We start from the raw sequence: 115,343 nt of genomic DNA on the forward strand, positions 1-115,343 counted from the left end.
AGACTAGTAATTGCGAATATAACAGGTGCATAAACGGATAATCAGAAAAATAATAATGCCATGAAAAGAACACTGTTACTCATCAATCTTCTTCTACTCTCTGTATGTGTATTCCCGCAAGAGAATATCGAAGTAAACTATGCTACTATTAAAAAGTATGTGGAAAACCAGTCGGATGATTACCAACAGCTGATTGAACGCTTTGAAGCTAATGATAGCTTATTATCCTTAAACGATTACGCGCTAATCTACTACGGTCATTCTTTCACCCCAAAATACAAAGGGAGTATGGAACTTTGGAAAGAGCTTGAGACGCTAATGGAAGAAAAGAAATGGGAAGAAGCCTATACCCTATTAAAAGAATGCCGGAAAAAGAATCCTGTATCTCTTAAATTACTCATTTATGCCGTGAATCTGGCGAGTGAGCTGCAAAGAGAAGAAGAAGTTCAGGCTTATATAGATAAATACATAAAACTGTCCTCTGCCATCATCTCCAGTTGAGATGGCACAAGCGAAGATACAGCATTTAAAGTCATCAGCGTCAATGATGAATATCAGATATTAAACAATGTCTTCAAAGTAGAAGGCCTGAAGCAACAATCATTGGTGAACAAGTGCGACCTGATGGAATTTGAAAGTAGTCCATACTATGAGGGCACTCAAATCTACTTCGATATCAGCCGCTCACTGGACTATATGAAAGATTTATTCAAATAAAAATATAGATTCACATGCATTTGTCCTCTCTGTGAAGGAACAATGCAAATATATCTGATAAGAGGAAGCAATAAGGGGGAAAAGAGTGAAAAAGTAGCATCTTTAGGCGTTTTATAAGAGATAAAACACTAATAATCAACATCATTAAAAAGATGCATTGTTCCCAAAAAGTAGTGAAAATATAAGCGTGAAAAAGACACTTATATGCCTTAAAAGTGTGGTTTTAGTCTCTCGACTTACCTATTTTCATTACTTCCTGTTCCAGTTGATCACGGTCACCCGCAACTTTATTACGAACTTTGGCACGGTAATTATAAATGATAGTCACAGAATAGCGCAGGAATTGGGCAACCTTCACACTGTAACGGATAAAGGCGAAGATACACAGTTCAATAGATATAAGGATGTGACTATTTTCTTCATCTGAGTTTCGATTGGTTAAAGGTTACTTCTACAAGAAGTTCTATGAAAAAATAAGTAAAATTTGATAGAATCCCATGCGGATAGCACTTAAATCACAATATCTTTAAAGTAAAGGCGATACTTCTTTAAAGAATGGAGATACTTACATGTGCATGTTAGTAATATCAACATGTGCATCTAAATAAGGATAACATATACATGTAGACAGTGCTGACATGTACATGTAAGTAAGTATATTCTTTAAAAACGGAGAGATAAGATACATATCATTTTAGGAAGAAAAGTACTACAAACCAGTTTTCCCATAGCTACTTTTCTGCTATGAAAATCCCCACAAGGCAAACATTCATTTAATTAATCTAAAAAATAATCGTATTTATTTTGTCGTTTCAAATATTGTTCGTTGTTTTGCGAACAACAAACAAAAAAAGGAGATATAAAGTGAAAAACAAACAGTACACCACAGAGCAGGAACAAATAGCTCGCTTTGCAAAAGCACTGGGACACCCTGCAAGAATGGCTATCCTCAATTTTTTAGCCAGACAGGAAAGTTGCTACTTCGGAGACATTCACGAAGAACTGCCAATAGCCAAGGCGACAGTTTCTCAACACCTGAAAGAACTAAAAGATGCCGGACTGATTCAAGGTGAAATAGAAACGCCGAAAGTCAAGTATTGCATTAACCGTGAAAACTGGGAACTTGCCCGTAAGTTGTTTACCGGATTCTTCGGTGAATGTAAATGTACTTCGTGCTGTGAATAAACAGCACCTTTTTTTATAAATAATGTTCGTTGTTCTACGAACCACGATTGTACATATTATTCATTTAAAAGCTATCTGATAATGGAAATTAAAGTATTAGGTACAGGTTGCCCCAGTTGCAAAACTTTGTACGAAACCACCCAACAAGCTATTGCAGAATTAGGAAGTGATGCCACTTTGGTAAAAGAGGAAGATTTATTGAAAATCATCGAGTATAATATATTAAGTCTTCCGGCTTTGGTTATAGACGGGAAAGTCGTTTCGGCAGGTAAACGGTTGTCATTGAAAGAAGTAAAAGAATTACTAACCCAATAATTACATGCCATGAAAAAGTTATTCCATGTATTTATTGCAGGTGTTATTTTAGTTTCCTGCGGAAACGGAGGCAAAGAGAAAACAGAAACAGCAAATAGCGAAGCTATGCAGAATGACCGTGTGGAAGTGCTTTATTTTCATGGAGCACAACGATGCATAACCTGCCGGGCTATTGAAACTAACACAAAAGCACTTTTAGACAATCTTTATTCAAAGGAAATAGCATCGGGAAGAATCGTCTATAGGATAATTGATATTTCTCAAAAGAAGAATGGGCCGATTGCAGATAAGTACGAAGTGACATGGTCATCCTTGTTTGTAAATAGATGGAAGAGCGGTCAGGAGAAGGTCAATAATATGACAGAGTTTAGTTTTGCCAATGCAAAAAGTCATCCCGACAAATTTAAGAACGGCATAAAAGATAAAATTGATGAATTGCTAAAATAAGATATCAATGGACTTTCTTCAATCAATATTAGACAATACTTCCATTCCTGCCATAACAGCTTTTATACTTGGAATATTAACAGCTATAAGCCCATGCCCGTTAGCTACCAATATAACGGCGATAGGATTTATCGGCAAGGATATTGAAAACCATCACCGGATATTTATTAATGGTTTGCTTTATACTTTAGGCCGAATAATTACTTATACGATTCTTGGGTTTATCCTTATTCCCATTCTCCGCGAAGGTGCAAGTATGTTTTCCGTACAAAAGGCTGTAAGCAAGTATGGAGAAATGCTAACTGCCCCGCTATTAATAGTGATTGGTGTTTATATGCTCGACATCATCAAGCTCAATTTACCTAAAATTAACTTTAGCGGGAATAATCTGAAGAGAAAAACAAAAGGAAGCTGGGGTGCACTATTCTTAGGAATCTTATTTTCCCTTGCTTTCTGCCCTACAAGTGGAATATTCTATTTCGGTATGCTTATGCCAATGTCGGCAGCAGAAACAGGCGGCTATCTTTTGCCAGTGGTTTATGCGATTGCAACCGGATTACCTGTTATCCTCGTAGCTTGGGTATTGGCATATAGTGTTGCCGGATTAGGCAAGCTTTATAACAGAATACAAGTATTCGAAAAATGGTTTCGTAAAGTGGTCGCCATCCTCTTTATTGCGGTGGGGATTTATTATGCAGTCATGTATTATCTATAAAGTAAGTTTTAACAATCAAAATCAACAGTAAAGATGAAAAAGATAGAAATTTTCGACCCGGCAATGTGTTGTCCTACGGGTTTGTGCGGAACAAACATCAATCCTGAATTAATGCGGATTGCTGTCGCTATAGAAACATTAAAAAGACAAGGGGTAACAGTTATCCGTCATAATCTGAGGGACGAGCCCCAGATATATGTTAGCAATCAGACCGTAAACAATTATCTTCAGAAACACGGTGCGGAAGCATTACCCATCACCCTGGTGGATGGTGAAGTGGCGGTATCTAAAACCTACCCCACCACCCGGCAGATGAGTGAATGGACCGGCATAAATTTAGACTTCATGCCCACAAAATGATATTTGAAACAAAAAAGCATTACAGCACAATGAAAGCATTTAATTTATCAGACATTGACCTTACAAAATATCTCTTTTTCACAGGAAAAGGAGGGGTTGGAAAAACATCTATCGCTTGCGCTACGGCTGTGGGATTAGCAGACAAGGGCAAGAAAATACTTCTTATCAGTACCGACCCTGCTTCCAACTTGCAGGACGTCTTCAACCAATCGCTTAACGGACACGGTTCAGAGATTGCAGAAATTCCGGGGCTGACGGTTGTCAATCTTGATCCTGAACAAGCAGCGGCAGAATATCGGGAAAGGGTGATCGCACCTTTCAGAGGAAAGTTGCCTGAAAGCGTGATCCAAAACATGGAAGAACAACTGTCAGGATCATGTACGGTTGAGATTGCCGCTTTCAATGAGTTCTCGGACTTCATTACCGATGTTCAAAAGCAATCAGAGTTCGACCATATAATCTTTGATACTGCCCCCACAGGGCATACTTTACGGATGTTGCAACTACCATCAGCGTGGAGCACATTCATCAGTGAAAGTACCCATGGCGCATCTTGTTTAGGTCAGCTGTCAGGATTGGAAGAACGAAAAGAAATATACAAAAAGGCTGTTGAAACACTTTCCGATACGGGCGCAACCCGGCTAATGCTGGTGAGCCGTCCTGAAACCGCGCCATTGAAAGAAGCTGCCCGTTCTTCTCATGAACTGCAATTATTAGGAATTAAAAATCAGATACTAATAATAAACGGTGTCTTGCAACAGTTGGATAAAAACGACAGCGTTTCCAGTCAGCTGCATGAGAGGCAACAGAAAGCCCTGCAAAGTATGCCTGCGGAACTATCCGGTTATCCGTTGTATCATGTTCCCTTACGGTCATACAATTTATCCAGTATAGCGAATATCCGGCGGATGCTGTATAGCGACAGCCTTTCCAGTGAAGTAAATTATAAACCTGTGGCATCCCCCAAAGGTGTGGACGAGATGGTGGACGATCTTTATACATCTGGCAAAAGGGTTATTTTCACAATGGGGAAAGGTGGTGTAGGCAAAACTACATTAGCTACTGAGATTGCTTTAAAATTAACCAAGCTCGGCGCCAAAGTGCATTTGACAACTACCGATCCGGCAAACCATCTGAATTATGAACTTGCCATAAAAGCCGGTATCACGGTAAGCCGGATTGATGAAGCGGAGGTTTTAGAGAAGTACAAAAACGAAGTCCGCAACAAAGCAGCCGAAGCAGTCACTGCTGAAGACATGGAGTACATAGAGGAAGATTTACGTTCTCCCTGCACACAAGAGATTGCAGTATTCAAAGCTTTTGCCGAGATTGTGGATAAGGCTGAAACCGAGATTGTTGTGATTGATACCGCACCAACAGGGCATACTTTATTGCTTTTGGACGCCACTCAAAGTTATCATAAAGAGGTTGAGCGTACCCAAGGAGAAGTCACGGGAGCAGTAGCCAACCTGTTACCTCGCCTGCGTAATTCAAAGGAGACGGAAGTAGTGATTGTTACTTTACCCGAAGCAACCCCTGTCTTTGAAGCGGAACGCCTTCAAATGGATTTACAACGTGCCGGGATAAACAATAAATGGTGGGTGGTAAATGCTTGCCTCTCATTGACAGATACTCAAAATTCGTTCCTAAAAGCGAAAGCGCAAAACGAATTAGTTTGGATCAAGAAAGTAGAACAATTATCACAGGGAAATACAGCCCTGATAGAATGGAGAAACATATAATGGAAAAGAAGCAAGGAATTGGATTTTTTGAACGATATCTTACCCTATGGGTTGCCTTGTGTATTATTGCCGGAATTGCCGCGGGACAATGGCTTCCGGCAATACCGCAAACCTTGAGCCAATTTGAATACGCCAATGTTTCTATACCCGTGGCAATTCTAATATGGTTGATGATCTATCCTATGATGCTGAAAGTAGATTTTCAAAGCGTTAAGAATGTGGGTAAACGCCCTAAAGGAATAATCGTTACTTGCGTTACGAACTGGCTTATAAAGCCTTTTACGATGTTTGGAATAGCCTATCTATTCTTTTATGTCATCTTCAAGGTATTTATACCCGAAGATTTGGCTAAGGAATATCTGGCAGGTGCGGTCTTGCTTGGTGCAGCTCCTTGTACGGCGATGGTCTTTGTATGGAGTCACTTAACGAAAGGTGACGCCGCCTACACGCTGGTTCAGGTAGCTGTAAACGACTTGATAATATTAGTTGCTTTTGCTCCTATTGTTGCCTTATTATTAGGTGTCGGCGGTGTCACAATTCCGTGGGATACACTGTTTCTGTCAGTATTGTTGTTCGTTGTCATTCCGCTTTCTGCGGGAGTGATAACACGGACATGGGTTATCAGGCAAAAAGGGATAGAATACTTCAACCATGTATTTATCCGTAAATTTGATAACTATACGGTCGGAGGATTACTTTTGACACTTATTATCCTGTTCTCTTTTCAAGGAGAAACAATATTGAATAACCCCTTACATATTCTTTTGATAGCCGTCCCGCTTGTCCTGCAAACAGTCCTGATTTTCTTTGTAGCTTACGGATGGGCAAAATGGTGGAAATTACCTCACAATGTTGCTGCTCCGGCCGGAATGATCGGCGCAAGTAATTTCTTTGAACTGGCTGTGGCTGTGGCTATCTCTCTTTTTGGCTTACAATCTGGTGCTGCATTGGCCACTGTTGTGGGTGTACTTGTGGAGGTTCCGGTAATGCTTATGCTGGTACGGATAGCAAATAATACCCAAAAGTGGTTTCCTGAATGATGAGTGAGCTCAGGGAGACTTATATATCATCTGTATCTATTCGATAGTTCTTATCTATTAAAATGTAATTATACCTTCTTGATATACATTGTTCCAAATTATACCTATTGGTTTTACTTACATCCTCAAAGGTTACATCTGTTGACAGCCTTTTTTCTATAACATTTTCATATTCCAGAATATTTTGGAAACTATGCCTTATATACTCTTGACTGAATATAAGGCATACGTATTTTATTTGTCCTACATATTCATCCGTAAAATCCTTTTCCCAGCCAAAAGGAATATAACATCCTTCAATAATCATATTCTGGGAATTTTCAATACAGGTTTTTATCATCTCCCTGACGATTGGCCACAGATAGTTTGTTAGTTCTGCATCATTACTATCAGCAGGCAATTTACATTGTCCACTTCTAATGACTCCCATCTTCAAGTGATCTATTGACAAGTAGGGATATTTATATTTCTCCAATAGCTTTTGTGCTAACAAGGTCTTTCCCGTATGCGTATCTCCTGCAATAAGAATAATCATAAGTTTAAGGTATTTCTTCTATAAAATGAGTAGAATATTTATTCCAATATCTTCTGTAACACTTTTTCGCCTCTTCTATATCCTTTAACAGAAACCATAGGCAGAAATGTATTAACCTCTTTATCATTTTTATCATTCAGGATCGTAAATAAAGCATTTACATCTTTTCTGGATGTTTTTTTATTCACACACTTATAATGATTCGCAAATATAAAGAAAGTGTAATTCACTACAATCATGAACTGCACTTTTCTGCACATCATCGAGTTTACTGTTTACAGCTTAAAGCCTTTACTTTTCTTCGGATTACTAACAGCTTACTTTACATGGTAGTGGCAAATGGTGTCAATGATTCAGTGATTTGCACCATTATGAATAATATTTCATTCTTTATAATGTTTGCCATGCTTCCGTCTGAATATTTTTTGTACCTTAGTAGCATAAAGAAATACCACTTCTTCAAGTGGACTATATCTAATTGAAAATACGACAAGCAATATGAAAAATACTGTCATTATTATATTATTCGCTATGTCTTTGCTATCGTCTTGTACCATTCGGCAGGACTACAACCAGCAATTACTTAAGGCAGACTCACTTATGCAGCTGCGTCCGGATAGTGCCTTGAATATTCTTAAAAGCATTTCACCTAAAAAACTTTCTACACGAGCTGATAATGCATACTATGCATTGCTGCTGACGCAAGCGCAAGATAAAAACTTCGTTGTACAGAAGGATGATTCATTGATACAGATAGCAGTTCACTATTATGATTCTATTGGAGATACAAAGATGCAAGCAAAGGCACATTATTATTGGGGATGTGTATATAGGGATATGAATCAGCAGGCAGAAGCTATCAGAGAATTTTTTATTGCTGCGCCTTTGACGGAAAAATCTAAAGAAAAGAGACAACTAGGGTTGATATATAATAATATAGGATATATATATAATATACAGGACTTCAATCAAAAGGCAGACTCTATCTATCAATTGGTGGAGATTATTGCCATAGAATTAAAAGATACTACTCTTTGTGCTGAAGCTTTGTCCAAGCAAGGTTCTATTGCTTTATCGAAGGGAGACGATTATTTTCCAATTGCTGAACAGAAGCTATCGAATGCTTTTATGGCAGCAGATAAAATGGGATATAATGGATTAAAGGCCGATATATCGGCATCACTAAGCCGTTTGTATACTCGAATGAAACAAAAAGAAAAGGCTTTGCATTATGCTAAACTAAATCTTTCCTTGCGAAGAGACACTGCACGAGCTTATAGGGCTTTTTTTATTTTAGGAGATGCCTATTATAAATCTGAGCAATATGACTCCGCTACATTCTATTTAAATAAAAGTTTAGTGAGCAAAGACTACGGAAAAAAGGCCGATGCTTATATGCGTTTAGCAGATATAGCAATGATTCAGGGAAATGCAACTTTATCTATGGAATTGGAAAGAAATAGTTCTGCATACAAAGACAGTTTATATAAATTTCGTCGAAATATAGTTACCAATAAAATAATCAAAGCAGAAACTGATGCGCAAACCATGCTCCAAAAGCTATATTATAAATGGCGTTTAAATACATACCTATGTGTTTTCATACTGATAATAGTAATAATTATCATAATTACGATTTTCCTATACAAACGATACCGAAGAAAAAACTATTTATTGCAAAAGGATAAGCAACAAATAGAAAAGGCACATCAAGATTTAAGTCAACATTATGCCAAGCTACAGATTGATATAGTACAAAAAGATTTGGAAATTGAAAGTCTGAGAAAAGAATTAGCTTCGCATCAAGTCTATGAAGAACAAAGAAAAAAGCTACAGGATGAACTGGACGAAATGGTCTTGAAGCGCAAAGCTCTGGCAAAAGAGGCTTTTCTACACTCGCCACTTTATGAAAAAATGCAGGCTATCATTAAAGATTATCAGGATAAAGATACATCTGATAAAGAATTAAGCGATCAGGAATGGCAGGAGTTTGTAGCCGAGATGGATATGGAATGGAATAATGCCATAACAGAGCTTTGTGCAAAGTATCAATTATCTAAAGAAGAACTTCATCTGATATGTTTAAGTTTGATAGGATTTCCATTCTCCCATTTAGAATACTTGTTGCATCTCTCCAGAGCAACACTCTATCGAAAGAAAAATGCCCTACTTAAGCGAATTGATACTAAGCAAGATTGTGATTTTGAAGAAATTTTGCAAAAAATTAGGTCGTGAGACACTTTTGAGACACTTTGTTCGTCTAGACTTTTGTAATTTGGCTGCACAAAACAAAAGTCTGATATATATGAAAAAGGTATTATTTATTTTATTTTCGTTTTTAGCTTTCGGCATTTCTGTTAATGCACAGTCTATTTTTGGAAAATCTGTGATCGTTCTCACACAAAAGAATGGTGACAGGGAACCAAGTGAGCAAGTTGGTGATACAAGTCCGGAAGACGCCCCTAAAGTTCGTAGTACTATTTCCCAACCTGTATGTGCTTCCTTATATAATAAGGTAGTAACAATTGATTTTCAAACAGTATTCTCTACTGTTACAATCAATATTGCTAATAAAACTACCGGAGAGATAGTTTCTTCAGAATTGTTCATCAATCCAACAAGCTTTTCTATTGACTTAAACGGAAAAGATACCGGAGATTATATGATAGAAATTATTTCTAATGAAATATCATTGGAAGGACATTTCTCTTTATAACATTCTGATAAATAGACGAAAGTAATCATGACTGAAGTTGATAATATCGACATTGTACTTTATCATTATTTACAGGCACTATCTGTAAAAGTGAGTAGAGGCACTGTGCATCGTTTGCTCAACACTCCGTTGGGAGATAGCATACGAAGTATCAGTGATGCATTAGATGTGCTTCATGTAAAGAATGAAGTATATCAGCTTCCGTCACACGATTATTTTCCACAATTGGAAGCTCCTTTCATTACAATACTTAAGGTGGACAGAAATCAATTTTGTGTAGTGACAAAAAAGGATGATTTCATCATAGAATTCCTTAATGGAGACGGAAAAAAACATCATACATCGGTAGACAAGTTCTTGCAGCATTGGGCAGGTACTGTCTTGTTCGGAGAAGCTACTGAAAAGACATCAAACGAACATTTTTGCGTAATAAAAAATATCCTTTTCAATTTGCTACGTTATAAATTTATCATTGCTATACTTTTTATCTTAATATTGGGAATCCAGACTGCTTTTTTTCAAAATCAAGTACCTGTATTTATTATCTATTTATGTACATTGAGTTTTGGAATTCTTGTGTCTATCGCTATCCTTTACAAAGAACAGATAAATGGGCAATTCATGGAGCAGTTTTGCCATATAGGGAAAGTAGTGAACTGCAATGAAGTACTTCATTCCAAAGGGTCAAGTATAGCAGATGTAGGATTAGGAGAATTATCTCTGCTCTACTTTGCCGTTCTTTTTTGGTTTTCCTTGACCCGATGGAATGATTTTTATGGAATTTCTATCATTTTCTGTGTGATTGCGGTGGTATTTACTTTATATTCTATTATTTATCAGATCTTCATCCTCCAAAAAGGTTGCATGCTTTGCATGTTAGTAAATTTAGCAGTATGGGGCAATGCGATTACTCTTTATGTGTTAAGAAACTACTTTGATATAGTTTTTTCATTCTACTCATTCTTTGCGTTTGCTACTATAGGATGCATCTGTCTGATTCTTGGAATACAACTAAGGACTATTCAGAATAAGGAGAAGGAGAGAATTTCTATAAAGAAGCATTTTAGTGGCTTATTTAATCCGGAAATATTCCAAAAACTACTGACACTCAATCCTCAAATAAAGGAGATGGCAGGCCTGGACATCACACTACATAGTCAAAATACAGGTGATAGCGGAGTGATGATAGTAACAAATCCCAATTGTAAGAACTGTGCAAGAATTCACCGTCATGTAAAAGAAATAGCTTCAAAAATCCCGGTATCATTAGTATTACTGACATTTCCAAATGATAAACAGGGTGAGGAAGTTGCGCAAATTATCATTACAGCTTATTACACTGATGGCTGGAATAAGGCAATGCAACTTTTGGGAGAGTGGTATGAAACAAAACATATTAAAGAGGCAGACAATTACAGTATAACAACTAAAGTACAAGATTTGTGGATGAAGCAACAGGTATATTGTCGGGAACAGAAAATAAATCAAACTCCATCTGTTATAGTGAATAAACACTATATACCAGAAATATATCCGCTATCAGATTTAAGATATGCATTGACATAAAGATATTATTCTCGAGAAGTAATAGCTGTTTTGGAGCCAGCTTAAAAAAATCCGAGCTAACTTTTTTATTTACTTTTAATTTTTTATTACCATGAAAAATTTAAGTAGTTTTGAAGCATTCAAACTGAACAAGGTTCAAATGGGTGCAGTTAAAGGTGGTAGTCGTAAGTGTCATGTTACATATAATGACGCTTTAGGTGGAACTTTTGATGTAACCATCGAACAAAATGTTTCAATTGCCGACGCTGAAAAAACATTAAGGGCCCAACACCCGGATGCAAATGGCATTGTGTGTAAGTAGATTCTAAAAAGAAGCCTGTTTTTAAGGTTTCTTTCTGCTTATGAAATTTAATCTCTAATAAGAAAAGCCAAAAGTATGCTAATATATAAGGATATTAAGGAGTTTTGTATGTCTAAATATTTGCATAAATTGCTACTTTGGGCTTTTCTTCTCATTAAAAATATATCATTATGAAATCTATTATTTGCATATCCTTAGCCGCTCTATTGACAATAATGTTAGGCTTTTCTTCTCAAAATATAAACTCTGGCCCTAGTGAAAAAAGAGCTAAGATTGTCTTGCTTTTAGACAATTATGTTTGTAGCGAGGACCAATGGATTTATCTATATGGTTTCAAGGAGTGGCTCTCTGGTAATGAAAGAGTTATATTTGACTCTGTATTTATTGAAAAAGGCCAATGTAAAGCAGAATTGCAGGCAAATATACCTATTGAATGTGAAGCAGCAATACTATTTTCAAAAAATGGTCCTAACTTTTCGCTTCCAATAGAACCGGATTCATGTGTTATAATGAATGTGGAAGAATCTGACGGAGAGTCTTTTTCCTATAAAAAAGCCGTTAAAGGGGAGTTTAACAATAGCATGTACGTCTTTTGGCAAGAGAGAATGGCATATCGTTCGAAATTGCAAGATTTAATTTCAGAAGATAAAAAAGATAGTATTGAGCATCTTAAATCCGAGTGGTTTATTAAATCAATGAACAGGCTTAAAACAGCTAAATTGGGGTATATAGTCCATGATGCTTATATTATATTATCAGTAGATTTTCCAGAAAGAAAACCTGAAATAAAAGCATTATCAAAATTAGTAGCTAAAAAATTTCCTAATCATCTCATGTTACAGGAGTCTGTGGGGAATAGAAAACTTGCTCCTATATCCGAAGAATCAAAGAATGCAGGAGAAAGACTTTTTGAATTGAGAAAGAATAGACTTCAAATTGAATTACTGGATCTATCTTTAGGAAGCAAGTTAGCACTTACTTTTTTTGATATAGAAGGAAATAAAATATCAACAAGTAATTTAGATATAGATTATACATTAGTCGATTTCTGGGCAAGTTGGTGCAAACCATGTCGTCAAGAAATGCCAACAATCAAACATGCTTTACAGAAATACCCTAATAATTTTGCCGTGTATGCTGTTTCTCTTGATGATAAACGAGAAGCTTGGCAGAAAGCTATAAATGAAGATTCTACACAAATATTTAAGCATCTAATAGGGACATATCCTAATGGCCAACGCTCCAGATTATTGCGGCAGTTGAACATTAAAGTAATCCCTACAAACTTTTTGATAGATAAAGAACAACGTATCATTGCAAAAGATTTGCATGGAGAAAGACTTATACAAGTTTTAGACAGTCTTATTCAAAAATGAGATTCTAAGAGCATTTGCGTTCTAAATGTTTTAGGATTATGTAGCTATGAAAAGTTTCCCTTTTTACATCCAGCATAATGTCATGGACTGTGGCCCCACCTGTCTCCGCATGGTGTCTGCTTACTATGGTAAGCACTATTCACTGGGTGGGTTAAGGGAAAAATCATTCATCACCCGTGAAGGTGTATCTATACTGGGTATCAGTGAGGCTGCTGAGAAGTTAGGCTTTCGGAGTATATGCGTGCAAGTAGATTATAACAAACTCCTGGAAGCTCCCCTGCCTTGCATCGTACATTGGAATCAACAGCACTTTGTTACAGTCTACAAAATAAACAATCAGCAAGTATGGGTTGCCGATCCCGGAGCGGGAAAACTGAAATATACCAAAGAAGAATTTAGCCGTTGCTGGATAAGTTCGCGAAAGAATGAAGAAGATACAGGGATTGCACTGTTGCTGGAACCTACTCCCGAATTCTATGCGATGAAAGACGAAGATGAAACCATTGACCGTAAAGGTTTTAGATTTCTATATTCATATCTTCTCCCCTATCAAAATTTGATTGGACAACTGTTGTTAGGTTTGCTCTTAGGCAGCATGATACAACTAATGCTCCCATTTCTTACACAATCCATCGTAGACTTTGGAATTAATAATCAAAACCTTAGCTTTATATACCTAATACTGATAGCTCAACTCATGTTGAGTTTCAGTAGCAGTGCTGTGGAATTTATTCGTGGCTGGATATTGTTACATCTGGGAACACGTATCAATATTGCCCTCATTTCAGATTTCCTTATTAAGCTAATGAAGCTCCCTATGGGATACTTCGACACTAAAATGACAGGAGATATCCTGCAACGCATCAACGACCATACACGTATTCAGAATTTCCTGACGGGAAGTAGTTTGAGTGTAGTGTTTTCTACATTCAACATCGTGGTTTTCGGTATTGTACTGTTACTCTATAATTGGATGATTTTCCTTATCTTCATGGGAGGCAGTGTGCTCTATGTGGCTTATGTTTGGCTTTTCATGAAGAAGCGGGCGGAACTGGATCACAAGCGTTTTGCACAGCAGAGTGCCAATCAGAGTACAGTGGTACAACTGGTAAATGGTATGCAGGAAATCAAGCTGAGTGCCTGTGAACAACAAAAACGGTGGGAATGGGAACGCATACAGGCACAATTGTTCAAAGTGAATATTCGTAGCCTTGCCCTGCGACAATATCAGGATTCGGGAGCGGTATTGATAAACCAAACCAAGAACATTATAATAACGGGATTGGTAGCAAGCCTTGTGGTACGGGGAGAAATGACACTGGGTATGATGCTGTCCGTACAGTATATCATTGGGCAACTGAACAGTCCTGTGAATGATTTGATAACTTTCGCACGCGACATGCAGGATGCACGCCTCAGTATGAATCGTCTGGGTGAAGTGCGGGACAAGCCGGATGAAGAAGAACCTACAAAACAATTGATACGGGAAATCCCTGTGGGAAAAGATTTGAGAATAGAGAATCTAAGTTTTAAATACGACCCGTTGAGCGAATTTCCGACACTGGATAATATCAATCTGGAGATAAAAGCAGGAAAACAAACAGCCGTGGTTGGTATGAGCGGAAGTGGAAAAACAACACTCGTAAAGTTGTTATTGGGGTTCTATCCGCCTGCAAGCGGACAAATACTGTTGGGAGATACACCGTTGGAAAATTATAGTATCCGGGAGTGGAGGAAACAGTGTGGCGTCGTAATGCAGGATGGGTTTATCTTCTCTGATAACATTGCGGGAAACATTGCGCCGGGAGTGGAACACATAGATAAAGAACGCTTGCGCCACGCCGCAGAAGTAGCAAACATACATGGATTTATAGCAGAATTACCGCTGGGATATAACACAAAAATAGGACAAGAAGGGCATGGACTGAGCCAGGGACAAAAACAACGTATTCTCATTGCCCGCGCCGTATATAAGAATCCGGAATTCATCTTCTTCGATGAAGCTACCAATGCACTGGATGCTAACAATGAGCGCATCATCATGGAGAATTTGCAGAAATTTTTCGAAGGAAGGACATCAGTAGTGGTAGCTCACAGGCTGAGTACCGTCAGGAATGCAGACAGGATAGTAGTAATAGAACAGGGACATATAGCAGAGATGGGAACACATGAGGAACTTACTGTAAAGAAAGGTATCTATTACAGGTTAGTGAAAAACCAGTTGGAACTCTGATAAACAGGAAGTCTGAGAGGCATGGAAAAAGAAGAAAAAGATATTGAACTGAGATGTGAGGAGGTGCAGGAGATACTGACACGTCCGCCACATGCGCTGGTAAGGTGGGGAATCACAGTATTCTTCACTGTGTTGGCCCTGTTCTTTATCGGAGGATGTTTCTTTAAGTATCCGGATGTAGTGAGTGCGGAAATTACGGTCACTACGGAGCATCCACCCTTGTGGATAGTGGCACGGGGAAATGGGAAAATAAAGGAAGTATATGGCAAAGACCGGGAACGGGTGAAAGTCGGTAAGATCATTGCCGTACTGGAAAATCCGGCAGAGACAAAGGATGTTTTACTACTGGAAAAAATCTTGCAGGATTTCTGCCTGACAGATAGTTGCATACACAGCACTGTATTTCCCGAGCAATTAGCTTTGGGCAGTGTACAGGCGGCCTATGCCACATTTATCAAGAGCCTGACAGATTATCGTAATTTCCTGTCTTTAGATCTTTACGAACAGAAAATAGAGGCAACTCGCAAGGAATTGCAGGAATATCGCAACTATATAAAACATCTGAATCGTCAGGCAGAACTGGATAAGGAACAGGTACGTATAGCTGAGACTGTACACAGCCGGGAAAAGAAACTTTTTGGTGAAGGACTAACAGCACAATCGGACTATGAAGAGGCTAAACAGGCATTTCTGAACAAGCAGCAGGGACAAGAGCAAATGATGACTTCGCTCTCATCCGCCAAAATACAGGAAGCACAGTTGCAACAAAATATTCTGGAAACTCAAATGGAACGAAGCCGGGAGGCTAACAACTTAGTAGCAACATTAAAAGCTGCTTACAATGAGCTACAAGTAGGTATTGAGGACTGGAAAATGACATATCTCTTCATTAGTCCGGCAAATGGCATACTATCTTACAACGATGTATGGCAAAAGAATCAGAATGTGAACAGCAGCGATAAAGTTTTCTCCATCGTGGCCTCGCAGACTGGGGATATTATCGGCAAGATAAAGCTACCCGTTAACGGTTCGGGCAAAGTGAAACCCGGACAACGGGTAAATATCAGTGTGACAGGATATCCTTATATGGAATTCGGATTTCTGACGGGAAGAGTGGTATCCGTCTCTCTACTGACAGATGATAAAAGCATGTATACCGTAACCGTAAGCTTACCACAAGATTTACGGACGTCTTATGGGAAAGTATTGGAGTTTAAAGGTGAACTAACCGGAATTGCGGAAGTTATGACGGATGAACGGAGTGTGACCAGGAGGTTGTTCGGACCGTTGCGTTACTTGTGGGAGAAGTATTTATCTTAATTATGTATGTGTTGCGCTGTATAAAAGTACTTGTAAGACTCACAAGCGCTTTTGCAAGAGGATTTTGTTTAAAGAAAAAAGAAAGAAGTTAGTAAAATTCATTGGTTATAGCTACTTTTGTAGGTATCGACCTAAATAGATGGTGAGAATAATTATGAGACAAAGCAGAAAACAAACAGCCTGGAAAAAGAGTCGTACCTTTGGAGACGTCAAAGGCGGAAGAAGATGGCCCAAATTGAAAGATAATATTGTAAAAAGAAAACACTCATTATTAAAACCATCAGAGTTCGACGAGTTACCAATCTATATGGTAGAGAATCCGTCCAAAGACTTCTATTTCCCTATAACAATAGATGATATAAAAAATGTATTAGCACAACTTCCTCCTGAACATGTAGAAGGTCTGACACATATTTGGTTACGAAAAACAAATAAGAAAAATATCAAGGAGTTTATACGGTCGGTAGTGATGTTCGCCTCATTACCCTATATCCTTTCCCAAAAAGCAATCAACTTATTCTTGGGCAAGAAAGACCTACCCATAAATTACTGACATGGTATAAGGTACATCAATGAGACATATTATCTTTTTATTAAGACAAAAGAACATAAGAACAAAAATATTTGAGAAATGGAAATAGAGAGCTTAATAAAAACGATTATTCAGTGTGCATATAATGTAAGAATGCACCTTGCCGCTGGTTTTCTTGAAGCTGTTTACCAAAAAGCATTGGTAATTGAGTTAAAAGAGAAAGGAATTGATGCAGAAACAGAAGCCCCTATAAATGTATATTATAAGAATATAGTTGTAGGAGAATTCAGAGCAGATATAATTGTAGAAAAAAAATCATCATTGAACTTAAAGCTGTTCAAAATCTTATTCCAATACATGAAACCCAACTAGTAAATTACTTAACTGCCACTAATACAGATCATGGCTTATTAATAAACTTTGGAGGTGAACGTATCGAAATAAAAAGAAAATTCAGAGAATATAAACATAAAGAATAACTCATAAAAAAAAATTTGTACTTTTGTTCTTATGTCTAAAAAATAAGAATGTCTATTATGGAACAACAAATTCAACTCAACGACCACAACAAACAGGAATACCCACCCATGCACACCTGCGAGCATATAGTCAACCGTACCATGATGAATCTTTTCGGTTGTGGGCGGTCAGTATCCGCACATATAGAGAGAAAGAAAAGTAAGCTGGACTATGCTTTGGAAACTGCTCCTACCGAAAAAGATGTAAAACGACTGGAAGAAGATGTAAATGCAGTGATTGCGCAAGGATTGGATGTTACCACAGAATTCATCACGCAGGAAGAAGCACAAGGACGCTTTGACTTGAAACGACTGCCTGAAGATGCTTCGGAAACCGTACGCATAGTGAAAGTAGGCAATTATGATGAATGTCTTTGTTTGGGAACGCACGTAAAAAACACCTCTGAAGTAGGAACCTTCAAAGTCATCAGCCACGACTGGAATGAAGAAGCCAAACGATGGAGAATGCGTTTCAAACTGCAATAATATCATTTTAAAAGGCACATATATGAAGAAAATCATCTTATCCATCTTTATTATGATGGGACTGGCAAATCTCTCACATGCCCAACAAGGATATCAAAATCCAATCATTCCGGGCTTCCATCCGGACCCGAGTGTTTGCCGCGTTGGCGAAGACTATTATCTGGTCAACAGTAGTTTCTGTTATTTCCCCGGAGTACCCCTGTTTCATAGTAAGGATTTGGTCAACTGGGAACAGATAGGGAATTGCCTGACACGGGAATCACAGGTAAAGTTAACCAATGCCGGCACATGGGGCGGAATCTATGCCCCTACCATCCGATACAATGAGGGAGTGTTTTACATGATTACCACCAATGTTTCGGACAAGGGGAATTTCCTGGTTCACACCACTGACCCATGTGGTGAATGGTCAGAACCTGTTTGGATAAAGCAAGGAGGTATTGATCCATCCCTTTATTTTGAAGATGGAAAGTGCTATTTGGTCAGCAATCCAGATGTAGGCATCTACCTGTGCGAAATAAATCCGATGACCGGAGAACAGTTAAGCGAATCCAAACGTATCTGGAACGGTACGGGCGGACGCCATCCGGAAGGGCCACATATTTATAAGAAAGATGGTTGGTATTATCTGCTGATTTCGGAAGGAGGTACTGAATATGGGCATAAGGTAACTATTGCCCGTAGCCGGGATATTGACGGCCCGTATGAAGGTAATCCCGCCAACCCCATCCTGACGCATATAAACAAAAACGCACAGAACAGTCCGATACAGGGAACCGGTCATGCCGATCTGATAGAAGCCCACGATGGTTCGTGGTGGATGGTATGTCTCGCATTCCGCCCGCAAACCGGCTCACATCATCTGCTGGGGCGCGAAACGTTTATCGCACCTGTACGATGGGATAAGAATGCCTGGCCTGTGGTAAATGGAGATGGAACCATAGCCTTACAGATGGATGTCCCCACCCTTCCACAGCAACCTTTTGACTCGAAAGCTCCCCGCACTACCTTCAACACCGAGAAACTGGGACCGGAATGGATCTATCTGCGCAATCCCAAACAGGAGAACTACATCCTGAACGGTAAGACACTCCGATTGAAAGCAACTCCCGTCAATCTGAACAGTATGGACTCTCCCACTTTCATCGGCCGCAGACAGCAACATATCGACTTCACAGCCGCAACATCCGTTGAACTACAGAAAGGGCAACCACAGGACGAAGCCGGAATAACGGTATTCATGGAGAATCATTCGCACTATGACCTTTTTATAAGGCAGGATGCTAAGGGACAGCAGTCTATCGTCTTGAGATATCAGTTGGGAGAACTGAAACATATAGAAAAGGAAATCAATATCCCCCAAAGAAAAGTGCAGCTTCAGGTCAAAGGGAATAATGAGTTCTATTTATTCGGCTATTCCACCGCCGGAAACAAGTTCCAGGAAATAGCCAAGATGAATACGCGCTATCTCAGTACCGAAACTGCCGGCGGATTTACCGGTATCATATTGGGCTTGTATGCCGTATCCGCTTCTTCAAAGACACAGGCTGACTTTGATTATTTCGACTATCAAGGAAACGAATAAGCCGGAGGCGAAACATTTCACATTCATAGTATTCGAAAGCAATTTTATATAATAAATGTACAAAACGGCATAAAACAAGTAATTTTGTCAGAACTTTAGTGACATTTTGTTAATCAGCGAAACTAAAATCAATTGGCATACGTTTTGCGATTATGTTTGTGAACAACGGTTCAGAAACTGCATGGGAGTGATTAAGAAACGGCTCCCGAAAGCAGTCCAAGACCGGAAGTTCAGAACTAACCGAATGTTTAACTTAAAGGATAGGAGACTAAAATTATGATGCCTGTTAGAAGAACTCAAAATTGGTTACCAAGTATCTTCAATGATTTCTTTGATAACGAATGGATGGAAAAAGCCAATGCAACCGCTCCGGCTATCAACGTGCTGGAAACGGAAAAGGAGTACAAAGTAGAATTGGCTGCTCCGGGAATGACCAAAGATGACTTCAACGTTCATATCGACGAAGACAACAATTTGGTTATCAGCATGGAAAAGAAGACTGAAAACAAGGAGGAAAAGAAAGACGGTCGCTATCTGCGTCGCGAATTCTCATACTCTAAGTTCCAACAGACCATGATATTGCCGGACAATGTGGACAAGGAAAAGATTGCAGCACAAGTAGAAAATGGCGTGCTGAACATCAATCTACCGAAGTTCTCAGCCGAAGAAAAACAGAAGAACAAGAAATCCATTGAAGTGAAATAAGGTTTCCGGTGAACCCAACAGATGTATTAACCAGAACGGGCAACCTCTCTTACGAGAAGCTGCCCGTTTCTTTTTATATCTCCGGATGTATTTATTTTGCCTTACGCGTTCCTTTCAGAAAGCGATTGGTCAGCCATTTGCGTACCGGTTCGTCATAGAGCTTCAGACAGGCATAAGCAAGAACAAAAGCTCCGACAAAGGTCAGTATCATATAAGGAAGACCTTCGGTGATGGTCGCATTATTATTGCATGCCCAGGCTGTATATGTGTATATCAGCGGATAATGAGTGATATAAACGGGATATGAGATATCGCCCAGGAACTTACAGATACCTACAGAGCGTTTTCCCGTTACTTTGCCACCGGCTCCCATCGAAACAATGACCGGGAAGATAAAGATAATGCAAAGTGCCTCGTAGAGTCCGTTCATCCAGAAGCCATCTTCACCGCCAATACGGGGAACGGAAAGAACTATCACAATCATCAGGCTACACCACCAGAATGCACGTTTCTTTACCCGTATGAGCCAGCCCAGACGTGAAAGCAGCAAGCCTGCAAAGAACGGATAGAGCAAACGGACGAAGCCCACATACTGCTGTTCCCAATTCAATGCCCATCCGCCCACGATATCACCATTGGGTGCCGTAAGACAGAGATGCAAGGTGGCACAGGCTGCCAGAAAAACAAGGATGGACAAAGCAACCTTGTTGAACTTACGAACAAACAATGCGTACAGGATATTGCCGATATATTCATAATAGAGTGACCATGCCGGCCCATTCAACGGGTGCATTTCCGTCCACCCGCGAATGTCCCACTTCAAAGGAAGGGGAAGCAGCGTACAGCCATAAAGCATGATTATCAGAACTGTTCCTACCGATACATTATCCATATTCGGAAAGCAGGGGGATTTCTGTAGGAAAAAGAAAAGGGCACCGATAATGCTACCCATAATTACCATAGGATGCAGGCGGATGACACGACGTTTGAAGAAAGTGCCGATACTCATCCGGTTCCAACGGTCATCATAGGCATAACCGATTACAAAGCCCGAAAGCATAAAGAAGAAGTCGACGGCAAGATAGCCGTGATTAATGATTTGTGCGAGATGGTTGCCACCCGAATGTGCTTCAAGAAGATGGAAAGCTACGACCATAACAGCTGCCACTCCACGTAATCCATCCAGGATTTCATAATGCGGCTTAGAGGCGAGATAAGTTGTCTGCGTGTTCATTAGGATATCAGATATAATTAATTTGGATGCAAAAGTAGGATAAAATGTGGAATAAACCACGCAATTGTACATTGAATTGTACAGTCCTGATTTGGCTTCTCTAATAGTGGAATCGTTAGTTTTGCTATCAAAATACAAGATGACTATCAACTTTAAAAAAGGAAATATGAAAGAAGAGAGAAAAGCAAAGTATGTGACTCCGCAAATAGAGATCATAGAAATGGAAAGTGAGGGTGTAATGGCATTGAGCAATATGCCCGGTGGTAACCCTGGTATGCCTGGTCGAAGCAGTTCCCGAAGATCTACCCAACGCTACAGTTCAAGTAGCATAAGCGAATTGGAAGACTTGATAAACGATATACTAACCTTTGAAAAATAAAACTATGAAAATAAATAATGCGATACCTTTCTTTGCAGTATTCCTATTGGTATTAATGGGATGTACCCAGGATGAAGTTATAAAAGAGGATACTTCTGTCAGGGGAAAAGAAAAAATATCCGTTACCGTCACACAAGGCGGAGCTATCACCCGTATAAGCCATGAAGAGGATGGTGCTAACGGCCTGATACTAAGGTGGACGGCAAATGATGCCTTTAAACTTTATGGTACTACGACTGAGGTCTTTACTACGACAGGACCTACTGATGGTGATGGCAAGATTGCTACTTTCACAGGAAATGCGGTTGAGGATGCCCAGCATGCTTTCTTTCCTGCATCAAAAGCCGAGAAAAGATGGGAGGATTGCTACTTTAATGTTATAGGGCAAGTTATCGATGCAAACGCTCCTTTTGCCCATCTGTCCGGTTACAACTTTATGACTGCACAGACTACTGCTTCCGGTACGGAGATTTCGGAAATAGGCTTTAAGCATAAAATAGCTGTTCTGAAGTTTGAGGTAACTCTTCCTGATGGCATTGTTCCTAAATACATCACTCTAAGCACACAGGATGATGCCGGTATAGCCATCTCCCAGAAAGCAAGCGATGAAAGCAATGTCACTACTGCCAAACAGCTTACTGCGGCTATATCCGGTGCCAGTAGCAAAAAATTCACTGCTTACATGGCCATTCTTCCTTCCACATTGAAAGAGAAACTGGCTCTTGCCGTGACAGGCGACGACGGGATGGTTTATAGTTATACGGTTTCTTTTAATGGAGATTTTCCTTATGAGGCAGGCAAGGTTTATAATTCGGAGCTTACTTTTATAAATGGAGCAGCAGATGGCTATGGAACTGCTGATATATTCGATAATGATGTAATGAGCGAAGCTTGGGATCAGAGTGATAATAAAGGTAGTACGAAAGATACCCCTTACCTGATAGAGAGTGCCGGACACTTGAAATATTTGATTGAACAAGTAGAAGCGGGAGAAGCCTACTTGGATAAGTTCTTTAAACTGACTACTGATATAAAAGTCACGGCTGATACATGGACGCCAATAGGGATTTCATCTGCCAAGCCTTTTAGTGGAAACTTTGATGGTGGCGGACATACCATAAGCGGCGAATTAAAAGGAAGTTTTTCTGATGATTTAAAGAACTTCGGCTTCTTTGGTTACCTGACAACTACAAGTAGTATGTTGATAGAAAATATCCATATAGCGGCTAATGTTACATGGTCCTTTGCATCACCAGAAGGAACAAGCTATGCAAATTTTGGTGTAGGTGGTGTCATTGGAAATGGATATGCGCAAACAATGACAGTTCATAATTGTACCATGTCGGGAGAAATGCAAATATCAGATGGAAGCCTTGATTATGGTCACTTACACATAGGTAGTATCGTTGGACATACAACAGCTAACATCAAAAATTGTTCTTCAATAGGAAAAACCAATATAGGTTGTAAAGGTGGAATAGTTTATATTGGGGGCATAGTGGGAGGAAACAGGTCTACCGCAAATGAAACTGAACATTGTATAAATACTTCTTCCATTACACTCTCTAATACAGAACGTTCAAATACGAATTATGCCGTATCGGTAGGTGGAATTGGCGGATATCTTATTGGAAAGGTTTTGGGATGCTGCAATCAAGGTTCCATTACCGGACACAGCCTCTCATCTGTTGATATTGGAGGAATTGGCGGACTTACTGAATTAGTAAAATGCCATCTAAGCCGGAATCTAACGACAGATTTTAATGTTACTTCTGAAGAAACTGTGAGACTTGGATATTTGATAGGACATCTTAAAAACAGTACTGCTTATTCCTGCAACGAAAGTGTTGGTGAACAATCCCAATGGATTGGAAGCGATCCCGCCTGGACACCCACTATCGATGATGAAAACGAACATTAACTCCAAACCCTCCTGTCCCAAATAACAGGAAATTCATCAAATTACCGGGAGTTAGAAAAGAATACGATAACTCCCGGTAATAAACTCCCTTATTATCAGTTTCCTAACATTTTCAATTTATCTTTTTATTAACCCACCCATTTTACTTATATTTGAGACCTATACAAGTACCCCAAACAAAATGAACAAGTATTTTATATTCCCGCTAATCATTCTCGTATCCGGCATAGTAAGCTGCAACAAGCCGCCAGGCAGCGCCCATCCTCCTGCGCAATTTCATGCAGACAGTATAGCCATACTGGCAAAAGCCAATCAGTTCCGGCTGGACAAAGAATATGACAGCGCTATTTCCCTACTCGACTCCGCCTTCCTGCTACCCGTCAAAAGCGACCAACACCCCAACGGATTACCACCTGACGACGCCCGCCGTCTGATGTCCTACGCAATCAGGCACTTAATGTTCGCATACAATCATTCCCGAAGAATAGCCGAAGGACACGAGCACTTCCTCCGGCTCAGGAAAATGAACCACCCAATACTATCCAATCATTGCCAACGCGAGATTTTGGTATGCGACGCACAAATGTTGCAAACCCTCGGCCGCCGTACCGAAGCCTGCCAACTCCTCGATCAAGCCATGAGTATAAACGAGAATGATGATCCTTCCAGTGAACTCTTCTGCACCATAGCCGCCGGAATCACCTATATGGCCGTCGACTCCACCGAAACACGGGCAGAACCCACCCTGCTGCGAGCCGCCGAAGCTATGAGAAACGGAGCATACGATGACACCGGACTCTATCCGCAGGCCATGGCTAACCTGGCAAACATCTACATCCGGAAGAATGAGTTCCAGAAAGGCATCAGCCTCTGTCAAGAAGTCATGGAACAAAGCAATAAATCGCAGAATCCGCGTGGGGCAATGCTCGCCGCAATCAACCTGTGCGGCAATTACACCGAACTAAACTTCTTCGACAGAGCCTTGCATTACAACAATGAAGGACTCCGCCTGTTCCGTGAAGATAACGAGACCTGGGGTATGGCGGCAAGCCTGTACGAAAGGAGAGCCCTGATTTATAAAAGAATGGGCCTCATCGACTCAGCCTTCCTCGCGCTCAACCTTGCCGACAGCTTCTACATCAGAGCCACCAATCCGCGCGGACAAATACGTGTAAAGATGGAAAAGCTGGATGCCAAAGCCCAGTTCCCGGACTCCCTGCCGAAAGTCCTGACGCACTATGAAGAAATAAAAGATAAAGTGCCCGGCTATATGCTGCTGGATTATTACATGGGCTACGGAAATGCCATGTACAGAGCCGAAAAATACCAAGAAGCCATCCCGTTGCTTGAAAAAGCCGTCAGCTTATCCAAAGCCCGCGGAGATATGGAAACAGAGAATCACAACAACCGGTTACTGCTCGACAGCTACCACCGTACCGGCAGGATGAAAGCTGCAAAAGAACTGCTCCCCCGCTATAATATGATTATCGACTCTGTAATTCATGGGAAATCCATTCGTGAATCCATAGCCTCGCATATACGCTACGAGACGGAGAAGGTGGAACAGGAAAATAGTCTGCTCACAGCAGGCATAGCCTTGCGCAACAGTGTTATCCGCACATATACCATCGGCACAATTGCATCCATCCTCTTTATCCTGCTCCTGGCCACCTGGTTCTGGAACAGACACCGATCTCTGAAATTACATCATCAACTGGACGAAAAGGAACTCGAAATCACCTCCATCCGCCTGGATAAAAAGGAAAAGGAATTGAAAAGAATTCTTGAATCGCGCCATGAACTTCATGAACACAACCAGGAACTGCTTAGGCAACTGGCCGAAATACAAACCTCAAACCAATCAGGAAGCGAACTCAACAAGCTTATGGAAACTCTGTCTCCCACTATGCTGACACCCAAAGAAGAAGCTGAATTCCGTGTCGCCTTTTCCGGCATTTATCCTACGGCACTTATCCGCCTGCGCGATGTGTGTCCCAATATTACCAAGAATGAAGAGTTGCTGTGTATGCTCATTCTGCTCAACCAAAGCACCGAAGAAATAGCCCGGATATTAGGTATAGCCTCCGCCAGCGTCACCAGGATACGTTATCGGTTAAGGCCGAAACTCAATATCCCGGAGAAAGCTTCGCTGGATGCGGAAATCAAAAGGATTATGAAAGAGTAATTTCAACTACTCTTTCTATAACTCCTCACCGCCCACAGATTAAAGAACACCGCAAAGGCCATCAATGCTCCCAACTGTGGAAGTAACTCCACAATACCACCACCCCGAAGGTAAATGGTACGCATCACCTCTACAAAGTATTTCAGCGGATTGAGTGCGGCAATTAGTTGTGCCCACTCCGGCATACTGTGTACGGGAGTGAACAAGCCACTCATCAGCATCAGTATCAGCATAAAGAACCACATGACGAACATGGCCTGCTGCAACGTAGCGGAATGATTGGAAATCACCAGACCGAATCCGGAGACTACAAACAGGAAGACCACTGCAAAAAGATATATCGTCACAAAATGCCCCACAGGAAGAATGCCATAGAGCAGCCATGCCAGAAAGAAACATATCGTAAGCACAATGAAACCTATCAGCCAATACGGTATCAGTTTGGCAAGAATAAACGTCAGTTTGGAGACAGGCGTTACATTGATCTGCTCGATAGTGCCCACCTCTTTCTCACCTACTACATTGAGCGCCGGAAGAAAACCGCAAATCATTGTCAGCAACATCACCATCAATGCCGGAATCATAAAGAGCTTGTAATTCAGGTTCGGGTTATACAGATTCTGCGTTGAAATACCGATCCGGGGCAATCCCATCCCGGCAGACATTGCCTTTGTCGGTGATTCCGATTGCAACTCACGGGTATAGTCATTAATGATGGAAGACAGGTACGAGCCGCCCAATCCTCCCTTTGTACCGTTCACCGCATTAACGGCAACCAGCAGGCGGGGGCTGTTGCCCGTCACCCAGCTCTTCTCAAAATCGCGGGGAATCTCCAGGATAATATCTGCCGAACCGATTTCGATGGAGCGCAATCCTTCATTGTAAGTATCAGGAAGGGCCGTTGTACGGAAATAGGTGGATGCACCGATCTTATCCACAAGGCGGCGCGAAAGGACGCTGTGGTCATTATCCACAATGTTCAGGTTAATGTTCTTTATCTCCAGATTTGCCGCCCAGGGCATCAGTATCATAATCATGCAAGGGAAGATAAGAATCATCTTCGGCAGGAACGAGTTACGGAGCAACTGCTTGAATTCTTTTTCTATCAGAAACTTTATCATACCACCACTCTCCTATTCTAATCGGTTCTTAAACTTCTTGAAACTAACCGTAATCAACGCAACCGCCATTACAGCAAGAATACTGACTTCCGTCAATACCAGTGAAATGTCCACTCCTTCGATCATCAGCTTCCGCACAGCCTGAATGTACCAGCGGGCAGGAAGTACGGCCGAAATGCCTTGGAGCAGCAAGGGCATGCTCTCTATGGGGAATATCATACCGGAGAGCAGCATGGTAGGCATCATCAGTATCAATCCCGATGCAAGCATGGCAGCAACCTGCGTCCGCGTCACCGAGGATATCAGCAAACCCAGAGCCAGGGAAACGAAAATAAAGAGCAGCGATACCACAATCAGCCAGAACAAGCTACCCGCCACGGGAACATCGAGCACATGGACCGAGAGCAGCAAAATCGTTGTCAAGTTGACAAACGAAAGCACAAAGTAAGGAACTGCCTTGGCAAGAATAATGAATAGCGGCTTCACCGGAGAAACCAACAGTATCTCCATCGTTCCCGTCTCCTTCTCCCGAACAATGGATATGGAAGTCATCATGGCACAAATCAACATTAGGATCAGTCCCATCACACCCGGCACAAAGTTGTAGGCACTCTTCATCTGCGGATTATAAAGCAGCTTCACTTCGGGAACAATAGTGGAAACCTGCATTCCCGCCGGAAGCATTTCGCGTCCGGCAGAGGATATGATATTGGCGGCATAACCGGTCTGTGTGGTTGCCGTATTGGGGTCGGTAGCGTCGGCCACCAACTGTACACAAGCATCTCCGGTATAAACGTGATTCGCAAATTGCTCGCTGAAGATGACTGCCAGATCAATATCTCCCCGTCTGAAAGACTTCTCAACCTCGTCCGGAGTATTCAGATTCGTGGTGACGGAGAAATATTCACTCGCATCCAAGCGGTCGATAATGCGTCGGGTGACAACATCGTTCGACGGGTCGAGAATGGCGACACGGACATTCTTCACTTCCGTGGTTATGGCAAAGCCGAAAAGGATAATCTGCACCACAGGCATACCCAGCAATATCAGCATGGTTCGCCTGTCGCGGAAGATATGGAAGAATTCCTTTCGGACAAAAGCTATAAATTGTTTCATTGTTCTTACTAATTATATTATGAATCGGCTAATCCGCCGTACGCACCGCCTCCCGTGCCAACTGCTGGAAAACATCATCCATCGTAGCAACCTTAAATTGCCGTTTCAGTTCATCGGGCGTATCGAGAGCACGGATCACGCCATCCACCATGATAGAGATACGGTCGCAATACTCGGCCTCATCCATGAAGTGGGTGGTGACAAAGACAGTGATTCCCCGGTCGGCAGCCTGATAAATAAGCTCCCAGAACTGGCGACGGGTAGCAGGATCTACCCCACCCGTCGGCTCATCCAGAAAGACGATCTTCGGTTCGTGAAAGATGGAAACGGAGAAAGCAAGTTTCTGTTTCCAGCCCAGCGGCAGACTTTTTACCAGCGTATCACGTTCGGCACTCAGCCCGATGCGTTCCAAAAGTTCATCGGTCTTGCGGGCTATTTCATCTTCTGCCATGCCGTAAATCCCAGCAAACAGCCGGATATTCTCCCACACTTTCAGGTCTTCGTAAAGAGAAAACTTCTGGCTCATATAGCCGATATTCTTTTTCACATCCTCCGTCCGTGTGGCAACATCGAAACCGGCTACGCGGGCCGTGCCTCCTGTGGGATGGCTCAACCCGGTAAGCATGCGCATTGCCGTAGTCTTTCCGGCACCGTTGGCACCCAGGAAGCCGAATATCTCGCCACGATGGACTTTGAAAGAGATATGATCCACTGCCGTGAAATTGCCGAAACGTTTGGTGAGCTTATCCACTTCGATGACATACTCATCTTTCTGTTCCACCTTGCCATGTTCCAGTCCCGGCGGACAAAGAATGCTTGCAAACTGGTTCAGAATACGTTCCGGAGTATCTATCCCATGTATCTGCCCCTCATTGATAAAGGCAATGCGGTCACATTGGCGTGCCTCATCAATAATAGGCGTAGAGGCTATGATGGTGATGCCCTGTTCCTTCAACCGGCGAAGCATCCCCCAAAACTCCTTGCGGGAAACAGGATCTACCCCTGTTGTCGGCTCATCGAGGAAAAGCACATCCGGTTTATGGATAAGCGCACAACTCAACGCCAGTTTCTGCTTCATACCTCCGGACAAAGCTCCGGCACGGCGTTTGCGAAAAGGCTCTATCTGCTGGTAGATATCCTTCACCAATTCATAATTCTCCTCAATGGTGGTATGGAAAACAGTAGCAAAGAAGTTCAGGTTTTCTTCTACCGTCAAGTCCTGATAGAGGGAGAAGCGTCCCGGCATATAGCCTACGCGACGACGAATTTCTTTATAATCCTTCGCTATATCCAGACCGCACACCGAAGCATTTCCACTATCGGGAAGCAGCAAGGTGGTGAGGATACGGAAAAGAGAAGTCTTCCCCGCCCCGTCAGGCCCGATAATGCCGAACAACTCTCCGGAAGGAACCGTCAAGGAAACACCCTTCAACGCCTCCACCGCCCCATATTTCTTGGTAACGTTATCTACAACAACCGCATGTTCCATAAATTAATCACTAATCACTAACCGTTAATCACTAAACTCCACTCCCCCGTACATGCCTATCTTCAACAGCCCGTCATTGTGCACGGCAATCTTCACGGCATACACCAGGTTGGCACGTTCATTCTTAGTCAGGATAGTCTTCGGGGTAAATTCCGAGGTATCCGAAATCCAGGTTACTACGCCCGGATACTGCTTGTGCTCATCGGTGCCGTAATCGGAGAAGACGGTTACTTTCTGTCCCAGCTTTACCTGCGAAAGTTGTTCGGAGGTGATGTAAGCACGAAGGTACATCTGTTCCGTATCGGCCACTTTGAAAAGCGGAGTGCCCATAGCTGTGAGTTCTCCCGCTTCGGCGTACTTTGCCAGTACAGTGCCGGTTATCGGAGAGGCGATGTGACACTTCTTCAATTGGTCTTCCACCTGTGCCACCTGAATACCGACGGATGAACTTTGCCACGTCAGGCTCTGGTGACTGTTGGACAAGGTAGAGTTCTGCGCAACAAGTTGCTTGCGGAGCACTTCAAGCTGGTCTTCCGCATCATCCAGTTGTTTCTGGTTTGCCGCACCTACCTTTAGTAAGTTTGCCACACGGTTCCGTTCGCGTTGGGCGGCAGATATTTGTTCTTTGGTGGCGGCTACCTGTTTCAGGATATCAGGACGCTGTTCTTCGACGGATTTAATGCTTGCCTCCAGTTGCAGCTTCTTCAGGTAGAGCTGTACGGTATCTACTACGCCGACTTCTTCACCGGCCTTCAACAACATTCCTTCTTCGATATCGAAATAAAGCAGGCGGCCCGACGCTTCGGCAGATACAAGCACTTCCGTAGTCTCAAACGTTCCTGTTGCATCATATTTCGGGGCACCGTTTCCACAAGCGGAAAAGAGGGCCAATAGGGAACAAAGTCCCAGTAAATTCCTTGATTTCATAATGATCTATATTTTTATGCCTTTAATTATTCAATGTATATTTCAGATTCCAGATGTTCATCAGTAACTGCACCTCGTGCAAAGCCTTGGTTTGACGTGCCAGGTTCTCGGCTGTGATTTCACGAAGCATATCGGTCACGGTCAGCGTACCGTTCTCCACTTTAGCCTCGGCGGCCTTACGGATGTTAACACGTAAACGGATAATCTCATCATCATCTACCATCTGTCGGCGCATGGACTGGATGGCCGAGCTTTGTTGGGTAGATTGCAGGTTGGTATTGAACAGGAACACATCGCGGCTGGTCTCCAATTTACGGCGGTTGTTATCTATCAGCCTGCGATCATTGCGCAACGTGTAGAGGCTACCGAAGTTCCACGACATACGGACTCCCGCTACATAGTATGCGGAGAAATCGTCTTTCAGCATATTCAATCCCGGATTTCCGTAAGCTCCCTGCACGAACAGCCCGAAGCGGGGACGGAAGCGCGTCTTCAATGAAGATTCCTGTACGTTCAATTGCCCGCCTTGGGCATCGAACCAGCGAAGTTCCGGACGGTTGTTCACCAATGAAGTAGATTCAAAAGTATCGGCGGGCTTCTCCAATGTAGTTCCGGAAGCGATTTCCTTTCCTATAAAGATAGAGAGCATACTCAGATAGGCCTGTCGCGAAGATTCCAGTTCAATGCGTTTCTGCTTCGTGTTCAATATCTCCACGCTTACGGCATCCAAATCACTCTGATTGGCAATGCCGTTTGCCATATAGTTGGACACCTGCTGATGAGTGCGTCCCAAGTCTTCCTGCAAAAGCTGATTCTGCCTTAACTGTTCGTCCAGCAACAGGATGCCGAAGTATAGCTGATTCACACGGTCATTCAGTGCATACATATCCACTTCCTGTTTCCCGCGGTCTATCTCCGAGGTAGCCCGGGTCAGTTGCTTTTTGGAACGGATATCTCCACCGTCCCAGATGTTCTGCGACACTTCCAACATCACCTGATACTGATCTTTGGGCATACTCTTCATATCGATTCCCGGAATGTCCACCGGCAGTTTTGTAACATCACTTTGATAGGTTGCCTTTCCTGAAAGGGTGAACTGCGGCAGATAACCTTTTCCGGCATTTTCAAGATTATATTCCCGGGCTTTCTCTATCAGACCGTATTGCCGCACCAGCGGATAATTGGTCTGTGCCGAGTGTTGGCATCCCTCCAGCGTGAGTTGCGCATGTGCCAGCATTGCCGCAAGAACAAAGGAAAAAGAGAGAATAGTTCGTTTCATTTCCATATACATTTCTTGTTTATTTCTTTATAGGACGCAAAGATAGAGCTTAAAAGTATATGTATACATTCTATTTGTGTGTAATGATGTTCCATTTGTTCGATCACCAGTATTAAAAGACAGGAAAACCCGCTATTTTCTTATCTTTGCCACAGATATAGATAAGTTAAAGGAGGAAAAGGATATGGAAAAGAGCAAACCTATGGAGCTTGGACTTGGCGAGCTGCTGAGTAATGAGAACATCGTAAACAATAACAGTTTCCGCTTTATCAACCGCGATATCGGAATTGTCGTCAGCTTTGCCCAGATGGATAGCATCCTCTTTAGCACAGGGAAGCCCTACCGTACCAGAGAAAGCCGGATCATCCGGATACTGAAAGGAGAAGCACGGATTTCCATCAATCTGATAGAATATAAGGTAAAGGAACCAATGATTATTATCAGTCCTTTCAACTCACTGATAGAAATTGTGGAAATCAGTGAGGATTATGACTTTCAGGTCATTGTTCCCGATAATAACTTTTTGCCCATCGCACAGGGAAGCGCACTGACGGATTCGTACACAAAGCATGGCATTTTTATTTCGCCCACAGAGGAAGAATTGCAGCAAATCGATGCTTTCTTTTCAATGTTATGGGATACCGTACACAAAGTTCCATTCCGCCGAGAAGTGGTACAACACTTGATTATAGCATTACTCTATAATATAAGGTATATACATGCAAAAAATGAAGAGTCCGCCCCATTGCAGCTCTCACGCCAAGAAGAAGTATTCCGCCGCTTCATCGGGTTGGTTAATGAACACAGTAAACGTGAACGTAACATCAGTTTCTATGCAGACAAACTGTGCCTGACTCCTCATTATCTGAGCACTGTTATTCGTGAAGTAAGCGGGCAGACGGTAATGCAGTGGATTAACCAAGCCATTATTCTTGAAGCAAAAGTGCTGCTGAAACACAGTGACTTGTTGGTATTCCAAATCTCGGATGAACTGGGATTTCCCAATCCGTCATTCTTCAGCAAATTCTTTAAACGGATGACGGGGATGACACCGGCAGAATATCAAAAGAAACGCCACACCTGAGCGGGGCAAATGCCACAGCTAAACAGGGCAAACTCCACACTTCACGTTCGTCCAAGTGTGGCATCAGCACCCACGAAGTGTGGCATCGCAAGGGCTGAAACACAGCATTGGAAAACATTCAACTGAAAATGAGAAACTTTCATCTTATAACAAGATGATCCGCTTCTGCATGATATCCATCAGTTGCGCTTTCAACAACTTGGCATTGATAGGCTTGGGCATATATCCATCGAATCCGCTTTCCATCACCTTCTGTTCATCCGAAGCATAGGCAAAGGCCGTAACGGCAATGATAGGAATCTTTGCGGAGAACTTGCGGATTTCCCGGGTAGCCTCGTATCCGTCCATTACAGGCATATTGATATCCATCAATACAATCTGAGGATTATGTTCTCGGAACATCTCTACGGCCTCCATACCGTCCCAGGCATGAATCAAATGATAGTCGTACTTCAGGATGGATTCAAAAAGCTTATAATTGCTTGCATTATCTTCTGCAACCAGTATGGTCAGTTTATTCCTCTCTACCGAAACAGGTTGAATGTTCTTGGGCGTCTGTTTTTTATCCTCCTTCACTGCCGGTTTGTAAGGAAGCGTAAACCAGAAAGTCGAACCTTTCCCCTCTTCCGACTCTACACCGATTCTGCCACCCATACGCTCCATCAGCGTTTGGCAGATAGAAAGTCCCAGTCCGGTTCCCTGTGCAAAAGAGTTCAGTTTGACGAAACGCCCGAAAATGTTTTGCTGCTTATCTTTGGGGATTCCACATCCGGTATCGGTTACATAGAAATATAATTCATTCTCCCGCATCTCATAGCTAAAACGGATGCTTCCTTTTTCGGTAAACTTAATGGCGTTCGTCACAAGGTTTATCATCAACTGCGACAAACGGTTCTTTTCCGTATGAACCATACATGGCTCGGCAGGCTCCACAAATTCCAGTTTCACTGCGTCCGTCTTCACTCTCAACAAGAAACCGCGCTCCAGTTCCCTCATCAGTTCATTCAGTTCTATATTAGAGTAATTCAACTCCAACGTTCCCGCCTCAATCTTCGACAAATCAAGGATATCACTGATGAGTTGCAGCAACAAAGTATTATTGTTCTCGATGATGCTGACATATTCCTGCTTTTCCTGTTCTTCTTCGGTAGATGCCAATATCCCCGAGAAACCGACAATAGCATTCAATGGAGTACGGATTTCATGGCTCATATTGGCCAGGAAGGCCGACTTCAAGCGATTGGATTCTTCGGCAAGGTCTTTGGCTGTAGTAAGTTCCTGCTCCATCTTCTTCCGGTTGGTGATGACAAGAGACGAACCCACCAAAGTCAAGGGATTTCCACCTTCATCGCGGGAATCTACAGCTGCCTGCGCCTCTACCCATTCCACCTTGCGCAGATTGTTTTTCTGTACGTCAATGATGCGGTATTCTTCTTTCACTTTTTCCACCCGTCCTTCTATCAAGTCCCGGTAAGCCTGTTTCACCCGTTCACGGTCTTCCTTGAAGATTTTAGAGAAATACTGGGAATCGGGCACAGATAGTTGTGAATCTTCCACTTCCTGTTCGTCAGTGCTCAGTTCAATCGGTCTGTTGATATCACATAGAATCGTTTTACTCTTCAGGTCCCACTTCCAGGGCACAATGTTGGCAATATCAAGAGCCATCGCCAGCTTACTGTTGGTAGCACTCAGCTTTTGCTGTGCTTTGTGCAGTTCCGTACTGTCCAGACAGAAGACATCAATCATATTTCCCTGGCGGGTTCCTTTCAATACCACATCGTAGAAAGTATCGATGGCTTTAAAATAGTAAGGGAATGTAATGGCTCTTTTCTCGGTCAGCGCCATCTTAGTGAAGTGCAGGAATTCGGGCATGGATTCAGGAAATATTTCACTCCCTTTTCTGCCTATGACCTCTTCTTTGCGATAAAACTGTTTCTCAAATTCAGAATTTACATTCCGGTAAATCAGTTCGATGGGATTGCCATTCTTATCAGTCACCAGTTCTTCCTGCATATAGAGCAAAGGCATGTTGTTCACCAGCATCTTATAGGTAGCCATTGCATCTATCTCATTCTGCTGTGCTTTCTTTAATTCATTCAGACTGCGAATACGATAGAGGAAAAGCAGGGTAAGAAACAGAATAGAAAAGAGAGTTCCCAAAATGAAGTACCGATAATGTTCCCAAAATGTAGGTGGTTTATTCAGAAAGCGGGTATTGGCAGGACATGCGGCAGGAAAAAGGCCATCGCGTGTCAGTATCTCATAATTAATGACAGGTGCTCCATCTGTGGGTATATAGCACGGAATATGGCGCGCCTGCTTGCCTTCCAATACCTCCGAGATGGTTTGAATCAATCTCTCGTCATAATTCGCCTGGTTGTAGGTATATCCACCTAACATACCCTCTTTTCCACTGGTTATATTTACCATGCTAAGAGAAAAGATAGGAACGGAAGTAGCAGCTATAAGCTTATGGGAATTAGTAGCTAACATGCTATTACCACCGAATGTGTACTTGTAGAACCATGAAGCGAACAGAACTCCCGTCGTTTTAGAGTCTACGAAATACAGGGAATCCAACAACTGGTTGGTTGTTATATCTTCAGCAGACCAAAATTGATACTTGATATCCGGATAGTTCTTTTTCAGCTCTTTCTGGATAAGTATGGAATTATCCTGATTAACTTTACGTCCATCGCCTATATATATAAACTTTTCCATACCGGGTATCATCTGCTTCATCAGACGAATGTTTTCCGTAATAAACAAATCGGCATACAGATATACCAAATTATAGGGATCAGCCAAATAAGAAAGTGGAGTTCGCTCTTCCGGCGTAGAAAGTTGCCTGTGAATATAAGCTTCATAAGAATCCAAATAATCTTCCTGTGCACAAAGCACAATAGGAATGTCTCCCCAAACTTTTCTATATTCATCCCGCAACAACAATGCCGAATTTCCCAATAATAGCAACATGCGCGGAGAACGGCCTTTGTATTTATCGAATATATTGCGTTTGGATTCTTCCAGAATGGAATCATTTTCAACCAGCAGCATATTCAGATGCTCCACGTAGAGAGTAATCTCAGGGTCTTTTTGAACAAATTCCGTAACGTTGGAAATGAGCCGGCTACTCCAGGGAGACGCTTCCGTATATGAGTTTATACAAAGGATATAACTTTTACCATCTATCGCATCTTTTTGTGCAAAAGCCGAATTTACAGACAAGAGGTAGAAAAACAGAAGTAGAAGATATTTTTTCATCTGTACCAGAAGAATTTTATGTTATGCGAAATATTTTGCTTGTTTTATTTTGCAATACAAAAGTAGCAAAAAAAGAAGAACTACAACTATATAAATAGAAAAGAGAACCTTTTTTTTCTATAAAAGGTTCTCTACTATTAAATTCAGAAGTATCTATAATTACTTTCGCATTTTCTCCCTGCAATAGGAGCGGTGTCCATAAATCACAATCACCACAAAACAGATGAACGGAAGGAGGAATGACAGGTTCACAGCAGGCATGCCCATCAATGTACCGCAGTCTATAATGCTTGCCTGAACCGGCGGTAATATCGAACCTCCGAGGATTGCCATAATCAATCCGGCAGCACCGAACTTGGCATCATCACCCAATCCTTGTAAAGCTATACCGTAAATCGTGGGGAACATCAGAGACATACAGGCTGATACCCCTACGAGACAATACATTCCCCAGATATTTTGAAAACCAATCACCCCGGCCGTAAACACGCAAGCCACGATAGCCAGTACTTTCAGCAACAGTCCCGGACTGAGATACCGCAGGATAAACGTACAGATGAAACGGCTGGCACAGAAAATAATCATAGCCACAATGTTATACTGTTGTGAGAGCACTTCCGCAGCTTTCTCTTCCATCCCTTCCGACATGAAATAGCGCGTACCATATTGAATGATAAATGTCCAGCACATAATCTGCGCACCTACATAGAAGAACTGTGCGATCACTCCTTCGCGGTAATGGTGTATACCGAATATACGTTTCAATGTAGGCAGGAAGTTGATGTTGTGAGACTGATCTCCATTCTTCGGCATCTTCACCATACGGATCACAATCAGCATAGCCAGAATGACAAGCCCGATAATCAGATAAGGCGCAATCAGTACCATCAGGTCCGAATCACGTACCGCAGCAAATTCTGTATCCGAAAGCTGGCTGCGTTCCACCGTATCCATCGGGTTCAGGCGATTCTGGATAAAGTTCATCGCCACGTACATACCTAATAACGAGCCCATCGGATTGAAAGACTGTGCAAGGTTCAGGCGGCGGGTGGATGTAGCTTCATCACCCATAGAAAGAATATAGGGATTACAACTGGTTTCCAAGAACGAGAGTCCGCATGTCAGTATAAAGTAGGCTATAAGGAAGGGATAGTAATTGCCCGTCAGCATGGCGGGATAGAACAGGAATGCACCGATAGCATACAATCCCAGTCCCAGCAGTACCCCAGCTTTATATGAAAAGCGACGGATAAAAATAGCTGCGGGGAATGCCATGGCAAAATATCCGCCATAGAAAGCCACCTGCACCAGTGCCCCGTCGGTAACACTCATACGGAAAATCTTGGAAAAGGCTTTCACCATCGGATTCGTGATATCATTGGCAAAGCCCCACAAGGCAAAGCAACTGGTGATAAGAATGAACGGAATGAGGTAGCTTACTCCGTCTTTACTGATAATGCTGTTTTTCTTAGTGTTGTTCTTCATGGTAGTTATTTCTTTGGCTGGAATTAGTCATAAAGGTGGAAAATACGCTCCATCGGTTGCCATTTCTCGGCGGCTGTGGAACCGGGTTTCACAAGCTGGAAGATGGCCATATAGTCTTCCCATTCCTGTTGTCGGGGCAAGGAAGCGAGGCGCTCCATAGCTGCATCCCAGTCAAGCCCTACAGGCACTTCAACTATCATAAACAGACGGGTGTCCAAAAGATATATTTCCATTTCCAGAATACCGGCTTCACGGATACCGGCAGGTATTTCGGGCCAGATAGCCCCTTGGCTGTGCCGGCGACGATATTCGGCTATCAACTGCGGATCATCACGGAGTTCCAGTGTCCGGCAGATACGCTCCACCGGCTGATGATGCTCTTTGGCGGGATAACGTTTGATTAATGTGTCCATAGTAAATCAATATTGAAACGCAAATAAACACAGATTTTAGCAGATTAAAAAGTGATACGATAATTATCTACGCAAAGCAGTATTTATCTGCGTTCCGGCTAAGTTATTAAATAAATTCTTTGATTTCTTCACGGCTGCCGATCTCTCCTTTGGCAATGGCTTGCACCAGGATATTACCGATAGCGGTTGCCTCTACAGGTCCGGCATAGACGGGAATACCCAAAGCTTCAGCTGTCAGGCGGTTCAACAGTGAATTACGGCATCCGCCACCGATGATATTAAGCTGTTCTATCGAAGCGGGAAGCAGACGGTTCAGTTGGTCTATTCCTTGCTTATAGCGCAGGGCGAGTGATTGGAGTACACAACGCACTACCTCACCATAAGTTTCCGGTATAGGATGCCCGTGCGCTTCGCAATACTCCGCAATGGCATCTTCCATATCCACAGGGTTCTGGAATATCTTATCATCTACGTCAATGACGGATGGAATATCCGCAGATTCGGCGGCAGAAAGCAAGAAATCGTATTCACATCGCTCTCCTCTTTCTTTCCATTGTGCCATAAGACGTTGCAAGATCCAAAGCCCGGTGATATTCTGAAGAAAACGAATCTTACCGCCTACCCCGCCCTCATTGGTAAAACCAGCGCGGCAAGCTTCTTCCGTGAGGATAGGTTCATCCAGTTCAACACCCAGCAGAGACCACGTACCGGAACTGAGGAAAGCGCAACGGGATTTATCCACCTGTGTCGAAGGAATCGCATAAACAGCGCTTGCCGTATCGTGCGAACCGACAGCTATGACATCCACTTCATCCGTCAGACCAATTTCTTCGGCAATCTCCCGTTTCAGTTTGCCACGTACCGTACCGGGCATCACAATGTCTCCGAAGAGATGTGCAGGTACTCCCAAGCGATGGATGAGTGGCTGATTCCAAGTCCGGCTACGTGCATCAAGCAGTTCGGAGGTGGATGCAATGCAGTATTCATTATTTGCCACCCCTGTGAGGAAGTAACTGAAAAGATCGGGCATAAACAGAAGACGGTCTGCAACTTCCAATTGTGTATCACCGCTTTTCTTCATGCTGTAAAGCTGGAAAAGTGTATTGATGGACATCACTTGTATGCCGGCTTCGGAATAATGCTGAACAAGGTTGCCACCGAAAAACTCTTCCGGCAAACCATCCGTTCGGGGATCACGATAACACACTGGGTTTCCCAGCAAATTACCGTTACGGTCTATCAATCCAAAGTCCACACCCCAGGTATCAATGCCAATGCTCCTGATATGATATCCCTTGCGCACCGCTTGCCGGAGTCCGTTCTTCATCTCATCAAACAGAGCCAGAAAATCCCAGTACACATGGTTTCCCATCCGCACCTGACGGTTTGGAAAGCGGTACACCTCTTCCAATTTCAGCGTACCCTGGCAGATGGAACCGGCCATAATGCGACCGCTTCCACCTCCAAAATCTACTGCCAGATAGGTATTCATCATTTAGTCTTCTTTCCTAAAATGTATGTTTCAAGATCATCGATCTCTTCAGGAGTAAGTACTGTGTAGTCTCCTCCGGACTGGATCATGATGCGGCATGCCATTTCAAAGAACATAGCGCGTTCAAAAGCCTGATCGAAGTCCTTGCCACACACCACCTGCCCATGTTTCAGCAAGAGGACGGAATTATGGTCTTTCAAAGCATCAATCACTCCCTGGGCCAATTCTTTCGATCCCGGACGATAATAAGGAACTACCGGAATCTCACTTCCCACATGGCAGGGAATCTCTGCTGTTACGTTGAAGTTCGTAGGACGATTCTTCATACATGCCACAGCCGTGGCATAGTGTGACTGGAAATGCAGAACTACATTCACATCAGGACGCTCACGAAGCACTCCCAGATGGAAACCGCTTTCCATAGAGGGTTTCACTCCATTCAATACTTCTCCTGTAGAAAGGCGGCAGACAGCTACTTTTTCTTTAGGTAGAGAAGGTACCCATGAGCCTGTTCCGGAAAGCAGGACTTCGTCACCAATGCGCCAGGAGATATTGCCGCTACTGCATATTGTCAATCCGGCATCTCCTACCCGATGCGCCTGGGCAATGAATTGTTCTATGTGTTCGTTTGTTATCATGTCTATTTCTTATTTGTTATTTATAGATAGGTCCGTACGTTGTGCAAGCTCTGTAATCAGCTCCTTCTTTATCCATACCGAATGCATTCCAGGCAGCAGGGCGGAATATCTTCTTCTCATCCACATTGTGCATGCAAACAGGAATACGAAGCATGGAAGCCAGCGTAATCAAATCCTGACCGATATGTCCGTAACTGATAGCACCATGATTGGCTCCCCAGTTATTCATTACCGAGTACACATCTTCAAATGCCGGTTTATCGCAAAGACGGGGCACAAACCAAGTAGTAGGCCAAGTACGGTCCGTACGTTCATCCAGCAGCTTGTGAACTTCCGGATCAATCTCTACCGTCCATCCCTCAGCAATCTGAAGCACAGGGCCAAGGCCTTTTACCAGATTCAAACGGGTCATAGTTACAGGCATTCCACCCTTTGACAGGAAGTTGGAAGAGAAACCACCTCCACGGAAATAATCACGGTTAGCGGGATACCAGGTAGTAGCTTCAAGACATTTCTCCATTTCAGCCTCGGAGATTTCCCAATGAGGTTTCATGACAGGTTCACCCTGTGCATTTGTTTGCTGGCCTGTACCGTCCAGAGTGGTAGCACCGGAGTTAATCAGATGGATAATACCATTAGCTGCCAAACCGGTCAATTCTTTACCCGTAACACGTTTCACAGCTTCAGGACTCCAATATGTACGCACGTCAGAGAATATCTGTGCACGGTTTGTCAGCAAATGGCCGAAGAGCATGGCTACACCGTTGCAAGCATCATTTTCAGTAGCTACTACGTATGCTTCACGGATGCCGTTCCAGTCAAAAGAAGTATTCAGCAGAGCTTCGGAGTAGTCACCATTCGGATAAAAATCCGTCCACTGGCGTTGTCCCTGGAAACCGGCGGCAATGGCATTGTGTCCAAGTGCTTCTTCCTTGAATCCCATTTCGCGAAGTTTCGGATTACCCTGTATAAGGTCGCGCATGATAAGGGTCATCTTCACAATAAACTCCCAATCTTCGTCTTTTTGCTCACGGGTCTTGGTCTTTGCGGGGATATTGAAATCCTTGCCCTCATTTTTCTTGCAATATTTCTCTGTCCATGCCATGGCCTTGGCAAACTCTTCCTTATCATAGATACCTTCAGTCATGCGACGGATAATTTCGGTCAGGTCTACAGATTCGCAACGGATGCCCAGATATTCCTGGAAGAAATCCGGGTTCACAATAGAACCGGCAATACCCATGGATACGCTACCCATCGACAAGTAAGATTTTCCGCGCATGGTTGCTACTGCCTGTGCGGCACGTGCAAAACGAAGCAGTTTTTCTGCAACGTCGGCAGGGATGGAATTGTCATCCAGATCCTGCACATCACGTCCGTAAATGCCAAAAGCAGGTAATCCTTTTTGTGCATGTCCTGCCAGTACAGCTGCCAGATATACAGCTCCCGGACGTTCCGTACCGTTAAATCCCCAAACAGCTTTCGGATAATACGGATTCATGTCCATAGTCTCAGCACCGTAGCACCAGCAAGAGGTCACTGTGATAGTAGAACCCACGCCTTCGCGTTCAAACTTCTCGGCACAAGCCGCGCTTTCGGCTACGCGACCGATGGTACTGTCTGAAATCACACACTCCACCGGACTTCCGTCACCATTCTTCAAGTTACTGGTGATCAATTCGGCTACTGCTTTAGCCAGGTTCATTGTCTTTTCTTCAAGGCTTTCACGTACGCCACCCTGGCGACCGTCGATAGTGGGACGAATCCCGATTTTCGGATACTTTTTCATGCTATCATTTATTTGGTTAATAAAACATTATCTATGCTGAACTGTGCTGAAATCAGTTTGTAAAAAAAGGCTATAAAGAGCCTCTTAAATTTACTTCCGTCGGCAGACAAACCTGTATGGGTTTGCCACTCAAGATGAAATCTGCCGTCAGGATTCCCATCTTTTGCCAATCAACACTCATCACTGTTATTCCCTTATCAATCACTTCATAAGCCGGCGTATCATTATAGGCTATCAAGCCGAAATCAATACCACACGTCAAACCTGCCGCACGACTCTTCTTCACAATCTCCACCACATCCACCTGACGGATGGCAATATAGGCTTCACCGGAATGCACTTCCCTGTCGTCCAAAGTCTCTATTATCTCACATTCCAATTGATGATCTGCACAAAACTTCCTGAAATAATCGCACGTCTCCTTGGGATGCTTACTTTCCCGTGCCAGAAACAGGATAAGCTTGCGATAGTTCTGCAACCTCTCTGACAATTGAGCCATAGCTGCGTAAAAGGCTTCACCGAAGTCCTGACAGATGTATGAATATTCCCGCTTATCAAACTGCCCGAAATCAAGCAGCAACAGGCGGGAAGAGTCTATCTTATAGAGATAAGGAGAAATCTTTTCATTATCGAAGTTCATTACTACGTATTTATTATAGCGGCCAATGGAATCGCGAAGAATAGCATTGAACAATGCTTCGTTATACTGATGAAACCACAGGTCTACCTTATAACGCGTAGAAAGGCGGCGGATGATGCTGTTATACAATGTATCTTTAAAGGGTGAGTATTCATCGAGCAGCAGCAGGATATTTTTCTGGCGGTTCACCACATAGTAACCTTTACCAGGGGTAGAGTCGATAATCCCCCGCTCCTTCAGATCAATAAAAGCTTTAAAAACCGTGTCGCGGGAAACTTTATAATCGTGGCTCAGCTGATTGATGGAAGGCAGGGCGGTATCCGTCTTGTAACGTCCCATGGAAATGTCCTGGCTGATCAAATCGGCCAGTTGTTTTACCTTCGTCGTTTGTTGCCCGAAAATTGTTTTCATATTGCGTATACAGGTTTAATCAAAGTAAGGATGACACAGGTAACTGTGCTGAACTGTGCTGGTGCAAAGAAAGATTATTTATTCTGAATCAGCAAGAAATAGGGATATGTTTTGCAGCATATAAAAAGTAAAAGCCCCGTTACATCTTTGTAACGGGGCTCTCTATTTCCAAAATTTATTAACGCTTCATCCAGTTTTCTATTACAATACCAGGTAACCTACTTAAATGCTTCACATTATCCGTAACCATTATTAAATGATTGAGGATAGCGGCACATCCTATTAAAATATCAAAATCATCAATTAAGTTCCCTTCTCTTCTCAAATCAGCCTTTATATCTCCAAATAAAGGTAAAGTTCCGGAAACAGATATTACTTTAAAATGATTTATTATAAAAGCAACATCCTTCAATCTTTCCTCTTTATTGTTACTGAATGATGCTCCGAAATATAATTCTCCAAGAGTAATCTCAGACACATAACAGTTCTCAGGCTTTACTTTCAATATTGTTTCACGGACACCATATTTATTCTTAAGCATAGAAATACAAATATTAGTATCCAGCAAATACTTTTTAGTTTTCATTAAAATTTCTCCATTTTTCTAGTCCTATTGCTTGTCCGGCTATCTCTAATAATTTTCATTTCTTCTTCTACAGAAGTATCATCCTCCCATGCCCCTGACAATGCACTAAAGAAATCTTCTGATTTTAATATTGTTTTCTCTGAATGAGAAACTTTCTCCTTCAATGATTCCGACAATTTACTGATTAAATCTAATTTTATATCAGGACTTAACGGAGCCAATAACTTCATATACCATTCTGTGGGATTCAGCGACAATTCCATAATCTACCCTCCTATACTTTTATAGTTATAGATGCAAAGTTAAACCATTCTCTTTGACTAACAAATGTTTTTCTCACTTTGTTATACAGAGATTATTTATACTCCGCCCACGATTTAATTGCCAGATCATCCAGCGTCATCGTACAGAAAGCATTGATGAAAGCACTTGCCAGGCGGGCATTCGTAATCAGCGGAACATTCAGGTCGATAGCGGCACGACGAATCTTATATCCGTTGCTCAACTCACCCGCAGTGAGGTTCTTCGGAATATTCACCACCATGTCGATCTCCTTTTTGTGCAGCATATCCAACGCTTGCGGCTGTTGGTTAGTCTCACTGGGCCAATACACCTGCGTATTCTCCACCCCATTCTCCGTAAGGAACTTACTGGTACCTCCCGTTGCAAAGAGCTTATACCCTTTTTGCTGAAGCAGACGGGCAGCGGAAAGCATTTCCACCTTCTGTTTCGGTGTACCGGTAGAAAGCAGGATATTTTTCTTCGGTATACGGTAGCCTACAGAAAGCATAGCCTTCAGCACGGCACAGGAGGTATCACTTCCGATACAACCTACCTCACCTGTAGATGCCATATCCACCCCCAACACCGGGTCGGCCTTTTGCAAACGATTGAAAGAGAACTGGCTGGCCTTGATGCCTACATAGTCCAGTTCAAAGAGATTCTTATTCGGCTTCTCTACCGGAAGCCCTAACATCACCTTCGTAGCCAGTTCGATAAGATTAATCTTCAGCACCTTGCTGACGAACGGGAAACTACGGGATGCACGCAGGTTACATTCAATCACCTTGATGTCATTCTCACGGGCCAGATACTGGATATTGAACGGACCGGAGATATTCAGTTCGCGTGCAATCTCACGACTGATACGCTTAATGCGGCGTACCGTCTCCACATAAAGCTTCTGCGGCGGAAATTGAATCGTAGCATCGCCCGAATGTACCCCGGCAAACTCAATATGTTCAGAGATAGCGTATGCCACAATTTCTCCGTTCTGTGCCACCGCATCCATCTCCACCTCCTTGGCATGTTCGATGAATTGGCTGACAACCACCGGATGTTTCTTCGATACATTGGCCGCAAGTTGCAGGAAGCGTTCCAATTCTTCCTGATTGGAACAAACGTTCATTGCAGCACCTGAAAGCACGTATGACGGACGCACAAGTACCGGGAAACCTACTTCTTCCACAAACTCGTTGATGTCGTCCATGCTCGTAAGCTCGCGCCAGCGAGGCTGGTCTACGCCGATACGGTCCAGCATGGCAGAGAACTTCTCACGGTCTTCGGCATTGTCAATGCTTTTGGCGGAAGTACCGAGTATAGGCACCTTCTGCGCATCCAGACGCAGGGCAAGGTTATTCGGTATCTGACCACCGGTAGAAACAATCACCCCGTGCGGATTTTCCAGTTCAAGGATATCCATTACCCGTTCAAAAGTAAGTTCGTCGAAGTAGAGGCGGTCGCACATATCATAGTCCGTAGATACGGTTTCGGGATTATAGTTGATCATAACGCTGCGATACCCCTCTTTACGGATGGTATTCAGTGCCTGTACACCGCACCAGTCAAACTCTACGGAAGACCCGATACGGTACGCACCGGAACCGAGTACAACGATGGATTTACGGTCACCGAGGTAATGAACATCATTAGCGATGCCACTATACGTCAGATACAGGTAATTAGTCTGTGCAGGATATTCGGCAGCAAGAGTGTCTATTTGCTTCACTACAGGGACAATGCCGACGCTCTTACGATGATTGCGCACATAGAGGATACCGTCTTCCATGTCTCCTTCATAACCGATGGCACGGGCTATCTGGAAATCGGAGAAACCTTGTACCTTGGCTTTTTTCAGCAATTCCAAAGGCAGATCGGCTATCTGTTTGTGGTTCTTACTCCACTGTTCCAACTCTTTGCTGGTGTTCATTATGTTCATCAGCTTCTCCAGGAACCACTTATCGATCTTCGTCAGTTCGTGCACCTGATCAACGGTATATCCGGCACGGAAAGCTTTGGATATGACGAAGATACGCTTGTCCGTCGGTTCACGGAGTGCCTTGTCTATATCAGAGATAACAAGTTCCTTATTTTCCACGAAACCATGCATCCCCTGTCCTATCATACGCAGACCTTTCTGAATGGCTTCTTCAAAAGTACGGCCGATAGCCATCACTTCGCCTACTGACTTCATGCTGGAACCCAGTTCCTTGTCTACGCCATGGAACTTACCCAAGTCCCAACGGGGTATTTTGCAGACCACATAATCCAATGCAGGTTCAAAGAAAGCACTTGTGGTTTTCGTTACAGAATTCTTCAGGTCGAACAATCCGTAGCCAAGACCGAGTTTTGCAGCAACGAAAGCAAGCGGATACCCCGTAGCTTTAGAAGCCAGAGCAGAAGAACGGCTCAAGCGGGCATTTACTTCAATCACTCTATAATCTTCACTTTCAGGATCATAAGCATACTGCACATTACATTCTCCTACAATACCGATATGACGAATGATACGGATAGCAAGTTCGCGCAACTTATGATAATCGGAGTTACTGAGCGTCTGTGACGGAGCGATAACAATGGACTCTCCCGTATGGATGCCCAGCGGGTCGAAGTTCTCCATGTTACAAACGGTAATACAGTTGTCAAAGCGGTCGCGCACCACCTCATACTCCACTTCTTTCCATCCACGCAAGGATTTTTCCACAAGCACCTGCGGGGAAAAGGAGAAAGCTTTCTCAACCAGCACATCCAGTTCTTCTTCATTGTCACAGAAACCGGAACCCAGTCCGCCAAGAGCGTATGCAGCGCGGACAATCACCGGATAACCCAATTCGGCAGCAGCACGACGGGCATCAATGGCATTTTCTACGGCTTCGCTTTTAATAGTCTTTACATTGATTTCATTCAGCTTATGCACGAAAATCTCACGGTCTTCCGTATCGATAATGGCTTGTACGGGAGTACCGAGAACTTTTACACCATATTTCTCAAAAACTCCGTCTTTGTAGAGGGCAACACCGCAGTTCAGTGCCGTTTGCCCACCAAAGGCGAGCATAACGCCGTCCGGACGTTCTTTTTCGATGACTTTCTCTACAAAATAAGGAGTGACAGGCAGGAAATAAATCTGGTCGGCAACGCCTTCCGAAGTCTGCACAGTAGCGATATTCGGGTTGATAAGAACGGTGTAGATACCTTCTTCTTTCAAGGCTTTGAGTGCCTGGCTGCCGGAGTAGTCGAACTCACCTGCCTCGCCGATTTTCAGTGCACCGGAACCGAGTAGCAGGACTTTCTTTATATTGTTTTCTTTCATTTGTTGTACGTTTATAGGTGATTACAGCAGTTTCACGAACTCATCAAACAAAAACTCCGTATCCGTCGGTCCGCTGGCAGCTTCCGGATGGAATTGTGCAGAGAACCAGGGATTCCGTTTATGTTTAATGCCCTCATTAGACCCGTCATTCATATTGATGAACAGCGGTTCCCAATCTTCCGTCAGCGTAGTGTTGTCCACTGCATAACCATGATTCTGCGAAGTGATGAAGCAACGCTCCGTGCCCACCATACGCACCGGCTGGTTGTGACTGCGATGACCATATTTCAGCTTGTATATCTTTGCTCCTCCTGCCTTACTCAGCAACTGATTTCCCATGCAGATACCGAAGATAGGTAGTTTTTCATTCTTCATTGCCCGGCGGATATTCTGCACCGCAGCATCACAAGTATCCGGATCACCCGGGCCGTTACTAATGAAAAGTCCGTCAAACTCCAGTTCATTATAATCATAGTTCCAAGGCACACGGATGACTTCCACATCACGCTTCAGCAGACAGCGAAGAATATTGCCCTTCACCCCACAATCCACCAGGACTACTTTCTTCTTACCCGCACCTTCGTTGTACCGGATTATCTCCTTGCAACTCACCTTATCCACATAGTTCACTCCCGCATACACGGCATCGGGCACATTCTCCGGTTCATCGTCAAAGACGATCTTACCCATCATCACGCCATGTTCACGGAGCACCTTTGTCAGCTCACGTGTATCGATACCTGTGATGCCCGGCACCTGTTCGCGCTTCAGCCAATCAGCAAGGCTTTCCACAGCGTTCCAATGGCTAAAGTCCTCACTATAATCACTTACAATGATGGCTTCCGCATGGATACGTTCGCTTTCCATAAAAGTAGCCAGTCCATTCGGTTCGATAGTGAAAGGCGGCACACCATAATTGCCCACCAACGGATAAGTGAGCGTCATCAACTGTCCGGCATACGAGGGGTCAGTCAAGCTCTCGGGATACCCCGTCATAGCTGTGTTGAAAACCACCTCTCCCGCTACCGGCTTTTCGTAGCCAAACGACTTGCCGTGGAAGCGGCTCCCGTCGTCGAGGATAAGAGTTACATTTCTCATGTTAGTTAGTGATTAGTGTTTAGTGATAAGTGATTAGTTAATCACTTATCACTAAACACTATTTCGTTAAAATTGATATACTTGTTCTATATAGTCAATAAAGGCATTATTCAGCATCTTCACCCCGCCCGGCGTAGGATAATCACCGCTGAAATACCAGTCTCCCCGATGATTGGGACAAGCCTCATGCAGCCCCTCCAACGGTTGGTATACAATTTCCACCTTCGCCTTTGTTCCGGCAGGTGTCAGCAGTTCCACCATTTTGGCGGAAATTTCCTCGTCAGTGAAGGGTGCATAGATATCCTTCACATAGTTCACCATTTGCTCCTTCGGCAGTCCTACCTGGTCTTTCGATTTGCGGTAGGCAGCGGCAATCACATCTTTCATATCCCGGTCTTTCAGTAACTCGATGGCCGCTTTGAAAGCAATGAATTCACTCATCTTTGCCATGTCGATGCCGTAATAATCGGGATAACGTACCTGCGGGGAAGAAGAAACAATCACAATCTTCTTGGGGCTCAGACGGTCGAGAATACCGATGATACTCTGTTTCAGAGTGGTTCCGCGCACAATGGAGTCGTCGATAATGACAAGATTGTCCACACCCGGCACCAGACTGCCATAGGTGATATCATACACGTGCGCAGCCAAGTCATTGCGGCTGTTTCCTTCTGCAATAAACGTGCGCAGTTTGATATCCTTGATGGCCACCTTTTCGCTACGGATACGGCGGGAAAGTATCTGTTCCAGCTCCTCCAGACTGGGGCTATGGCCCAGGGAAGCGATCTGTTGCACTTTCTCTTCATTCAGATAATCATCCAGTCCCTGCAACATGCCGTAGAAAGCAACTTCTGCTGTATTCGGGATGAAGGAAAACACGGTATGGTCAAGGTCTTTATTGATGGCTTTCAATATATTAGGTATCAGTTTCTCACCCAATAGTTTACGTTCCCTGTAAATATCCACATCACTGCCTCGTGAGAAATAAATACGTTCGAAAGAACAGGGTTTCACCTCGCGCACTTTATTGATTTGGGTGGTGCGCAGCTTGCCTGTCTTGTTAATCAGCAAGGCTTGTCCGGGCATCAATTCCTTAATGCTGGCTGCCGGCACATTGAAAGCGGTTTGTATCACAGGGCGTTCGCTGGCAAGCACTGCCACTTCATCATCCTGATACCAGAATGCGGGGCGGATTCCCCACGGGTCGCGCACGGCAAACGATTCACCGCTTCCCGTCAGTCCGCATATCACATAGCCTCCGTCCCACTCCTTGCTTGAAGTACGCAGCACGTTTGCCAGGTCCATATGATCTTCTATATAGTGAGTCACACCCATGCCTGTCAATCCTTCCGCTTCGGCAAGATTGAAGAGGCGCTCCACTTCACGGTCGAGACGGTGTCCCACTTGTTCCAGCATGATGTACGTATCGGCATACTTCCGTGGATGCTGGCCGATAGCAGTGATACGTGCAAAGATCTCATCCACGTTCGTCATGTTGAAATTGCCGCAAAGAGCGAGATTCTTAGCCCGCCAGTTATTACGCCTCAGGAAAGGGTGCACATAGGAAATGCCGCTCTTTCCGGTAGTGGAATAACGCAAGTGCCCCATGTAAGCCTCGCCCGCAAAAGGGAGGTATTTCTTAGCGTAATCCGCATCATGAAGCTGTTCTTTTGTCAAATCCTTAAAGTTACTCTGCACCGTACCGAATATCTCGGTAATGGCACCCGAACCGAGTGCACGCTCACGGAACATATACTCTTCACCGGGATTTGCTTCCAGCTTTACACAAGCCATACCGGCGCCCTCTTGTCCGCGGTTGTGCTGTTTCTCCATCAGAAGATAGAGTTTGTTCAAACCGTACATCCATGTGCCGTACTTCTGTTCATAGTATTCCAGAGGTTTCAGCAGGCGTATCATGGCAACGCCACATTCATGCTTCAGTTCTTCCATCAGTTCATTTACAATTTACAATGTACAAAGTACAATTTATCGTTTACTATTTATTTCATATTACCCTCTTTATTCTACCGTCACCGATTTCGCCAGATTCCTCGGCTGATCCACATCCATCCCCTTGCATACTGCGATATGATACGCCAGTAACTGCAACGGTACCGTAGTAATCAACGGGTCAAGGCACTCAATTGTTTCCGGCAACTCGATACAAGTATCGGCAATCTTGCTGATAACCGTATCCCCTTTTGTCACCAGGGCAATCACTTTGCCCTTACGCGCCTTGATTTCCTGTATATTGCTCAATACTTTCTCATAAAGCCCGTTCTGTGTAGCAATCACTACCACCGGCATTTCAGCATCTACCAGTGCGATAGGCCCGTGCTTCATTTCAGCAGCCGGATAACCCTCGGCATGGATATAAGAGATTTCTTTCAGCTTCAATGCACCTTCCAAGGCTACGGGATACGAGTATCCACGTCCTAGATAGATAAAGTTATGCGCATACGTAAAGATCTTGGAAAGCTCTGCAATGCTGCCGTTCAGCTTCAGCACTTCTTTCATCTTATCAGGAATGCGGTTCAGCTCTTGCACAATGGCAAGGAATTGCCCCTCATCTATCGTATTCTTCTCCTTGGCAAGCGTCAGCGCCAGCATGGTGAGCACTGTCACCTGTCCCGTAAACGCTTTGGTGGAAGCCACTCCGATTTCAGGGCCTACGTGGATATAAGAACCCGTATGCGTAGCCCTCGGAATAGACGAACCAATCGCATTACAGATGCCATAGATAAATGCCCCATGGCTCCGCGCCAGTTCCACAGCTGCCAGTGTATCCGCCGTCTCGCCACTTTGCGAAATCGCAATCACCACATCCTTACTGTCTATCACCGGATCACGGTAACGGAACTCCGAAGCATACTCCACTTCCACCGGAATGCGGCAAAGACTTTCTATCAAATGCTTTCCGATAAGAGCCGCATGCCAGGAAGTACCGCACGCCACGATGATGAAACGTTTGGCTGCCAGCAGGCGGTCTTTGTTATCAATCACTGCGGAAAGCACCACATTTGTACTTTCTACATTGATACGTCCGCGCATACAGTCGTGAATGCAATCGGGCTGTTCAAAAATTTCTTTCAGCATGAAGTGCGGATAACCACCCTTTTCCAACTGTCCCAGATTCAGCGCCACCGTCTTCACTTCGTGCGGACATTCCACATTTTTCAGGTTCACCACCTTCAGTTTCTCTCCGCGGCGGATGACGGCGATCTCTTCATCTTCCAAATATACGACTTTATCTGTATATTCCACAATCGGCGTAGCATCCGAAGCCAGGAAAAACTCATCTTCACCGATACCTACCACCAACGGACTACTCTTGCGGGCTGCTATAATCTCATCCGGATTGTCCTTATCCAGCACGGCAATGGCATAAGCGCCGATTACTTCACGCAACGCTAATTGCACAGCAGTCAGCAAATCTGTATTTTTAGATTTCTGAATGAATTCTATCAGTTGCACCAGTACTTCAGTATCCGTACTGCTTTTGAATGAATAGCCTTTGGCCTGAAGTTTTTCTTTAAGGACGGCGTAGTTTTCGATGATGCCGTTGTGGATGAGAGCGAGATGTTCGGAAGAGGAATAATGAGGATGGGCGTTAGCGGAGCAAGGTTCCCCGTGCGTAGCCCAACGGGTATGGGCAATTCCGATGTTACCGGAAATATCTTTTTGAGTAACGAAAGTTTCCAGTTCCGAAACCTTACCTTTCGTTTTGTAAACGTTCAACTGTCGGTTATCACTGATTAATGCTACCCCTGCACTATCATATCCGCGATACTCTAATCGCTTCAATCCTTTGATAAGAATGGGGTAGGCTTTCTTTTGACCAATATAGCCTACTATTCCACACATACTAATTAATATTTGATTTTGCGCTGCAAAGATATAAAATCTCACGAACATAAAGTTAATGTTTTGCCTATTTATTTATCAAAAGAATAGAAAAAAGATATTTTCTTGTCAAAAAGTTAAAGAAAACAAACTTATTAAAGCAAAAGGAATAACTTTATAAATTCAAAGCAAGCAATGGAATTTTAGTTTTATATTGAAAGGAGATAGTGGAAAAATCTTCCAATCCGACAAAGAGTGTCGTTTTTCAAGGTTGCCAAATTGCCAAAAAGCCAAAATGCCAAGGCCAAAGGAAACGGCCAATAAGATAAAGAGAACCTGTTGGCGGAATTAATTCATAATGGAAAAGTAATGAATAAAAGTGATTAAACAGTACTATCTCAATTCTCCTCCTCCGTCGGAATTGCTCTCCCCCGATAACGGGGGAGCCGGAGGGGGAGGAGTACCCGAAGGGGGAGGTGGTAGGTGAGAAAAGAATTCCTTATTGATATGATTCATCGGTATTTCTTGCTTTACCTACCACCCTGCCCTCTGGGCACCCCTCCTCCGACGGAGGAGGGGAATTGAGATACTCTATTTACTCAAGATACTCTATTTACACAATATTGAGATATTCTATTTACTTTATGTAGAAATACTCATTTTATTCATACCCGAAAGAAAGAAATCAATTCTGCCAACGGGTACAGAGACTAAATCCATGTCAATCCCATATCAACACTGTATCAAGTCCGTACCATCTCCGTGTCTATAGGTATGGACTTGGTACGGAGTTGGTATGGACTTGACACGGAGTTGGTACGGACTTGGTTATATCCGGATAAGGATGAAACAAAAAAAATGTCATGCACTTCCCTTTTGGCTATTTGGCATTATGGCAATATGGCAATTTCTCGAACGAGGGAAAGGTGTACTTACAATACAGAATATAAATCACGCATTTTACTTCAATTCAAAACACAAAAGCATATATTTTATTTCAATTTAAAACACAGATCCAATAAACAGACATTTTGCAAGTCACAAAAACCCGCATTATTATACCAATTTGAAATTAAATTAATACTTTTGCCAAACATTTTGATAGCAATAATAGGTATTACCGCAGAATAAAGTAAACTTAAAAAGATGAAAGAAGAACTTTTTAACAACGAAACAAAGAGAAAAGCCGAACAACAGAGAAGGAAAGAAAGCCAACATCCTGTATATCAACGACAGCCCAAGCAGTTGGGCTTGTATGATGCAGAGAACGAGCATGACGCTTGTGGTGTCGGTATGTTAGTGAACATCCACGGAGGCAAGTCACACGAACTGGTGGAGTCTGCATTGAAGGTGTTGGAGAACATGCGTCACCGGGGCGCCGAAGGTGCGGATAACAAAACCGGAGACGGTGCCGGCATCCTGCTGCAAATCCCGCATGAGTTTATTCTTTTGCAGGGTATTCCTGTTCCCGAGAAAGGGAAATACGGTACAGGTCTTCTCTTTCTGCCGAAAGATGAGAAAGACCAGGGTGCTATCTTAAGCATTATCATCGAAGAGATTGAAAAAGAAGGATTGACATTGATGCACCTGCGCAATGTGCCCACTTGTCCCGAAATTCTGGGAGAATCGGCACTTGCCAACGAACCGGATATCAAACAAATTTTCATCACCGGATTTACGGAAAGCGAGACAGCCGACCGTAAACTCTATCTCATAAGAAAAAGAATAGAAAACAAAGTACGCAAATCGGATATTGCCACGCACGAAGATTTCTACGTTGTCTCCCTATCCACGAAGAACATCATCTATAAAGGTATGCTCTCTTCACTGCAACTGCGAGGCTACTTCCCCGATCTGACAAACCCCTACTTCACCAGCGGCATAGCACTGGTGCACTCCCGCTTCAGCACCAACACCTTCCCTACCTGGGGACTGGCACAGCCGTTCCGCATCCTGGCCCACAACGGCGAAATCAATACCATCCGCGGCAACCGGGGTTGGATGGAAGCCCGTGAAAGTGTGCTCTCCTCTCCCGTCCTGGGCGACATCAGGGAGATACGCCCCATCATTCAGCCGGGGATGAGCGACAGTGCCTCACTGGACAATGTTTTGGAATTCCTCGTTATGTCAGGCCTCAGTCTGCCGCATGCCATGGCCATGCTGGTGCCGGAATCTTTCAATGAAAAGAATCCCATCAGTGAAGATCTGAAAGCATTCTATGAATACCACTCCATCCTGATGGAACCCTGGGATGGCCCCGCCGCCTTGCTGTTCAGCGACGGACGTTTTGCAGGCGGTATGCTCGACCGTAACGGATTGCGTCCTGCACGCTATCTGATTACGCACAACGACATGATGGTAGTGGCCAGCGAAGTGGGCGTGATGGATTTCGAACCGGGAGACATCAAAGAAAAGGGACGCCTGCAACCGGGTAAGATACTACTGGTAGATACCGAAAAAGGCGAGATCTACTACGATGGAGAATTGAAAAAACAGTTGGCCGAAGCCAAGCCTTACCGCAGTTGGCTGGCAACGAACCGCATCGAACTGGATGAGCTGAAAAGCGGCCGTAAGGTAGCGCACACTGTGCCCGATTACGAGAGGATGCTGCGCACCTTCGGCTATTCCAAGGAAGATGTGGAGCGGCTCATCGTCCCGATGTGTACCACGGGTGCCGAGCCTATCAACTCAATGGGGAATGATACACCGCTTGCCGTGCTTTCGGATAAGCCGCAACTACTGTACAATTACTTCCGCCAACAGTTTGCACAAGTCACCAATCCGCCTATCGACCCGATACGCGAGGAACTGGTAATGTCACTGACGGAATATATCGGCGCCGTGGGCATGAACATCCTGACACCCAGTGAAAGCCATTGTAAGATGGTGCGCCTCAACCATCCCATCCTGAACAATGCACAACTGGATATTCTTTGCAACATCCGCTACAAAGGTTTCAAAACGGTGAAACTGCCCTTGCTGTTTGAAGTAGCAAAGGGTCGTGCCGGATTGCAGGAAGCACTCACAGCACTTTGCAAGCAAGCGGAAGAGTCCGTCAGCGAAGGGGTGAACTACATTGTACTGAGCGACCGTGATGTGGATGCCACTCATGCGGCTATCCCCTCCCTACTGGCAGTAAGCGCAGTACACCACCACCTGATTTCGGTAGGAAAACGTGTACAGACGGCATTGGTAGTGGAAAGCGGTGAAATACGCGAGGTGATGCACGCAGCCCTGTTACTGGGATTTGGCGCCAGCGCCCTGAACCCTTACATGGCATTCGCCGTGATCGACAAGCTGGTGGCGAAGAAAGAAATCCAGTTGGATTATGCCACTGCCGAAAAGAAATATATCAAATCCATCTGCAAGGGATTGTTCAAGATCATGAGTAAGATGGGTATCAGTACCATCCGCTCGTATCGGGGAGCGAAAATATTCGAAGCCGTAGGTTTGAGTGAAGAGCTCAGCAATGCTTATTTCGGCGGGTTGAGATCCACAATAGGCGGCATCCGGCTGGATGAAGTGGCACGCGATGCAATCGCATTCCACGATGCAGGTTTTGCCGCACAGGTAGACGGATTACTCCCCAACAACGGTTTGTACGCTTTCCGTAAAGACGGAGAAAAACATGCCTGGAACCCGGAAACCATTTCTACCCTGCAACTTGCCACACGCCTGGGCAGCTATAAGAAGTTCAAAGAATTCACTAGTCTTGTAGACAGAAAAGAAGCTCCTATCTTCCTGCGCGACTTCCTGGATTTCCGCCGTGCCCCCATTTCTATAGATAAGGTTGAACCGGTAGAAAACATCATGCACCGCTTTGTGACGGGTGCCATGAGTTACGGGTCTATCAGCAAAGAAGCGCATGAGGCAATGGCCATTGCCATGAACCGGATTCACGGACGCAGCAACACAGGTGAGGGAGGCGAAGACAGCGCACGCTTCACGCCCCGCGAAGACGGAACCAGTCTGCGTAGCGCCATCAAGCAGGTAGCTTCGGGACGTTTCGGCGTAACAACGGAGTATCTGGTGAACGCCGATGAAATACAAATCAAAGTGGCACAAGGGGCCAAACCGGGTGAAGGCGGTCAGTTGCCGGGCTTTAAAGTAGATCAGGTGATTGCGAAAACACGTCATTCCATTCCCGGCATTTCATTGATTTCTCCCCCGCCCCATCACGACATTTATTCCATCGAAGACCTGGCACAGTTGATCTTCGACCTGAAGAATGTAAATCCTCATGCCAAAATCAGTGTGAAGCTGGTAGCCGAAAGCGGTGTAGGAACCATTGCCGCCGGAGTGGCCAAAGCAAAAGCAGACCTTATCGTCATCTCCGGTGCGGAAGGTGGTACGGGCGCCTCTCCTGCCTCCAGTATCCGCTATGCCGGTATCTCTCCTGAACTGGGATTGAGTGAAACGCAACAAACTCTTGTACTGAACGGTCTGCGCGGGCAAGTGATGCTGCAAGTGGACGGACAACTGAAAACCGGTCGTGACATCGTGCTGATGGCGATGCTGGGTGCCGAAGAGTTCGGTTTTGCAACCAGCGCTTTGATTGTACTGGGTTGCGTCATGATGCGCAAATGCCATCAGAACACCTGCCCTGTGGGTGTGGCAACGCAGAACGAGGAACTTCGCCGGCGCTTCCACGGACGCAGCGAATATCTGGTAAACTTCTTCACTTTCCTGGCGCAGGAAGTGCGGGAATATCTCGCCGAAATCGGTGTGGAACGTCTGGATGACATCATCGGACGGACGGATCTTATTATCCGCAAGTCAGAAAACGAATCACCCAAGCAATCCCTGATTAGTTTCGACAAAATACTGGCACGCGTCGATAATGGTGCAGCCATCCGACACACCATTGACCAGCAACACGGCATCGACCACGTAAAAGACGTTGAAATGCTGCATGCCGCTGCCGAAGCTCTGGAAAACCAGAAAGAAATCTCACTGGAATATACGATTGCCAATACGGATCGTGCTTGCGGAGCCATGCTTTCGGGCACCATTGCCGCGAAGTACGGTGAAGCGGGACTGCCGGAACATACGTTGAACGTAAAGTTCAAGGGTTCTGCAGGGCAAAGTTTCGGTGCCTTCCTTGTACCGGGTGTCAACTTCAAGCTGGAAGGTGAAGCGAACGATTACCTCGGCAAAGGCCTTTCGGGCGGACGGATTGCCGTGTTGCCTCCAGTACGCTCTAACTTCCAGGCCGAGAAGAATACGATTGCAGGAAACACCTTGCTCTATGGCGCAACCAGTGGTGAAGTTTACATCAATGGGCGCGTAGGCGAACGTTTTGCTGTCCGCAATTCCGGTGCCATTGCCGTAGTAGAGGGTGTAGGCGATCATTGTTGCGAGTACATGACGGGCGGTCGTGTGGTAGTCCTCGGTTCAACAGGGCGCAACTTCGCAGCCGGTATGTCGGGTGGTGTAGCTTATGTATGGAATAAGGATGGAAACTTCGATTATTTCTGTAACATGGAAATGGTGGAACTAAGCCTCATCGAAGAAGCCTCCTATCGTAAGGAGTTGCACGAACTCATCCGTCAGCACTACCTCTATACAGGCTCCAACCTGGCACGCACTATGCTTGATGACTGGAACCGATATGTGGATGAGTTTATCCAGATAGTCCCCATCGAGTACAAGAAGGTACTGCAAGAAGAGCAAATGCGGAAACTGCAACAGAAGATTGCAGAGATGCAGAGAGATTATTAAGAGATTTATGATTTCAGATTTATGATTTTATGACTTGCCGGACGGTATCATAAGGGCATGCCATAGCGTAAGCCTAAGCAGAGATCATAAATCCGAAATCGTAAATCTAAACATAAATCATAAATTATAAATCTAAAAATGGCAGATCCAAAAGCATTCTTAAACATACCACGACAGGAAGCGGGATACCGTCCTGTCCACGAACGCATCACCGACTTCAGTCAGGTGGAGCAAACTTTAAACAGTCACGAACGTAAACTCCAGGCATCACGTTGCATGGATTGCGGTGTACCCTTCTGTCACTGGGCATGCCCGTTGGGCAATAAGCAACCTGAATTTCAGGATGCACTTTATAAAGGTAAATGGCGCGAAGCATACGAAGTACTCGCTGCCACAAACGACTTCCCCGAATTTACCGGACGCATCTGTCCGGCACTTTGCGAAAAGTCATGTGTACTGAAGCTTTCGTGCGATGAGCCTGTCACCATTCGTGAAAACGAGGCGGCTATTGCCGAAGCGGCTTTTCGCGAAGGGTATATCGTGCCCATTCAGCCCGAACGTAATGGAAAGCGGGTTGCCATCATCGGTGCAGGTCCTGCGGGACTCTCCGCTGCCTGCCGGCTGAATGCTAAAGGCTATGAAGTGACTCTTTTTGACAGCAAACCCATGCCCGGCGGATTACTGCGCTATGGTATTCCTAATTTTAAACTTGATAAGGCAGTAATCGACCGCCGGATGGGAGTGCTTGAAGCCGAAGGTATCAAGTTCGAAATGGGCGTAACGGTAGATGTACAGAAACTCCCCGCGGGCTTTGATGCCTACTGCATCTGTACCGGGACGCCGCAGGCACGCGACCTCAACATTCCCGGACGCGAACTGAAAGGTATTTATCTTGCCCTCGAAATGCTGTCCCAGCAAAATCATATCCTCGATGGAGAAACGTTCCCCAAAGACCGTCTGGTAAATGCCAAAGGCAAACGGGTTCTCGTCATCGGTGGCGGTGATACAGGATCAGACTGCATCGGTACGAGTATCCGCCAGGGAGCCGTGAGTGTGACACAGATTGAAATCATGCCACAGCCTCCCGTAGGTCACAATGACGCTACTCCTTGGCCGCAATGGCCCATTGTGCTGAAGACGACTTCAAGTCACGAAGAAGGTTGCACGCGCCGCTGGTCGCTGGCATCCAATCAGTTTATTGGCAAGAATGGAAAAGTCTGCGGTGTAGAGGTGGAAGAAGTGGAATGGATTCCGGCTCAGGATGGAGGACGCCCTACCATGAAACCTACCGGAAAGAAGGAAGTGATAGACGCCGATATGGTACTTCTGGCCATGGGCTTCCTGAAACCGGAACAACCGGAATTTCCGGAAAATGTATTCGTAGCAGGTGATGCGGCACGTGGTGCCAGCCTTGTGGTGCATGCACTGGCGGACGGACGGAGAGTGGCAGAGAGAATAGACAAGTATTTGAGTAACTAACCCCTAATCACTAAGCATCATGTGTGGAATCGTAGGTATCTTCAATATCAAATCTCAATCCCAGGAATTGAGAAACAAAGCGCTTCGAATGGCGCAGAAAATCCGTCATCGCGGACCGGACTGGAGTGGTATTTATGTAGGCGGCAGTGCCATCCTGGCTCACGAACGTCTTTCCATCGTCGATCCGGAAAGTGGCGGACAACCATTGTACTCTCCGGATGGCAAGCAAATCCTTGCTGTCAACGGTGAGATCTATAATCATCGGGAAATCCGTTCCCGCTACGCCGGCAAGTATGCTTTCCGTACAGGATCGGACTGTGAAGTCATCCTCGCATTATATAAGGATAAAGGCATTCATTTCCTCGAAGAATTGAACGGTATCTTCGCCTTTGCCCTTTACGATGAGGAAGCAGACGATTATCTGATTGCCCGTGACCCTATCGGGGTAATCCCTCTTTATATCGGTCGTGACGACCAGGGACATATCTACGTCGGTAGCGAACTGAAAGCTCTCGAAGGTTTCTGTGATACCTACGAGCCTTTTCTGCCCGGACATTATTTCTGGGGACGTGAAGGGAAAATGCATCGTTGGTATCAACGCCCCTGGATGACTTGGGAAGGAGTGGAAAAGTTGACAAGGGAAGAAGGGAACAAGTTGACAAGGGGAGATGACAGCGTAGCCTCTTGTCCCCTCGTCAACTCGTCCCCTCGTCAACTTATAAAACTCGCCCTTGAAGCTGCCGTGCAACGCCAGTTAATGTCCGATGTTCCTTACGGTGTTCTGCTCAGTGGTGGCCTCGACTCTTCCGTCATCTCTGCCATTGCCAAGAAATACGCCCGCAAGCGCATTGAAACCAACAACCAGAGCGAAGCCTGGTGGCCTCAACTTCACTCCTTCGCCGTCGGCCTGCGCGGTGCACCGGACTTGATTAAAGCCCGTGAAGTGGCGGAATACATCGGCACCGTTCACCATGAAATCAATTATACCATTCAGGAAGGGCTCGATGCCTTGCGTGATGTCATCTACTTTATCGAAACATACGACGTTACCACTGTTCGTGCTTCCACACCGATGTACCTGTTGGCACGTGTCATCAAGTCTATGGGTATCAAAATGGTGCTTAGTGGCGAAGGTGCTGATGAGGTTTTCGGTGGTTATCTCTACTTCCACAAAGCCCCCACACCGCAGGCTTTCCACGAAGAAACGATCCGTAAGCTCTCCAAATTGCACCTGTACGACTGTCTGCGTGCGAACAAGAGCCTTTCTGCCTGGGGTGTGGAAGGTCGTGTTCCCTTCCTCGATAAAGAGTTCCTGGATGTGGCAATGAACCTCAGCCCTGCCGTCAAGATGTGTCCGGGCAAAGAAGTGGAGAAGCGCATTGTGCGCGAAGCTTTTCAGGATATGCTGCCTCAGAGTGTTGCCTGGCGACAAAAAGAGCAATTCTCCGATGGCGTCGGTTACAATTGGATTGATACATTGAAGGCCATTACTTCTGCCGCCGTCACCGACCATCAGATGGAACATGCCGCCGAACGGTTTCCCATCAATCCACCACAGAATAAGGAGGAATATTACTATCGTAGCATTTTCGAAGAACACTTCCCCAGTCAGTCGGCTGCCCGAAGCGTGCCCAGTGTGCCGAGCGTGGCTTGCTCTACTGCTGAAGCACTCGCTTGGGATGCCACGTTGCAAGGGAAAAATGATCCGAGCGGACGGGCGGTGGCAGATGTGCACGAGGCAGCCGGGAACGTGGGCTGACAAGGCCTGTTACAAGCAGAGCCTACTGTGTAAACAATTTACCAAGCAAGATCCATCAATAGAATGCTGAGCATTCTTATCACAGTCTCAAATATAGACAAATAACAGGCGTTTTTCTGCTTTATTAAGCTTCTTGTTATTCGTTTTTAAAGAATAACGGGAACGTTTTTAAAGAATGTGCTCAACGTTTATTAAAAACGTAAAAAGCCTCTTTTAAGCCCGAATCTAATAAATATCAACAAGAAAGGCGATAATTTCCCATTGAAATTACCGCCTTTCTTGTTTTTTGTCTGTTATTATCTTAAAAAATAAGTCGTATGAATTCTCTATTATCAACTACCCTGCAAAAATACGACATCCGAAAGGCAAAGTCAAGTATTTAGGTTGTTTTTTCCGACTTTTCTTTTTTTATTTTTTAATTCTTCCATTTTGTTTTGTCCGATACCATTTTCTCTAATTTTAAGAATTAGAAATTAGGAACTTACGTTAACTTAACACACAACAAAGAGGAAATATAAAAGGACTCTCTACTCCAATCCGCATAAGATAGTGTCAAAACGGAATAAAAGAACGCGAATTACACAAATCCGTCATTCAATAACCCACTTCTCTATATTCCTTGTTTTATTACTGAAGTTCACACCTATTTTGAATAATTTCCTCGGGTCTGCCTCAAAAGGAAGAGCATACTGTTTTTCTTCTATTTGCTGCAAAGCTTCTTCTGCAGTACCTTCCAGTTTGAATTCCATGACGTAAATGTAATCGGCAGTCTTCACTACCAGATCCACCCTCCCTTCCGAAGTGTGATACTCCGCCTGTGTGTAGAAACCCACCAGTTTGAAGACGATAAACAGCACATTTTGGTAATGTAATTCCAAGTCTTTCACCAATTCATAAGGTGTGTCGGCAAAAAAGCTTTGCAGCCTCTTAAAGAAAGCGTTAGGTTGGCCCATCTCTATCTCACGGACAAATTTTTGTATCTCAAACGGCGCTTCTAACTGGTTGAAACGGGTATAAAACGGCATCAGAAATCTGATAAAACCCTCTTCCACTTCCCGGTTCGGAAAACCGAGACGGTAAAGCCCGAAACGTTTATCATACCCCTTTATCGTGAGATAACCGCTTTGGAAAATAACCGGTATGGGTTCGTTGTCGCCATAAATACAGTTCAGCACATCAGCATCCGTTTCTTCATGCGCCATGCGCTCCAAATTGTAATGATTGCGTCTCAGCAACTCCACAAGGTAAGTAGGCGTTCCGGTTTCAAACCAATAGTTGCCGAATTTCATCTTAAAGAATGTATTCAGCAAACTGAAAGGATTGTAGATGCCGTCCGTGTTTTCTGTAAAGTGATAACCGTCATAGCACGCTTTCAGTTCATTGCACACTTCCTGATACGTCATTTTCTGCGCGGCTGCCAATTCGTGCAGGTCTTCTTCAAAATTAAGATGTATCTCCTTTTCAGTAATTCCACAGATAGAAATAAACGGCTCGTCCATGGAGATGTCATTCAGATTGTTCAGGTCACTGAACACACTGACTTTACCGAACTTGGTCACTCCCGTCAGCAAGGCAAACTTGATGCAGCCGTCCATCGTTTTCAGTACGCCATAGAAAGGTTTCAGAGTGTTGCGGAATTCGCGTTGCAGTTCCTCGTTGCCGATAGCCTGGAGCAAGGGTTTGTCATATTCGTCGATGAGAATGGCTACACGCTCACCACTTTGCTCATAGGCCCGTCCCACAACTCCTGCAAAGCGCAAGGCAAGGGTCGTTTCGGCAGAACGCGTTCCATAAAGTGACTCCCAGTAATCAAGCGTTTCATTCAGTATTTTGTCCAGACTATCCGGCGTATCATATTTCCCGATATTCAAGTCCAGATGGAACACGGGACGTTTCACCCAGTCTTTTTCCAAAGTCTCCACCGCCAAGCCTTCAAACAAGTCCCGTTTCGCCTCAAAATAGGCTTCGAGCGTGGAAATCAGCAGGCTCTTCCCAAAACGGCGGGGGCGGGAAAGGAAATAGTAACTGCCACTCTTCACCAACTTATACATCAATGCAGTTTTATCCACATAAACGTATCCTTCTTTACGAATCTTCTCGAAGTTTTGTATCCCGATAGGATATATTCTGTTACCCATGTCCTTGCCTCCTTCTACTATAATAGTATTCATTAATGCTACAAAGATAATGTAAACCGAGAACAGTAAAAAATGAACTCGTTCATTTTTTATGCCGAGGTGCAGCTTATCTTCTTCAAAGATAATGCAAATCGAAGGCAGCACTTTCATTTTCCCAATTTATTCCCTACCTTTGTACCCGCTTTTTTTAGAAAGGCAGAATTCGTTCTATTAGTTTTAGGTTAAACACTTAATAACGCTTATGCAAAAGTCTGACTGCATCATCGGTGTAGAGCACGTATCGAAATACTTCGGAGACAAAGCCGTACTGAATGATGTAAACCTCTCTGTCCGTAAGGGCGAATTTGTAACGATATTGGGCCCCTCCGGCTGCGGCAAGACTACTTTGTTGCGCCTGATAGCCGGTTTCCAGACCGCCTCGGAAGGTATCATCACCATCGCCGGAAAAGACATCACGCAAACACCGCCACACCAACGTCCGGTGAATACCGTCTTTCAGAAGTATGCCCTTTTCCCCCACCTCAACGTGTACAACAACATCGCTTTCGGACTGAAACTTAAAAAGATGCCCGAAGCCACCATTGGCAAGAAAGTGAAACAAGCTCTCCGCATGGTAGGTATGACGGATTACGAAGACCGTGACGTCGACTCCCTCTCCGGCGGACAGCAACAACGTGTTGCCATTGCCCGTGCCATCGTCAACGAACCCGAAGTGCTGTTACTGGACGAACCCCTCGCCGCCCTCGACCTCAAAATGCGTAAAGACATGCAGATGGAGTTGAAAGAGATGCACCAGAAGCTTGGAATCACCTTCGTCTACGTCACCCACGACCAGGAAGAAGCCCTTACTCTGAGCGACACCATCGTCGTGATGAGCGAAGGCCGCATCCAGCAGATAGGTACGCCGACAGACATCTACAACGAACCCATCAACTCTTTCGTTGCCGATTTCATCGGAGAAAGTAACATCCTGAACGGCCTCATGCTTCAGGACAAAGCCGTATCCTTTGCCGGACACGAATTTGAATGTGTCGACAAGGGCTTTGGCGAAAACACTCCCGTCGATGTAGTCATCCGTCCCGAAGACATCTATATATTCGAACCTTCTGCCGCTGCCCAACTGATGGGTACTGTCACCTCCTGCATCTTCAAAGGCGTGCATTACGAAATGATGGTACAGACTAACGAGGGCTACGAATTCATGGTGCAGGACTATCACAGTTTCGAAGCCGGACGGGAAGTCGGTCTGCTCGTGAAACCTTTCGACATTCACGTAATGAAGAAAGAACGCACCTGTAATACCTTCGAAGGCAAGCTCATAGACGCCACACACGTCGAATTCCTCGGTTACACCTTTGAGTGTGCCGAAGTGCAGGACATCGAACCGGGCAGTTCCGTCCTCGTAGAAATAGATTTCCGGAACGTCATCCTCGAAGATAACGAAGAAGACGGTCATCTGACGGGCGAAGTGAAATTTATCCTTTATAAAGGAAACCATTATCATCTCACCGTGTTTACCGATTGGGACGAGGATATCTTTGTAGACACCACTGACGTCTGGGACGACGGTGACCGTGTCGGCATCACCATCGCACCCGAAAATATACGAATTGTTGCGCCGGCACAGGCCACCGGTTCTATCCCTATTGTCGAATCTGCTAATAAGAAAGGAAGTGCTCAGTAATATATCCCGTTTCTTCATGCGTCGCCGGAACTGGACAGTTCCCTACGCATTGTTTCTCATCATCTTCGTTGTGATGCCTCTGTTGCTCATTGTGGTTTATGCCTTCACCGATGCTGAAGGCGCATTCACGTTTGCCAACTTCCGCAAATTCATGATGCATCCCGAATCTATCAACACATTCGTCTACTCCATCGGAATAGCTGTCATCACGACTCTGGTATGCCTCCTGCTCGGTTATCCGGCTGCTTATATTCTCAGTCAGAAGCGCTTCAACACTTCCCAGACCATGGTTGTACTGTTCATCCTGCCTATGTGGGTGAACATCCTGATACGTACACTTGCCACGGTGGCATTGTTTGATTTCCTCAACCTGCCGCTGGGCGAAGGAGCTTTGGTATTCGGTATGGTCTACAACTTCCTGCCGTTCATGATATACCCTATCTACAATACATTGCAGAAGATGGATAACAGTCTGATAGAAGCAGCCCAAGACCTGGGAGCTACGCCTGTACAGGTATTCGGTAAAGTGATCCTCCCCCTTTCGATGCCCGGCATCATGAGTGGTGTGGTGATGGTTTTCATGCCCACGGTTTCCACCTTTGCCATTGCCGAGTTGCTGACAATGAACAACATCAAACTGTTCGGTACTACCGTACAAGAGAATATATATAACGGAATGTGGAACTATGGCGCTGCCTTGTCGCTCATCATGCTGTTGCTGATTGGTGTCACCGCCCTCTTTACCAATGAGGACGACAGTGCACAAAATGAAAGCGGAGGTGTGATATGATGACACGTATTCTGGCGAAAGGCTATCTTTGGTTTCTGCTTGCCCTGCTCTATTCGCCCATCCTGATTATTATGATCTTCTCTTTCACTGAGGCCAAGGTACTGGGTAACTGGACAGGATTCTCTACCAAGTTATACAGTTCACTATTTACAGGCGGCATGCACCACTCGCTGATGAATGCCATCTGGAACACATTCGCGATTGCTACGATTGCCGCCACAGCCTCTACCCTGTTGGGAAGCCTGGCAGCTATCGGCATCTTTAACTTGCGCTCCCGGGCACGTCAGGTGATGAATTTCACCAATGCTATTCCAATGATGAATGCGGATATCATTACGGGTGTATCCCTGTTCCTGCTGTTTGTCAGCTTTGGCATTTCGCAGGGATTTACTACGGTGGTATTGGCACACATCACTTTTTGTACCCCTTATGTGGTGCTTAGTGTGATGCCCCGCCTGAAAAAGATGAATCCCAATGTCTACGAAGCTGCTCTCGACCTCGGAGCTACTCCTTTCCAGGCGCTTCGCAAAGTCATCTTCCCGGAAATTCTGCCGGGGATGATCAGCGGTTTCATCCTCGCTTTCACGCTTTCCATCGATGACTTCGCAGTAACGATCTTCACTATCGGAAATGAAGGATTGGAAACGTTGTCGACATACATCTATGCGGACGCACGTAAGGGTGGATTGACTCCTGAACTGCGCCCACTGTCAACAATCATTTTTGTAACGGTGTTAGTATTGCTGATTGTGATTAATAAGAGAGCAGAAAGAAATAAGAAAGAATGAAAAATAATAATTTAGCGGTGTAGCTATTTATGTTCTGACTATCTCAATTCCCCTCCTCTTGGGAGGAGGGGTGCCCAAAGGGCGGGGTGGTAGGTGAAAGAAATTCCTTAATTTTATTATTCATAGGTATTTTATTGTTTTACCTACCACCTCCCCCTGCGGGTACTCCACCCCCTCCTACTCCCCCGTTATCGGGGGAGAGCAATTCCCGAGAGGAGGAGAATTTGAGATACTTTAGTCTTTCATTTTCGCTCCGCTAAATTATCATTTACCTATATTATAACCCCTATAAACAATGAAGAAATACATACCCCTCCTTCTCTGCATTCTTCTCCTTGCCTCCTGTACCGGTGCCAGTGAGAAGCGCAGCCGTGTACTGAAAGTCTACAACTGGGCAGATTACATTGACGAAGAAGTCCTCGCCGAATTTCCTGCTTGGTACAAAGAGCAGACAGGCGAAGATATCCGCATCATCTACCAGGTATTCGATATCAACGAAATCATGCTCACTAAGATAGAGCGCGGACAGGAAGATTTCGACCTTGTATGCCCCTCGGAATACATCATCGAACGAATGTTGAAGAAAGATCTCCTCCTCCCTATCAACCGCAATTTTGGGAAGACTCCGGACTATATCCCCAACATCTCCCCGTATATTCAGAAAGAGTTGGAGAAGATCAGCCAGCCCGGTCGCCACACCAATGATTACGTCGTTCCCTACATGTGGGGTACCGCCGGAATACTCTATAACAAGAAGTTCAAGACTCTTGAAGAAGTCAGCTCCTGGGGATGCCTCTGGGATGCCGCCAACCGTGGTAAGATTCTGATGAAAGACAGTTACCGCGATGCCTACGGCACTGCCATCATCTATGCCCATGCCCGGCAACTTGCCGACAGCACCATCACCGTGGAGCAACTGATGAACGACAATTCCCCTGAAGCCATTGCCCTTGCAGAGCAATACCTGAAAGATCTGAAACCCAACATTGCCGGATGGGAAGCCGACTTCGGCAAAGAAATGATGACGAAAAACAAAGCATGGCTCAACCTTACCTGGAGTGGCGACGCCGTCTGGGCCATTGAGGAAGCGGAAGCTGTAGGCGTGGACCTGGACTATGTGGTTCCCCGTGAAGGCAGCAACATCTGGTACGATGGCTGGGCCATCCCCAAGTATGCCCGCAATGTAAAAGCCGCCAGCTACTTCATCAATTATCTTTGCCAGCCGGATATTGCTCTGCGCAATATGGATGCCATCGGCTACGTCAGTGCCGTAGCAACGCCCGAAATTATGGAGGCAAAGATCGACACGACTCTTGAACAGTTCTCCGACCTCAGTTATTTCTTCGGTCCAGGTGCAGACAGCGTTCAGATCAATCCGATACAATACCCTGACCGTAAAGTCGTGGAGCGTTGCGCCATGATCCGTGATTTCGGTGACCGCACAGAGCTTGTTCTCGAAATGTGGAGCCGCGTGAAAGGTGATAACCTGAATACGGGTATCGTGCTTCTCATCTTTGCAGTCTTCGGGATACTGTTTGTGTGGATTGTCTGGAAACGGATCAGCATTTATAAGCAGAAGAAACGTCACCACAGGCGCAGACGCCGTATACGCAGGTAATAGGAGATAAAGGAGATAACACCTTTATCTCTTGATTCGCATTAATAACATAAATGAAACATCACTTTTCAGACATATTTTGTACCTTGCGACAGAATTATAAATAAGGAACTATGAAACTGAAAAAACTTTTATTTGCCTCCGCTATGTCTCTTGCCGCATGCGGCATCCTACAAGCCCAAAACACCCAAATCATTGCCCACCGTGGTTTCTGGAAGACCGACGGTTCTGCCCAGAATAGTATTGCCGCCCTGGTGAAAGCTGACTCCATCCATTGCTACGGCTCCGAGTTCGATGTCTGGCTCACTGCCGACAACAAACTTATCGTAGACCACGACGGTGTATTCAAAGGTGTCCGCATGGAAACATCCACCGAGAAAGAATGTACCTCTATCACCCTCGACAACGGTGAGAACCTCCCTACCCTTCAGCAATACCTCAATAAAGCCAAAGGATTGAAAACCCGCCTTATCCTGGAACTCAAAGCGCACAAGACTCCCGAACGGGAAACGCTCGCCGTAGAGCAAATTGTGAAAATGATTAAGGATATGGGACTGGAAGAGCGTACCGAATACATCACTTTCTCACGCCATGCGACCAAAGAATTCATTCGCCTGGCTCCTAAAGGTACTCCCGTATATTATCTGGAAGGTGACCTCAATCCGCAGGAACTGAAAGACATGGGTTGTGCCGGTCCTGATTATCATTTCTCTGTCTTCAAAAAACATCCCGAGTGGATCAAAGAATGTCACGACCTTGGCATGAAGGTTAACGCCTGGACAGTAAATGATGCCAAAGATATGGAATGGCTCATCAGCCAGGGAACGGATTTCATTACCACCAACGAACCGGTATTATTGCAGGAGATATTGAAAAAGAAGTAATGCAGATCGGTAGTTAAATTTATTCCTTTATTTTCGGTTTTGAGGGAAAGTTGACGAGTTAACAAGTTGACAAGGGGACAAGGTTCTATGCGGCACAGAAGCATTGCGCAGCCCCTTGTTCCCTTGTCAACTCGTCAACTGGTTTCCTTCCTTTCTTTCCCAATCTGTACCAATGCCCCACTTTAACTCCCCCAATGCCACACCTCAACAATTCAAACGCCACACTTCGATGGCTCAAATGAATGGCATTGCGGAAGCTAAAGTGTGGCATTTGGCTTGTAATAGTGTGGCATTATACAAAAGATCATTTAGTCAGCAAAAAGAAGGAAACAATTTCATTCTGTCATATACAAATCTTCATTTTCACCCCATAAACTCCATTTTTTCACTTAAAACACGTATTTACGCCACTATCTACATGGAATGAATATACGGAAATAATTCCATAAATAACAATTTATACAAATATGCACCCGCAAACTTTTAATTTAAAACTTGAATACCGTATATTTGCAGCGACTGAAAGAATAAATAAAAATAATAGAAATAAGATATGTATTCTACAAATAATTTAGCAAAACGTCGTATCTTTGCAGTGTGATAAAACAAAAAGAAAGATTAATCCACCAACAGAGTACAAAATGACAAGAGTTATAAAATTCACTAAGATGCACGGAGCAGGCAACGATTACATTTATGTAAACACCCTGAAATATCCCATCGAAAGCCCTGAAAAACTTTCGGTTGAATGGAGCGCCCCGCATACAGGAATTGGAAGCGACGGCTTGGTACTCATCGGCAGTTCGGACAAGGCAGATTTCAGTATGCGCATCTTCAATGCGGATGGTTCCGAAGCCAAAATGTGCGGCAACGCCAGTCGTTGCATCGGTAAATACTTATATGAATACGGTCTGACTTCCCAAACAGCCGTTACCCTTGATACCCTGTCGGGCATCAAAATACTGAAGCTCCATGTAGAAGACGGAAAAGTGAACACCGTAACCGTGGATATGGGACGTCCCGCCAATATGAAAGAACAACCCATTGAAGCCAACGGACAGAAATTCACCGGAACCACCCTATCAATGGGAAATCCTCACCTGGTAATCTTTGTAGAAGATATTAAAGATATCAACCTCGAAAGCATCGGTCCGAAACTGGAAAATCATCTGCTGTTTCCCGACCGCATCAATGTAGAGTTTGCCCAGGTGCTGGAGCATGGAAAAATCAGGATGAGAGTTTGGGAAAGAGGTTCGGGCATCACCCAAGCTTGCGGAACCGGAGCCTGTGCCACCGCAGTAGCTGCCGCACTGACCGGAAAATCCGGAAGAAAAACAGACATCATCATGGATGGAGGCTCACTTACCATCGAATGGGACGAAAAAACGGATCACGTATGGATGACCGGAGGAGCAGTCCGGGTGTTCGACGGAGAAATGATAATTAGTGATTAATGGTTAATGATTAGTGATTAACCCTATTCAGCATCCAGTGTAATCACTAAACGTTAATCACTAACCTAAATAAACTTAAAACAACAAGAAAGTATGGCATTAGTAAACGAACATTTTTTGAAACTACCGGGAAGTTACTTATTTTCAGACATAGCTAAAAAGGTGAATACTTTCAGGATAACGCACCCTAAACAAGAGGTCATCCGCCTGGGTATCGGAGACGTTACCCGGCCACTGCCACCGGCTTGCATCGAGGCGATGCACAGGGCAGTGGATGAGATGACAAATGCCAGTACCTTCCACGGATACGGTCCCGAACAGGGATATGACTTTTTGATTGAAGCAATCATCAAACATGATTATGCTCCGAGAGGCATTCATTTTAGCTCTACGGAAGTATTCGTAAACGATGGAGCCAAAAGCGATACGGGCAACATAGGCGATATCCTCCGCCACGACAACAGTGTGGGAGTGACAGACCCCATCTACCCGGTATACATAGACAGCAACGTAATGTGTGGCCGTGCCGGAGTATTGGAAGAAGACGGCAAATGGAGCAACGTGACCTACATGCCCTGTACCGCCGAAAACAACTTTGTTCCCGAGATACCGGACAAGCGGATTGACATCGTCTACCTTTGCTACCCGAACAATCCGACGGGAACAACGCTGACCAAATCACAACTGAAAAAATGGGTGGACTACGCACTCGCCAACGACACTCTGATTCTGTTTGATGCCGCTTATGAGGCGTTTATACAGGAAGAAGACGTTCCCCACTCCATTTACGAAATAAAAGGTGCCAAGAAATGCGCCATAGAGTTCCGCAGCTTCTCGAAGACAGCCGGATTCACCGGAGTCCGTTGCGGATACACCGTAGTTCCGAAAGAGCTGACAGCCGCCACCCTGACCGGTGAACGCATTCCGCTGAACCGTCTTTGGAACCGCCGTCAATGCACCAAATTCAATGGTACCAGCTACATCACCCAACGGGCTGCCGAAGCCATCTACACCCCGCCAGGCAAGCAGCAGATAAAGGAAAACATCGACTACTATATGAACAACGCACGAACCATGAAAGAGGGTCTGGAAGCAGCCGGACTGAAAGTGTATGGCGGCGTGAATGCTCCTTACATCTGGCTGAAAGCACCGAATGGCATCGGTTCCTGGCGCTTCTTCGAACAGATGCTGTACGAAGCCAATGTAGTAGGAACACCCGGTGTAGGTTTCGGCCCCAGCGGAGAAGGCTACATCCGCCTGACCGCCTTCGGGAATCACGAAGATTGTGTGGAAGCCATGAGGAGAATCAGAAAATGGCTGGTATGAAGATGAAAGAGATAACAACTAAAATAAAACTATAGTTTCACCGGACTGATCATCCGCAATTTGTCTAAACTTAAAAGGTAAAATAGGTATGAAAATGAAAAGCGTAAAATTCCGAATGATAGCCATCGCGCTATTATCAGCAACAATGCCTTTCACAGCAAAGGCACAGGATAAAGTGGAGGCCTCAGTCGGTGCAGATTTTGTAAGCAACTACATCTGGCGTGGAACAGACTGCGGTGGTGTAAGTATCCAGCCCAGCATGGGAGTCAGCTACAAGGGCTTGTCACTGACAGCTTGGGGCTCGGTAGGCATCGACAAGGAAGATGCCAGAGAGATCGACCTCACATTGGGTTACAATACAGGCGGTTTCAGCGTATCCGTTACAGATTACTGGTTCTCCTACCACAAAGAGGATGGCGGATATACGGGAGATTATTTCAAGTATGGCGCACATAGCACGGTACACATCTTCGAAGCCACTCTGGGATATGATTTCGGTCCGCTGGCACTGAGTTGGAACACTTACTTTGCCGGAGATGATTATACGAAGGAGAACGGTGACAGAGCTTATTCCACGTATGTAGGCATCAGCGCACCTTTTAAACTCGGTGGACTGGACTGGTCGGCAGAAGTCGGTCTTACCCCATGGGAAGGTGCGTATGCCAACAAGTTTAACGTAACCAACCTCACACTGAAAGCTGAAAAAGAAATCAAATTCACAAATTCTTTTTCGCTGCCCACCTTTGCACAAGTGACGTTCAATCCACACACGCAGGGTGCATACTTCGTATTCGGAGTTAGTTTTTGAGAGAGAGTAAGAATAGGGAACAAGGGGACGAGGGAACAAGGAGACAAGGATAAGAAACGGACACCCCGAAAGGTCCTTGTCAACTCGTCAACTAAAAAACCTCGTCAACTAAAAAAAACGTAAATGTATTAAGGTATGAAAAAGATTGAAGCAATTATCCGCAAGACAAAATTCGAGGATGTAAAGGACGCATTGCTCGAAGCGGACATCGAATGGTTCTCCTACTACGACGTCCGGGGAATAGGAAAATCCCGTCAGGCACGCATCTACCGCGGTGTAATGTACGACACCAGTTCCATTGAGCGTATCCTGATCTCTATCGTGGTACGCGACAAGAACGCCGAAAAGACCGTGCAGGCCATCATCAGGTCCGCACAGACCGGAGAAATCGGCGACGGGCGTATCTTCATCATCCCCATAGAAGACGCTATCCGCATCCGCACCGCCGAACGTGGCGACATCGCCCTCTACAATGCCGAACAGGAAAAATAATCCAGGCAGCACTAAACCACGGAGAGAGTGACACGCTCGATAGTGAGAGAGCGATACACTCAAAATAACAAAGAATACAAGTACAACTAATAGCAAAAAACTTATGGATAAATATAGTAAACGCAGCACTGCCAGGCTGTGGATAGCCCTTGCTGTCCTTATGGCAACGTGCTTTACAACAAAAATATATGCACAAGATGCCGTTACCAAAGCTGTAGAAAGTGCGGCTGTAATAATAGAAGAACCGGTATTGGATAGCGGTAACACAGCATGGATCATTACAGCCACCATTCTGGTATTACTAATGAGCATCCCCGGTATCGCCCTTTTCTACGGTGGTCTGGTCCGTCAGAAAAACGTATTGAGTATCATCATGCAGACCTTGTTCATTGTAGGTATCGTCAGCATCCTATGGGTCGCTTTCGGTTACAGTTGGGCATTCGGCACAGATTTTATGGAATCGGGTAGTCCGCTGGGAGCTGTGATTGGCGGTTTCGACAAAGCATTCCTGCACGGTATCACCATCGACACACTGACTTCGGGCAACATCCCCGAACTGACCTTCGTCATGTTCCAGTGCATGTTTGCCATTATCACTCCCGCCCTTATCTTAGGTGCATTTGCCGAAAGAATTAAGTTCTCCGGTTATATGGTATTCATCATCCTTTGGGTTATCCTGGCCTACTTCCCGATGGCACACTGGGTATGGGGCGGTGGTTTCCTTCAGGAAATGGGAGCCATTGACTTCGCTGGCGGAACAGTAGTACATGTCAATGCCGGAATCTCCGCACTTGTGATGGCTATCATGTTGGGACAGCGAGAAGATTACAGAATAGGTCACCCGATCACTCCGCACAACATCACATTCGTATTTCTGGGTACTTCTTTCCTGTGGCTGGGCTGGTTCGGTTTCAACGCTGGTAGTGGACTTGCAGCAGACGGCCTTGCAGCCAACGCATTCATGGTAACACATATCGCAACTGCCGTGGCAGCCGTAACCTGGATGGCAATCGACTGGATTTGCAACAAAAAGCCAACCACAGTAGGTGCTTGCACGGGTGCCGTTGCCGGATTGGTAGCAATAACTCCCGCAGCCGGTACGGTAGATTTACTGGGTGCGTTCTTTATCGGATTGATTACGCCTATCGTCTGCTTCTTCATGGTTGCAGTGGTGAAACCGAAATTCAAATATGATGATGCTCTGGATGCATTCGGCGTGCACGGCATCGGTGGTATTGTAGGTTCCATCCTGACCGGTGTCTTCGCTACCCAATACATCACCGGAGAAGGTGGTCAGCAAGGTGCACTTTACGGAGACTGGCATCAGTTGTGGATACAGATTTTCGCAACTCTCGTATCCATCGTCTTCAGTGCAGTAATCACTTTCATCCTTTATAAGGTAGTAGATTCATGGATAGGTATCCGAGTCAGCAGACGTGTAGAAGAAGAAGGACTGGATATCTACGAACATGGCGAATCAGCATACAACTAGATAACGATCAACGGTTAGTGATTAGTGATAAGCAAAATGCCGCATACAGCGCAGCCACTAATCACTAATCACCAAACCCTAATCACTAATTTACGAACCAACAATAATAAAGTATTATGTCTAAATTGAGATTCAGAGTAGTAGAAACGGCGTTTAAAAAGAAACCCGTTGCAGTGGCAGCCCTCGCGGAACGTCCGTCGGAATATTATGCCAAGTATGTGTTCAACAAGGAAAAGATGTTCAGGTATCTGCCGAGCAAGGTATATGCCAAACTGATTGACGTGATCGACAATGGTGCTCCGCTGGATCGCAGCATTGCTGATGAAGTGGCAGCCGGTATGAAGAAATGGGCACTCGAAATGGGGGTTACCCACTATACCCACTGGTTCCACCCATTGACTGAGGGTACAGCCGAGAAACATGACGCTTTCATCGAGCACGATGGCAAAGGCGGTGTGATGGAAGAATTCACAGGCAAACTGCTCGTTCAGCAGGAACCGGATGCATCCAGCTTCCCTAACGGTGGCATCCGCAATACGTTCGAGGCACGCGGTTACAGCGCATGGGACCCCTCTTCTCCGGCTTTCATCGTCGATGATACGCTCTGTATACCGACCATTTTCATTGCATACACCGGTGAGTCACTGGACTACAAAGCTCCGTTGCTGAAAGCCCTGCGTGCCGTAGACAAAGCTGCCGTAGACGTATGCCGTTACTTCAATCCGGAAGTGAAGAAGGTAGTTGCCTATCTGGGTTGGGAACAGGAATATTTCCTGATCGATGAAGGTCTGTATGCCGCCCGTCCCGACTTACTGATGACAGGCCGCACGCTGATGGGACACGACAGTGCCAAGAACCAACAGTTGGAAGACCATTATTTCGGTGCCATCCCTACCCGCGTGGCAGCTTTCATGAAGGAATTGGAAATCGAAGCATTGAAGCTCGGTATCCCCGTTAAAACGCGTCACAATGAGGTAGCCCCCAACCAGTTCGAGCTGGCTCCCATCTTCGAAGAATGTAACCTGGCTGTAGACCATAACATGCTCGTCATGGCACTGATGCGTAAAGTAGCCCGTAACCACGGCTTCCGCGTGCTGCTGCACGAAAAGCCTTTCAAGGGCGTCAACGGTAGTGGTAAGCACAACAACTGGTCGTTGGGTACGGATACAGGCATCGGGCTGATGGGACCGGGTAAACTACCCGAAGAAAACCTGCGCTTCATCACTTTCGTAGTGAACACCCTGATGGCAGTCTACAAGCATAATGGATTATTGAAAGCCGCTATTTCCAGTGCCACGAACGCACACCGCTTGGGTGCCAACGAAGCACCTCCCGCAATCATTTCCAGCTTCCTGGGCAAACAGTTGTCGCAGGTATTGGAACACATTGAGGAGAGCACCAAGGATGATCTCGTAAGCCTTAGCGGCAAGCAAGGTATGAAACTGGATATTCCGCAGATCCCGGAATTATTGATTGACAATACCGACCGTAACCGCACCAGTCCGTTCGCCTTCACCGGAAACCGTTTTGAGTTCCGCGCCGTAGGTTCGGAAGCAAACTGTGCCTGTGCCATGATTGCCCTGAACGCCGCCGTAGCCGAGCAACTGGTAGAATTCAAAAAAGATGTGGACGAACTCATCGAAAGGGGTGAACCGAAGATTTCGGCTATCCTTGAGGTTATCCGCAAATACATCAAGATTTGTAAGCCCATCCATTTCGATGGCAACGGCTACAGTGACGAATGGAAAGAAGAGGCCAAGAAACGCGGTCTGGATTGCGAAACCAGTGTGCCTCTCATCTTCGACAGCTATCTGAAGCCGGAAAGTATCCGCATGTTCGAAAATACCGGTGTACTGACTCAGAAAGAACTGGAAGCCCGCAACGAAGTGAAATGGGAAACTTACACTAAGAAAATCCAAATTGAAGCTCGTGTATTAGGTGATTTGGCCATGAACCACATCATCCCGGTAGCCACGCAGTATCAAACGGATCTCATTGATAACGTTTACAAGATGAAGGACCTGTTCCCAAGCGACAAAGCTGCAAAACTGTCTGCCAAGAACCTTGAACTCATCGAAGAGATTGCCGACCGCACCGCCTTCATCAAAGAGCATGTAGATGCCATGATCGAAGCCCGCAAAGTGGCCAACAAGATCGAAAGTGAACGTGAGAAAGCCATTGCCTACCACGACACCATCGTGCCGGCAATGGAGGAGATCCGTTATCATATCGACAAGTTGGAACTGATTGTCGACAACCAGATGTGGACGCTGCCAAAATACAGGGAACTCTTGTTTATAAGATAAGTAAAGAAGTGATTAACTAATAAAATCATTCTATTTCTTTTGTTGGTTGTTTTAAGTTTGCAGGGGGAGAGGTGCCGGGAGGCAGTTCTCTCTCTTTTTTTGAAAACTAAAATATCATCGTAATTTATTTTCCAGCATATCACTTTTTCGTACCTTTGTCAATATTTACAAAACCAGATGATAAATTAAAAACGATTCATTATGAAGAACATGCACATTCGCTATGCAGCACTCCTACTCTTTGTTTTGCTGTCAGCATCGGCCTCTTCTTTCGCACAGACCGTTCTGGAGCAAAAAATCAGCGGGATTTCTGCCATTAAAGAAATCCGCCCACTGGAAACTTCTGAGTTTTCAGAGAAATATGTGACCTATTTTACTCAGCCGCTGGATCACCGCCATCCGGAGAAAGGCAGCTTTCGCCAACGCGTTATCGTTTCTCATGTCGGCTTCGACCGCCCCACAGTGATCGTTACCGAAGGCTATGGCGCCGCTTACGCCCTCCGTTCCCAATACCGTGAAGAGCTTTCAAAACTTCTCAATGCCAACATGATATTCGTGGAATATCGCTACTTCCTTGAATCTACCCCCGAACCCAAAGACTGGCAATACCTAACGGCCGAGAACTCTGCAGACGACTTACATGCCATCACCACCGCATTCAAAAACATTTATCCGGGTAAATGGATCGCCACCGGCATCAGCAAAGGAGGACAGACTACCCTGCTTTACCGCACTTTCTATCCGGATGATGTAGATATTTCCGTTCCTTACGTAGCTCCGCTTTGTTATGGAGTAGAAGATGGACGTCATGAGCCTTTCCTGCATAAAGTTTCAACACCGGAAAACCGCAAGAAAATTGAAGATTTCCAATTGGAAGCATTGAAACGGAAAGCAACTTTACTTCCCCGTTTTGAAAAATATTGTACTGAAAAGAGTTATTCATTCCGTGCACCGATTGAAGAAATTTACGATTACTCGGTATTGGAATATTCTTTCGCTTTGTGGCAGTGGGGTACTCCTATCAGCTCCATACCCGCTACTACAGCCTCTGATGATGAAATTTTCTCTCATCTGCTTGCCATCAGTGAACCGGGATATTTCACCGCCGACAGTCCCAATGCTTCTTTCTTCGTACAAGCTGCCCGTGAATTGGGATACTATGGTTATGACGTCCAACCGTTCAAGCAGTATCTCTCCATCCAGTCCAGTGAAGGTTATCTGCACCGTCTGATGCTTCCCGAAGAGTTGAAAGATATGCCTTTCGACAAAACTTTAAGTAAGAAAATAACAAAGTTTCTAAAGAAACAGGACCCGAAGATGATCTTCATTTACGGTCAGAACGACCCATGGACAGCCGCAGGCGTCACCTGGCTGAAAAACAAGAAGAATATTCATGTATTTATCCAACCGAATGGCAGCCATCTGGCACGTATCAGTACATTGCCCGAAAAAGAAAAGAAAGAAGTGATGGAACTGATAAAACAATGGCTAAAATAAATGATAATTTAGCGGTGGGATATGTGGAGTAACTTCATTCCCCTCCTCCAGTTGGAGGAGGGGTGCCCAAAGGGCGGGGTGGTAGGTGAGAAAGAAATTCCTTAATTTTATTATTCATAGGTATTTTATTGTTTTACCTACCACCTCCCCCTACGGGTACTCCACCCCCTCCGACTCCCCCGTTATCGGGGGAGAGCAATTCCCAAGAGGAGGAGAATTTGAGATACTTCAGCCTTTCATCTCCCGCTAAATTATCATTTCACCGCGTAGCCTAACACTGCGTAGCCCCTTGTTCCCTTGTCAACTTGTTCCCTTGTCAACTAAATTTTCATTTATCTTCTATAATTTCCGCGTCCTCAATATTGTCTACAGCCTTTGAAGAAGCTCCCGGCGTACCCGGTGCCTTCGGCCGTTTGCGAGTGAATGTGAACCAATTTATCAATTCGGAAACTGCATATACTATGCTGCTGATACCGATAATGATAAATGCCGTGGAACGCACCCCCGTCGGATTGAACAAGGCAACCAGCCCTGCAATCAGAATGAGCACCGGAATAATATAAAATCCCACACGAACCGGCATCCAGCGACGGGCGGCAGAAAGCGACGCAATCTGTTGCACACCACCCAGTACAAGGATAAATCCCAATACAAACGTCAGCAAATCCGCAAAGAAACCGGGCATAATGATCAGCCACAGACCAAACAGCAGGCTACCGATTCCTTCGATAGGAAGGCGACGTCTCTCTTCGGCACTCATGGCAAAATACCCGATGATACTTAATAATGCCGGTATCAGAAACACAACACCGATCGTTATTACAAAATAGTCCCCGGCCTCATTGGGAAACATCACCAATACCAAACCGATTATCAGCGCACATATCGTACGCAAAAATGAGTTACTTATTCCTTTCATGAGTTTATGATTTTTTGCGAAGATACATTTTTATCCGCACAACTCCGCAAGAAAGTCACGAAAAATCAATTAACATTCAGCCAAGCATTCATATCTTCGGCCACCAATAACCAATAAAGTAACAAGAGAATAGCAATCGATACGCCAATGGCAACTAAATGTTTTCGCTTCATAGTTCATCCTTTCTTTTTTATATAAGTAATGGTTGTTTTTAATACATGTTATAAAACAAGTTTACATACAAAATGTTTTGCTAAAAAAGAAAAGTCTCACTAAAATTAGGATTTAACGAAATCTCAAAATAGTCTTCAAAAAAAGTTTTTCAATGTTTATAAACTAAGAATAATATATATATTTGTATCACATATGATTAATCTATAATACTATAAAACAATGAAAAAAATCACGATTCTATTATTTGTTATTTGTTGCTTTATTCAAAACACCTCAGCTCAAGCACCGTGTGAAATGTCCTACCTAATCATGGTTTTAGATCCTGAAACAGGTAGAATTATGGCAGATGAAGATGTTAGTATTCGTATTGAAATCCGTCAAGGGAACGAGGAAGGCAAAGCTGTTTACTCTCAAAACTTCAATGTCCATACTGACAAGACAGGAGTATGTAATCTTACTCTTAATTTATCAGCAGATATTGATTGGAGTACAAATAACTATTATTTAATTACTATCATTAATCAAACTGTTTGTAGTAGCCCTAAAATAACTTCAGTACCCTATGCACTCTATGCAGGACAAGCTGCATCACTTGATGGCATTATTACTGCCAAACAATTAGTTGGTACATGGAAAAATACCTACAATGATCCTAAAGAAGGAGAAGAATCCTTCATATTCAATGCTGACGGTACAGGATATCAGATTTGGTTAAACAAAGAAGAAATAAAAATAGCATTTACATGGTCACTCAACAGAGCTGGAATATTAGCAGTGATTGATGCTGAGAATAAAACGAACGTTTACTACACCATAGTAGTAGATGAAAATAAAATAATCATTGGTGGTGACAGCCGTCGCGGAGATACGCTCATCAGACAAAGATAAATTACTTATGAAAAAATATATACTTATTAGTATTTTGATTATAACAGTTACAACTGCATGTGCACAAAAAGTAACTGTCATTGGCCAACCGGTAGTATGTTCATCCCAATCTCTATCCGGTAATATAATCATTCCCACTACAGCCAGTTCTATATTTAAAGACAATACGCGCTATTACCAGATAGGAACAATTATTATCGCTCCGAAAACTTTACCAACAAGAGTTGAAGCCTTTTCTTCAGAGTCCAAACTATATCCATTTTATGACTGGGAAAACAACTCTTTCATTATCCCTGCATTCCCAGCAAAAAGCATAATATCACTTTATTCAATAGAAGGAAAACTATTACGCCAAATGCAGACAAACGGAGAGCGTATAATAGTAAGTGCCAGCACTCTTCCTCCTATTACAATATTCCGTATTATTAATGGAGACAACTCGTTCAGTTGCAAGTTAATGAAACGAAAATAGACATAATAACGAAAAAAAGCAAGAAATTCTTTGGTAATTAAAACAAAGTGCTTACATTTGCCCCCAGTTAAAACAAAAAGACAATGAAAACAATGCTCATAAATACATATTGGTGGTGGCGCCCGTTACAACTCCGACAGTCGTAAGGGAGCAGCGCTCGTATGTATATATGTGAACATAATATAGATTAAGAAAGAGCCCTGTCGCAACCTGCGACAGGGCTCTTTTCTTTTATCCGGTTTTGAGATAAACAGTAAATCGTAAACAATTAAATAAAAAATAGGATTATGAGTTTTTTAGTAAATCAAGATGGTTATTACGGAGAATTCGGTGGAGCATATGTTCCCGAAATACTCCACAAGTGTGTGGAAGAGTTGCAGAACACCTATCTCAAAGTACTGCAAAGCGAAGATTTCAAGCAAGAGTTCGACCAACTGCTGCGTGACTACGTAGGGCGTCCTTCCCCACTCTACTATGCCCGCCGGCTTTCCGAAAAGTATGGCTGCAAGCTCTACCTCAAACGTGAAGACCTGAACCATACAGGAGCTCACAAGATTAACAACACCATCGGACAGATTCTTCTGGCACGCCGCATGGGCAAGCATCGCATCATCGCCGAAACCGGTGCCGGACAACACGGAGTAGCTACTGCCACCGTATGTGCCCTGATGAACATGGAATGTATCGTCTACATGGGAAAAACGGATGTAGAACGCCAGCATGTCAATGTAGAAAAAATGAAGATGCTGGGTGCAACCGTCATCCCCGTCACTTCCGGAAATATGACGCTGAAAGATGCTACCAACGAGGCAATCCGCGACTGGTGTTGTCATCCTGCCGATACGTACTACATCATCGGTTCCACAGTCGGTCCCCATCCTTATCCCGACATGGTGGCTCGCCTGCAATCCGTCATCAGCGAGGAAATCAAAAAGCAACTCATTGAGAAAGAAGGCCGTGACTGCCCCGACTATCTTATCGCTTGTGTAGGTGGTGGTAGCAATGCCGCCGGAACCATTTACCATTATATCGACGATAGCCGCGTGCAGATCGTCCTCGCCGAAGCCGGTGGTAAAGGAATAGATACAGGTATGACTGCCGCTACCATCGCCCTCGGACAGATGGGAATCATTCACGGTGCACGCACTTACGTCATCCAGAACGAAGACGGCCAGATAGAAGAGCCCTACTCTATTTCTGCCGGACTGGATTACCCGGGTATCGGCCCCATGCATGCCAATCTAGCTGCACAAAAACGTGCCATCGTACTTGCTGTTAATGATGATGAAGCCATCCGCGCCGCCTACGAACTGACGAAACTGGAAGGTATCATCCCCGCCCTGGAAAGTGCCCATGCCCTCGGTGCCCTCGAAAAGCTGAACTTCAAACCCGATGATGTTGTTGTACTGACTGTTTCGGGACGTGGAGACAAGGATATAGAGACGTATCTTAATAATTAAAAATTATAAATTAAAAATTAAAGGGTTATGAATACATATAACTATCAAACACATAGTCGTACTATTCTTGGGGACTTGCACACTCCTGTAAGTACCTATCTTAAAGTCCGCGACGTCTTTCCCCAAAGTGCACTCATGGAAAGCTCCGACTATCACGGCAGTGAAAATAACCGTTCATTTATCGGACTCTGTCCATTGGCAAGCGTCAGCATCGACCACGGAACAGCCATCTTCCGCCTACCCGACGGTACTCGCGAAGAACGTCCCATCACACCGGAATATCCTGTAGAAAAAGCTTTAGAGGATTTCCTCGGCCGCTTCCATGTGGAAGGCGAATATGCCAATTACTGCGGCCTTTATGGCTACACTTCTTTCAATGCCGTACGCTATTTTGAAAATATTCCCGTAAAAGATAGCCGCGAAGCCACCAACGACGCACCGGATATGCTCTACATCTTGTATCAATACCTCATTGTCTTCAACGACTTTAAGAACGAAATGGTACTTCTTGAAATGCTTGCCCCCGGTGAAGAAAGTGAACTGGATACGGTGCAGAAAGCCATCAATAACCGCAATTACACCGCCTATGATTTCCGTGCTGTTGGTGAAACCACTTCCCCACTGACCGACGAACAGCATAAAGCAAATATCCGTCAGGGAATTGCCCACTGCCTGCGTGGGGATGTTTTCCAGATTGTTCTCTCCCGCCGTTTCGAACAACGTTTCGTAGGCGATGACTTCAAACTTTATCGTGCCTTACGCAGCATCAACCCCTCTCCTTATCTGTTCTATTTCGATTTTGGAGGTTTCCGCATCTTCGGTTCATCACCCGAGACGCACTGCCGCATCGAAGGCCGCCACGCCTACATCGACCCCATCGCCGGTACTACCAAGCGCACCGGAGATCCCGAACAGGATGCACTGAACGCCCAATATCTGCATGATGATCCCAAAGAGAATGCAGAGCATGTCATGCTGGTCGATCTCGCCCGTAACGATCTTTCCCGCAACTGCCACGATGTAAAAGTGGATTTCTACAAGGAAATGCAATATTACAGTCATGTTATCCACCTGGTAAGCCGCGTCAGCGGTACGCTGAACGAAGATGCCCGCCCTATCAAAGCATTCATCGACACCTTCCCGGCAGGCACTCTGAGCGGTGCACCCAAAGTACGCGCCATGCAACTCATCAGCGAACTGGAACCGCACAATCGCGGTGCTTACGGCGGTTGCATCGGCTTCATCGGACTGAACGGTTCACTGAACCAGGCCATTACCATCCGTACTTTCGTCAGTCGCAACGGTGTACTTTGGTTTCAGGCAGGCGGCGGCATCGTAGCCAAGAGCAATGAAGAATACGAGTTGCAAGAGGTGAACAACAAACTGGGAGCACTGAAAAAGGCAATCGTAATGGCGGAGAAAATGTAAATTCATGTACAATGTACAATGTACAAAGTACAATTTGCCATGCGGCGTACATAGCGCAGCCAAATTGTACTTTGTAAATTGTACTTTAAAATTGTACTTTGTAAATTGTAAATTGTAAATGAAATCATGAAAACAGTAATCATAGACAACTACGACTCTTTCACCTACAACCTTGCCCATCTGGTAAAAGAACTCGGTGCAGAAGTAGATGTGCTACGCAATGATAAATTTGAGCTTGAGGAACTGGAGAAATATGATAAAATCATCCTTTCACCCGGCCCCGGCATTCCCGAGGAGGCAGGCTTACTATTAGAGGTCATCCGCACTTACGCAGGACGGAAACCCATACTTGGCGTCTGCCTGGGTGAACAGGCCATCGGACAAGCATTCGGCGGGAAACTCACCAATCTGAGTGAAGTCTTTCACGGCATACAAACGAATGTAAAAATAAAGAATAAAGATTACATTTTCTCCGGTCTTCCTACTGAAATACCAGTCGGCCGTTATCACTCCTGGGTAGTGGATACGGACGGATTTCCCGAAGAATTGGTTATCACCGCCATCAGTTCCGAAGGTCAAATCATGGCACTGAAACATCGGGAATACGATGTTCACGGCATCCAATTTCACCCGGAATCGGTACTGACTCCCGATGGAAAACAGATTGTAGGCAACTGGCTGAAAGGCGTCTGAAATGCCACATCTCATGAGGCCAAATGCCGCACTTCACAGGTCGGAATGCCACACCTCATGACCGTTAACATGTGGCATTTCAAACGCTAAAGTGAGGCATTCCGAACACAACAGAATTTTCAATCGTAAATTGTAAATCGTCTAATCGTAAATAAGAAAATGAAAGATATATTAACCCGTCTCTTCAACCACGAAGAGCTTACTTCAGAAGAAACCAAGCAAATTCTCCTGAACATCACCCGGGAAGCTTACCCCGAAGCACAGATTTCCGCATTACTCACTGTATTTCAGATGCGTAGCATCACAGTAGATGAACTAATCGGCTTTCGCGAAGCCCTTATGGAGACTCGCATCCCTATCGACTTCGCGCCTTATCGGCCTATCGATATCGTAGGTACGGGAGGTGATGGAAAGAACACGTTCAACATTTCCACTTGTGCCTGTTTTGTGGTGGCCGGAGCCGGTTACAAAGTTGCCAAACACGGCAATTATGGTGCCACTTCCGTCAGTGGGGCAAGCAATGTCATGGAGCAACACGGCATCCGTTTCACCAATGATCCCGACAAGTTGAAACGCAGCATGGACGAGTGTAACATCGCCTACCTGCATGCCCAACTTTTCAATCCGGCAATGAAGTTCGTCGGCCCTGTGCGCAAGGCATTGGGAGTACGTACACTGTTCAACCTTCTTGGCCCGCTTGTCAATCCTTGCAAGCCTACTTACCAGTTGCTCGGTGTGGCCGATCTTGCGCAGATGCGACTCTATACAAATGTTTTTTACAAACTCGGTATCGATTTTGCAGTAGTCAACAGTCTCGATAGCTACGACGAAATCTCCCTCACGGACGAATTCAAAGTTATGACGCGCAATTACGAACGAATTTACCGTCCGCAAGCGCTGGGTTTCAATGCCGCACAGCCTGAAGAGCTCTTCGGCGGAGCCTGTAAGGAGGATGCCGCCCGCATCTTTGATAACATCCTTAATAACCGTGCCACACGTGCCCAAACGCAATGTGTCATTGTCAACGCCGCCTTCGCCATCCAGGTGATGGAACCTGAAAAGGAAATCGAAGAATGCATTGCCATCGCTCGCCAATCGCTGGAGAGTGGACGGGCGCTGGAGACGTTGAAGAAGTTTATAATGATTAATAGTTGACTAGGGAACAAGGGAACAAGGGGACAAGGCCTTTCGGCATGATGGCTGGGCGAATTCGCTCACAAGTACAGCGCAGCCCTTCCCCCCTCGTCAACTCGTCAACTCGTCAACTTCTCCCCCCTCTCGTCAACTCAAAAAACAAAAACAATGAAAGATATTTTATCCGAAATCATCGCCCACAAGCGGATTGAGATAGAGCAGCAAAAGCAAGCAGTCTCCCTCAGTCAATTGCAAGAGCAAGCTGCTGCCATGATGCAGGAAGCTGTCGGAACCGGAGTTTCCGGTACAACGCCCGTCCACAGCATGAAGCGTGCACTCGCAAACTCTTCATCCGGCATCATTGCCGAGTTCAAACGCCGTTCCCCTTCCAAGGGCTGGATCAAGGAAAGCGCACAGGCCGATCTCATTCCACCTGCTTATGAAACAGCCGGAGCTTCCGCCCTCTCCATCCTCACGGATGAAAAGTTCTTCGGCGGAACTCTGCGTGACATCCGTACAGCACGCCCTTTGGTCAACATCCCGATCCTGCGTAAGGACTTCATTATCGACAAGTATCAGCTTCTGCAAGCCCGCATTGTAGGTGCCGATGCAGTGCTGCTCATTGCCGCCTGCCTCACACCTGATGAGTGCCATACACTCACCATGCAGGCACACGAACTTGGGCTTGAAGTTCTACTCGAAGTACACAGTACCTCCGAACTCTCCTATATATATAAGGAGACGGATATGGTCGGCGTCAACAACCGTAATCTGGGCAGCTTCGTCACCAACATAGAAAACTCTTTCCGCATTGCAGAAGAGTTAAAAAATGCTGTTGCTGAAATTGATTTTCAGACGCCTCCGCTGCTCGTTTCCGAAAGTGGTATTTCGCACCCTGAAACCATCCGTGAGCTACGCTCAGCAGGCTTCCGTGGTTTCCTTATGGGAGAGACATTCATGCGTACAGACGATCCCGGAAGCACATTGGAAGAACTCATTCACGGTATATAAATTTGGAAATTCACACATAATTTCATATATTCGTGATTTTTAAGGTACATAAGCCCATGAATACAATGATCAAAGTATGCGGAATGACCGATGCAGACAATATCCGCGATGTAGAAGTATTAGGTGTAGATATGATCGGTTTCATCTTCTATCCCAAATCCCCCAGATACCTGTACCAGATACCCAGGTACCTGCCTACGCTTGCCAAACGTGTCGGTGTCTTTGTCAACGAAACCAAAGAAAACATCCTTATGTATGTCGACCGTTTCGGCCTGAACTACGTCCAGCTGCACGGTGACGAATCACCCGAATATTGCCGCACCCTTCATTCACAGGGTATCCGGATCATCAAAGCGTTTTCCATCGCCTTACCCAAGGATCTTCTTGCCGTATCTGATTATGGAGGTTTCTGCGACTACTATCTGTTCGATACGCGTACCGTCCACTACGGTGGCTCCGGACAGCAATTCGACTGGAGCATTCTGCAACGTTACACTGGCAGTACCCCCTTCCTGCTTAGCGGCGGTATCAATTCTTACAGTGTCAAAGCTCTGAAAGAATTCCACCATCCCCGCCTTGCCGGTATCGATATCAACAGTCGCTTCGAAACATCTCCGGGCATCAAGGATGTGGAACGAATCGAACGTTTTCTCAAAGAATTAAGAACGAATTAAATTTAGAATAACATCATGAATCGTATAAATCAACTTTTTCAGGACAGCCCTAAAAACTTGCTGTCCATCTACTTCTGTGCCGGTTGCCCAACCCTGGAAGGTACTGCCGACGTCATCCGCACCCTCGAACGCAATGGGGTCCATTCTATTGAAATCGGTATTCCCTTCAGTGACCCGATGGCTGACGGCATCGTTATCCAGGAAGCCGCTACCCGTGCTCTCCGCAACGGTATGTCGCTGCGTATTTTGTTTGAGCAACTCCGCGATATCCGTAGTGATGTCCGTATTCCTCTCATTCTGATGGGCTATCTCAACCCTATCATGAAATTCGGGTTCGAGGCTTTCTGTCAAAAATGCGTAGAATGTGGTATCGACGGCGTTATTATTCCCGATCTTCCCTTCAAAGACTACGAAGAAACGTATAAACCTATTGCCGACCGTTACGACATCCGTGTCATCATGCTCATCACCCCCGAAACCAGTGAAGCCCGTGTCCGTGAAATCGACGAACATACCGACGGCTTCATCTATATGGTATCCAGCGCTGCTACTACCGGTGCCCAGAAAGATTTCGATAGCCAGAAGCAAGCTTATTTCAAAAAGATACAGGATATGCATCTGCGCAATCCCCGCATGGTTGGCTTCGGCATCAGTAACAAACAGACATTTGACGCCGCTTGTGCCAACTCTTCAGGTGCTATCATCGGCAGCCGATTCGTCACCCTGCTGAATGAAGCTGAAGGAGATGCAGAAAAGGCGATCACACAGTTGAAAGAAGGGCTGAAGAAGTGATTGGAAAGGAGTGGATTAGTGATAAGTAAATGACATTGTAATGGCAAAATGTCACTTATCACTAACCACTTACCCCTAATCACTATTTTTTTCCTATCTTTGCACCCAAAATAATCAAACCCGGTTATGTTTATGAAGACTGACTACCCATCCGTGTTGCTAATTTATACCGGTGGAACCATCGGCATGATAGAGAACCCAGAGACAGGTGCGCTTGAAAATTTCAACTTCGATCATCTTCTCAAACATGTTCCCGAACTGAAACGTTTCAATTATCGCATCTCTTCCTATCAGTTTGATCCTCCTATTGACTCTTCTGACATGGAGCCTTCGCTTTGGGCAAAAATCGTAAAGATTATCAACTACAATTATGATTACTTCGACGGTTTTGTCATTCTTCATGGAACCGATACCATGTCTTATACGGCCTCTGCTCTCAGTTTCATGCTTGAGAATCTGGCTAAACCCGTTATTCTCACCGGCTCTCAGCTCCCTATCGGCACTCTGCGTACAGATGGAAAAGAAAATCTTATTACCTCTATAGAAATAGCTGCGGCAAAGAATCCCGATGGTACCCCCATCGTTCCCGAAGTGTGTATATTTTTCGAGAATGAATTAATGCGCGGTAATCGCACCACAAAAATCAATGCCGAAAACTTTAACGCATTCCGTTCATTCAACTATCCCTCACTGGCTCATGCAGGTATCCACATCAAGTACGATGCACATATCATCCGTCGTCCTGATCCGACACGTCCCATGAAGCCCCATTATCTGTTTGATACCAACGTAGTTATGCTTACCCTCTTTCCTGGCATTCAGGAGAGTATCATCAACTCAGTTCTTCACGTCCCCGGTCTGAAAGCAGTCGTACTCAAAACCTTCGGTTCCGGTAATGCCCCTCAGAAGGAATGGTTCATCCAGCAACTCAAAGATGCTACCGAGCGCGGTATCATTATTGTAAATATTACCCAATGCCAACGTGGCATCGTTGAAATGGGACGTTACGAGACCGGTCTGAAACTTCTCCAGGCAGGCGTTATCAGTGGCTACGACAGCACCCCCGAATGCGCAGTCACCAAACTTATGTTCCTTCTCGGCCATGGTCTCAGCCAGGCAGAAATCCGTTACCGCATGAACTCCGACCTTGCGGGAGAAATCACCAAAGCATAAGCCATAGCCAGACGGCCTTAAAGGCTAAAAAAATCAACTTTCCCCTTCTTTCCAAAATTCCGATAACTATAAAACTATTAAAGTTAAAAGGAAAAATGAGCAATCAGCTGTTACATAGGCTGAAATGTTCACTAAACATATTTTAAGTAAAACGCGATCAAAGTTGTTAAAAGACATAATTTGCAACTAAAACTTGAATAATTTATTTATCTTTGAACCACAAAAGCTAACCAATATAACATTAAAATAAGAGAAGTATGAAAATTTTAAAACGCTATTACGCAATTATTGCCCTCGTAGCCCCCTTATTATTAGCGGCTTGCGCGGATAATGATGTGTATAATCCCGACAAGGTACGCCCTGTCCCCCCCGTTGAGAATCCTTTGGGAGAGGACTTTGTAGCCCCAACTGGTTTCGACTGGTCAATGATTACTACTGTCAAGTTGAACATCGAAGTCAAAGATGAGTTCAACGGAATGTACAACTATTTGGCAGAAGTTTTCACTACTAATCCGCTGACCGATGCAACTGCAACTCCTATTGCTGCAGACTATGCAAAGGCTGGAAAAAATTATGTTGTAGAAATTAGCATCCCTAAATCCATAGAACGAGTTTATGTTCGTCAAACTGATCCGAAACAACGCAAGGAAGTTTATGAATTCGTTGTTCCGGGAAATGGAGAGACATTAAATTGTAAACTGTATTATTCAGGAGGTACCACTACGAGAGCTGGTACTGGTAGCACTTCGGCCGCTAATGCTGCTATTGCTGCAGGTTTTAAAGAGCTGGAAGACAACAATTACACAGTAGAAACCCCTGATATCCCGACAGCTCCGGACAAATCGGACGATCCTGTGAGCCAATACGATAAAAATAAGTTCAATGATGGAGCAAGAATCGTTGTCCCAGCTGGAGAAGTAAGCAGTGTAATCTACCAGATGGCCAGCGGTAAAGGTACGATTTTTGTAAAAGGTACATGGAAAGTAACTAATATCTATTCTAACTTTGACATTTACGTATTAAACGGAGGTAAAATAGAAATTGCAACTCCAAGTAATAAGACGTTTACAACTGTTTCTAAATTTGTTGTAGAAAAAGGCGGTACAGTTGAATGTACAAGTAATTTTGCTGCCAATTATGGTGATTGGTTCATTGGAGGAGACTTTATTGCAAATGGAGACGTAACATTTGGAGCATCAACTTCATCAGTGACTATCGCCTCCGGTGTAACTATGTCCATCAACAACGGTACACTCAAACCATGTAGTAAGGTTTATAAGAATTTTGGTACGATTACGGCTGCCACTATTACTGCAAATATGGGTTCATATCCGGAGATTTACAATGCCGGTACAATCGAGGTTGCCGGAGTCATGGACCTTGTTAAAATGAACTTCATTAATAAAGGTGAACTTACAGTTGGACAATGGTTCAAGGTAGATGGCAGCAAAGTTCTGAACAAAGGTCAGATTTCATCTCAAAATCTGGAATTTACTATTAGTAGCTTTAGTAATCATGGAGCAATTTTAGTAGATGAACAAACAGGTGTTATAAAGACTAATAACACATCAAGTGGTAGTTTCATAGTCAATCATGACAAAGGAATTATTAAGGGATATCACCTGAGTGGAGGAGTTTCTGTCTATAATGATAGTTATGGCGAATTCACAATTTTCGAAAATTCTTCAGTTGATATACTATACAATAGCTGCGCACTGATAGTGAAAGAAAAATTCAATTGGGGAAATGTGACGCTCGATAATGGTTCCATCACCGGAGAAAGACCTGAAAATCTGAATACATCCGAAAGCAATGCTGACCAGTGGAAACCGGTTCCAGTAGTTATGAGTAATGATAGCCCGATACAATACATCCTGAAGAACGGTTCAGTAATCAAAGCTACTTTGCTACATATCAATAGGACTCCAAGCAATTTCAGGGGAGAAGGAAGCAATCCTTCTTTGTTGCAGGTTGGAGGAGTGCGTATATCTCAAGGAGGCGACACTAATTTAAAGGATCTGGTTATAGAAATGCCTGAAAACGCATTTACCTATGATCCTCCTTATAATGGCATAAATAATGCCAAATGGCTTACAAGCGGATGTTCAACTACCGGATGGGGAGGATCAAAGAATACATTCTCTACTTGTGGTGGCTATTACTATTCTGGTAACGAAGGTGATCCCGACCCGGAAGATCCCGAAAAACCGGATGTAGAGGATAAAACCATTTATACTTACGCCTTTGAAGATCAATGGCCTGCTTATGGTGACTTCGACATGAATGACATTGTTGTCACTATCAATAAGATGACCATTACCGATAGCAAGAAGTTAACCATTCAAGGAAACATACGTGCTGTTGGTTCCAGCCGTAAGACTGGTGTAGGAATCCAGTTCCTGAATGTAAGTAGCAGTGGAGCAACTTTAAGTGGAAAGGTACAAAGCGGAACTCCGGTTTTTGAAAGTGGACAAAGCAATCCAGTTGTAATCCTCAGTACTAATGCACATAAGTATTGTAATCCTTCTATTGCGGATGATGACTTTACGTTCTATTGCACGGATCTAACTGCCGGAAATACATACAATTCCGGAGATGGAGCTGCGTTCGAAATAGCAATGACATTATCTACAGACGAAGAAGCAAAGAAAGCTATGAATGTCAAGAACCTGGATGTATTCATTATCAGTAAAGAAGCCCAAGGGAATGTAGGACGTACGGAGATACATATGGCTAACTATGCTCCTACCAATTTAGCTACCACAGCTTTATTTGGAATGGGTAATGACGCTTCTGCACACAATAGTATGCTTAATGTCGGCCAAAAAGGCTACTATATTAGTACTGAGGGTTTGGCAGGGGGTATTTGTATTCCTGGTACAGAAGTGTGGAAATGGCCAAAAGAATATAAGATAATCACAGCTGTTTATCCCGGATTCAAAAACTGGGTAATCAATGGTGGACAAGCGGAAGATTTAGGTTGGATCTCTAACCACACCAGCGATATCTTTGTAAAACCTTGATAAGTGAACATCAAAACAATTTTTATCTTAAAGCCGGAAGTGTACTTCCGGCTTTTTTTATCACAATCACCAGAAAAACAACATTCCTTTCACAAAAAAGGCTAAAAAGCCATAAAAGTTAAATATTCTATTTATATTTGTTGCGTAAAAAAGCCAACCGATATTACACGATTAAAAATTATAGTTATGAGAATAAGAAAACACGATTGCTTAATTATCACCCTTGTAGCCCCCCTATTTTTAGCAGCTTGCGCGGATAAAGATGTGTACAACCCGGACAAGGTTCGCCCCGTAGCCCCTGTTGAGAACCCCTTAGGAGAAGACTTTGTAGCCCCCGACGGCTTTGACTGGTCAATGATTACCACTGTCAAATTGAATGTTGAAGTCAAAGATGAATTCAACGGACAGTACAATTATCTGATAGAAGTATTTACTTCCAATCCATTGTCAGACAAAACAGCAACGCCACTTGCTGCTGGATATGCCAAAAGTGGAAACAGTTATATAACAGAGATCAGTATACCTAAAAACTGCAAACAAGTCTTTGTACGCCAAACTGACCCTAACCAACGGAAAGAAATCTATCAATACACTATACCAGAAAATGGAGGTACACTAAATTGTAAGTTATATTATGCTACAACGACTACACGTACCGAAACATCCGAGAGTACTTCTGCCTATGAAGCAGCAAAACAAGCCGGAATAATAGAGCCTGAAGTACCTGACTATAAAGATAATATTGACGTACCATCAAAATCTGATCAACCAACAAATGATTGGGGGTCCGGCATGACATTCGATAATGGAGCCAAATACATCATCACAGAAAATTACACAGAAATATCTCCATTTACTAAAGATATTCAAGTAAATGGTAGAATGAGTATCTATGTGAAAGGTACATGGAAAATCAGTACCACTTACTATGCTTTTGATATATATGTATTAGATGGTGGAAAAATCATCAGTGACAATGGACTTACATTCGATAACAAACCCAATCTGACAATAGCCCCCAAAGGACTTTTAAATATAAAAGGAACATTTAGCTTCCAGTGTAGCAAGATTGTAAATTTTGGTACTATTAAAGCTGCATCACTCATTAATCCGGGAAGTGCAGGAGAGTTCTACAACAACGGAGTTATTGAGACCACCAATCAGATAGCCCTCAATAAGACAACCTTTTTTAATTGTAATAAACTCGAAACGCCCCAATTAAACCTAGTTGACGCAGCCTTTGTGAACAAAGCAGATCTAAATGTAAAAGGGAATATCTCCATGAACGGAGGAACTCTGTTTAATAGTGCCAATATTTCTTTCAACAATGAGCCAAGTGGCCAAATCTGGACAAACAATGGCACAGGAACAAGAATTATTAATCATGATAAAGCTCAAATCAAAGGCTATGCCGTAAATACCGGACTTGCTTTATACAATGACGGCACTATTGAAGTTTTCAATTTCAACAGTGGAGGTTCTGGAGATCTTATATACAATGCTTGCATGATGATTATTAAAAATAATTTTTCTTTCAGAGATGTAACATTGAATCATGGTTCCATAACTGCAGGACTAGAGAATGAAGCATGGATGCCGACTCCTACTATATCTAATGAAAATGATGCTAAATTTAATTTACTAAATGGCTCTATCATTAAAGCTAGGACGTTAACTATAAAGAGCGGAAACAACCGCTTTATCGGAGGAAACACAGGTACAAAGACTAATAAGTCTATGATAAAGGCCCAACTTATCAAATATAATTGGACAACCCATCTGGAAGGGAATTTAGTCGTAGAAGGCACTCCAGACTACTCTCAAGCAAACAATAATGCAGACTGTCTTAAATCAGATCAAGGCATCATCCAAACAGGTTTTGATGAATCTAAATACGAAATTGAAACCTGCGGTGGCATCATCAACGAAGGTAATTCCGGTGATCCCGATCCCGTAGATCCTCCCAAACCGGATACAGGCGACAACACCATCTATACTTATGCTTTTGAGGATCAATGGCCCGCTTACGGTGACTTTGACATGAACGACATCGTTATTACTATTGACAAGATGAATATAACTGATGGCAAGAAGTTAACCATTCAAGGAAATGTACGTGCCGTAGGTTCCAGCCGTAAGACTGGTGTAGGAATTCAATTCTTGGATGTAAGCAGTAGTGGAGTAACCTTAAGTGGAAAAGTACAAAATGGATCTCCTGCCTTTGAAAGCGGACAAGATCACCCGGTTGTAATTCTCTGTACTAATGCACATAAGTATTGCAATCCTTCTATTGCAGATGATAACTTTACGTTCTATTGCACGGATCCAACTGCTGGAAGTACATACAATGGAAATGGAGCTGCGTTTGAAATCGCGATGACATTCTCTACAACTGAAGAAGCTATGGAAGCCATAAAGATCAAAAATATAGATGTATTCATTATAAGTAAAGAAAGCCAGGAAAATACAGGGCGTACAGAAATACACTTGCCCAATTATGCTCCTACCCAATTAGCCACTACTACTTTATTTGGAATGAGTAACGATGCTTCTGCACGCAATAACATGCTTAATGTTAACCAGAAAGGGTACTATATCAGTACTGAAGGTTTAGCATGGGGCATTTGTATACCGAGTACAGACGTATGGAAATACCCCAAAGAACGGAAAATGATTACAGATGTCTACCCTGATTTCAAAGGTTGGGTCACAAGCGGTGGAGCTAACAATACAGATTGGATATCCAATCATAATAATGACATTTTTATAAAACCCTAATCACCGATATGAAGCAAATTTCATAAAAAAGTCAGAAAACATCTGACTTTTTTATGTCTCGCTTTACAGAACTGATCAATTACACTCTTTTCCTCCTTATCAAGAGCCTAAAAAGCGGAAAAACATTATTTGATGATTCTAAAGAGAAAGTTGTTTCATCTGACCGAGGAATATCTATTAAAAAGAGTTAATTATATGATTTTTCTCTCCCTATACAAATACAATTAGCGCAAATAAGCGTATTTTTGCTTATTATCAAACGAAACAAATGTATTGACGAAAAAAGAATAAGATAAAACTGCCTTCATCGCTTGTAAAGCCCATAAAGAAAGCAGTTTTTTTTATGAACAAAAAACTTATAATATACAAAGCAGGTAACAGAATAATATAAATAGCAATAATGAAACAGATATTATTAGTAGATGATAAAGCCTCTATAGGCAAAGTGCTCTCTATGTACTTGGGAAAAGAGTATGATTTTGTATACTGCGAAGATCCCTTGAAGGCAATTGAGTGGCTACATGAAGGTAATGAACCCGACTTGATCATATCAGACATACGTATGCCGAAAATGAGCGGTTCAGAGTTTCTTAAATACCTCAAGGACAATGAGCTCTTCAAACATATCCCCGTTATGATGCTTTCAAGTGAAGAAAGTACTACTGAGCGTATCCGTTTGCTTGAAGAAGGTGCAGTAGACTACATCCTAAAACCTTTCAATCCCATGGAATTGAAAGTACGTCTCAAAAAGTTCATCTGAATCAACAACAAATACACATAGAGGGCATGTTATACTATATCTATATAGGGAATAATCGGATTATTATCGATCATCTGAGCAAAGTCACAGGAGGTATGTTCGTTGCCGTCTCTTCTCCCCAGAAAGCGGCTAAAGTAATCGATGGCATCCGAGACAGGTATAACATATCCATTCTTTACGAACAAACAGGGACGCGCGAGGCAGACTGTATTGAGATATCCTATTTGCGTAAGCGTTATCCCCGGGTTTACATCACTCTAGTAACCGAAGAGATGAAATCCGAAAACCGGAAAGCTTATCTGCAAGCCGGAGTAAACAACACCCTTCCACCGCATGCCGAAGAAGATAGTATTCAACATATGAATACATACCTCAGAGCCCGCAAAGAGAGTAAGTTGAAAGAATTTAGCGAAACGCACCGTAAAGTACTGAACACTTTCCATCTACCTTTATGGAAACGTACGTTTGATGTACTTTTTGCAAGTGCAGCCGTCATCATTCTTTCTCCTGTATTGATAGGAACTGCCATTGCAATCCGTATAGAAAGTAAAGGAAAGATTATTTATAAATCGCAACGTGTAGGTTCTAATTATCAGATTTTCGACTTTCTGAAATTCCGTTCCATGTACACTAATGCGGATAAGCGGTTGAAGGAATTAAATGCCCTCAATCAATATCAAATAGAAGAGGTTGAAAGTTCTGACGAAGCCCCTGAGATTCGCTTCGACGACCTTTCTGGAACACCGGATGAAGAAGAAAGTTTGTTGATTTCGGATGATTTTGTGATTTCCGAAGAAGATTTCGCGAAAAAGAAAGAAAAGGCTCTGAACAATACGTTCATCAAACTGGAAAATGACCCACGTGTAACGCGTATAGGACGTATCATCCGTAAATACAGCATTGATGAATTGCCACAGTTATTCAATGTATTGAAAGGCGATATGAGTATTGTTGGAAATCGGCCACTTCCACTCTATGAAGCGGAATTGTTGACCAGTGATGCCTATATAGATCGCTTTATGGCTCCAGCAGGTTTAACAGGGTTGTGGCAGGTTGAAAAACGGGGTGGAACCGGCAAAATGTCTGCTGAAGAGAGAAAACAGCTGGATATTAAATATGCAAGAGATTTTTCGTTTTGGCTGGATATGAAGATCTTATTCAGAACTCTAACTGCATTTGTCCAAAAAGAAAATGTATAACTATAACAATAGAATAAGAATTGTTAAATTGCAAATAAGAGAAATGATAAGAAAATATACCCAAATTGTAATTTGCTGCATATCCTTTATCGGATTGTGCGCGTTTTCACCATATGCATCATCACAAGAGAGTATGACGCGTGAGGAACGTATCAAAGCTTTGGAAAGGCTAAAAATGGAAGATGAGAAAATAGAGGCTAATACAATAGGGCTGATTACCAAAAACGCACCTATAGAAATAGAGAAATTAGAACTTCCTCCACTTTCTGTTTTTTTGGACGCCGTAGTTGAAAATGCTACTGTGAAAAGAGCCCAGTCGCAAGTAGAACAAGTTAAGACTAAATACCGATTAGAAAAACGAAGTTGGTGGAACTATTTCCGTCTTAATGGTATGTATTCATATGGCCGATACAATGTCATTGGTAACGCCAGTGATGAATTTACCCCTATGTATCAAACAACAATGTCAAGTGCACAACATAACTTTAATGTAGGAGCCAACGTCGGTTTTAGTCTCGGCGATATTATAAATCGTCCATTAAAATTAAAAGATTATCGCTACCAGATAGAACAATTACAGTATACCAAAGAAGAGGTTATGGAAGATCGACGTTTACGCGTATTAGAGGCATACAATGCAGTAACGGAACAATTAGCCACAATTAGAGCAAAAGCAGAAACTGCAGCTTTGTATAACGCGCAAATGAAAATTTCTGAAAATAATTTTATACAGGGAAAGATGGATATCATTTCTCTTTCTTTAGAGCGTTCACGACGTGCAGGTGCTGTAACTAGTTACGAACAAAGCCGAGTAGCCCTACACAATTCGATTGTGCTATTAGAGATGCTGACTAATGTGAAAATTTTAAAAGAAAAAAGATAGAGCCCTATGGATATAATGTTATTCATATCACAGTTCCTATACCGTATTCGCTACTGGTTATTATGGGGAACTCTTTTTGTTACAGGATTGGTAATTTACTTCACCCAATTTCTACCATATAGTTACACTGTGACAAGTAGTATCTATGCCGGCGTAACCAATTCGACTTCCCTTGATGGTTCTTCTATTAATTATATGGTTATAAATAGTACTTTTGATAATCTAGTCAACCTTGGTAAGTCACGCGGAACATTAGAAAAAGTATCTTTGCGTCTATTAGCAAACTCGTTAACTTTTGGTGAAGAATGGAAAGATAACCAATACATCCAAGCCAAGCATTATCGACAATTACTCCAAATTACCCCAAAAGAAGTGTTGGCATTAGTTGACCGAAAAGATGTTGAAAAGACATTAGCTAATCTAACCGCTTATCGTAAACCAGATAATAATAATTTCATATATTCAATTTTCAATCGTCCTGTTGCATTTTATAGTGCAGCAGCATTGGATGGCATTAAAATAAAACGTGTTGGAAATAGTGATATACTTGAAATTGAATATACGTCTGCAGACCCGGGCATTACTCAAAAGACTGTTGCCATTTTAATAGATGAGTTGATCAAGGCATATGAAATTCTTCGATATAAATCTACCAATGATGTTATTGCCTATTTCATGGAACAAGTTCGACTTGCTAAACAAAGAATGAACGAGGAAGAAGATGATTTAATGCATTATAATGTACAAGAACGTATCATTAACTATCCAGAAGAGACAAAAGCACTAGCGGGAACTCGTTATGAAGTTGAAGATCGTTTGGAAGAAGCCGAACGTATCTATGAATCTGCAGTAAGCTTACGTAACATGCTGGAGGATAAAATGGATATACGGGCCCAGATCATTCGCAATAATACAAATCTATTGCAAGAACTAAACAAGGTTAGTGCTTTGAATCAAAGTATCATGGAACGAGAAATTTTCACTTCTGACGATACTATGCCTACAGATGAGAACATACGGAAGGAAAAAGAGGCATTAAAAAAAGCAGAAGATAACATCAGTCATATATCAGACAATTTAAATGAATTCAATTTCACCAAAGAAGGCGTTGGCATTCAAGATATGGTGGTAGAATGGTTGGCAGCCTGTATAAATGAAGCTAAAGCCAAAGCTGAGCGCGAAGTATTAAAGAAACGCCAGTTAGAAATATTTGATCAATATAGCCACATGTCTCCAATCGGAACACAGGTTAATAGAAAAGAACGTGCAATAGGCATTGCGGAAGATAATTACCGTACCCAGTTAAGAGGGCTAGCTGATGCAAATCTGCGCCTGAAAAATATAGAGATGAGTACTAGTAATTTGCAAACAGTAGCTCCACCCGATTTTCCGTTAACAGATAATGGGCGTAGCCGCATGCTTTATATTCTATTAGCCCTTATAGGAAGTATTGTATTTATCATAACCTATTTCTTGCTAATTGAGTTATTAGATCGTACTCTGCGTGACCCGATTCGCAGTAAACGCCTCACTGGCTTACCTGTAATTGCTGCTTTCAATGGCATTAGTAATTTAAAATTCCGTGGCTTCTTGAAAGTATGTAATCGTATTGCTGCTGCTTACAGTTGTCATCGGTTAAATCAATATTTATCCCCTAATCGTCCTAACGTCATCAACTTGATTAGTGTAAACAGCCGTGAGGGCAAGTCTTTTCTTTCTAAATACTTTATGGAATATTGGAAATCAGAAGGCTTGCGTGTACGTTTAGTATGTTATGATGTTGACTTTGAAGCAAGCAGTAGTAAATATGTACAAGCAGAGCAATTATCAGACTTTTGGAATTTGAACGAAGCAGAACAAATACCAGATATTATCTTAGTAGAATACCCTCCTATCAAAGATGCTGCTATTCCTTTACCTGTGCTTCAAAAAGCTGATGTGAATCTGTTAGTGGCTAATGCTTGTCGTTTATGGCGTAATAGTGATAAAACAACGATTGCTCCTATTAAAGAAGCATTGAAAGATACTCCATTTATGCTTTATCTGAATAATGCTGATAGAGATGTAGTGGAGTCTTTCACTGGCGAATTGCCTCCCAAAACTCCAACTCACTCATTCTTCAGCAGGTTGGCCCAACTAGGTCTGACATCTAAGAAAAATGAAGTAAAATAACAATTTAAAAGAGAATAGAATAATGGCATATAACAGCCGATACCCCATTCGCGAATTGCCTCCACAAGCAGTACTTGTTTCTGTACTGTTGGTGGGGTTAATAGCTATTACATATGCCATCATTACTCAAAAACTATTAATTGCCGCTATTATTATTAGCATGCCCTTAGCGGCTATTATATTATTTTATGGACTCCAAGCTCCTCGCTTCAGCTATTTAATATATGCCACGTATTCGTTCTTTTTTATCGCAATAATGCGCTATACACGCACAACAGGGTTAAGTGTAATTCTAGATATACTTTTGGTATACATGGCGATATCCATACTTTTCTCCTTTCTTCGAAGTAAGGCAGACATAAAGTTAACGAATGCCATAAATATATTGACCATTAGTTATATTCCTTGGATATTGTTCATTTTGTTTCAGTTCTTAAATCCGGGAATACAATCCGAAGGTATCACAAAAGGAATTCGCATCATGATATTGGAGACATTTGTGCTTTATATAGTCTCATCTTTACTGGCTGACAAACCCAGAACATTAAAAATAGGATTAATAACTGTAGGAGTATTCGTTACAATCGCATTTTTCAAATTATGGTGCCAGAAACATTTTGGTTTCGATTATGCCGAAAGAGAGTGGCTTGTGGATACTGAAAGCTGGAGAACACATATAATAAATACAGGAATCCGCTATTTTTCCATTTTTACTGATGCCAGTAATTTTGGGGCATGTATGGGACTTATAACAACTGTATATGCTATTATCGGTATACATACACATAACAAACGATTATTATACTTTTACTTAGCTGTAGCGATAATGGGGTTAATCGGTATGTTTATGTCCGGCACGCGTGGTGCTATTATAATTCCTATAGCTGGAAGCGCACTCTACTGCCTCCTCTGCAAAAATATAAAAATATTTGCAACTACGGCACTTGTCGGTATATTCATCTTTTCATTTTTTGTATTTACTAATATTGGAGAAGGAAATTCTTTTATACGACGCATGAGAACCTCTTTTCGTCCTACAGAAGATGCATCTTTTAATGTTCGTTCCGAAAACCGTAAAGAAATTGCAATATATCTAAAAAATCATCCATGGGGAGTTGGTATAGATGAAAGTATTCCTAAGTTGTGGAAGAAAGGAGATCTATATGAAGAAGGAACTCTCCCACCCGACTCTTACTATGTAAGAATATGGATACAAACCGGTTATGTGGGGTTGAATCTTTACCTTGCCATATTAATTGTAGTGATACTCCGATGTTGCTACATTGTCATGTTCCGCATCAAGAACAAGGAATTACATCATATACTGGCAGCTTTAACTTGTGGAGTCTTCGGAATATGGGTTAATGGCTATACAGGCGAAGCTATGAACACAGCTCCTACCGATTTTCTCATAGTTGCTTCATTAGCATTCATTATGAACGGCCCTTATATAGACAAACAGATTACTCAAGAAAAATCAATATAAAAACAAGTAATATCATATCATGAGCGAGATTTTTTCCATATTCAATCCCGATTGGTGGGTAGATGAAAACAACAATGCTTTACAAATTGCAGATGCCATTTTGTTCTTGTTGCTGAGCATTCCAGTGTTATATCTTTTTGTATGTGCACTTTTTTCGTTGGGGAAATACAAGAATCCCTATCCTCCTGCTAAAGTACACCACCGTTTTCTTGTATTGTTTACAGTATTACGTAATGGTAAAGAAGTGATTCACTCTATAAATAGTTTCTTGGATACTCAACTTTATCCACGTGATAAGTATGACATAGCCGTTGCAGCGACTCAATTGCCGGAAGAGGATTTAGTAACTCTGCTTCAGATGCCAGTTAACATTGTTGTTCCCGATAAAGAACAATGCACGAAAGTTTATGCTATCCAGCAAGTTATGGAGCGTTATTCTCCTGCAGAGTACGATATGGTTATTATTTTTAATTCTGATAATCGAATTGTTCCTAATGCATTAAACTTGTTCAACAATGCATACTATTCCGGATGCGATGCTATCCAGGCGCACCGAATGACCGAAAATCTAACTACCAGTATTGCCGTATTAAATGCCACCAGTGAAGAAATTAATAATAATATCTTCCGTAAAGCGCATACACGCATGGGATTTTCTTCTGCATTAATAGGTTCAGCTATGGCATTTGATTTTCCAATGTTCCATGAAATAGCACCTAAACTGAAAGGTTCTGATTTAAGTAAAGCGATGGAAACAGCACTGTTACAACAGAACATCTACACGGAATATATGGAAGAAGTAGTATGTTATAGTAAGAAAGAAGAAAGTGCCAATGGATATGAGGCCCAACGTATTGGTTGGCTCCGTTCACAGTATAGCAGTACTATCCTCGCACTAAAAAAACTGCCGATAACTCTGCTTAAAGGGGAATGGGACTACGCTCTCAAACTTTTCCAATGGTTAATGCCGTCACGCTTTCTACTTATAGCTCTTATCACCTTATGTGCCATTGGTATTACCCTCCTTGATTGGACACTTAGCTTTAAATGGTATACCCTTTTGGGTGTCATTATTATTACATTTATAATGGCGCTACCGGATGGAGAAGTAAACAAACGGTTCAAACACTCCATATGGGCATTGCCAATCTTAGTATTTGCAAGTCTATTTAGTCATATTACACGTTTCTTCCAAAAAAAGAAAACTCCCAAAGACAAAAAGACAGAAGAGTCTGAAAATAAATAGAAAACATGAAGATAGCTATTGAAGCGCAACGTATTTTTCGCCCCAATAAACACGGTATGGACTTTGTTGCATTAGAAACCATACGTGAATTGCAGAAAAGGGACGACGGTAATGAATATTACATTATTGTCGCTCCCGGGGAAGATCGCTGCTTGGAAGAGTCGACAAATCTATCCATCATAGAGCTAAAATGTCCAACTTATCCTCTTTGGGAACAGATAGCGTTGCCGCGTGTACTAAAACGTTTAAAAGTCGATTTACTTCATTGTACTTCAAACACAGCTCCCTTGTGGTGTCCCGTACCTCTGGTTCTGACACTGCATGATATAATCTATTTGGAACCGAGACAACACCGAAGTCCTTCCCTTTATCAGGAATTAGGTTGGCATTATCGTCGAATCATAGTACCACGTATTTTAAAGAAATGCAAAAAAATAATAACGGTCTCACATTTTGAATGTAATCGTATCCGTAAAGCATTAAATATTCCAACAGAACGTATTACAGCAATATATAATGGATATAATACTCACTTTTTTCCACAGGATAAAATTGATATGCGTATAGTCCACCAATATATTCCAGAAAAGGACTTCCTATTCTTTCTCGGTAATACCGATCCTAAAAAGAATGCTGTGCGTACTTTGAAAGCATATAGTCTATATCTGCAACAGTCCGGCATAAAGCGACCGCTTCTAATCGCTGATTTGAAAGAAGAATATATTGATAACTTGCTACAGCAAGAGGGAATCTCTGATATTAAATCATATCTATATTATCCAGGTTACATTGCCAACCATGACTTGGCAACACTTTATAATGCAGCTTTTGCATTCCTCTACCCATCACTCCGTGAGAGTTTTGGTATTCCAATGATAGAAGCGATGGCGTGTGGAGTGCCCATCATTATCGGAAATACTTCCGCAATGCCTGAAGTTTCCGGTCCGGGTGCATTAGCCGTCGACCCATACAAACCGGAAGAGATCGCCAATATGTTATTAAGATTAGAGGTAGATGAAACTTTATATCTGAAGCAAAGAAATTATGGATTGCTTCGGGCACAACAGTTTTCATGGGCAAAGACTGCTAATGAATTAGTCCAACTATACCACAGTCTGAGATTATGAACCTGTTTAATCAGCAAAATATGAAAGCTCTTTTTCTCGTTTTTTACGGTTTTCAAGAGTACAACGGAATCAGTAAAAAAATAAAGTATCAGGTGAATGCCTTGAAAAAGTGCGGTTTGGACATCCGAACTTGCTATTATGAAGTTGCACCTGATGGGAGCAGACAATGGCTAATAGATAATAAGACACTAACAAATCTTGGTAAAGGCATTATAGCTAAGCTAAAAAAACGCATATCCTTCCACCCTATCATCCGCTATGTGGAAGAAGAAAACATATCACTCATATATATACGTTCCTATCACAATGCCAATCCCTTCACGATACATTTTGTGAAAGAATTAAAGAAAAGGAATGTGAAAATTCTCCTGGAAATACCAACCTATCCTTACGATCAAGAGTATTTTTCAGTCAAAGAGAAGATACAATTGTATACCGACAAATTATTTCGCCATACATTTTGCAAATATATCGATGCCATTGTAACTTTCTCCAATGATACGGAGATTTTCGGCCGTCGCACTATACGGATTTCTAATGGCATAGATTTCAGCAATATCCCACTAAGAACAACTGTACATGATTTAAAAAAAGAACTGCATCTAATAGGTGTGGCCGAAATACACTTTTGGCATGGCTTCGACCGTTTAATCAAAGGGCTGGGAGAATACTATAGTAATCATCCTGAATACAAAGTCTATTTCCACCTTGTAGGTAATATTACCGGTGAAAGAGAAAATCAAGAAATTAGAACTCCCATACGTAAATACGGATTGAAACCATACGTCATTTTGTATGGAGCACAACACGGTGAAGCACTAAATGCTCTTTTTGAACAAGCAGATTTTGCTATTGGCAGTTTAGCTCGCCATCGTAGTGGAATATACAATATTAAAACATTAAAAAACAGAGAGTATGCTGCACGAGGTTTTTCCTTCATCTATTCAGAGACAGACGAGGACTTCGACCAAATGCCTTATGTACTAAAAGCCGTTGCTGACGAAAGCCCTATCAACATTCCGCAATTAATATCTTTTTGCCGTTCGCAATCTGTATCACCGCAAGCGATAAGAGATTCTATCCGACATCTATCGTGGGAAGAGCAAATGAAAAAGGTGTACGAAGACCGGATATTCCGGACCTCACAAAATATATAGTAACTTATGGCAAGTATCAAACAGCAAATGCTTTCGGGAGTATTCTATACGGCAATCGCCAGATATTCAGGCATTGTCATTTCTTTGATAATAACAGCTATATTGGCACGTCTGTTAAGTCCGGATGATTTTGGCATCGTAGCTGTAGCCACCGTTATCATCAACTTTTTTGGCATATTTGCCAATATCGGCATACCTGCCGCCATTATCCAGAATAAAGAGTTGACAAATAAGGATATGAATAGCATATATATGTTTACAATATGGATAGGAGGAATATTAAGTGTGTTATTTTTCCTATCTTCATGGAGCATTGCAACTTTTTATCAGGACAACCGACTTGTTCTCATCTGCCAATTATTATCTATTTGCCTTTTTTTTACTGCCGCCTCTATTGTGCCCAATGCTTTATTTTATAGAGACAAAGATTTCAAGTTCATCGCATTTCGCACATGCATTGTACAAGTAATAGCAGGAGTATTATCCATTTTAGCGGCTATTAAGGGAGTAGGTTTATATACATTGGTTATTCAACCAATTTTATCCGGTTTACTTGTTTGGATAATTTCATTGAAAAAATATCCCCAACAACTTCAATGGACTTTGGGAATAGGAAGTGTTCGAAAAATCTGGAATTACTCCATGTATCAATTTCTTTTCAGCATTGTAAACTACTTCACCCGTAATCTGGATAAACTTTTAATCGGAAAATATATGGGGCTAACACCACTTGGATACTACGAAAAATCATATCGTCTGATGATGCTTCCTTTGCAAAATATGACATATATCATTACTCCTGTAATGCACCCTATCCTGAGTGATTATCAAAATGATATGAACAAATTGGGACATACCCATGAACGTATTATGCGTCTACTGGCTTTCATCGGTTTTCCACTTAGTATAGTACTTCTTTTTTGTGCCAGGGAACTTATTTTATGTATTTTTGGAGAACAATGGCTACCTTCCATTCCTGTTTTCCAAATATTGTCACTCACTGTAGGTTTACAGTTATTATTATCTTCTTCAGGCTCATTTTACCAAGCAGGTAATGATACTCGAGGACTTTTTATTTGTGGAGCATTTTCTGCATTAACAAGTATAATTGGCCTCCTCATTGGGATCTTTTATTTTCACTCATTGGAAGCTGTGGCTTGGTGTGTTTTCATTTCATTTTGTTTAAATTTCATACAATGTTACTGGCAATTATATCGCTTTATGCTTCACAGAAGCCTCTTTTTGTGTTATCGCCAACTCCTATCACCATCAATATTAAGCTGTATTATAGGCTGCACATTATATTTTGTATCAAGACTTATCGAAGATTACAACATCATTCTATCCTTATTTTCTAAAGCAATTATTAGCCTCATTTTGTGGATCGTATACATACAGTTCACCAAAGAATATGATATATTTGCAAAAATAAGAAATATCTTAAACAGAAGAAGAAAATGAATACCAAGATCCTAACGGTTGTCCTCCCAAAAGTGTCTGTCATTATGCCAATATACAATACTGCACTTTATCTGCGCGAAGCACTAGATAGTATTTGCAATCAAACCTTACAGGAATTGGAAATAATTCTCATCAATGATGGCTCCACTGATCAAAGTCAGAATATCATTGAAAAGTATGCAGCTTGTGATCCAAGAATTCAATGGCATATACAACCCAACCAAGGGCAAGGGGTAGCACGTAATCATGGCCTACAATATGCTACCGGAGAATATATCTACTTCATGGACAGTGATGATATATTAGACACAACGGCATTACAACATTGTTATGATGCTTGCGAGTCTAAAAGATTAGATTTTGTTTTCTTCGATGCAGAGAAAATCATGGAAACATCCGCCTATCTACCAGGCTATAACAGAAAAGATAAAATCAGTGACAAGATATGGAAAGGTACAGAACTTTTAGAATATGAATTAGAGCAATATATATTTTCAGCTTCATGTTGCCTATGTTTTACCCGTCATTCATTCATTCAGAAATATTTCAATGGATTCCCTGCAGGTATCATTCATGAAGATCATATTTTTGTAATACAAATTCACCTAAATGCACAAAAAGTTGCATACATCAATCAAACTTTCTTTAAACGCAGAGTACGGTCAAATTCAACTATGACCAATAAATTCAGTATGCGTAACATAGAGGGATACAGTATCGTATGTTCCAAAGCTCTATTATTAAGTCAACAACATCCCGAATGGAGTTCTATTATAGATCGATATCTATGGCAAACTTTAAATGCCATTATATGGAATGCCCACAGAATGAGTTTTCTAGAGAAAATAGAAACAACCTGTCGTTTCCGACGTTTATCTTTTAATAAATACATTACTTTCAGGCATTGGTTGGTATTCTGGTTCAAACGTTCTCATAACCTCTCTCAAAAAAATAAGGAAAAAGAATGAAAGCAATTGTCTCTATTATCACAGTCAATTATAATGGCTTCATCGATACTTGTGAGATGATAGAATCTTTTCATAAGTATGAAACATACCCATACGAAATCATTGTCGTAGACAATGGCTCACATATGCCGGAAGATGAAGAATTACAAAAAAAACATCCTGATATTGTAGTAATAAAAAATGCAAATACTGGTTTTGCAGGCGGAAATAATGCAGGATTGAGTGTAGCAAAAGGACAGTACTTGTTTTTTATCAATAACGACACACTAATTAAAGCTCCAGTATTAAATACATTAATACAAAGGCTGGAGAGTGATAAGAAAAACGGCGGAGTATCTCCGATGCTAAAGTATGCTTACGCTCCTGATACTTTGCAATTTGCAGGCTTCACTCCATTCTCGTATATTACTCTGAGAAATAGTGCTATAGGATATAATGACAAAGACCAACCATGCTATCATGAAGCTTGTGAAACAGCATCATTGCATGGTGCCGCAATGATGGTTTCTCGTGAGGTACTCCAGAAAGTAGGTCCCATGAGTGAAGATTATTTCCTTTTTTATGAAGAATTTGACTGGTCCGCAAGAATATTACATACAGGATATAGGTTATGGTATGAACCGACTGCCGTAGTTTATCATAAAGAAGGTATGACTGCTAAAAAAGGGTCGCCACTGAGAGAATTTTATCTTTCACGTGCCCGGATACTATTCGCTCGTAAGAATTTTTTCGGTATTAGAAAGCTATTATCTTGTATATATATTTTCAGTATAGCTGCCCCTAAAAAAGCATTATTATATTTACTTCATGGGGAGCTAAACTTATCTAAAGCTGTACTACACGGCACAATTAATGGTATAATATCAAAATATAAGAAATCATAAGTATGAAACAAACTTATCCCTCATTTATAATATTTTGCATTTTATTTATATTAAACACCTTAACGGCAGTCATTTATAATCTTTGCAATGAGATATGGCTAATGATGCCTATACGACTTGGAGCTGCTCTCATCAATGGAGCAGGTGTAACGTTATTAACGGTACTGGCTATACACTATATACATAAATTGTTTCATATCAATCTAACAAAAATTGTTTTATTCATAGCTTATTTCTTTTTTGCTATAGAAAGTTTCCTATTACTAAACTTTTATTCTTTAATAACTCCTTCCATCATTATGGTTACTATGGAGACAAACCATTCAGAAGCATCCGAATTTTTTGTCTCCTATTTTGATATACATACATGTATGGTATTATTTTCTATATTAATCGTTGGTATATTACTTTTCTATTATTATAAGAAGCTGTTGAATATCCCTCTCCCTGCATGGTTGCACAAAAAAGCAATCTTAATACCGACCTGTACCCTAACTCTCCTAATATACGCCGGTCTTACATATTACATCACGCATATACGTCATATGACTTCTTACCAAGCATTGACTGGTATAGAACGCGTCTGGCATTCATCACAAAATGCAATGCATGACAGAGCCGAATACAGTAAATACCTTCAGCTGGTAAAACAAGATGCTCCAGTTCTCATTAGTAATTCCTCTGAAGTTCCTTATATAATAATAATATTAGGGGAATCTCTTTCCAAACTCCATATGGATGCTTACGGTTACCAATTGCCCACCACCCCCAAATTAAGCCAACGAATAACAAATAACGAAACTTTAAAATTTGACAGCGTAAGAACTCCTCGTACTGTTACATCAGAATCCATCCGACAAATCATGACTTTCTTTGATGATAGTTCAACAGCACCTTGGTACCAATATCATACACTTCCGGCTGTAATGGGGCAAGCTGGTTACTATACCTGTTGGCTCTCTAATCAAGACAGTTTTACAGTAGGTGATGATAATTCCACAGCAAGTATTGCTTCGACTTCCGACTGTGTCAAATTTTCTCATCAACGGCATGCTTCAGAAGAACGATATGGCTATTTCGATGGAGAGCTATTAACACTATTAGATCAAGAACTCAAACAACCTCATGAGAAAGCCTTTTTCTGCTTACATCTAATGGGATCACATCGCCGCTATACTAATAGGTATCCCACTGAATTCAGCAAATTCAGTATCAATGATATCACAAAAAATGTGAGTAATGAAAAGAAACGCACTATCGCTGAGTATGATAATACAGTATTATACAATGACTTTGTTTGTGATGAAATAATAAAACGCTTCCAAAACAAGGACGCCATAGTTTTTAGTTTTCCCGATCATGGTGAAGAAGTTTACGACACCCGCAATATGTGTGGTCACGGGTTATATAACCCAAGCCTCCCTATGCAGGAAATTCCTTTTCAGATATGGACATCTGACATTTTCAAAGAAAAACATTCCGATATAATCGAACGGATGAAAGGTGCAAGAAATAAACCTTTCAACACAGCAAATATCATTCATACAGTTATGGATATTTGTGGTATCCAGACAAAAGATTACGAAAACAAAAAAAGTTTACTAAATAATTAATGCAGTAACCGTTCGAACAAATCTTTCCACTGCTGCATTATGTTCTCTTTAGAGTAACGTAATACATTTTTTCTCGCGTGAATTCCCATCTGTTGTCTCAGAGTATCGTCTTGAATCAAACGACATATTTTCTGTGATAACAACTGTACATTCCCATTTTCAACCAATAAACCATCTATCTCATCTTTAATAATATCCGATGGTCCGTGCGGACAATCAAACGAAATACATGGAAGTCCGCAAGCCATTGCCTCTATCAATACCATACCAAATCCCTCAAAACGTGAACTCATGACATACATGGAACTTTCCAGATATTTTTGTTCAATATCTTTCACCGGAGCGCATAAAATAATATTTTGTTCAAGATGCTTCTGTTTAATACTCTGCTCAAAGTCTTTTTTTAAAACACCATCACCATAAATGAATAAATGCCAGTCCGGATAAGTTCGATACACAACTTCCCATGCATCAATCAGCATATCATATCCTTTTTGCTCATCATATCGACCAACACTAATAACCTTCTTCGACATGCAAGAACTAGTTTCTTGAGGATAGAAAGGCATAGAATTGGGTATCACAACTGCTTTTTTAGTTTTTCGCCAACTCTCTGCATCATATTGGGTTAACACAACCAAGGCATCAAAACTCTTTATAGCCTGTTCAAGCTTATGCGTCCATATTTTTCCTATTATTTTATACACAAATCCTTCATTGGCCATTTTATGCAGATTACGAATAAATGGTTTGGCAATATGGGCCTCGGCTATTTTTTTACTTCCATCTTGTATAGAATGAAGAAAATCAATATCACGGCTAATAGTTGTAATAGTAAAATCTGGACGAATGGTAAACAGTAACTTCTTCAACTTCTGCCTATACTCGTGCAGTAATGTAAGATAAACATAGGCGCGCTTCCAAATCGGCAATCCATATTGCCTATTAAAGTTTACATTTAAATCAATATGTTTAACTTTGGGAGATAATGGAAAAAAGAATGGCACATTATTCTGATGCGCAGTTACTACGTACATCTCATAACCAAAAACTTCTGCAAAGTAGTTGACCTTTTCAGTAATAACCCGATCAGCTCCCCCCACTGTATCCAAAGCCGGAAATAAATAGATTATTTTCATTGCTCAGTATTCTTTATTAAATTTGATTCCTCATCTTTATACTCCTCAGCAGATGTAAATACATGCTTTATTTTCGCAAATGCTTGCCGCATCCGCTTCCCAAAACTTCCCAATAAGGAGCCCCCTCCTACTGTTCCATATCCTGTTACTGCACGCACTTTAGAATTTCTAAGAAAGACAAGACGCCCATATTTACGAAGACCGAATGCCAGTGCCCCATCCTCACCACGAATGATGTGGGTACGAATGCCAACCTTTCTTGCCTCCTCTGTACGATATGCAAACACCAGGCCCCGGACGCTAAGTTCCGGACGTTTGAAAGACTGCAACCACAAATAGCAATCACGAGAAAGTGTATATAGGTAGAGTCCAACACGCGAATGCTGTTTATCAGGGTAATATCCCCATGTCGCACTAACCCCCATCACATCAGGATGCTTCTCCATAACATCAATCATAGCATCTACATAAGTGGGAGGATAAAGTGTATCTGCGTCAATATTTATGTGATATTTTCCACGCGCATTCATTAGTCCACAAAGGCGAGCATGCCCGCAACTATGTTGTAACTCTGTGTAAAATGGCAGATCAACAGCATGATAAATGTCAGCGGTACGATCTTTTGAATCATTATTCACACCAATGATTTCAATGGGATAGTGAGTTTTCATCTCACTCAGTGCCCACAAACAGGCCAGCAAATGCTTCTCTTCATTATAAGCAATAATGGAGACTGTTACTAAAGGGTGATTGCTCTGGAGTTTCTTCAGATTTGAACGTACCTCCGAAATTATTCCAGCAAAAGCTACCTCATCGAAACTTTTCTCATAAACCTGTAAATAACGACTATACCAACTCATAATCAAATTATATTAATTATCTCTATCCTGCATAGGATGAGAAAGTAATGATTCAAACAAATTCCGCCATTGATTTCCAATTATATCTATACAATAACGCCGAGCAGATTCCGCGGCCTGACGTCCCATTCGTTTACGCTCATCCTCATGTTCAATCAAATAACAAACTTTTTCAGCAAGATCATCTATGTTCTCTTTTTCAGCCAAGAAGCCATCTATACCATCTGAAATGATATTACGTGGACCACAAGGACAGGCAAATGACACCACAGGCAATCCACAAGCCATAGCTTCCACCAAGATCATCCCCCACCCCTCAAAACGAGAACTACATACAAGAATAGAACTCTCTCTCAATTTCTCTTCTATATCAGAAACAGGAAGCTCCAGTACACATTGATCAGTAAGAGAACGTTCATCAATCATACGCTGAAGCAGAGGACGCATCATCCCATCACCATAAATTCTTAACACCCAATCAGGGTGAACTTTAGCCACCTTTTCCCATGCCAGAATCAACAAATCAAAGCCTTTCTCTTCGAAATATCGTCCACCAGCGATCACTTGCTTTGCCTCACAAGTAGATTTTATTTGTGGCAGAAAAGGTACAGGATTAGGAATATTGCACACATTATTCACTTCAGTCCACATTTGTTTGTCTTCCTCTGTCAACACAACAAAAGCAGAAAGTTTACGCAATTCTTTAACTAACTGTGCACTCCAGTAATTTTCCACCCATTTTCCAATCCACCTTGGTAGATAATTTTTAGGTACCTTTCTATAATGCAGCTTACAAATATGCAATTCACCCACCTTGATACTACCATCTGTCAGAGAATTTAAGAAATTGATTTCACGGCGCAACATAGAAATTGTAATATCCGGTTTGTATTCGTTCAGAAACGCTTCTAACCGTTGTTTAAACAAATTCTGCTTTTTCCTATACACCCAAAAACGTCTCCAAAATGGATAACGATACATTTCCTCAAAGTTTATATCTAACTGCTTAACTTTTATGGAAGGATTCAAAGGAAAATAGGGCTTCTTGTCCCCACCATCCGTAATAATAATAGTAACTTCATATCCTGGCAACGTTGCCAAATAATTTGCTTTCAGCGTCAGAACACGTTCCATACCACCGGAAATGTACAACGTAGGAATACAATACACTAATTTCATGAATACGACCTCCTTATTTTAGCCTTTTTCTTGAGATATGAGTACAAATATAAGATTTCTTCTTGAACATTCCCTATTTTAAAGACATTTCTATACTCATAACCGATGAATATAGTGAAAAAAACGTCCGAGAGTTGGAACATACCGACTGACAAACATTACCTTTGCCGCGTTTTAAAAAAAATGTTTATTATGGAAAAAAATTCAAACTTACCGTCCAGGTTGAAGACAGTAAACCATGGATATTCGATGGCGTAACCACACACACAGACAAAAGATTAGTTTTAACCCAAATCTTTAAAAAAGTTCTCAAGACTTTATACAAAAGAGACAATGACGCCAGTTTTCGGGAATTCAAAGAGTTAGATCCCATTAAGAATATGATCAAAAGAATAGAAGAAGCTCTGAAAAACAAGAAAAAAGGAAAAAAGTAGTCCTCATTAACATCATTTAGCAGAAGTACGTTTTTTGACTGTTCAGGAAACGTACTTTGCTATATATCAATACAAAAATCAAAGAAACACCGTACCTAAATTGGCTTATTTGAGAATATCGAGTGCTTATCTTTGCACCGTCAAAAAAAAGGAAGACCCTACGAAAAAACGCCGTCGCCCCCACAAGCAACTCCGCTTTACGCAAGAATTTTTCCATAATATTTAATCTAATCAATGGTGTAAAAATGAAAAGAAACTTTTATCTGCAGCATTCGCTTATGGCCATGAATGATCCCCGAATGAGGAACTTGACCGAAGAAGAGGGCTTGAAAGGCCTCGGCGCTTACTGGATTATTATTGAAAAGCTGGCATTGTTGCCCGAACCCAGAGCGCAACTGGAATATTTGCGCCCTTTCTGCAGCAGCAAAAAAATATCCTTTGCCTACCTTACAAAAATCATTCTGGAATACGAACTTTTCAAACTCGAAGAGGACGGATATTTCTCCGCCAAAGAACTGAATCCCGTGAAAAAAAGAGAGAAAAAAATGGCGGAAAATGACGGAAAATTGACCGATTCCAAGCCAAAAAATGACGAAAAACAGCAAAAAATGTCCGGGAATAATTCAGAAATTCAAGCTGAAAATCCCGCTAACTCACTGGAAAACAGAGAATCCACAAAACAAACAACAGATTCATTTAAAGAGAATATAAAAGATATAATAACATCATCAGCAAAAGAAAAAGAAACTGCTGCTGATGATGATGCTAATTTTCCAATCGTCCGCCACAGTTCGTTGACCGTCTGCGATGGTTCCGGCCGGCCGCAACCGACGTTGCAACCCGTACGCCCCTGGCAGGAGTTGGTGGACGAACTGACAGAAAGAACGCCCTGGCTGGAAGCCGTCTGCATGCAAAGTGACTACGGAACGCTGCTGATGTGCCACATCAAAGAGGCCATGGGCTGCTTCAAACGGCATATTGAAATCTACGACAAGTGGCATGACCTGCTGACGCAGAGCGATGCACGTCGCTATTTCGTCAACTACACAAAGACCGGACAAACGGCTCAAGCCCTGCGTGCAACGCTTCTTGCCATCGACGCCCGGCAGCAGTCCGCCGCCCCACCCGACCTCCACCGCTACGAACAGCTCGTCAACGGCCGACGCACCTATCTGGGCTGTCCCATTCCCGATGATGCTCCGCCCCGACCGGATGCAACTGCTTTCTGGAACGAGGCAACGCATTCGTGGAACTCACAAAACGCCACACCTGAGCGGAGTAAACGCCACACCTGAACGTCTCCAATGCCACACTTCAGCAAGGCAAATGCCACACTTCGTGGTCGTCCAAGTGTGGCATCGGCACCCGCGAAATGTGGCATCACGGGCGTTGAAGTGCGGCATTAGAAAACATTCACCAAAAAAATAAACTTAAAAACAATTCAACTAAAATGAGAAACTTTCACCAGTACGGAATCGATACCAAAGGCCGCAACAGCGGCAAAATCAAAACCATCTGCCCCCAGTGCAACGACACCCGCGGA

Annotated in this window: 89 protein-coding genes and 3 pseudogenes (1 of these 92 running past the window's edge); 65 read left to right on the forward strand and 27 right to left on the reverse strand. The window is 43.2% G+C overall.

Annotation, left to right across the window (positions count from 1 at the left end):
• Positions 1 to 60: 60 nt before the first annotated feature.
• Positions 61 to 717: pseudogene (locus tag DWW10_RS15545) on the forward strand (DUF4919 domain-containing protein).
• A gap of 223 nt (positions 718 to 940) precedes the next feature.
• Here the strand turns inward: DWW10_RS15545 and DWW10_RS26480 are convergent.
• Positions 941 to 1,117 (reverse strand): annotated as a pseudogene (locus tag DWW10_RS26480) (DUF6377 domain-containing protein); the annotation flags it as partial.
• A gap of 464 nt (positions 1,118 to 1,581) precedes the next feature.
• On the opposite strand from DWW10_RS26480, the gene DWW10_RS15550 reads away from it, so the two are divergent.
• The 7 genes from DWW10_RS15550 to arsB all read left to right on the forward strand — a co-directional run bounded on the left by DWW10_RS15550 (position 1,582) and on the right by arsB (position 6,521).
• On the forward strand, positions 1,582 to 1,902 hold the full coding sequence (locus DWW10_RS15550) for an ArsR/SmtB family transcription factor (protein WP_022210283.1): 321 nt from the start codon (positions 1,582 to 1,584) through the stop codon (positions 1,900 to 1,902).
• 81 nt (positions 1,903 to 1,983) lie between these two features.
• Positions 1,984 to 2,217 carry a thioredoxin family protein gene (locus DWW10_RS15555; RefSeq protein ID WP_022210282.1) on the forward strand — a complete coding sequence of 78 codons (234 nt, stop codon included), beginning with the start codon at positions 1,984 to 1,986 and terminating at the stop codon, positions 2,215 to 2,217.
• A gap of 9 nt (positions 2,218 to 2,226) precedes the next feature.
• Positions 2,227 to 2,664 carry a nitrophenyl compound nitroreductase subunit ArsF family protein gene (locus DWW10_RS15560; RefSeq protein ID WP_118421773.1) on the forward strand — a complete coding sequence of 146 codons (438 nt, stop codon included), beginning with the start codon at positions 2,227 to 2,229 and terminating at the stop codon, positions 2,662 to 2,664.
• 7 nt (positions 2,665 to 2,671) lie between these two features.
• Positions 2,672 to 3,379, forward strand: coding sequence for an aromatic aminobenezylarsenical efflux permease ArsG family transporter (locus DWW10_RS15565; RefSeq protein WP_118421774.1), 708 nt, complete (start codon positions 2,672 to 2,674; stop codon positions 3,377 to 3,379).
• A 33-nt stretch (positions 3,380 to 3,412) separates the two neighbouring features.
• Positions 3,413 to 3,739 (forward strand): arsenite efflux transporter metallochaperone ArsD, encoded by a 327-nt coding sequence (arsD, locus tag DWW10_RS15570; RefSeq protein ID WP_022210279.1) that lies wholly within the window; start codon positions 3,413 to 3,415, stop codon positions 3,737 to 3,739.
• Positions 3,740 to 3,768: 29 nt separating this feature from the next.
• Entirely contained in the window at positions 3,769 to 5,481 is a 1,713-nt protein-coding gene (gene arsA, locus DWW10_RS15575; protein WP_118421865.1) for an arsenical pump-driving ATPase, read from the forward strand.
• Positions 5,481 to 6,521, forward strand: coding sequence for an ACR3 family arsenite efflux transporter (arsB, locus tag DWW10_RS15580; RefSeq protein WP_118421866.1), 1,041 nt, complete (start codon positions 5,481 to 5,483; stop codon positions 6,519 to 6,521). The genes arsA and arsB overlap by 1 nt, the downstream gene beginning before the upstream one ends.
• Positions 6,522 to 6,540: 19 nt before the next feature.
• Here the strand turns inward: arsB and DWW10_RS15585 are convergent, their stop codons facing one another.
• Entirely contained in the window at positions 6,541 to 7,056 is a 516-nt protein-coding gene (locus DWW10_RS15585) for an adenylate kinase (RefSeq protein ID WP_118421775.1), read from the reverse strand.
• Positions 7,057 to 7,094: 38 nt separating this feature from the next.
• Positions 7,095 to 7,319, reverse strand: a complete 225-nt coding sequence (locus DWW10_RS15590) for a hypothetical protein (protein ID WP_022210275.1) — start codon at positions 7,317 to 7,319, stop codon at positions 7,095 to 7,097.
• A gap of 235 nt (positions 7,320 to 7,554) precedes the next feature.
• Between DWW10_RS15590 and DWW10_RS15595 the strand changes: the two genes are divergently transcribed.
• From DWW10_RS15595 to DWW10_RS15650, 12 genes and pseudogenes are all read left to right on the forward strand, one after another.
• Entirely contained in the window at positions 7,555 to 9,291 is a 1,737-nt protein-coding gene (locus tag DWW10_RS15595) for a tetratricopeptide repeat protein (RefSeq protein ID WP_118421776.1), read from the forward strand.
• A gap of 70 nt (positions 9,292 to 9,361) precedes the next feature.
• On the forward strand, positions 9,362 to 9,772 hold the full coding sequence (locus DWW10_RS15600) for a DUF3244 domain-containing protein (protein ID WP_022210273.1): 411 nt from the start codon (positions 9,362 to 9,364) through the stop codon (positions 9,770 to 9,772).
• A gap of 27 nt (positions 9,773 to 9,799) precedes the next feature.
• A complete protein-coding gene (locus tag DWW10_RS15605; protein ID WP_118421777.1) occupies positions 9,800 to 11,338 on the forward strand; it encodes a vitamin K epoxide reductase family protein in 1,539 nt (512 codons plus the stop codon).
• A 91-nt stretch (positions 11,339 to 11,429) separates the two neighbouring features.
• Positions 11,430 to 11,639, forward strand: coding sequence for a hypothetical protein (locus DWW10_RS15610; RefSeq protein ID WP_022210271.1), 210 nt, complete (start codon positions 11,430 to 11,432; stop codon positions 11,637 to 11,639).
• Between the two features lie 170 nt (positions 11,640 to 11,809).
• A complete protein-coding gene (locus DWW10_RS15615; protein ID WP_118421778.1) occupies positions 11,810 to 13,015 on the forward strand; it encodes a TlpA family protein disulfide reductase in 1,206 nt (401 codons plus the stop codon).
• 46 nt (positions 13,016 to 13,061) lie between these two features.
• On the forward strand, positions 13,062 to 15,248 hold the full coding sequence (locus DWW10_RS15620) for a peptidase domain-containing ABC transporter (RefSeq protein ID WP_118421779.1): 2,187 nt from the start codon (positions 13,062 to 13,064) through the stop codon (positions 15,246 to 15,248).
• 21 nt (positions 15,249 to 15,269) lie between these two features.
• The gene (locus tag DWW10_RS15625; RefSeq protein WP_118421780.1) at positions 15,270 to 16,568 is read left to right on the forward strand and encodes an HlyD family secretion protein; all 1,299 of its coding nucleotides are present in this window, start codon (positions 15,270 to 15,272) and stop codon (positions 16,566 to 16,568) included.
• Positions 16,569 to 16,722: 154 nt separating this feature from the next.
• Entirely contained in the window at positions 16,723 to 17,121 is a 399-nt protein-coding gene (locus DWW10_RS15630) for a hypothetical protein (protein WP_259320494.1), read from the forward strand.
• Positions 17,122 to 17,199: 78 nt separating this feature from the next.
• Positions 17,200 to 17,579 (forward strand): annotated as a pseudogene (locus tag DWW10_RS15635) (GxxExxY protein).
• Between the two features lie 57 nt (positions 17,580 to 17,636).
• Positions 17,637 to 18,104, forward strand: a complete 468-nt coding sequence (locus tag DWW10_RS15640) for an alanyl-tRNA editing protein (protein ID WP_118421867.1) — start codon at positions 17,637 to 17,639, stop codon at positions 18,102 to 18,104.
• A gap of 22 nt (positions 18,105 to 18,126) precedes the next feature.
• Positions 18,127 to 19,689 (forward strand): glycoside hydrolase family 43 protein, encoded by a 1,563-nt coding sequence (locus DWW10_RS15645; protein ID WP_118421781.1) that lies wholly within the window; start codon positions 18,127 to 18,129, stop codon positions 19,687 to 19,689.
• Positions 19,690 to 19,965: 276 nt separating this feature from the next.
• A complete protein-coding gene (locus DWW10_RS15650; RefSeq protein WP_007214301.1) occupies positions 19,966 to 20,394 on the forward strand; it encodes an Hsp20/alpha crystallin family protein in 429 nt (142 codons plus the stop codon).
• Positions 20,395 to 20,485: 91 nt separating this feature from the next.
• On the opposite strand, the gene DWW10_RS15655 is transcribed toward DWW10_RS15650, so the two are convergent.
• Positions 20,486 to 21,628 (reverse strand): acyltransferase family protein, encoded by a 1,143-nt coding sequence (locus DWW10_RS15655; RefSeq protein WP_022210263.1) that lies wholly within the window; start codon positions 21,626 to 21,628, stop codon positions 20,486 to 20,488.
• Positions 21,629 to 21,794: 166 nt separating this feature from the next.
• On the opposite strand from DWW10_RS15655, the gene DWW10_RS15660 reads away from it, so the two are divergent.
• The 3 genes from DWW10_RS15660 (at position 21,795) to DWW10_RS15670 (ending at position 26,113) form a co-directional block, all read left to right on the forward strand.
• Positions 21,795 to 22,007, forward strand: coding sequence for a hypothetical protein (locus DWW10_RS15660; RefSeq protein WP_029428174.1), 213 nt, complete (start codon positions 21,795 to 21,797; stop codon positions 22,005 to 22,007).
• Positions 22,008 to 22,011: 4 nt separating this feature from the next.
• Positions 22,012 to 23,928: a hypothetical protein gene (locus DWW10_RS15665; RefSeq protein WP_118421782.1), complete on the forward strand. Its 1,917-nt coding sequence runs from the start codon at positions 22,012 to 22,014 to the stop codon at positions 23,926 to 23,928.
• A gap of 181 nt (positions 23,929 to 24,109) precedes the next feature.
• Positions 24,110 to 26,113, forward strand: coding sequence for a tetratricopeptide repeat protein (locus tag DWW10_RS15670; protein ID WP_118421783.1), 2,004 nt, complete (start codon positions 24,110 to 24,112; stop codon positions 26,111 to 26,113).
• 2 nt (positions 26,114 to 26,115) lie between these two features.
• Here the strand turns inward: DWW10_RS15670 and DWW10_RS15675 are convergent, their stop codons facing one another.
• The 5 genes from DWW10_RS15675 to DWW10_RS15695 are packed head-to-tail and all read right to left on the reverse strand — an operon-like array spanning position 26,116 to position 32,051.
• The gene (locus tag DWW10_RS15675) at positions 26,116 to 27,234 is read right to left on the reverse strand and encodes an ABC transporter permease (protein WP_118421784.1); all 1,119 of its coding nucleotides are present in this window, start codon (positions 27,232 to 27,234) and stop codon (positions 26,116 to 26,118) included.
• A gap of 12 nt (positions 27,235 to 27,246) precedes the next feature.
• A complete protein-coding gene (locus DWW10_RS15680; protein ID WP_118421785.1) occupies positions 27,247 to 28,350 on the reverse strand; it encodes an ABC transporter permease in 1,104 nt (367 codons plus the stop codon).
• A 28-nt stretch (positions 28,351 to 28,378) separates the two neighbouring features.
• Positions 28,379 to 29,839 (reverse strand): ATP-binding cassette domain-containing protein, encoded by a 1,461-nt coding sequence (locus DWW10_RS15685; RefSeq protein ID WP_029428179.1) that lies wholly within the window; start codon positions 29,837 to 29,839, stop codon positions 28,379 to 28,381.
• A gap of 24 nt (positions 29,840 to 29,863) precedes the next feature.
• Positions 29,864 to 30,766 (reverse strand): HlyD family secretion protein, encoded by a 903-nt coding sequence (locus DWW10_RS15690; protein WP_118421786.1) that lies wholly within the window; start codon positions 30,764 to 30,766, stop codon positions 29,864 to 29,866.
• 22 nt (positions 30,767 to 30,788) lie between these two features.
• Entirely contained in the window at positions 30,789 to 32,051 is a 1,263-nt protein-coding gene (locus DWW10_RS15695) for a TolC family protein (RefSeq protein WP_118421868.1), read from the reverse strand.
• Positions 32,052 to 32,229: 178 nt separating this feature from the next.
• Between DWW10_RS15695 and DWW10_RS15700 the strand changes: the two genes are divergently transcribed.
• Positions 32,230 to 33,129: a helix-turn-helix domain-containing protein gene (locus DWW10_RS15700; RefSeq protein ID WP_118421787.1), complete on the forward strand. Its 900-nt coding sequence runs from the start codon at positions 32,230 to 32,232 to the stop codon at positions 33,127 to 33,129.
• A 144-nt stretch (positions 33,130 to 33,273) separates the two neighbouring features.
• On the opposite strand, the gene DWW10_RS15705 is transcribed toward DWW10_RS15700, so the two are convergent.
• The 13 genes from DWW10_RS15705 to glmS all read right to left on the reverse strand — a co-directional run bounded on the left by DWW10_RS15705 (position 33,274) and on the right by glmS (position 52,398).
• Positions 33,274 to 36,393: an ATP-binding protein gene (locus DWW10_RS15705; RefSeq protein WP_118421788.1), complete on the reverse strand. Its 3,120-nt coding sequence runs from the start codon at positions 36,391 to 36,393 to the stop codon at positions 33,274 to 33,276.
• Positions 36,394 to 36,552: 159 nt separating this feature from the next.
• The gene (gene fucP, locus DWW10_RS15710) at positions 36,553 to 37,878 is read right to left on the reverse strand and encodes an L-fucose:H+ symporter permease (protein WP_118421789.1); all 1,326 of its coding nucleotides are present in this window, start codon (positions 37,876 to 37,878) and stop codon (positions 36,553 to 36,555) included.
• 23 nt (positions 37,879 to 37,901) lie between these two features.
• A complete protein-coding gene (locus DWW10_RS15715) occupies positions 37,902 to 38,291 on the reverse strand; it encodes an L-rhamnose mutarotase (protein WP_118421790.1) in 390 nt (129 codons plus the stop codon).
• A 106-nt stretch (positions 38,292 to 38,397) separates the two neighbouring features.
• On the reverse strand, positions 38,398 to 39,783 hold the full coding sequence (locus tag DWW10_RS15720) for a rhamnulokinase (RefSeq protein ID WP_182021434.1): 1,386 nt from the start codon (positions 39,781 to 39,783) through the stop codon (positions 38,398 to 38,400).
• Positions 39,783 to 40,421, reverse strand: a complete 639-nt coding sequence (locus DWW10_RS15725) for a class II aldolase/adducin family protein (protein ID WP_007214317.1) — start codon at positions 40,419 to 40,421, stop codon at positions 39,783 to 39,785. The genes DWW10_RS15720 and DWW10_RS15725 overlap by 1 nt, the downstream gene beginning before the upstream one ends.
• Before the next feature lie 16 nt (positions 40,422 to 40,437).
• Entirely contained in the window at positions 40,438 to 42,210 is a 1,773-nt protein-coding gene (fucI, locus tag DWW10_RS15730) for an L-fucose isomerase (protein WP_022393551.1), read from the reverse strand.
• 70 nt (positions 42,211 to 42,280) lie between these two features.
• Positions 42,281 to 43,261, reverse strand: a complete 981-nt coding sequence (locus DWW10_RS15735) for a GntR family transcriptional regulator (protein WP_022393550.1) — start codon at positions 43,259 to 43,261, stop codon at positions 42,281 to 42,283.
• 178 nt (positions 43,262 to 43,439) lie between these two features.
• Positions 43,440 to 43,847: a type II toxin-antitoxin system VapC family toxin gene (locus DWW10_RS15740; RefSeq protein ID WP_118421792.1), complete on the reverse strand. Its 408-nt coding sequence runs from the start codon at positions 43,845 to 43,847 to the stop codon at positions 43,440 to 43,442.
• Entirely contained in the window at positions 43,847 to 44,110 is a 264-nt protein-coding gene (locus tag DWW10_RS15745; protein ID WP_118421793.1) for a hypothetical protein, read from the reverse strand. The genes DWW10_RS15740 and DWW10_RS15745 overlap by 1 nt, the downstream gene beginning before the upstream one ends.
• Positions 44,111 to 44,202: 92 nt before the next feature.
• The gene (gene carB, locus DWW10_RS15750) at positions 44,203 to 47,436 is read right to left on the reverse strand and encodes a carbamoyl-phosphate synthase (glutamine-hydrolyzing) large subunit (RefSeq protein WP_029328771.1); all 3,234 of its coding nucleotides are present in this window, start codon (positions 47,434 to 47,436) and stop codon (positions 44,203 to 44,205) included.
• A gap of 21 nt (positions 47,437 to 47,457) precedes the next feature.
• Entirely contained in the window at positions 47,458 to 48,534 is a 1,077-nt protein-coding gene (carA, locus tag DWW10_RS15755) for a glutamine-hydrolyzing carbamoyl-phosphate synthase small subunit (protein ID WP_022393631.1), read from the reverse strand.
• A gap of 66 nt (positions 48,535 to 48,600) precedes the next feature.
• Positions 48,601 to 50,484 carry an amidophosphoribosyltransferase gene (locus tag DWW10_RS15760; protein WP_022393630.1) on the reverse strand — a complete coding sequence of 628 codons (1,884 nt, stop codon included), beginning with the start codon at positions 50,482 to 50,484 and terminating at the stop codon, positions 48,601 to 48,603.
• Between the two features lie 69 nt (positions 50,485 to 50,553).
• Positions 50,554 to 52,398: a glutamine--fructose-6-phosphate transaminase (isomerizing) gene (gene glmS, locus DWW10_RS15765; RefSeq protein ID WP_118421794.1), complete on the reverse strand. Its 1,845-nt coding sequence runs from the start codon at positions 52,396 to 52,398 to the stop codon at positions 50,554 to 50,556.
• A gap of 1,125 nt (positions 52,399 to 53,523) precedes the next feature.
• Here glmS and gltB point away from each other — a divergent pair.
• From gltB to asnB, 3 genes are all read left to right on the forward strand, one after another.
• The gene (gene gltB / locus DWW10_RS15775; protein ID WP_022393568.1) at positions 53,524 to 58,098 is read left to right on the forward strand and encodes a glutamate synthase large subunit; all 4,575 of its coding nucleotides are present in this window, start codon (positions 53,524 to 53,526) and stop codon (positions 58,096 to 58,098) included.
• Between the two features lie 138 nt (positions 58,099 to 58,236).
• Positions 58,237 to 59,577, forward strand: coding sequence for a glutamate synthase subunit beta (locus DWW10_RS15780; protein ID WP_022393569.1), 1,341 nt, complete (start codon positions 58,237 to 58,239; stop codon positions 59,575 to 59,577).
• A 19-nt stretch (positions 59,578 to 59,596) separates the two neighbouring features.
• On the forward strand, positions 59,597 to 61,336 hold the full coding sequence (gene asnB, locus DWW10_RS15785) for an asparagine synthase B (RefSeq protein WP_118421795.1): 1,740 nt from the start codon (positions 59,597 to 59,599) through the stop codon (positions 61,334 to 61,336).
• 590 nt (positions 61,337 to 61,926) lie between these two features.
• On the opposite strand, the gene DWW10_RS15790 is transcribed toward asnB, so the two are convergent.
• Positions 61,927 to 63,474 carry an ATP-binding protein gene (locus DWW10_RS15790; RefSeq protein ID WP_118421869.1) on the reverse strand — a complete coding sequence of 516 codons (1,548 nt, stop codon included), beginning with the start codon at positions 63,472 to 63,474 and terminating at the stop codon, positions 61,927 to 61,929.
• Between the two features lie 241 nt (positions 63,475 to 63,715).
• Here DWW10_RS15790 and DWW10_RS15795 point away from each other — a divergent pair, with 241 nt between their 5' ends.
• The 12 genes from DWW10_RS15795 to DWW10_RS15855 all read left to right on the forward strand — a co-directional run bounded on the left by DWW10_RS15795 (position 63,716) and on the right by DWW10_RS15855 (position 78,613).
• On the forward strand, positions 63,716 to 65,158 hold the full coding sequence (locus DWW10_RS15795) for a polyamine ABC transporter ATP-binding protein (protein WP_118421796.1): 1,443 nt from the start codon (positions 63,716 to 63,718) through the stop codon (positions 65,156 to 65,158).
• A 16-nt stretch (positions 65,159 to 65,174) separates the two neighbouring features.
• Positions 65,175 to 65,948: an ABC transporter permease gene (locus tag DWW10_RS15800; protein WP_118421797.1), complete on the forward strand. Its 774-nt coding sequence runs from the start codon at positions 65,175 to 65,177 to the stop codon at positions 65,946 to 65,948.
• Positions 65,945 to 66,736 carry an ABC transporter permease gene (locus tag DWW10_RS15805; RefSeq protein WP_118421798.1) on the forward strand — a complete coding sequence of 264 codons (792 nt, stop codon included), beginning with the start codon at positions 65,945 to 65,947 and terminating at the stop codon, positions 66,734 to 66,736. Before DWW10_RS15800 ends, DWW10_RS15805 begins: the two co-directional genes overlap by 4 nt.
• Before the next feature lie 295 nt (positions 66,737 to 67,031).
• Positions 67,032 to 68,354 carry an ABC transporter substrate-binding protein gene (locus DWW10_RS15810; protein ID WP_118421799.1) on the forward strand — a complete coding sequence of 441 codons (1,323 nt, stop codon included), beginning with the start codon at positions 67,032 to 67,034 and terminating at the stop codon, positions 68,352 to 68,354.
• 113 nt (positions 68,355 to 68,467) lie between these two features.
• Positions 68,468 to 69,238 carry a glycerophosphodiester phosphodiesterase family protein gene (locus tag DWW10_RS15815; RefSeq protein WP_118421800.1) on the forward strand — a complete coding sequence of 257 codons (771 nt, stop codon included), beginning with the start codon at positions 68,468 to 68,470 and terminating at the stop codon, positions 69,236 to 69,238.
• Positions 69,239 to 69,879: 641 nt separating this feature from the next.
• Positions 69,880 to 70,692, forward strand: a complete 813-nt coding sequence (gene dapF, locus DWW10_RS15825; protein WP_118421802.1) for a diaminopimelate epimerase — start codon at positions 69,880 to 69,882, stop codon at positions 70,690 to 70,692.
• Positions 70,693 to 70,785: 93 nt separating this feature from the next.
• Positions 70,786 to 72,018, forward strand: a complete 1,233-nt coding sequence (locus tag DWW10_RS15830; protein WP_022391592.1) for an LL-diaminopimelate aminotransferase — start codon at positions 70,786 to 70,788, stop codon at positions 72,016 to 72,018.
• An 88-nt stretch (positions 72,019 to 72,106) separates the two neighbouring features.
• Complete coding sequence (locus DWW10_RS15835; protein WP_007214345.1) at positions 72,107 to 72,826, forward strand: TorF family putative porin; 720 nt, start codon at positions 72,107 to 72,109, stop codon at positions 72,824 to 72,826.
• 135 nt (positions 72,827 to 72,961) lie between these two features.
• A complete protein-coding gene (locus DWW10_RS15840) occupies positions 72,962 to 73,318 on the forward strand; it encodes a P-II family nitrogen regulator (RefSeq protein WP_022391593.1) in 357 nt (118 codons plus the stop codon).
• Between the two features lie 103 nt (positions 73,319 to 73,421).
• A complete protein-coding gene (locus DWW10_RS15845) occupies positions 73,422 to 74,810 on the forward strand; it encodes an ammonium transporter (RefSeq protein ID WP_182021428.1) in 1,389 nt (462 codons plus the stop codon).
• A 116-nt stretch (positions 74,811 to 74,926) separates the two neighbouring features.
• Positions 74,927 to 77,116, forward strand: coding sequence for a glutamine synthetase III family protein (locus tag DWW10_RS15850; protein WP_118421803.1), 2,190 nt, complete (start codon positions 74,927 to 74,929; stop codon positions 77,114 to 77,116).
• 201 nt (positions 77,117 to 77,317) lie between these two features.
• A complete protein-coding gene (locus DWW10_RS15855; RefSeq protein WP_022391313.1) occupies positions 77,318 to 78,613 on the forward strand; it encodes a S28 family serine protease in 1,296 nt (431 codons plus the stop codon).
• 328 nt (positions 78,614 to 78,941) lie between these two features.
• Here DWW10_RS15855 and DWW10_RS15860 read toward each other — a convergent pair whose 3' ends face one another.
• Positions 78,942 to 79,532 (reverse strand): HdeD family acid-resistance protein, encoded by a 591-nt coding sequence (locus DWW10_RS15860; protein WP_118421804.1) that lies wholly within the window; start codon positions 79,530 to 79,532, stop codon positions 78,942 to 78,944.
• Between the two features lie 393 nt (positions 79,533 to 79,925).
• Here DWW10_RS15860 and DWW10_RS15865 point away from each other — a divergent pair, with 393 nt between their 5' ends.
• The 24 genes from DWW10_RS15865 (at position 79,926) to DWW10_RS15985 (ending at position 110,188) form a co-directional block, all read left to right on the forward strand.
• Entirely contained in the window at positions 79,926 to 80,594 is a 669-nt protein-coding gene (locus DWW10_RS15865; RefSeq protein WP_118487126.1) for a hypothetical protein, read from the forward strand.
• A 7-nt stretch (positions 80,595 to 80,601) separates the two neighbouring features.
• Positions 80,602 to 81,066 (forward strand): hypothetical protein, encoded by a 465-nt coding sequence (locus DWW10_RS15870; protein ID WP_118421806.1) that lies wholly within the window; start codon positions 80,602 to 80,604, stop codon positions 81,064 to 81,066.
• 287 nt (positions 81,067 to 81,353) lie between these two features.
• Positions 81,354 to 82,526 (forward strand): tryptophan synthase subunit beta, encoded by a 1,173-nt coding sequence (trpB, locus tag DWW10_RS15880; RefSeq protein ID WP_029328791.1) that lies wholly within the window; start codon positions 81,354 to 81,356, stop codon positions 82,524 to 82,526.
• Between the two features lie 27 nt (positions 82,527 to 82,553).
• Positions 82,554 to 83,954: an anthranilate synthase component I family protein gene (locus DWW10_RS15885; RefSeq protein ID WP_029428198.1), complete on the forward strand. Its 1,401-nt coding sequence runs from the start codon at positions 82,554 to 82,556 to the stop codon at positions 83,952 to 83,954.
• Between the two features lie 126 nt (positions 83,955 to 84,080).
• Complete coding sequence (locus DWW10_RS15890; protein WP_022210228.1) at positions 84,081 to 84,647, forward strand: anthranilate synthase component II; 567 nt, start codon at positions 84,081 to 84,083, stop codon at positions 84,645 to 84,647.
• A gap of 159 nt (positions 84,648 to 84,806) precedes the next feature.
• Positions 84,807 to 85,802, forward strand: a complete 996-nt coding sequence (trpD, locus tag DWW10_RS15895) for an anthranilate phosphoribosyltransferase (RefSeq protein WP_022393577.1) — start codon at positions 84,807 to 84,809, stop codon at positions 85,800 to 85,802.
• 147 nt (positions 85,803 to 85,949) lie between these two features.
• Positions 85,950 to 86,792 (forward strand): indole-3-glycerol phosphate synthase TrpC, encoded by an 843-nt coding sequence (trpC, locus tag DWW10_RS15900; RefSeq protein WP_022393578.1) that lies wholly within the window; start codon positions 85,950 to 85,952, stop codon positions 86,790 to 86,792.
• A 56-nt stretch (positions 86,793 to 86,848) separates the two neighbouring features.
• On the forward strand, positions 86,849 to 87,466 hold the full coding sequence (locus tag DWW10_RS15905; protein WP_118421807.1) for a phosphoribosylanthranilate isomerase: 618 nt from the start codon (positions 86,849 to 86,851) through the stop codon (positions 87,464 to 87,466).
• A 15-nt stretch (positions 87,467 to 87,481) separates the two neighbouring features.
• Complete coding sequence (gene trpA, locus DWW10_RS15910; RefSeq protein ID WP_022210224.1) at positions 87,482 to 88,258, forward strand: tryptophan synthase subunit alpha; 777 nt, start codon at positions 87,482 to 87,484, stop codon at positions 88,256 to 88,258.
• Positions 88,259 to 88,390: 132 nt separating this feature from the next.
• Positions 88,391 to 89,431, forward strand: a complete 1,041-nt coding sequence (locus DWW10_RS15915; protein WP_118421808.1) for an asparaginase — start codon at positions 88,391 to 88,393, stop codon at positions 89,429 to 89,431.
• Positions 89,432 to 89,688: 257 nt separating this feature from the next.
• Positions 89,689 to 92,454, forward strand: a complete 2,766-nt coding sequence (locus tag DWW10_RS15920; protein ID WP_118487128.1) for an LruC domain-containing protein — start codon at positions 89,689 to 89,691, stop codon at positions 92,452 to 92,454.
• 186 nt (positions 92,455 to 92,640) lie between these two features.
• Positions 92,641 to 95,232 (forward strand): LruC domain-containing protein, encoded by a 2,592-nt coding sequence (locus DWW10_RS15925; protein WP_118421810.1) that lies wholly within the window; start codon positions 92,641 to 92,643, stop codon positions 95,230 to 95,232.
• A gap of 400 nt (positions 95,233 to 95,632) precedes the next feature.
• On the forward strand, positions 95,633 to 95,992 hold the full coding sequence (locus tag DWW10_RS15930; RefSeq protein WP_182021430.1) for a response regulator: 360 nt from the start codon (positions 95,633 to 95,635) through the stop codon (positions 95,990 to 95,992).
• A gap of 26 nt (positions 95,993 to 96,018) precedes the next feature.
• Positions 96,019 to 97,191 carry a sugar transferase gene (locus DWW10_RS15935; protein ID WP_118421812.1) on the forward strand — a complete coding sequence of 391 codons (1,173 nt, stop codon included), beginning with the start codon at positions 96,019 to 96,021 and terminating at the stop codon, positions 97,189 to 97,191.
• Positions 97,192 to 97,234: 43 nt separating this feature from the next.
• A complete protein-coding gene (locus DWW10_RS15940) occupies positions 97,235 to 98,074 on the forward strand; it encodes a TolC family protein (protein ID WP_118421871.1) in 840 nt (279 codons plus the stop codon).
• Positions 98,075 to 98,080: 6 nt separating this feature from the next.
• Positions 98,081 to 100,246, forward strand: coding sequence for a GumC family protein (locus DWW10_RS15945; RefSeq protein WP_118421813.1), 2,166 nt, complete (start codon positions 98,081 to 98,083; stop codon positions 100,244 to 100,246).
• 22 nt (positions 100,247 to 100,268) lie between these two features.
• On the forward strand, positions 100,269 to 101,732 hold the full coding sequence (locus DWW10_RS15950) for an O-antigen ligase family protein (protein ID WP_118421814.1): 1,464 nt from the start codon (positions 100,269 to 100,271) through the stop codon (positions 101,730 to 101,732).
• A gap of 19 nt (positions 101,733 to 101,751) precedes the next feature.
• On the forward strand, positions 101,752 to 102,978 hold the full coding sequence (locus DWW10_RS15955; protein ID WP_182021432.1) for a glycosyltransferase family 2 protein: 1,227 nt from the start codon (positions 101,752 to 101,754) through the stop codon (positions 102,976 to 102,978).
• Between the two features lie 5 nt (positions 102,979 to 102,983).
• Positions 102,984 to 104,105 (forward strand): glycosyltransferase family 4 protein, encoded by a 1,122-nt coding sequence (locus tag DWW10_RS15960; protein WP_118421816.1) that lies wholly within the window; start codon positions 102,984 to 102,986, stop codon positions 104,103 to 104,105.
• A 20-nt stretch (positions 104,106 to 104,125) separates the two neighbouring features.
• Positions 104,126 to 105,262 carry a glycosyltransferase family protein gene (locus DWW10_RS15965; protein WP_118421872.1) on the forward strand — a complete coding sequence of 379 codons (1,137 nt, stop codon included), beginning with the start codon at positions 104,126 to 104,128 and terminating at the stop codon, positions 105,260 to 105,262.
• Between the two features lie 6 nt (positions 105,263 to 105,268).
• Positions 105,269 to 106,723: a lipopolysaccharide biosynthesis protein gene (locus DWW10_RS15970; protein WP_118421817.1), complete on the forward strand. Its 1,455-nt coding sequence runs from the start codon at positions 105,269 to 105,271 to the stop codon at positions 106,721 to 106,723.
• Positions 106,720 to 107,691, forward strand: coding sequence for a glycosyltransferase family 2 protein (locus DWW10_RS15975; protein ID WP_118421818.1), 972 nt, complete (start codon positions 106,720 to 106,722; stop codon positions 107,689 to 107,691). Before DWW10_RS15970 ends, DWW10_RS15975 begins: the two co-directional genes overlap by 4 nt.
• A complete protein-coding gene (locus tag DWW10_RS15980; RefSeq protein WP_118421819.1) occupies positions 107,688 to 108,575 on the forward strand; it encodes a glycosyltransferase family 2 protein in 888 nt (295 codons plus the stop codon). Before DWW10_RS15975 ends, DWW10_RS15980 begins: the two co-directional genes overlap by 4 nt.
• Before the next feature lie 2 nt (positions 108,576 to 108,577).
• On the forward strand, positions 108,578 to 110,188 hold the full coding sequence (locus DWW10_RS15985; RefSeq protein ID WP_118421820.1) for a phosphoethanolamine transferase family protein: 1,611 nt from the start codon (positions 108,578 to 108,580) through the stop codon (positions 110,186 to 110,188).
• On the opposite strand, the gene DWW10_RS15990 is transcribed toward DWW10_RS15985, so the two are convergent.
• The 3 genes from DWW10_RS15990 to DWW10_RS16000 are packed head-to-tail and all read right to left on the reverse strand — an operon-like array spanning position 110,185 to position 113,366.
• Positions 110,185 to 111,327 carry a glycosyltransferase family 4 protein gene (locus DWW10_RS15990; RefSeq protein ID WP_118421821.1) on the reverse strand — a complete coding sequence of 381 codons (1,143 nt, stop codon included), beginning with the start codon at positions 111,325 to 111,327 and terminating at the stop codon, positions 110,185 to 110,187. The two genes, DWW10_RS15985 and DWW10_RS15990, sit on opposite strands and share 4 nt — an antisense overlap.
• Entirely contained in the window at positions 111,324 to 112,187 is an 864-nt protein-coding gene (locus DWW10_RS15995; RefSeq protein WP_118421822.1) for a glycosyltransferase family 2 protein, read from the reverse strand. The genes DWW10_RS15990 and DWW10_RS15995 overlap by 4 nt, the downstream gene beginning before the upstream one ends.
• A 12-nt stretch (positions 112,188 to 112,199) precedes the next feature.
• A complete protein-coding gene (locus DWW10_RS16000) occupies positions 112,200 to 113,366 on the reverse strand; it encodes a glycosyltransferase family 4 protein (protein WP_118421823.1) in 1,167 nt (388 codons plus the stop codon).
• A 679-nt stretch (positions 113,367 to 114,045) separates the two neighbouring features.
• Between DWW10_RS16000 and DWW10_RS16010 the strand changes: the two genes are divergently transcribed.
• On the forward strand, positions 114,046 to 115,095 hold the full coding sequence (locus tag DWW10_RS16010) for a DUF7833 domain-containing protein (RefSeq protein ID WP_118421825.1): 1,050 nt from the start codon (positions 114,046 to 114,048) through the stop codon (positions 115,093 to 115,095).
• A 155-nt stretch (positions 115,096 to 115,250) separates the two neighbouring features.
• Positions 115,251 to 115,343, forward strand: partial view of an AAA family ATPase gene (locus DWW10_RS16015; RefSeq protein ID WP_118421826.1) — the beginning only. It continues 1,722 nt past the right edge of the window; only the first 93 of its 1,815 coding nucleotides appear in the window; it begins with the start codon at positions 115,251 to 115,253; its stop codon lies off the right edge, out of view.

The organism is Bacteroides intestinalis (assembly GCF_003464595.1).
GTDB lineage: Bacteria > Bacteroidota > Bacteroidia > Bacteroidales > Bacteroidaceae > Bacteroides > Bacteroides intestinalis_A.

What these genes read in the sequence shown, in the direction of transcription:
- DWW10_RS15555 (WP_022210282.1), top strand. Translation starts at nt 1,984, where the DNA reads ATGGAAATTAAAGTATTAGGTACAGGTTGCCCCAGTTGCAAAACTTTG.
- DWW10_RS15560 (WP_118421773.1), top strand. Translation starts at nt 2,227, where the DNA reads ATGAAAAAGTTATTCCATGTATTTATTGCAGGTGTTATTTTAGTTTCC.
- DWW10_RS15565 (WP_118421774.1), top strand. Translation starts at nt 2,672, where the DNA reads ATGGACTTTCTTCAATCAATATTAGACAATACTTCCATTCCTGCCATA.
- arsD (WP_022210279.1), top strand. Translation starts at nt 3,413, where the DNA reads ATGAAAAAGATAGAAATTTTCGACCCGGCAATGTGTTGTCCTACGGGT.
- arsA (WP_118421865.1), top strand. Translation starts at nt 3,769, where the DNA reads ATGAAAGCATTTAATTTATCAGACATTGACCTTACAAAATATCTCTTT.
- arsB (WP_118421866.1), top strand. Translation starts at nt 5,481, where the DNA reads ATGGAAAAGAAGCAAGGAATTGGATTTTTTGAACGATATCTTACCCTA.
- DWW10_RS15585 (WP_118421775.1), bottom strand. Translation starts at nt 7,056, where the DNA reads ATGATTATTCTTATTGCAGGAGATACGCATACGGGAAAGACCTTGTTA.
- DWW10_RS15590 (WP_022210275.1), bottom strand. Translation starts at nt 7,319, where the DNA reads ATGATGTGCAGAAAAGTGCAGTTCATGATTGTAGTGAATTACACTTTC.
- DWW10_RS15595 (WP_118421776.1), top strand. Translation starts at nt 7,555, where the DNA reads ATGAAAAATACTGTCATTATTATATTATTCGCTATGTCTTTGCTATCG.
- DWW10_RS15600 (WP_022210273.1), top strand. Translation starts at nt 9,362, where the DNA reads ATGAAAAAGGTATTATTTATTTTATTTTCGTTTTTAGCTTTCGGCATT.
- DWW10_RS15605 (WP_118421777.1), top strand. Translation starts at nt 9,800, where the DNA reads ATGACTGAAGTTGATAATATCGACATTGTACTTTATCATTATTTACAG.
- DWW10_RS15610 (WP_022210271.1), top strand. Translation starts at nt 11,430, where the DNA reads ATGAAAAATTTAAGTAGTTTTGAAGCATTCAAACTGAACAAGGTTCAA.
- DWW10_RS15615 (WP_118421778.1), top strand. Translation starts at nt 11,810, where the DNA reads ATGAAATCTATTATTTGCATATCCTTAGCCGCTCTATTGACAATAATG.
- DWW10_RS15620 (WP_118421779.1), top strand. Translation starts at nt 13,062, where the DNA reads ATGAAAAGTTTCCCTTTTTACATCCAGCATAATGTCATGGACTGTGGC.
- DWW10_RS15625 (WP_118421780.1), top strand. Translation starts at nt 15,270, where the DNA reads ATGGAAAAAGAAGAAAAAGATATTGAACTGAGATGTGAGGAGGTGCAG.
- DWW10_RS15630 (WP_259320494.1), top strand. Translation starts at nt 16,723, where the DNA reads ATGAGACAAAGCAGAAAACAAACAGCCTGGAAAAAGAGTCGTACCTTT.
- DWW10_RS15640 (WP_118421867.1), top strand. Translation starts at nt 17,637, where the DNA reads ATGGAACAACAAATTCAACTCAACGACCACAACAAACAGGAATACCCA.
- DWW10_RS15645 (WP_118421781.1), top strand. Translation starts at nt 18,127, where the DNA reads ATGAAGAAAATCATCTTATCCATCTTTATTATGATGGGACTGGCAAAT.
- DWW10_RS15650 (WP_007214301.1), top strand. Translation starts at nt 19,966, where the DNA reads ATGATGCCTGTTAGAAGAACTCAAAATTGGTTACCAAGTATCTTCAAT.
- DWW10_RS15655 (WP_022210263.1), bottom strand. Translation starts at nt 21,628, where the DNA reads ATGAACACGCAGACAACTTATCTCGCCTCTAAGCCGCATTATGAAATC.
- DWW10_RS15660 (WP_029428174.1), top strand. Translation starts at nt 21,795, where the DNA reads ATGAAAGAAGAGAGAAAAGCAAAGTATGTGACTCCGCAAATAGAGATC.
- DWW10_RS15665 (WP_118421782.1), top strand. Translation starts at nt 22,012, where the DNA reads ATGAAAATAAATAATGCGATACCTTTCTTTGCAGTATTCCTATTGGTA.
- DWW10_RS15670 (WP_118421783.1), top strand. Translation starts at nt 24,110, where the DNA reads ATGAACAAGTATTTTATATTCCCGCTAATCATTCTCGTATCCGGCATA.
- DWW10_RS15675 (WP_118421784.1), bottom strand. Translation starts at nt 27,234, where the DNA reads ATGATAAAGTTTCTGATAGAAAAAGAATTCAAGCAGTTGCTCCGTAAC.
- DWW10_RS15680 (WP_118421785.1), bottom strand. Translation starts at nt 28,350, where the DNA reads ATGAAACAATTTATAGCTTTTGTCCGAAAGGAATTCTTCCATATCTTC.
- DWW10_RS15685 (WP_029428179.1), bottom strand. Translation starts at nt 29,839, where the DNA reads ATGGAACATGCGGTTGTTGTAGATAACGTTACCAAGAAATATGGGGCG.
- DWW10_RS15690 (WP_118421786.1), bottom strand. Translation starts at nt 30,766, where the DNA reads ATGAAATCAAGGAATTTACTGGGACTTTGTTCCCTATTGGCCCTCTTT.
- DWW10_RS15695 (WP_118421868.1), bottom strand. Translation starts at nt 32,051, where the DNA reads ATGGAAATGAAACGAACTATTCTCTCTTTTTCCTTTGTTCTTGCGGCA.
- DWW10_RS15700 (WP_118421787.1), top strand. Translation starts at nt 32,230, where the DNA reads ATGGAAAAGAGCAAACCTATGGAGCTTGGACTTGGCGAGCTGCTGAGT.
- DWW10_RS15705 (WP_118421788.1), bottom strand. Translation starts at nt 36,393, where the DNA reads ATGAAAAAATATCTTCTACTTCTGTTTTTCTACCTCTTGTCTGTAAAT.
- fucP (WP_118421789.1), bottom strand. Translation starts at nt 37,878, where the DNA reads ATGAAGAACAACACTAAGAAAAACAGCATTATCAGTAAAGACGGAGTA.
- DWW10_RS15715 (WP_118421790.1), bottom strand. Translation starts at nt 38,291, where the DNA reads ATGGACACATTAATCAAACGTTATCCCGCCAAAGAGCATCATCAGCCG.
- DWW10_RS15720 (WP_182021434.1), bottom strand. Translation starts at nt 39,783, where the DNA reads ATGAATACCTATCTGGCAGTAGATTTTGGAGGTGGAAGCGGTCGCATT.
- DWW10_RS15725 (WP_007214317.1), bottom strand. Translation starts at nt 40,421, where the DNA reads ATGATAACAAACGAACACATAGAACAATTCATTGCCCAGGCGCATCGG.
- fucI (WP_022393551.1), bottom strand. Translation starts at nt 42,210, where the DNA reads ATGAAAAAGTATCCGAAAATCGGGATTCGTCCCACTATCGACGGTCGC.
- DWW10_RS15735 (WP_022393550.1), bottom strand. Translation starts at nt 43,261, where the DNA reads ATGAAAACAATTTTCGGGCAACAAACGACGAAGGTAAAACAACTGGCC.
- DWW10_RS15740 (WP_118421792.1), bottom strand. Translation starts at nt 43,847, where the DNA reads ATGAAAACTAAAAAGTATTTGCTGGATACTAATATTTGTATTTCTATG.
- DWW10_RS15745 (WP_118421793.1), bottom strand. Translation starts at nt 44,110, where the DNA reads ATGGAATTGTCGCTGAATCCCACAGAATGGTATATGAAGTTATTGGCT.
- carB (WP_029328771.1), bottom strand. Translation starts at nt 47,436, where the DNA reads ATGAAAGAAAACAATATAAAGAAAGTCCTGCTACTCGGTTCCGGTGCA.
- carA (WP_022393631.1), bottom strand. Translation starts at nt 48,534, where the DNA reads ATGAGAAATGTAACTCTTATCCTCGACGACGGGAGCCGCTTCCACGGC.
- DWW10_RS15760 (WP_022393630.1), bottom strand. Translation starts at nt 50,484, where the DNA reads ATGGAAGAACTGAAGCATGAATGTGGCGTTGCCATGATACGCCTGCTG.
- glmS (WP_118421794.1), bottom strand. Translation starts at nt 52,398, where the DNA reads ATGTGTGGAATAGTAGGCTATATTGGTCAAAAGAAAGCCTACCCCATT.
- gltB (WP_022393568.1), top strand. Translation starts at nt 53,524, where the DNA reads ATGAAAGAAGAACTTTTTAACAACGAAACAAAGAGAAAAGCCGAACAA.
- DWW10_RS15780 (WP_022393569.1), top strand. Translation starts at nt 58,237, where the DNA reads ATGGCAGATCCAAAAGCATTCTTAAACATACCACGACAGGAAGCGGGA.
- asnB (WP_118421795.1), top strand. Translation starts at nt 59,597, where the DNA reads ATGTGTGGAATCGTAGGTATCTTCAATATCAAATCTCAATCCCAGGAA.
- DWW10_RS15790 (WP_118421869.1), bottom strand. Translation starts at nt 63,474, where the DNA reads ATGGGTAACAGAATATATCCTATCGGGATACAAAACTTCGAGAAGATT.
- DWW10_RS15795 (WP_118421796.1), top strand. Translation starts at nt 63,716, where the DNA reads ATGCAAAAGTCTGACTGCATCATCGGTGTAGAGCACGTATCGAAATAC.
- DWW10_RS15800 (WP_118421797.1), top strand. Translation starts at nt 65,175, where the DNA reads ATGCGTCGCCGGAACTGGACAGTTCCCTACGCATTGTTTCTCATCATC.
- DWW10_RS15805 (WP_118421798.1), top strand. Translation starts at nt 65,945, where the DNA reads ATGATGACACGTATTCTGGCGAAAGGCTATCTTTGGTTTCTGCTTGCC.
- DWW10_RS15810 (WP_118421799.1), top strand. Translation starts at nt 67,032, where the DNA reads ATGAAGAAATACATACCCCTCCTTCTCTGCATTCTTCTCCTTGCCTCC.
- DWW10_RS15815 (WP_118421800.1), top strand. Translation starts at nt 68,468, where the DNA reads ATGAAACTGAAAAAACTTTTATTTGCCTCCGCTATGTCTCTTGCCGCA.
- dapF (WP_118421802.1), top strand. Translation starts at nt 69,880, where the DNA reads ATGACAAGAGTTATAAAATTCACTAAGATGCACGGAGCAGGCAACGAT.
- DWW10_RS15830 (WP_022391592.1), top strand. Translation starts at nt 70,786, where the DNA reads ATGGCATTAGTAAACGAACATTTTTTGAAACTACCGGGAAGTTACTTA.
- DWW10_RS15835 (WP_007214345.1), top strand. Translation starts at nt 72,107, where the DNA reads ATGAAAATGAAAAGCGTAAAATTCCGAATGATAGCCATCGCGCTATTA.
- DWW10_RS15840 (WP_022391593.1), top strand. Translation starts at nt 72,962, where the DNA reads ATGAAAAAGATTGAAGCAATTATCCGCAAGACAAAATTCGAGGATGTA.
- DWW10_RS15845 (WP_182021428.1), top strand. Translation starts at nt 73,422, where the DNA reads ATGGATAAATATAGTAAACGCAGCACTGCCAGGCTGTGGATAGCCCTT.
- DWW10_RS15850 (WP_118421803.1), top strand. Translation starts at nt 74,927, where the DNA reads ATGTCTAAATTGAGATTCAGAGTAGTAGAAACGGCGTTTAAAAAGAAA.
- DWW10_RS15855 (WP_022391313.1), top strand. Translation starts at nt 77,318, where the DNA reads ATGAAGAACATGCACATTCGCTATGCAGCACTCCTACTCTTTGTTTTG.
- DWW10_RS15860 (WP_118421804.1), bottom strand. Translation starts at nt 79,532, where the DNA reads ATGAAAGGAATAAGTAACTCATTTTTGCGTACGATATGTGCGCTGATA.
- DWW10_RS15865 (WP_118487126.1), top strand. Translation starts at nt 79,926, where the DNA reads ATGAAAAAAATCACGATTCTATTATTTGTTATTTGTTGCTTTATTCAA.
- DWW10_RS15870 (WP_118421806.1), top strand. Translation starts at nt 80,602, where the DNA reads ATGAAAAAATATATACTTATTAGTATTTTGATTATAACAGTTACAACT.
- trpB (WP_029328791.1), top strand. Translation starts at nt 81,354, where the DNA reads ATGAGTTTTTTAGTAAATCAAGATGGTTATTACGGAGAATTCGGTGGA.
- DWW10_RS15885 (WP_029428198.1), top strand. Translation starts at nt 82,554, where the DNA reads ATGAATACATATAACTATCAAACACATAGTCGTACTATTCTTGGGGAC.
- DWW10_RS15890 (WP_022210228.1), top strand. Translation starts at nt 84,081, where the DNA reads ATGAAAACAGTAATCATAGACAACTACGACTCTTTCACCTACAACCTT.
- trpD (WP_022393577.1), top strand. Translation starts at nt 84,807, where the DNA reads ATGAAAGATATATTAACCCGTCTCTTCAACCACGAAGAGCTTACTTCA.
- trpC (WP_022393578.1), top strand. Translation starts at nt 85,950, where the DNA reads ATGAAAGATATTTTATCCGAAATCATCGCCCACAAGCGGATTGAGATA.
- DWW10_RS15905 (WP_118421807.1), top strand. Translation starts at nt 86,849, where the DNA reads ATGAATACAATGATCAAAGTATGCGGAATGACCGATGCAGACAATATC.
- trpA (WP_022210224.1), top strand. Translation starts at nt 87,482, where the DNA reads ATGAATCGTATAAATCAACTTTTTCAGGACAGCCCTAAAAACTTGCTG.
- DWW10_RS15915 (WP_118421808.1), top strand. Translation starts at nt 88,391, where the DNA reads ATGAAGACTGACTACCCATCCGTGTTGCTAATTTATACCGGTGGAACC.
- DWW10_RS15920 (WP_118487128.1), top strand. Translation starts at nt 89,689, where the DNA reads ATGAAAATTTTAAAACGCTATTACGCAATTATTGCCCTCGTAGCCCCC.
- DWW10_RS15925 (WP_118421810.1), top strand. Translation starts at nt 92,641, where the DNA reads ATGAGAATAAGAAAACACGATTGCTTAATTATCACCCTTGTAGCCCCC.
- DWW10_RS15930 (WP_182021430.1), top strand. Translation starts at nt 95,633, where the DNA reads ATGAAACAGATATTATTAGTAGATGATAAAGCCTCTATAGGCAAAGTG.
- DWW10_RS15935 (WP_118421812.1), top strand. Translation starts at nt 96,019, where the DNA reads ATGTTATACTATATCTATATAGGGAATAATCGGATTATTATCGATCAT.
- DWW10_RS15940 (WP_118421871.1), top strand. Translation starts at nt 97,235, where the DNA reads ATGATAAGAAAATATACCCAAATTGTAATTTGCTGCATATCCTTTATC.
- DWW10_RS15945 (WP_118421813.1), top strand. Translation starts at nt 98,081, where the DNA reads ATGGATATAATGTTATTCATATCACAGTTCCTATACCGTATTCGCTAC.
- DWW10_RS15950 (WP_118421814.1), top strand. Translation starts at nt 100,269, where the DNA reads ATGGCATATAACAGCCGATACCCCATTCGCGAATTGCCTCCACAAGCA.
- DWW10_RS15955 (WP_182021432.1), top strand. Translation starts at nt 101,752, where the DNA reads ATGAGCGAGATTTTTTCCATATTCAATCCCGATTGGTGGGTAGATGAA.
- DWW10_RS15960 (WP_118421816.1), top strand. Translation starts at nt 102,984, where the DNA reads ATGAAGATAGCTATTGAAGCGCAACGTATTTTTCGCCCCAATAAACAC.
- DWW10_RS15965 (WP_118421872.1), top strand. Translation starts at nt 104,126, where the DNA reads ATGAAAGCTCTTTTTCTCGTTTTTTACGGTTTTCAAGAGTACAACGGA.
- DWW10_RS15970 (WP_118421817.1), top strand. Translation starts at nt 105,269, where the DNA reads ATGGCAAGTATCAAACAGCAAATGCTTTCGGGAGTATTCTATACGGCA.
- DWW10_RS15975 (WP_118421818.1), top strand. Translation starts at nt 106,720, where the DNA reads ATGAATACCAAGATCCTAACGGTTGTCCTCCCAAAAGTGTCTGTCATT.
- DWW10_RS15980 (WP_118421819.1), top strand. Translation starts at nt 107,688, where the DNA reads ATGAAAGCAATTGTCTCTATTATCACAGTCAATTATAATGGCTTCATC.
- DWW10_RS15985 (WP_118421820.1), top strand. Translation starts at nt 108,578, where the DNA reads ATGAAACAAACTTATCCCTCATTTATAATATTTTGCATTTTATTTATA.
- DWW10_RS15990 (WP_118421821.1), bottom strand. Translation starts at nt 111,327, where the DNA reads ATGAAAATAATCTATTTATTTCCGGCTTTGGATACAGTGGGGGGAGCT.
- DWW10_RS15995 (WP_118421822.1), bottom strand. Translation starts at nt 112,187, where the DNA reads ATGAGTTGGTATAGTCGTTATTTACAGGTTTATGAGAAAAGTTTCGAT.
- DWW10_RS16000 (WP_118421823.1), bottom strand. Translation starts at nt 113,366, where the DNA reads ATGAAATTAGTGTATTGTATTCCTACGTTGTACATTTCCGGTGGTATG.
- DWW10_RS16010 (WP_118421825.1), top strand. Translation starts at nt 114,046, where the DNA reads ATGAAAAGAAACTTTTATCTGCAGCATTCGCTTATGGCCATGAATGAT.